Source organism: Streptococcus sp. IsoGale022 (assembly GCF_031142805.1).
Lineage (GTDB): Bacteria > Bacillota > Bacilli > Lactobacillales > Streptococcaceae > Streptococcus > Streptococcus sanguinis_A.
In genome coordinates this window covers 1-115,343 of sequence record NZ_JAKZJI010000004.1, presented here as the reverse complement: position 1 = coordinate 115,343, position 115,343 = coordinate 1, and the positions used below count along the sequence as shown (strand labels likewise).

114 protein-coding genes, 1 tRNA gene and 11 pseudogenes (1 of these 126 running past the window's edge) are annotated in these 115,343 nt (G+C 43.6%); 33 read left to right on the top strand and 93 right to left on the bottom strand.

Translation table 11 applies throughout. The features are described 5' to 3' along the window. Positions 1-346 carry the end of a glucose-6-phosphate dehydrogenase gene (zwf, locus tag RG608_RS03690; protein WP_308946553.1) on the top strand. 1,136 nt of this gene lie to the left of the window's left edge, so only the last 346 of its 1,482 coding nucleotides appear in the window; its start codon lies off the left edge, out of view; it ends in the stop codon at positions 344-346. A 31-nt stretch (positions 347-377) separates the two neighbouring features. On the opposite strand, the gene ftsY is transcribed toward zwf, so the two are convergent. The 9 genes from ftsY to yycF all read right to left on the bottom strand — a co-directional run bounded on the left by ftsY (position 378) and on the right by yycF (position 11,182). Continuing rightward, a complete protein-coding gene (ftsY, locus tag RG608_RS03685; RefSeq protein WP_268687405.1) occupies positions 378-1,916 on the bottom strand; it encodes a signal recognition particle-docking protein FtsY in 1,539 nt (512 codons plus the stop codon). Positions 1,917-1,919: 3 nt separating this feature from the next. Beyond that, a complete protein-coding gene (locus tag RG608_RS03680) occupies positions 1,920-2,738 on the bottom strand; it encodes a Cof-type HAD-IIB family hydrolase (RefSeq protein ID WP_268687406.1) in 819 nt (272 codons plus the stop codon). Next, positions 2,738-3,532, bottom strand: a complete 795-nt coding sequence (locus tag RG608_RS03675) for a Cof-type HAD-IIB family hydrolase (protein WP_268687407.1) — start codon at positions 3,530-3,532, stop codon at positions 2,738-2,740. The genes RG608_RS03680 and RG608_RS03675 overlap by 1 nt, the downstream gene beginning before the upstream one ends. A 1-nt stretch (position 3,533) precedes the next feature. Next, positions 3,534-7,070 carry a chromosome segregation protein SMC gene (gene smc / locus RG608_RS03670; RefSeq protein WP_308946552.1) on the bottom strand — a complete coding sequence of 1,179 codons (3,537 nt, stop codon included), beginning with the start codon at positions 7,068-7,070 and terminating at the stop codon, positions 3,534-3,536. Further along, entirely contained in the window at positions 7,061-7,759 is a 699-nt protein-coding gene (gene rnc / locus RG608_RS03665; RefSeq protein WP_268687409.1) for a ribonuclease III, read from the bottom strand. The genes smc and rnc overlap by 10 nt, the downstream gene beginning before the upstream one ends. Positions 7,760-7,880: 121 nt before the next feature. Continuing rightward, complete coding sequence (locus RG608_RS03660) at positions 7,881-8,240, bottom strand: YbaN family protein (protein ID WP_268687410.1); 360 nt, start codon at positions 8,238-8,240, stop codon at positions 7,881-7,883. A 91-nt stretch (positions 8,241-8,331) separates the two neighbouring features. Next, positions 8,332-9,132 carry an MBL fold metallo-hydrolase gene (locus RG608_RS03655; protein ID WP_268687411.1) on the bottom strand — a complete coding sequence of 267 codons (801 nt, stop codon included), beginning with the start codon at positions 9,130-9,132 and terminating at the stop codon, positions 8,332-8,334. A 9-nt stretch (positions 9,133-9,141) separates the two neighbouring features. Further along, positions 9,142-10,488 (bottom strand): cell wall metabolism sensor histidine kinase VicK, encoded by a 1,347-nt coding sequence (vicK, locus tag RG608_RS03650; protein WP_223322442.1) that lies wholly within the window; start codon positions 10,486-10,488, stop codon positions 9,142-9,144. Then, on the bottom strand, positions 10,481-11,182 hold the full coding sequence (yycF, locus tag RG608_RS03645; protein WP_002894937.1) for a response regulator YycF: 702 nt from the start codon (positions 11,180-11,182) through the stop codon (positions 10,481-10,483). Before yycF ends, vicK begins: the two co-directional genes overlap by 8 nt. 339 nt (positions 11,183-11,521) lie before the next feature. On the opposite strand from yycF, the gene RG608_RS03640 reads away from it, so the two are divergent. The 5 genes and pseudogenes from RG608_RS03640 (at position 11,522) to RG608_RS03620 (ending at position 14,981) form a co-directional block, all read left to right on the top strand. Next, on the top strand, positions 11,522-12,283 hold the full coding sequence (locus RG608_RS03640; RefSeq protein WP_032906625.1) for an amino acid ABC transporter ATP-binding protein: 762 nt from the start codon (positions 11,522-11,524) through the stop codon (positions 12,281-12,283). A 14-nt stretch (positions 12,284-12,297) separates the two neighbouring features. Further along, a pseudogene (locus RG608_RS03635) lies at positions 12,298-13,111 on the top strand (transporter substrate-binding domain-containing protein). A 12-nt stretch (positions 13,112-13,123) separates the two neighbouring features. Continuing rightward, on the top strand, positions 13,124-13,804 hold the full coding sequence (locus RG608_RS03630; protein ID WP_268687414.1) for an amino acid ABC transporter permease: 681 nt from the start codon (positions 13,124-13,126) through the stop codon (positions 13,802-13,804). Positions 13,805-13,814: 10 nt separating this feature from the next. Beyond that, positions 13,815-14,474, top strand: coding sequence for an amino acid ABC transporter permease (locus RG608_RS03625; protein ID WP_002912899.1), 660 nt, complete (start codon positions 13,815-13,817; stop codon positions 14,472-14,474). Positions 14,475-14,582: 108 nt separating this feature from the next. Next, positions 14,583-14,981 (top strand): hypothetical protein, encoded by a 399-nt coding sequence (locus tag RG608_RS03620; RefSeq protein WP_125338476.1) that lies wholly within the window; start codon positions 14,583-14,585, stop codon positions 14,979-14,981. Between the two features lie 99 nt (positions 14,982-15,080). Here the strand turns inward: RG608_RS03620 and thrS are convergent, their stop codons facing one another. The 6 genes from thrS to ccpA all read right to left on the bottom strand — a co-directional run bounded on the left by thrS (position 15,081) and on the right by ccpA (position 22,050). After that, the gene (thrS, locus tag RG608_RS03615; protein WP_308946551.1) at positions 15,081-17,024 is read right to left on the bottom strand and encodes a threonine--tRNA ligase; all 1,944 of its coding nucleotides are present in this window, start codon (positions 17,022-17,024) and stop codon (positions 15,081-15,083) included. Further along, positions 17,021-17,662, bottom strand: coding sequence for an AAA family ATPase (locus RG608_RS03610; RefSeq protein ID WP_197715329.1), 642 nt, complete (start codon positions 17,660-17,662; stop codon positions 17,021-17,023). Before RG608_RS03610 ends, thrS begins: the two co-directional genes overlap by 4 nt. Positions 17,663-17,923: 261 nt before the next feature. Further along, the gene (locus tag RG608_RS03605) at positions 17,924-18,406 is read right to left on the bottom strand and encodes a hypothetical protein (RefSeq protein WP_268687416.1); all 483 of its coding nucleotides are present in this window, start codon (positions 18,404-18,406) and stop codon (positions 17,924-17,926) included. Between the two features lie 71 nt (positions 18,407-18,477). Beyond that, the gene (locus RG608_RS03600) at positions 18,478-19,800 is read right to left on the bottom strand and encodes a glycosyltransferase family 4 protein (RefSeq protein ID WP_268687417.1); all 1,323 of its coding nucleotides are present in this window, start codon (positions 19,798-19,800) and stop codon (positions 18,478-18,480) included. A gap of 1 nt (position 19,801) precedes the next feature. After that, positions 19,802-20,800 (bottom strand): glycosyltransferase family 4 protein, encoded by a 999-nt coding sequence (locus RG608_RS03595; RefSeq protein ID WP_268687418.1) that lies wholly within the window; start codon positions 20,798-20,800, stop codon positions 19,802-19,804. Positions 20,801-21,045: 245 nt separating this feature from the next. Next, on the bottom strand, positions 21,046-22,050 hold the full coding sequence (ccpA, locus tag RG608_RS03590) for a catabolite control protein A (protein WP_002894913.1): 1,005 nt from the start codon (positions 22,048-22,050) through the stop codon (positions 21,046-21,048). Between the two features lie 162 nt (positions 22,051-22,212). Between ccpA and RG608_RS03585 the strand changes: the two genes are divergently transcribed. The 5 genes from RG608_RS03585 (at position 22,213) to RG608_RS03565 (ending at position 27,387) form a co-directional block, all read left to right on the top strand. Then, entirely contained in the window at positions 22,213-23,295 is a 1,083-nt protein-coding gene (locus RG608_RS03585) for a Xaa-Pro peptidase family protein (RefSeq protein WP_268687419.1), read from the top strand. Between the two features lie 531 nt (positions 23,296-23,826). After that, a complete protein-coding gene (locus RG608_RS03580) occupies positions 23,827-24,873 on the top strand; it encodes an iron ABC transporter permease (protein ID WP_308946550.1) in 1,047 nt (348 codons plus the stop codon). Between the two features lies 1 nt (position 24,874). Then, complete coding sequence (locus RG608_RS03575; RefSeq protein WP_268687421.1) at positions 24,875-25,630, top strand: ABC transporter ATP-binding protein; 756 nt, start codon at positions 24,875-24,877, stop codon at positions 25,628-25,630. Between the two features lie 55 nt (positions 25,631-25,685). Further along, positions 25,686-26,714, top strand: coding sequence for an ABC transporter substrate-binding protein (locus RG608_RS03570; protein ID WP_268687422.1), 1,029 nt, complete (start codon positions 25,686-25,688; stop codon positions 26,712-26,714). Further along, entirely contained in the window at positions 26,695-27,387 is a 693-nt protein-coding gene (locus RG608_RS03565; RefSeq protein ID WP_268687423.1) for an alpha/beta hydrolase-fold protein, read from the top strand. The genes RG608_RS03570 and RG608_RS03565 overlap by 20 nt, the downstream gene beginning before the upstream one ends. 107 nt (positions 27,388-27,494) lie before the next feature. On the opposite strand, the gene RG608_RS03560 is transcribed toward RG608_RS03565, so the two are convergent. The 6 genes from RG608_RS03560 to RG608_RS03535 form a co-directional block, all read right to left on the bottom strand. Then, the gene (locus tag RG608_RS03560) at positions 27,495-27,998 is read right to left on the bottom strand and encodes a methylated-DNA--[protein]-cysteine S-methyltransferase (RefSeq protein WP_268687424.1); all 504 of its coding nucleotides are present in this window, start codon (positions 27,996-27,998) and stop codon (positions 27,495-27,497) included. A 35-nt stretch (positions 27,999-28,033) separates the two neighbouring features. After that, positions 28,034-28,891 carry a VOC family protein gene (locus RG608_RS03555; RefSeq protein ID WP_268687425.1) on the bottom strand — a complete coding sequence of 286 codons (858 nt, stop codon included), beginning with the start codon at positions 28,889-28,891 and terminating at the stop codon, positions 28,034-28,036. 228 nt (positions 28,892-29,119) lie between these two features. Beyond that, positions 29,120-29,572: an Rrf2 family transcriptional regulator gene (locus RG608_RS03550; protein WP_308946549.1), complete on the bottom strand. Its 453-nt coding sequence runs from the start codon at positions 29,570-29,572 to the stop codon at positions 29,120-29,122. 55 nt (positions 29,573-29,627) lie between these two features. Beyond that, a complete protein-coding gene (locus tag RG608_RS03545; RefSeq protein ID WP_268687426.1) occupies positions 29,628-30,476 on the bottom strand; it encodes a metallophosphoesterase in 849 nt (282 codons plus the stop codon). A gap of 96 nt (positions 30,477-30,572) precedes the next feature. Then, a complete protein-coding gene (locus RG608_RS03540) occupies positions 30,573-33,296 on the bottom strand; it encodes an FtsX-like permease family protein (protein WP_268687427.1) in 2,724 nt (907 codons plus the stop codon). A 1-nt stretch (position 33,297) separates the two neighbouring features. Beyond that, a complete protein-coding gene (locus RG608_RS03535; protein ID WP_268687428.1) occupies positions 33,298-33,999 on the bottom strand; it encodes an ABC transporter ATP-binding protein in 702 nt (233 codons plus the stop codon). Positions 34,000-34,140: 141 nt separating this feature from the next. Between RG608_RS03535 and RG608_RS03530 the strand changes: the two genes are divergently transcribed. Further along, positions 34,141-34,701, top strand: coding sequence for a TetR/AcrR family transcriptional regulator (locus RG608_RS03530; protein ID WP_268687429.1), 561 nt, complete (start codon positions 34,141-34,143; stop codon positions 34,699-34,701). A gap of 90 nt (positions 34,702-34,791) precedes the next feature. Here RG608_RS03530 and RG608_RS03525 read toward each other — a convergent pair whose 3' ends face one another. The 18 genes and pseudogenes from RG608_RS03525 to RG608_RS03440 all read right to left on the bottom strand — a co-directional run bounded on the left by RG608_RS03525 (position 34,792) and on the right by RG608_RS03440 (position 53,220). Continuing rightward, positions 34,792-36,843: a C69 family dipeptidase gene (locus RG608_RS03525; RefSeq protein ID WP_268687430.1), complete on the bottom strand. Its 2,052-nt coding sequence runs from the start codon at positions 36,841-36,843 to the stop codon at positions 34,792-34,794. A 122-nt stretch (positions 36,844-36,965) separates the two neighbouring features. Then, a complete protein-coding gene (locus RG608_RS03520) occupies positions 36,966-37,787 on the bottom strand; it encodes a PrsW family glutamic-type intramembrane protease (RefSeq protein ID WP_268687431.1) in 822 nt (273 codons plus the stop codon). Beyond that, positions 37,780-39,444 (bottom strand): C69 family dipeptidase, encoded by a 1,665-nt coding sequence (locus RG608_RS03515; RefSeq protein ID WP_268687432.1) that lies wholly within the window; start codon positions 39,442-39,444, stop codon positions 37,780-37,782. Before RG608_RS03515 ends, RG608_RS03520 begins: the two co-directional genes overlap by 8 nt. 402 nt (positions 39,445-39,846) lie before the next feature. Then, positions 39,847-41,916: a M13-type metalloendopeptidase gene (locus tag RG608_RS03510; RefSeq protein WP_268687433.1), complete on the bottom strand. Its 2,070-nt coding sequence runs from the start codon at positions 41,914-41,916 to the stop codon at positions 39,847-39,849. 423 nt (positions 41,917-42,339) lie between these two features. Continuing rightward, on the bottom strand, positions 42,340-43,203 hold the full coding sequence (gene tehB, locus RG608_RS03505) for an SAM-dependent methyltransferase TehB (RefSeq protein ID WP_268687434.1): 864 nt from the start codon (positions 43,201-43,203) through the stop codon (positions 42,340-42,342). 339 nt (positions 43,204-43,542) lie between these two features. Then, positions 43,543-44,010, bottom strand: a complete 468-nt coding sequence (smpB, locus tag RG608_RS03500; RefSeq protein ID WP_002894882.1) for an SsrA-binding protein SmpB — start codon at positions 44,008-44,010, stop codon at positions 43,543-43,545. Beyond that, positions 43,973-46,321, bottom strand: coding sequence for a ribonuclease R (gene rnr / locus RG608_RS03495; protein WP_308946548.1), 2,349 nt, complete (start codon positions 46,319-46,321; stop codon positions 43,973-43,975). The genes smpB and rnr overlap by 38 nt, the downstream gene beginning before the upstream one ends. 89 nt (positions 46,322-46,410) lie before the next feature. Further along, positions 46,411-46,644: a preprotein translocase subunit SecG gene (gene secG, locus RG608_RS03490; RefSeq protein WP_308946547.1), complete on the bottom strand. Its 234-nt coding sequence runs from the start codon at positions 46,642-46,644 to the stop codon at positions 46,411-46,413. Positions 46,645-46,686: 42 nt separating this feature from the next. Continuing rightward, the gene (rpmG, locus tag RG608_RS03485) at positions 46,687-46,836 is read right to left on the bottom strand and encodes a 50S ribosomal protein L33 (RefSeq protein ID WP_072074309.1); all 150 of its coding nucleotides are present in this window, start codon (positions 46,834-46,836) and stop codon (positions 46,687-46,689) included. After that, on the bottom strand, positions 46,836-48,038 hold the full coding sequence (locus tag RG608_RS03480; protein ID WP_308946556.1) for a multidrug efflux MFS transporter: 1,203 nt from the start codon (positions 48,036-48,038) through the stop codon (positions 46,836-46,838). Before RG608_RS03480 ends, rpmG begins: the two co-directional genes overlap by 1 nt. A 3-nt stretch (positions 48,039-48,041) precedes the next feature. Then, a complete protein-coding gene (gene coaE / locus RG608_RS03475; protein ID WP_268687437.1) occupies positions 48,042-48,638 on the bottom strand; it encodes a dephospho-CoA kinase in 597 nt (198 codons plus the stop codon). A 5-nt stretch (positions 48,639-48,643) separates the two neighbouring features. Next, complete coding sequence (gene mutM / locus RG608_RS03470; protein WP_268687438.1) at positions 48,644-49,468, bottom strand: DNA-formamidopyrimidine glycosylase; 825 nt, start codon at positions 49,466-49,468, stop codon at positions 48,644-48,646. A gap of 27 nt (positions 49,469-49,495) precedes the next feature. After that, a complete protein-coding gene (locus RG608_RS03465) occupies positions 49,496-49,966 on the bottom strand; it encodes an NUDIX domain-containing protein (protein ID WP_308946546.1) in 471 nt (156 codons plus the stop codon). A 1-nt stretch (position 49,967) separates the two neighbouring features. Beyond that, positions 49,968-50,192: pseudogene (locus RG608_RS03460) on the bottom strand (hypothetical protein); the annotation flags it as partial. A gap of 23 nt (positions 50,193-50,215) precedes the next feature. Continuing rightward, positions 50,216-51,092: pseudogene (locus RG608_RS03455) on the bottom strand (Fic family protein). Positions 51,093-51,941: 849 nt separating this feature from the next. Next, entirely contained in the window at positions 51,942-52,073 is a 132-nt protein-coding gene (locus RG608_RS03450) for a hypothetical protein (protein ID WP_268687440.1), read from the bottom strand. Positions 52,074-52,210: 137 nt separating this feature from the next. Then, positions 52,211-52,673, bottom strand: a pseudogene (tnpA, locus tag RG608_RS03445) (IS200/IS605 family transposase). Between the two features lie 196 nt (positions 52,674-52,869). Next, the gene (locus RG608_RS03440) at positions 52,870-53,220 is read right to left on the bottom strand and encodes a hypothetical protein (protein ID WP_268687441.1); all 351 of its coding nucleotides are present in this window, start codon (positions 53,218-53,220) and stop codon (positions 52,870-52,872) included. A 245-nt stretch (positions 53,221-53,465) separates the two neighbouring features. On the opposite strand from RG608_RS03440, the gene RG608_RS03435 reads away from it, so the two are divergent. The 9 genes from RG608_RS03435 to RG608_RS03395 are packed head-to-tail and all read left to right on the top strand — an operon-like array spanning position 53,466 to position 60,692. Next, entirely contained in the window at positions 53,466-53,711 is a 246-nt protein-coding gene (locus RG608_RS03435; protein ID WP_268687442.1) for a helix-turn-helix transcriptional regulator, read from the top strand. Between the two features lie 6 nt (positions 53,712-53,717). Next, complete coding sequence (locus tag RG608_RS03430) at positions 53,718-54,641, top strand: site-specific DNA-methyltransferase (protein ID WP_268687443.1); 924 nt, start codon at positions 53,718-53,720, stop codon at positions 54,639-54,641. Further along, entirely contained in the window at positions 54,622-55,491 is an 870-nt protein-coding gene (locus RG608_RS03425; RefSeq protein WP_268687444.1) for a site-specific DNA-methyltransferase, read from the top strand. Before RG608_RS03430 ends, RG608_RS03425 begins: the two co-directional genes overlap by 20 nt. Continuing rightward, a complete protein-coding gene (locus RG608_RS03420; protein WP_308946545.1) occupies positions 55,469-55,990 on the top strand; it encodes a hypothetical protein in 522 nt (173 codons plus the stop codon). The genes RG608_RS03425 and RG608_RS03420 overlap by 23 nt, the downstream gene beginning before the upstream one ends. Before the next feature lie 2 nt (positions 55,991-55,992). Beyond that, the gene (locus RG608_RS03415) at positions 55,993-56,760 is read left to right on the top strand and encodes a phospholipase D-like domain-containing protein (RefSeq protein ID WP_308946544.1); all 768 of its coding nucleotides are present in this window, start codon (positions 55,993-55,995) and stop codon (positions 56,758-56,760) included. Further along, positions 56,720-58,126, top strand: coding sequence for a DEAD/DEAH box helicase family protein (locus RG608_RS03410; RefSeq protein ID WP_308946543.1), 1,407 nt, complete (start codon positions 56,720-56,722; stop codon positions 58,124-58,126). Before RG608_RS03415 ends, RG608_RS03410 begins: the two co-directional genes overlap by 41 nt. Continuing rightward, positions 58,113-58,310, top strand: a complete 198-nt coding sequence (locus tag RG608_RS03405; RefSeq protein ID WP_268687447.1) for a DNA modification system-associated small protein — start codon at positions 58,113-58,115, stop codon at positions 58,308-58,310. The genes RG608_RS03410 and RG608_RS03405 overlap by 14 nt, the downstream gene beginning before the upstream one ends. An 18-nt stretch (positions 58,311-58,328) precedes the next feature. Continuing rightward, positions 58,329-60,323: an AAA family ATPase gene (locus RG608_RS03400; RefSeq protein WP_308946542.1), complete on the top strand. Its 1,995-nt coding sequence runs from the start codon at positions 58,329-58,331 to the stop codon at positions 60,321-60,323. Positions 60,324-60,338: 15 nt separating this feature from the next. Then, positions 60,339-60,692 carry a hypothetical protein gene (locus RG608_RS03395; RefSeq protein WP_268687449.1) on the top strand — a complete coding sequence of 118 codons (354 nt, stop codon included), beginning with the start codon at positions 60,339-60,341 and terminating at the stop codon, positions 60,690-60,692. A 153-nt stretch (positions 60,693-60,845) separates the two neighbouring features. Here RG608_RS03395 and RG608_RS03390 read toward each other — a convergent pair whose 3' ends face one another. The 9 genes and pseudogenes from RG608_RS03390 to RG608_RS03350 form a co-directional block, all read right to left on the bottom strand. Next, entirely contained in the window at positions 60,846-61,256 is a 411-nt protein-coding gene (locus RG608_RS03390; RefSeq protein WP_268687450.1) for an RNA polymerase subunit sigma-70, read from the bottom strand. 125 nt (positions 61,257-61,381) lie between these two features. Next, positions 61,382-62,662: a recombinase family protein gene (locus RG608_RS03385; protein WP_268687451.1), complete on the bottom strand. Its 1,281-nt coding sequence runs from the start codon at positions 62,660-62,662 to the stop codon at positions 61,382-61,384. Beyond that, the gene (locus RG608_RS03380; protein ID WP_268687452.1) at positions 62,652-62,843 is read right to left on the bottom strand and encodes a hypothetical protein; all 192 of its coding nucleotides are present in this window, start codon (positions 62,841-62,843) and stop codon (positions 62,652-62,654) included. Before RG608_RS03380 ends, RG608_RS03385 begins: the two co-directional genes overlap by 11 nt. Positions 62,844-63,095: 252 nt before the next feature. Next, a pseudogene (locus RG608_RS03375) lies at positions 63,096-63,757 on the bottom strand (type I restriction-modification system subunit M N-terminal domain-containing protein); the annotation flags it as partial. Positions 63,758-63,906: 149 nt separating this feature from the next. After that, complete coding sequence (gene era / locus RG608_RS03370) at positions 63,907-64,806, bottom strand: GTPase Era (protein ID WP_002931140.1); 900 nt, start codon at positions 64,804-64,806, stop codon at positions 63,907-63,909. Positions 64,807-64,872: 66 nt separating this feature from the next. Then, complete coding sequence (locus RG608_RS03365; RefSeq protein WP_002894866.1) at positions 64,873-65,271, bottom strand: diacylglycerol kinase family protein; 399 nt, start codon at positions 65,269-65,271, stop codon at positions 64,873-64,875. After that, positions 65,252-65,749 (bottom strand): rRNA maturation RNase YbeY, encoded by a 498-nt coding sequence (gene ybeY / locus RG608_RS03360; RefSeq protein ID WP_011837247.1) that lies wholly within the window; start codon positions 65,747-65,749, stop codon positions 65,252-65,254. The genes RG608_RS03365 and ybeY overlap by 20 nt, the downstream gene beginning before the upstream one ends. Before the next feature lie 223 nt (positions 65,750-65,972). Beyond that, positions 65,973-66,045 (bottom strand) — tRNA-Thr (locus RG608_RS03355). 51 nt (positions 66,046-66,096) lie between these two features. Continuing rightward, positions 66,097-66,663: pseudogene (locus tag RG608_RS03350) on the bottom strand (GNAT family N-acetyltransferase); the annotation flags it as partial. A gap of 130 nt (positions 66,664-66,793) precedes the next feature. Here RG608_RS03350 and ald point away from each other — a divergent pair. Beyond that, positions 66,794-67,906, top strand: coding sequence for an alanine dehydrogenase (ald, locus tag RG608_RS03345; RefSeq protein ID WP_308946541.1), 1,113 nt, complete (start codon positions 66,794-66,796; stop codon positions 67,904-67,906). Positions 67,907-68,000: 94 nt separating this feature from the next. On the opposite strand, the gene RG608_RS03340 is transcribed toward ald, so the two are convergent. From RG608_RS03340 to rplK, 11 genes are all read right to left on the bottom strand, one after another. Continuing rightward, a complete protein-coding gene (locus RG608_RS03340) occupies positions 68,001-68,219 on the bottom strand; it encodes a hypothetical protein (protein ID WP_268687454.1) in 219 nt (72 codons plus the stop codon). Between the two features lie 41 nt (positions 68,220-68,260). Next, on the bottom strand, positions 68,261-68,557 hold the full coding sequence (locus tag RG608_RS03335) for a DUF6036 family nucleotidyltransferase (RefSeq protein WP_268687455.1): 297 nt from the start codon (positions 68,555-68,557) through the stop codon (positions 68,261-68,263). After that, on the bottom strand, positions 68,550-68,834 hold the full coding sequence (locus RG608_RS03330) for a hypothetical protein (RefSeq protein ID WP_268687456.1): 285 nt from the start codon (positions 68,832-68,834) through the stop codon (positions 68,550-68,552). The genes RG608_RS03335 and RG608_RS03330 overlap by 8 nt, the downstream gene beginning before the upstream one ends. 98 nt (positions 68,835-68,932) lie before the next feature. After that, a complete protein-coding gene (locus RG608_RS03325; protein ID WP_268687457.1) occupies positions 68,933-69,931 on the bottom strand; it encodes a PhoH family protein in 999 nt (332 codons plus the stop codon). A 90-nt stretch (positions 69,932-70,021) separates the two neighbouring features. Further along, positions 70,022-70,237, bottom strand: coding sequence for a YozE family protein (locus RG608_RS03320; protein ID WP_002894860.1), 216 nt, complete (start codon positions 70,235-70,237; stop codon positions 70,022-70,024). 68 nt (positions 70,238-70,305) lie between these two features. After that, positions 70,306-71,160 (bottom strand): RNA-binding virulence regulatory protein CvfB, encoded by an 855-nt coding sequence (cvfB, locus tag RG608_RS03315; RefSeq protein WP_268687458.1) that lies wholly within the window; start codon positions 71,158-71,160, stop codon positions 70,306-70,308. A gap of 104 nt (positions 71,161-71,264) precedes the next feature. Further along, positions 71,265-71,822: a ribosome recycling factor gene (frr, locus tag RG608_RS03310; protein WP_268687459.1), complete on the bottom strand. Its 558-nt coding sequence runs from the start codon at positions 71,820-71,822 to the stop codon at positions 71,265-71,267. 19 nt (positions 71,823-71,841) lie between these two features. Further along, positions 71,842-72,567, bottom strand: coding sequence for a UMP kinase (pyrH, locus tag RG608_RS03305; RefSeq protein WP_002894857.1), 726 nt, complete (start codon positions 72,565-72,567; stop codon positions 71,842-71,844). Positions 72,568-72,757: 190 nt separating this feature from the next. After that, the gene (locus RG608_RS03300; protein ID WP_268687460.1) at positions 72,758-74,209 is read right to left on the bottom strand and encodes an APC family permease; all 1,452 of its coding nucleotides are present in this window, start codon (positions 74,207-74,209) and stop codon (positions 72,758-72,760) included. 128 nt (positions 74,210-74,337) lie between these two features. After that, a complete protein-coding gene (gene rplA / locus RG608_RS03295; RefSeq protein ID WP_002894855.1) occupies positions 74,338-75,027 on the bottom strand; it encodes a 50S ribosomal protein L1 in 690 nt (229 codons plus the stop codon). A 101-nt stretch (positions 75,028-75,128) separates the two neighbouring features. Next, positions 75,129-75,554: a 50S ribosomal protein L11 gene (gene rplK / locus RG608_RS03290; protein ID WP_002894851.1), complete on the bottom strand. Its 426-nt coding sequence runs from the start codon at positions 75,552-75,554 to the stop codon at positions 75,129-75,131. 151 nt (positions 75,555-75,705) lie between these two features. On the opposite strand from rplK, the gene RG608_RS03285 reads away from it, so the two are divergent. Continuing rightward, positions 75,706-76,053 (top strand): DUF3397 domain-containing protein, encoded by a 348-nt coding sequence (locus tag RG608_RS03285; RefSeq protein WP_268687461.1) that lies wholly within the window; start codon positions 75,706-75,708, stop codon positions 76,051-76,053. A gap of 111 nt (positions 76,054-76,164) precedes the next feature. On the opposite strand, the gene RG608_RS03280 is transcribed toward RG608_RS03285, so the two are convergent. The 3 genes from RG608_RS03280 to RG608_RS03270 all read right to left on the bottom strand — a co-directional run bounded on the left by RG608_RS03280 (position 76,165) and on the right by RG608_RS03270 (position 79,275). Beyond that, a complete protein-coding gene (locus RG608_RS03280; RefSeq protein WP_268687462.1) occupies positions 76,165-76,551 on the bottom strand; it encodes a VOC family protein in 387 nt (128 codons plus the stop codon). Between the two features lie 108 nt (positions 76,552-76,659). Next, positions 76,660-78,960, bottom strand: coding sequence for a DNA translocase FtsK (locus RG608_RS03275; RefSeq protein ID WP_268687463.1), 2,301 nt, complete (start codon positions 78,958-78,960; stop codon positions 76,660-76,662). Between the two features lie 132 nt (positions 78,961-79,092). Then, a complete protein-coding gene (locus RG608_RS03270) occupies positions 79,093-79,275 on the bottom strand; it encodes a PspC domain-containing protein (protein ID WP_002894843.1) in 183 nt (60 codons plus the stop codon). Positions 79,276-79,505: 230 nt separating this feature from the next. On the opposite strand from RG608_RS03270, the gene RG608_RS03265 reads away from it, so the two are divergent. Genes RG608_RS03265 through RG608_RS03255 form a run of 3 tightly spaced genes read left to right on the top strand, consistent with a single transcriptional unit; the run spans position 79,506 to position 81,070 of the window. Beyond that, on the top strand, positions 79,506-79,925 hold the full coding sequence (locus tag RG608_RS03265) for an NUDIX domain-containing protein (protein ID WP_308946540.1): 420 nt from the start codon (positions 79,506-79,508) through the stop codon (positions 79,923-79,925). A gap of 54 nt (positions 79,926-79,979) precedes the next feature. Continuing rightward, the gene (locus RG608_RS03260; protein WP_268687465.1) at positions 79,980-80,798 is read left to right on the top strand and encodes a peptidylprolyl isomerase; all 819 of its coding nucleotides are present in this window, start codon (positions 79,980-79,982) and stop codon (positions 80,796-80,798) included. A 35-nt stretch (positions 80,799-80,833) separates the two neighbouring features. After that, positions 80,834-81,070, top strand: a complete 237-nt coding sequence (locus tag RG608_RS03255; RefSeq protein WP_004192963.1) for a zinc-ribbon domain-containing protein — start codon at positions 80,834-80,836, stop codon at positions 81,068-81,070. 172 nt (positions 81,071-81,242) lie between these two features. Here the strand turns inward: RG608_RS03255 and RG608_RS03250 are convergent, their stop codons facing one another. The 5 genes and pseudogenes from RG608_RS03250 to RG608_RS03230 all read right to left on the bottom strand — a co-directional run bounded on the left by RG608_RS03250 (position 81,243) and on the right by RG608_RS03230 (position 88,791). Next, positions 81,243-82,130, bottom strand: a complete 888-nt coding sequence (locus tag RG608_RS03250; RefSeq protein WP_308946539.1) for a class C sortase — start codon at positions 82,128-82,130, stop codon at positions 81,243-81,245. 72 nt (positions 82,131-82,202) lie between these two features. Beyond that, a complete protein-coding gene (locus RG608_RS03245; RefSeq protein ID WP_268687467.1) occupies positions 82,203-83,636 on the bottom strand; it encodes an isopeptide-forming domain-containing fimbrial protein in 1,434 nt (477 codons plus the stop codon). 62 nt (positions 83,637-83,698) lie between these two features. Beyond that, the gene (locus RG608_RS03240; protein WP_268687468.1) at positions 83,699-85,138 is read right to left on the bottom strand and encodes an isopeptide-forming domain-containing fimbrial protein; all 1,440 of its coding nucleotides are present in this window, start codon (positions 85,136-85,138) and stop codon (positions 83,699-83,701) included. A gap of 58 nt (positions 85,139-85,196) precedes the next feature. Further along, a pseudogene (locus tag RG608_RS03235) lies at positions 85,197-86,656 on the bottom strand (isopeptide-forming domain-containing fimbrial protein). A gap of 89 nt (positions 86,657-86,745) precedes the next feature. Beyond that, positions 86,746-88,791 carry an Sgo0707 family adhesin gene (locus RG608_RS03230; protein WP_268687470.1) on the bottom strand — a complete coding sequence of 682 codons (2,046 nt, stop codon included), beginning with the start codon at positions 88,789-88,791 and terminating at the stop codon, positions 86,746-86,748. 118 nt (positions 88,792-88,909) lie between these two features. On the opposite strand from RG608_RS03230, the pseudogene RG608_RS03225 reads away from it, so the two are divergent. Continuing rightward, positions 88,910-89,029, top strand: a pseudogene (locus tag RG608_RS03225) (zinc-ribbon domain-containing protein); the annotation flags it as partial. 54 nt (positions 89,030-89,083) lie between these two features. Here the strand turns inward: RG608_RS03225 and RG608_RS03220 are convergent. The 9 genes and pseudogenes from RG608_RS03220 to RG608_RS03180 all read right to left on the bottom strand — a co-directional run bounded on the left by RG608_RS03220 (position 89,084) and on the right by RG608_RS03180 (position 96,481). Beyond that, positions 89,084-90,625 carry an ABC-F family ATP-binding cassette domain-containing protein gene (locus RG608_RS03220; RefSeq protein WP_308946538.1) on the bottom strand — a complete coding sequence of 514 codons (1,542 nt, stop codon included), beginning with the start codon at positions 90,623-90,625 and terminating at the stop codon, positions 89,084-89,086. 111 nt (positions 90,626-90,736) lie between these two features. Next, complete coding sequence (locus RG608_RS03215; protein WP_002899871.1) at positions 90,737-91,045, bottom strand: DUF898 family protein; 309 nt, start codon at positions 91,043-91,045, stop codon at positions 90,737-90,739. 13 nt (positions 91,046-91,058) lie between these two features. Beyond that, positions 91,059-91,751: a 5'-methylthioadenosine/adenosylhomocysteine nucleosidase gene (locus RG608_RS03210; protein ID WP_268687472.1), complete on the bottom strand. Its 693-nt coding sequence runs from the start codon at positions 91,749-91,751 to the stop codon at positions 91,059-91,061. A 76-nt stretch (positions 91,752-91,827) separates the two neighbouring features. Then, entirely contained in the window at positions 91,828-92,244 is a 417-nt protein-coding gene (gene macP / locus RG608_RS03205) for a cell wall synthase accessory phosphoprotein MacP (RefSeq protein WP_268687473.1), read from the bottom strand. Between the two features lie 12 nt (positions 92,245-92,256). Beyond that, a pseudogene (locus tag RG608_RS03200) lies at positions 92,257-92,807 on the bottom strand (NUDIX hydrolase). An 8-nt stretch (positions 92,808-92,815) separates the two neighbouring features. Further along, the gene (gene glmU / locus RG608_RS03195) at positions 92,816-94,195 is read right to left on the bottom strand and encodes a bifunctional UDP-N-acetylglucosamine diphosphorylase/glucosamine-1-phosphate N-acetyltransferase GlmU (protein ID WP_268687475.1); all 1,380 of its coding nucleotides are present in this window, start codon (positions 94,193-94,195) and stop codon (positions 92,816-92,818) included. Between the two features lie 124 nt (positions 94,196-94,319). Beyond that, on the bottom strand, positions 94,320-95,114 hold the full coding sequence (locus RG608_RS03190) for a hypothetical protein (RefSeq protein ID WP_268687476.1): 795 nt from the start codon (positions 95,112-95,114) through the stop codon (positions 94,320-94,322). A 198-nt stretch (positions 95,115-95,312) separates the two neighbouring features. Beyond that, positions 95,313-95,939 (bottom strand): PadR family transcriptional regulator, encoded by a 627-nt coding sequence (locus RG608_RS03185; RefSeq protein WP_268687477.1) that lies wholly within the window; start codon positions 95,937-95,939, stop codon positions 95,313-95,315. A gap of 92 nt (positions 95,940-96,031) precedes the next feature. Further along, on the bottom strand, positions 96,032-96,481 hold the full coding sequence (locus tag RG608_RS03180) for an ASCH domain-containing protein (RefSeq protein WP_268687478.1): 450 nt from the start codon (positions 96,479-96,481) through the stop codon (positions 96,032-96,034). 248 nt (positions 96,482-96,729) lie between these two features. Between RG608_RS03180 and RG608_RS03175 the strand changes: the two are divergent. Further along, positions 96,730-96,993: pseudogene (locus RG608_RS03175) on the top strand (transposase); the annotation flags it as partial. 186 nt (positions 96,994-97,179) lie between these two features. Continuing rightward, a complete protein-coding gene (locus RG608_RS03170; protein WP_032909682.1) occupies positions 97,180-97,869 on the top strand; it encodes a DUF6796 family protein in 690 nt (229 codons plus the stop codon). An 81-nt stretch (positions 97,870-97,950) separates the two neighbouring features. On the opposite strand, the gene RG608_RS03165 is transcribed toward RG608_RS03170, so the two are convergent. The 15 genes and pseudogenes from RG608_RS03165 to RG608_RS03095 form a co-directional block, all read right to left on the bottom strand. Then, positions 97,951-98,709 carry a GNAT family N-acetyltransferase gene (locus tag RG608_RS03165; RefSeq protein ID WP_268687479.1) on the bottom strand — a complete coding sequence of 253 codons (759 nt, stop codon included), beginning with the start codon at positions 98,707-98,709 and terminating at the stop codon, positions 97,951-97,953. A gap of 4 nt (positions 98,710-98,713) precedes the next feature. Next, positions 98,714-99,412: a 3-oxoacyl-ACP reductase gene (locus tag RG608_RS03160; protein WP_268687480.1), complete on the bottom strand. Its 699-nt coding sequence runs from the start codon at positions 99,410-99,412 to the stop codon at positions 98,714-98,716. Continuing rightward, positions 99,405-99,641, bottom strand: a complete 237-nt coding sequence (locus RG608_RS03155) for a DUF2829 domain-containing protein (protein ID WP_002899859.1) — start codon at positions 99,639-99,641, stop codon at positions 99,405-99,407. Before RG608_RS03155 ends, RG608_RS03160 begins: the two co-directional genes overlap by 8 nt. 319 nt (positions 99,642-99,960) lie before the next feature. Further along, positions 99,961-100,629: a Fic family protein gene (locus tag RG608_RS03150; protein ID WP_268687481.1), complete on the bottom strand. Its 669-nt coding sequence runs from the start codon at positions 100,627-100,629 to the stop codon at positions 99,961-99,963. A 71-nt stretch (positions 100,630-100,700) separates the two neighbouring features. Beyond that, positions 100,701-100,835: pseudogene (locus tag RG608_RS03145) on the bottom strand (N-acetyltransferase); the annotation flags it as partial. 15 nt (positions 100,836-100,850) lie between these two features. Next, positions 100,851-101,276, bottom strand: coding sequence for a GNAT family N-acetyltransferase (locus RG608_RS03140; RefSeq protein WP_308946537.1), 426 nt, complete (start codon positions 101,274-101,276; stop codon positions 100,851-100,853). 63 nt (positions 101,277-101,339) lie between these two features. Then, on the bottom strand, positions 101,340-102,350 hold the full coding sequence (locus RG608_RS03135; protein ID WP_308946536.1) for a S41 family peptidase: 1,011 nt from the start codon (positions 102,348-102,350) through the stop codon (positions 101,340-101,342). Between the two features lie 66 nt (positions 102,351-102,416). Then, positions 102,417-102,686: a hypothetical protein gene (locus RG608_RS03130; RefSeq protein WP_268687484.1), complete on the bottom strand. Its 270-nt coding sequence runs from the start codon at positions 102,684-102,686 to the stop codon at positions 102,417-102,419. Positions 102,687-102,728: 42 nt separating this feature from the next. Continuing rightward, a complete protein-coding gene (locus RG608_RS03125; RefSeq protein WP_268687485.1) occupies positions 102,729-104,129 on the bottom strand; it encodes an amino acid permease in 1,401 nt (466 codons plus the stop codon). Positions 104,130-104,287: 158 nt separating this feature from the next. After that, complete coding sequence (locus tag RG608_RS03120; RefSeq protein ID WP_268687486.1) at positions 104,288-106,276, bottom strand: ABC transporter permease; 1,989 nt, start codon at positions 106,274-106,276, stop codon at positions 104,288-104,290. Further along, positions 106,276-107,037 carry an ABC transporter ATP-binding protein gene (locus RG608_RS03115; protein WP_125378071.1) on the bottom strand — a complete coding sequence of 254 codons (762 nt, stop codon included), beginning with the start codon at positions 107,035-107,037 and terminating at the stop codon, positions 106,276-106,278. The genes RG608_RS03120 and RG608_RS03115 overlap by 1 nt, the downstream gene beginning before the upstream one ends. A gap of 169 nt (positions 107,038-107,206) precedes the next feature. Beyond that, complete coding sequence (locus RG608_RS03110; protein ID WP_268687499.1) at positions 107,207-107,962, bottom strand: TraX family protein; 756 nt, start codon at positions 107,960-107,962, stop codon at positions 107,207-107,209. A gap of 147 nt (positions 107,963-108,109) precedes the next feature. Then, the gene (locus RG608_RS03105) at positions 108,110-108,490 is read right to left on the bottom strand and encodes a class Ib ribonucleoside-diphosphate reductase assembly flavoprotein NrdI (protein WP_268687500.1); all 381 of its coding nucleotides are present in this window, start codon (positions 108,488-108,490) and stop codon (positions 108,110-108,112) included. An 11-nt stretch (positions 108,491-108,501) separates the two neighbouring features. Further along, complete coding sequence (locus tag RG608_RS03100) at positions 108,502-109,482, bottom strand: sensor histidine kinase (RefSeq protein WP_268687501.1); 981 nt, start codon at positions 109,480-109,482, stop codon at positions 108,502-108,504. Then, entirely contained in the window at positions 109,466-110,152 is a 687-nt protein-coding gene (locus RG608_RS03095; RefSeq protein ID WP_268687502.1) for a response regulator transcription factor, read from the bottom strand. Before RG608_RS03095 ends, RG608_RS03100 begins: the two co-directional genes overlap by 17 nt. A gap of 149 nt (positions 110,153-110,301) precedes the next feature. Here RG608_RS03095 and RG608_RS03090 point away from each other — a divergent pair, with 149 nt between their 5' ends. Both RG608_RS03090 and RG608_RS03085 read left to right on the top strand, forming a co-directional pair. Beyond that, positions 110,302-111,516 (top strand): DUF2974 domain-containing protein, encoded by a 1,215-nt coding sequence (locus tag RG608_RS03090; RefSeq protein WP_268687503.1) that lies wholly within the window; start codon positions 110,302-110,304, stop codon positions 111,514-111,516. A gap of 158 nt (positions 111,517-111,674) precedes the next feature. After that, entirely contained in the window at positions 111,675-112,871 is a 1,197-nt protein-coding gene (locus RG608_RS03085) for a ferric reductase-like transmembrane domain-containing protein (protein ID WP_268687504.1), read from the top strand. Positions 112,872-113,022: 151 nt separating this feature from the next. Here the strand turns inward: RG608_RS03085 and RG608_RS03080 are convergent, their stop codons facing one another. Then, positions 113,023-113,583 (bottom strand): hypothetical protein, encoded by a 561-nt coding sequence (locus tag RG608_RS03080; RefSeq protein WP_268687505.1) that lies wholly within the window; start codon positions 113,581-113,583, stop codon positions 113,023-113,025. 79 nt (positions 113,584-113,662) lie between these two features. After that, entirely contained in the window at positions 113,663-114,379 is a 717-nt protein-coding gene (locus tag RG608_RS03075) for a suppressor of fused domain protein (RefSeq protein ID WP_268687506.1), read from the bottom strand. Between the two features lie 196 nt (positions 114,380-114,575). On the opposite strand from RG608_RS03075, the gene RG608_RS03070 reads away from it, so the two are divergent. Next, on the top strand, positions 114,576-115,103 hold the full coding sequence (locus tag RG608_RS03070) for a DUF2975 domain-containing protein (protein WP_268687507.1): 528 nt from the start codon (positions 114,576-114,578) through the stop codon (positions 115,101-115,103). Between the two features lie 12 nt (positions 115,104-115,115). Further along, positions 115,116-115,325 (top strand): helix-turn-helix transcriptional regulator, encoded by a 210-nt coding sequence (locus RG608_RS03065; protein WP_002894739.1) that lies wholly within the window; start codon positions 115,116-115,118, stop codon positions 115,323-115,325. Positions 115,326-115,343 lie beyond the last annotated feature (18 nt).

The following is a 115,343-nucleotide window of genomic DNA, read 5'->3' as shown; positions in this document are numbered from 1 at the left end:
ACTTAACATGAATGGCAAAGAGGTCGGCGAACGCTTCAGCTTAGCTCCTCTCTCTCTGGACTATCGAACAGACGCAACAGCTAGCGGTGCTTCCCCTGATCCTTACGAAAAATTAATCTTTGACGTCCTTAACAATGACTCAACCAACTTCAGCCACTGGGATGAAGTGCGATCCAGCTGGGAGCTGATTGATCAGATTGAAGAGCTCTGGCATAGCAACGAAGTGCCACTCCATGAATATCCTGTCGGCTCTATGGGACCAGACGCTTCCTTTGAACTCCTTAGAGAATTTGGAGCTGACTGGCAGTGGTCTCCAAAAAAAATAAGATTTAAAAAATATTCATAAAAAAGCCAGTACGTGTACTGGCTTTTTTGCTTTATACTAAACCTTCAAGCAGGCCTTTCATAAAGTTCTCTGAGTTGAACTCACCGATATCATCAATCTTTTCTCCAAAGCCAATCAGCTTCACTGGGATATCCAATTCCTGACGAATAGCTAACACAACCCCGCCTCGAGCTGTTCCATCAATCTTCGTCAGTACAATTCCTGTGACTGGGGTGATTTTAGAAAATTCCTTGGCCTGAACCAGAGCATTCTGACCAGTTGAAGCATCGAGAGCTAGGAAAGTCTCATGTGGTGCTTCTGGATCCACCCGCTTAATAATGCGGCCAATTTTCTCCAGCTCTGCCATGAGGTTGTCCTTATTTTGCAGGCGGCCAGCCGTGTCAATCATAAGAACATCAACCTGCTCCGCCTGAGCACGCTCCATTCCGTCATATACGACACTGGCAGGATCGCTCTTCTCAGGTCCCGTCACTACAGGAACATCTACGCGCCGACCCCATTCAGACAGCTGAGCTACTGCTCCAGCTCGGAATGTATCTGCTGCTACCAACATGACTTTCTTGCCTTGTTGTTTGTACTTATAGGCTAGTTTACCGATAGAGGTGGTCTTACCGACTCCGTTGACCCCAACAAAGAGCATGACAGTCAGTCCATTTTGGAAATTGATTTTTTCATTAAAGCGGCCATCTTTCTCATAAATGTCCACCAATTTTTCAATAATCAGCTGGCGCAGAGCAGCTGGTTTTTTAGCATTTTCCAGACGGGCTTCATAGCGTAGTTCCTCAGTCAGACTAGAAGCCACTTGAACCCCTACATCACTAGTGATGAGCAGTTCTTCCAAGTCTTCGAAGAACTCTTCATCTACTGAGCGGAAATTAGCAAAGAAGGCATTGAGCCGTGCTCCAAATCCTGTCCGAGTCTTCTTTAGGCTGCGGTCATATTTTTCCTGAGTGGATTCCTCTTGAGGAAGTTCAGCAGGCTCTTCTGTAGCTGCTGCTTCTGATTCTTCAGCAAAATCAGCTGATTGATTGACCTGTTCTGATTCTGTTAGTGGAACATCTTCTGTTTCTTGTTCGAACTCATTATTTGAATCAGTTGCAACCTCGTCATAAGAAGCTGCTTCATGCTCAGTATGAGATAATGCTTCATCCGACAGGTTTGTTTGTTCAACAAGTTCTTCTACCGTTTCGTCACTGCTTTCAGGCTGGTGCTCTTCTAGAGTTTCTTCAGTCTGAGTTGCTCCTTGAGCCACTTCTTGATTTTCTGCAATAATTTCTCTTTCATGCTCTGGCTCCTTGCTTTCTTCTTGGATAGCTTGAGATGCAAGCTCTTCTGTTACTAACTGCTCTTCAACATCAGCTAAACTATCTTTTGTATCCGAAATTTGGTCATCAAGTTGCTGCTCGTCCTGATAGGACCGAACAGCTTCCGCTTCAAGATTTTCTCCTGTTTCTGGAACAGACGCTGTTTCTTCTTCAAGGACATCAATGTTTTCCAATGCTTCCTTGACAACTTCTTCAATCGGCGGTTCTTGCTTTTTTCGGCCGAAAAGGCGATCAAATAATCCCATCGGCTAATCCTCCTTTAGTACATATTCTTCAATAGCCCAAGCCACTGCATCCTCATCATTGGTCATAGGTGTCACCACATTGGCTGCTTCTTTGACGATGGCTACTGCATTCTGCATGGCCACTCCCAGACCAGCCCACTCAATCATAGACAGATCGTTGGCTTCATCACCACAAGCCATGACCTGGCTTCTCTCATTGCCTAAATGGGCAATCAGTTTCTCCAGACCGTTGGCCTTATGGACATTTTTAGGGGACCACTCCAGCAGCATTTCTCTAGATTTGAAAATCTCATAACGCTCAAATAATTCTGGAGAGATTTGCTCAATGGCCGCATCCAGTGGTTCTTGAGCATAAGCGGTGACACATTTATTATAAGTCTGCTGGCTGGATAAGTCGCTGAAATCAATAGACTCAAAAGTTAGAGCAGGATTGAACTGAGCATAAAGCGAATCTTGATCGGACTGAATTTGATAGACAAGTCCTTCGCAGATAGCATCAAGAGGGATATGGAGCTTGTCTGTCTCCTCGTAAATCCGCGCTACATCATCATAAGAAAAGACCGTTTTATCGAGGATTTCTCCAGTGTTGCGCTGAACAAGACCACCATTAAAAGTAATGGTGTACTCATCCTCTCGACCGTCTGTTCCCAGCTCATGGAGGAAAAAGTCCATGGCTTTAAGGGGGCGGCCAGTAGTCAGAACTACCTTAACTCCCTTGGCCTGAGCTGCTTTTAAAGCTGCTAAATTGCGCTCAGAAATCTTCTTGTCTGAATTCAGAAGAGTTCCATCCAAGTCCAGAGCAATCAGTTTTATATCTGCCATTATAATCCCTCCATGTAAGTGATAACCGACTGAGCATCATGGTGACCGATGACTTCCTTGGCGACTTCTAAAATCTCAGGGCGAGCATTTTCAGTCGCAATCGGATAGCCAGCCACCTGCATCATGTGCAAATCGTTGAGATTATCGCCAAAAACCATAACCTGAGAAAGATCTATGTCAAGCTTCTTGGCCAGCTCAACAATGGCAACCCCCTTATCCACATAATCCAGAACGATGTCAATGGACTTATAGCCAGTTGTCATAGCCTTGACTCCATCGATATTCTCATTGACCCAAGCTTCACCAGCTGCGACTTGGTCCTCAGCAAAATTGGTCGTAAACTTGAAAATATCATCGTCAATATCAGCCAAGCTAGCCACTTTTTGAATATTTTCATTATAATGAGCACTGAAAGAAAGGTAGGTCGGATCCACCGTCTCCAAGACATAGCAAGCGCGTTTGCCTGTCAAAAGCAGCTCGTTGACATTGACATAGGGAGATTCCTGCAGCTTATCAAAAACCTTGAGATAAAAGTCCCGTGGCATGGTTGCTTCATAAAGGTCCTCGCCGTGAAATTCCACTAAACTGCCGTTTTCAGCAATAAAAATAATCTCATTGCGCACTTCCTCAAACAGCTTTTCCAGCGACAAGAAGCCGCGCCCGCTAGCTACAGCAAAATACATGCCTTTTTCTTTGAAGCGAGCCAAAACTTGCTTGAGGCGGTCCATATCAAACTGACCTTTACTGTCCAAAAAGGTGCCATCCATATCTGTTGCTACTAATTTTATAGTCATTTTACATACTTTCTAAATCTTTTAACTTGACCGAGACAATCTTGGAAACCCCAGATTCCTGCATGGTAACTCCGTAAATAGAGTCTGCAGCTGACATGGTTCCCTTACGATGAGTGACCACGATGAACTGGCTGTCCTTGTCAAAGCGATTGAGGTAATCTCCAAAGCGTTTAACATTGGCTTCGTCCAGCGCTGCTTCCACCTCGTCCAAGATGACAAAAGGAATGGTCTTAACGCGGATGATAGAGAAGAGCAGAGCCAAAGCTGACAAGGCCTTCTCGCCACCGCTCATCAGATTAAGCGACTGGATCTTCTTGCCAGGTGGCTGCACAGAGATTTCTACACCTGCAGTCAGCAAGTCACCCTCCGTCAATATCAGGTCTGCCGAACCACCGCCAAACATCTGGCGGAAAGTCACCTTGAAGCTTTCACGGATGGCTTCAAAAGTTGATTTAAAGCGTTCCTTGACTTCGTCATTCATCTCTTCAATCGTCTCTAAGAGCAGATTTTTGGCTGATAGAACATCGTCTCGTTGCTCGTTGAGGAAGTTCAGACGGTTGCTGACTTCTTCATACTGCTCGACTGCTTCCAGATTGACCGGACCTAAAGCTCGAATGGCTTTTTCCAGATCCTTCACCTGACTTTCAGCTGCTGGCAAACTTTCTAACGGACGAGCTTGGCTGCTTGCTTCTTCGAAGCTCATCTGATAGTCATCTGTCAGATTGCTTGCCAGACGGCGCATGACATCCATGAGCTTATCTTTTTCCGCCTCTGCTTTAGCCTGTCGACGAATCAATTCTTCATTTTGATGGCGAGCTTGCTCCAAACGACTGGCAATATCGTCAGACTGACCTTCTAGATCTTCAAGCTCAAATTTCAGACGAATCAGTCTTTGATCCAGCTCAATCTTTTCTTGCTTGGCGGTCTCTAATTGCTCTTCCAGAATCGTAATATCCACCTTCTGCAGGCTGGACTGTTCCTTTTGCTCCATCAAAAGCTCCAAGGTCGCCTGCTCTTTTGCAAGGCCGGCTTTTTCCTCGGACAGACGCTCCAAGTCATTCTTTTCAAAGCGTTGGTTGGAGGTCAACTCTGTTCGCTGGAGCTTGAGTTCAGCTAGACGAGAGGAAAGCTTTTCAAAACGAGCCTGAACTGCATCTTTGTTTGACTTAACTTGCTCTATTTCTGCAGTGATATCCGTTTTTTCTTGCTCAATTTCGGTCAAGCGGGTCTGCAGTCGGTCTTTCTCTTCTGAAATATCCAAAGCAGATTGACCAGCCAACTCTTGCTCCAGTAGATTTTTCAGACTTGTGAGTTCTTCTACACGCTTGGCCAACTGTTCATAGGCTAGATTAGCCTTTTGCTCAGCTAAGCGAGCTTGCTCACCGTCTGTCTTGATTTGTTCCAATACCTGCTTAGCCTGACTTAGCTGGTTTTGCAGGATTTGCACTGCTTCTTCCTGTTCTTTCAAGCTGACATTTTTCTGCTTAATCTCCTCAAGCAAAGCATCTAGCTCCGGCTTGATAAAGATGGTATTGTTATTGCGGTTGGCACCACCAGCATAAGATCCGCCAGTCCGAAACTCTGTTCCATCCAAAGTCACCATGCGAACTTGATAGCGCACTTGGCGAGCTGCTGCTCTGGCATGCTCCACTGTATCAAAAATAGCAGTCGTTCCCAGCAGATTTTGAAAAATGCTGTCTAACGATGGCTCATAGCTGACTAGAGAAGAAGCCAGCCCCAGAAAACCAGCACTTTTTTCAATCGTAGCACGGTTATGGTCAGGCAGCTGACGCGGCTTGATGGTTGTTAAAGGCAGGAAGGTTGCCCGACCAGCCCGATTTTTCTTCAGAAATTCGATAGCTCGAGTCGCAGCCGCCTCATCTTCCACGATGATATTCTGACTGCTGGCTCCCAAGGCAATTTCCAGCGCTGTCTGATAGTGGGGGTCAAAGCTGAGTTTTTCGCTGACAGCTCCAACAATACCGCCCAGGCGGTCAGCTTCCTGCAGCACACTCTTAACTCCAGCATAGAAATTGCTGTGATTTTTGAGAATGGCTTCCAAGCTATTTGAACGCGCCTGCTTGTTTTTGAGGTCGTCCAAAAGCTCAAACATCTTAGTCTGCTGATGTTTATAATCAGCCTCCAGCTTCTCTACCAACTGAACCTGACTCTGGTAGTCAGCCAGTAGATTCTTGAGGCCTTGGCGAGCAATTTCCAACTCCTCCAAACCAGCCTGCTCCTGAGTCTGACTAGCCTCCAAATCAGCCTGCAGCTTAGCATAGTCTGCTTTCTTGCTCTCAGCCAATTTAAGCTCGCTAGCCAGCTGGCTCTCCAGAGAAGTCAAGTCATTAGAAAGATTTGCCTCTTCCTGCATGAGCTTAACATACTGCTCACGCAGATGCTCAATCAGCTGATCTGGATCATCTGAAAAGTCTGCTAATTCTGCTTCCAAAGCAGCGATGGACTGCTCATTGTCACTCAGTTTGGCAGCTATTTGGCTCAATTCAGCCTGCTTGGCTTCCAGCTTGCTTTCTATCTGAGCCAGTTTTTCTGACAGAGTGGCCAAACGCTCTTCATTTTCCCGGCGGCTCGTCGCTGCCTGGCTGGACTCTAGCTTAGAGAGGTCAATCTGGCGCTCCAAATCACTGATTAAGCGGGTCAATTCCAGCAAACTAGCTTGATCATCAGACAAAGTTTGATTGAGCTCATGGCGCTTGGCCTTCAAGGTTTGATTTTCAACTTCCAGCTCATCGCGCTTGCTGTAGTAGGCTGCTAGCTCCTGCTGGATATTCGTTAAATCTTCTTCAGCCTTGGTCAACTTTTCCTTGTTAGTTGTCAGCTGAGCTACCAAAACATCCAAGTAAAGCTCTCGGCGCTGGCCATCCAGACTCAAGAAGCGCTTAGCAGTTTCAGCTTGCTTCTCCAAGGGCTTTACCTGGCTCTCCAGCTCGTAGATAATGTCTTCCAGACGGTCCAGATTATCCTGGGTCTGACTAAGCTTGCTTTCCGTTTCTTTGCGGCGTGTCTTATACTTAAGCACTCCAGCAGCTTCCTCAAAAATTGCCCGGCGTTCCTCTGGCTTGCTGTTAAAGATTTCTTCGACTTTCCCTTGGGAAATGATGGAGAAGGAATCTCGTCCCAGCCCTGTATCCATGAAAAGATCATGGACATCGCGCAGACGGACTTTTTTGCCGTCAATCTTATACTCACTGTCACCGCTGCGGTAAATGTGGCGCTCCACCCGAATCTCATTGGCAGCATCCTTGATAAATTGGTCACTGTTGTCCAGAACCACTATCACTGATGCATAATTAAGTGGCTTGCGGGTTTCTGTTCCCGCAAAAATCACATCGGGCATCTTGCCGCCCCGCAGACTTTTCACACTGGACTCTCCCAAGGCCCAGCGCAGGCTCTCCGTAATATTGGACTTGCCGGAACCATTTGGCCCAACAACCGCTGTCACTCCCTGATCAAAGACAACTTTAGTCTTATCAGCAAATGACTTGAAGCCCTGAATTTCAATTTCCTTTAAAAACATGAAGAACTTTCCTTTTCAAATGCGTTTTTAGCAGCTTCCTGCTCGGCCAGCTTTTTAGAACGCCCCTGGCCTTGACCGGACTTGCGGCCATTGATGAGAACAGCCACCTCGAAATTTTTGGAATGAGCCGGCCCTGTTTCAGAGACGACCTGATAGGCAATTTCCACATCACCATTAATCTGCAGCAACTCCTGCAGCTTGGTCTTATAGTCCGTCACCCGCTCAAAATCTCCCGCTTCCACCTTGGGAATCATGACTTGATAGAGAAAGCTTTTGACTGCTTCCACACCTTTATCCAAGAGCAAGGCGCCTAAAAAGGCCTCGAACAAATCACCTAAAATCGTATCACGATTCCGGCCGCCAGACTTCTCCTCACCGCGTCCCAGCTTGATAAAATGATCAAACTGACAATCACGGGCAAAGCCTGCCAAGCTCTCTTCCCGAACAATCATGGAACGTAGCTTAGATAGATCACCTTCTGGTCTCTTAGGATACTTGTTATAAAGATACTCCGAAATAATCAGTTGTAGAACAGCGTCTCCTAAAAATTCCAAGCGTTCATTGTGTGAAATTTTTAAGAGGCGGTGCTCATTGGCATAGCTCGTATGGGTAAAAGCCGTTTCCAACAAGGTCTCATCAGAGAAAACCAAGTCAAACTGCTCCAGCAATGCTTTTTTCAAATTTTCCATTACTATTTTAGATCATGCTGACTTCAGTCAAATAAGCAGCATGATTCCTTTTCCTTTCCAAAGATATACAGTCTCTATTATAACAAAAAACAGGCGCAAACGCACCTGCTGACAGCGATTTCTATTCCTTATCCGGAATTACTTTAAACAAATAATAAGTGATAAAAACGGTCAGACCCAACAGTCCAATCTTAACCCAAATAATAGGCGCTAGCAAAATGGAAATCCCCATCAAGAAATAGATGGAAACGATAATCTTTTTCTTACGCTCCTTGGAAATCGTTCCCGTCTCTCGAAAATCTGCCACATAGGTCTGATACATCTTTGTATGATAGAGCCAATTCTCAAAGCGCTTGGAACTGCGCGAAAAACAGGCAATGGACAAGAGAAGAAATGGTGTTGTTGGCAGGAGAGGCAAAAAAATCCCCAAAACTCCCAACCCTAAAGATAAGAGACCTATCACAAAGTAAATTGGTCGCATACAAGCTCCTTTACAAAATAAAACCGTTGCTTTTTAAATATATAATGGATACCGCACTAGAGCAAGAAAACCAAATTTTTTAGTTCGATTTTTAAATATTCGTCAAAGGTGTCGCGGTATCAGGCGAGGTATCATAGACCTGGAAATCGTGGCCGACTGCCATATCGGCTTGAGCCAGTTGATTGACCATGGTCATATGAGCCAATTCCTTGATATTATTTTCCTTACTGAGATGCCCTAGATAGATCCGTTTGGTGCGATTGCCTAGAGTCCGAATCATGGTCTCTGCTCCATCTTCATTGGACAAGTGACCCATATCAGACAGAATCCGCTGCTTGAGACTCCATGGGTAGGCACCGCTGCGGAGAATTTCAATATCATGGTTGCTCTCAATCAGGTAAGCATCGGCATTTTCGATAATTCCAGCCATCCGGTCACTGACATAGCCCGTATCCGTCAGCATGACAAAGCTTTTGTCATCCTTCATAAAGCGGTAAAATTGTGGACAGGCTGCGTCATGACTAACACCAAAGCTCTCCACATCCAAGTCTCCAAAGGTCTTGGTCTTGCCCAATTCAAAGATATGCTTTTGACTAGCATCCAGCTTGCCCAGGTCCTTTTCCATAGCCTTCCAAGTGGCCTCATTAGCATAAATATCTAAATTATACTTGCGAGCCAATACACCAACACCATGAATGTGGTCCTTGTGCTCATGGGTCACTAAAATGGCATCCAAATCCTCAGGCTTGCGCCCAATTTCGCCCAGCAAGCTAGTGATTTTCTTGCCTGATAAGCCAGCGTCAACCAGAATCCGCTTTTGGTCTGTTTCCAGATAGAAACAGTTACCGCTTGATCCTGACGCCAGAATACTGTATTGAAATCCTTTAGTCATGTTTACTTTCTATATATCTTCATTATCCCAGTCGTCATCCCGGACGCCATCATTCTCATAAGGCAAGACAATGGTAAAGGTCGAGCCCACACCATACTCACTCTTAGCCCAGATAAAGCCCTGATGCTGTTTGATAATTTCCTTGGCAATAGCCAGTCCCAGACCCGTTCCGCCTTGGGCACGGCTGCGTGCCTTGTCCACTCGATAAAAGCGGTCAAAAATCTTAGGCAGGTCCTGCTTGGGAATTCCCAGACCTTCATCCGCAATCGAGAGAATCAACTGCTCATCTGTTGTCTTGATGGAAACAGTAATGGTTCCACCATCCGGCGAATACTTGATGGCATTGTTCATGATATTATCAATGACCTGGGTCAACTTATCTGTATCAATCTCCACCCAAATCGGTGTTATAGGATAATCACGGATAATCTCATATTTCTTGGTTTCGTCTTGATTTTTTATCTTGTCAAAGCGATTGAGGATAAAGGTGATAAAGGCTGTGAAATTCGTCAGCTCTACTTCCAAATGACTGGTCTCATTGTCAATACGGGATAGACTGAGCAAGTCCGTCACCATCCGCATCATGCGGTTGGTTTCATTGAGGGATACCTTGACAAAGTCCGGTGCTACTGGCTCAGACAGGGCCCCCTCATCCAGGGCTTCCAGATAGGACTTGACACTGGTCAGCGGAGTCCGCAGCTCATGGCTGACATTGGAAACAAAGAGGCGACGTTCCCGCTCTTCCTTGTCTTGTTCTGTCGTATCATGCAAGACAGCTACCAAACCAGAAATGAAGCCCGACTCCCGCCTTACCAAGGCAAAGCGAACCCGCAAGCTCAAGTACTCACCATTTTCATCCTGAGAGTCAATCGTCAGCTCAGGAACATTGGTAATCAGGTCCCGCAAATCATACTCGTCTGAAATCGAAAGCAGATCCAAAATACTCATATTTTGGACCTCGTCTCTCTTAACTCCCAACTGCTTGGTTGCCATATCGTTGATAGTGATAATCTGCCCCCGACGGTTGGTCGCAAGCACGCCATCTGTCATATAGGACAGGATACTGGAAAGGCGTTTTGTTTCTTGCTCAAGGTTTTCATGTGTCAGTCGAATGACCTCTGAAAGATCATTGATACTGTTGGTCATATCTGTGATTTCCGGACTTCCCTGCATGTCCAGCACTTCAGAATAGTCACCTGCAATCAAATCTTTAACCTTTTGATTAAGCTGTACAAGCTTTTGGTTATCACGGCGATTTTCCAATAAAAGCAGGGCAACAACTACAATGAAACCGATAATAATGATAGCAAAGACAAAATCCGCAGAAACCACAAATTGTTTAATTGCTTCAATCATTATTTCTCATATAGTAGCCAACTCCGCGGCGAGTCAAGATATACTCAGGCCGGCTTGGCGTATCTTCAATCTTTTCACGCAGGCGGCGGATAGTCACATCCACTGTACGGACATCACCAAAATAGTCATAACCCCATACTGTTTCCAGCAAGTGCTCACGTGTCATCACCTGACCGATATGTGTTGCCAAATGGTGAAGCAACTCAAACTCGCGGTGGGTCAGCTCCAACTCCTTGCCATGCTTCTTAGCTACAAAAGCATCTGGCAAAATCTGCAGTTCCCCAATGGTCAGCTCGTTCGGGCCACTTTCTTCTACTTGGTTTTCCACAACAAGGTCTGCCCGACGAAGAAGTGCCTTGACACGCGCCTGCAGCTCACGATTTGAGAAAGGCTTAGTCACATAGTCATCTGCACCGATTTCAAGGCCAATAACCTTGTCAAACTCACTGTCCTTAGCAGATAATACAATAATCGGCACATTACTGGTCTTGCGAATAGTCCGAGCAACTTCCAGTCCATCCACTTCTGGCAGCATCAAGTCCAGAATCAAGATGTCTGGCTGTTCTGCTTCAAACATTTCCAAGGCTTCCTTGCCATCAAAGGCAGTCAAAACCTCATAGCCTTCCTTGGCCATATTAAACTTAATAATATCTGAGATTGGTTTCTCATCATCTACAACTAATATTTTCTTCATATGTTCACCTTAACATAAGATTGGGATTCAATCAACTCCATGATAGAAAAGTTGTGACATAGTCAGCTAAGTCGTCCTGCATCAACACGTGCAAAAGGCAATCTAGTTTGCCTAGCTAGACTCCCAATCCAATTTTATTTATTTATATAGTCTTATTATACCAAAGTTTTCTTAAAAAACACTAATTCAAGCCATTTTTATTCCACATTTGTAGAAAATGGACGATTCTCATCTAAAAAATTTTTCTCTGAACGAAAATAGTCATTTTTATTCAATTTGACAGTTTATTTATTCTATGGTAAAATCTATGTCATATTATCTAACACAAAGGAGAAAGATATGGCTTTAGTTGAATTTAAAAATGTCGAAAAGTATTACGGAGACTACCATGCTCTGCGCAATATCAATCTCAGTTTTGAAAAAGGTCAAGTAGTTGTACTGCTGGGACCATCCGGCTCTGGAAAATCTACTCTTATCCGTACAATCAACGCTTTAGAAGACATTGATCAGGGAAGCTTGATCGTCAATGGCCACGAGGTCGCGAACACTGCTGCCAAAGATTTGGTCAACTTACGCAAAGAAGTCGGAATGGTCTTTCAACATTTTAATCTTTACCCCCACAAAACGGTGTTAGAAAATGTTACCTTGGCGCCTATTAAAGTCCTAGGAATGGATAAACAAGAAGCTAACAAAATCGCTCAAAAATATCTAGAATTCGTCAACATGTGGGACAAGAAAGACTCTTACCCAGGCATGCTATCTGGAGGACAAAAGCAAAGGATTGCCATTGCCCGCGGTTTAGCCATGCATCCTGAGCTCCTGCTCTTTGATGAACCGACTTCTGCCCTGGACCCTGAAACAATCGGGGATGTTCTGGCTGTTATGCAAAAACTAGCCAAAGACGGCATGAACATGATTGTGGTCACACACGAAATGGGCTTTGCCCGTGAGGTAGCTGACCGTATTATCTTCATGGCAGACGGTGAGGTGCTGGTGGATACTACTGATGTTGATGCTTTCTTTGACAATCCTACCGAACCTCGCGCTAAGCAGTTTCTCAGTAAAATTATCAACCATGAGAGTGATAACGTGCTTTCTTAAAAAGGAGAAGATCTATGAAACTAAAGAAAATACTCATCAGCCTACTCCTACTCCTTCTGACTCTAGGCTTGATTCACGCTGCTCCTGCACAAGCCGATTCCAGTACCAGCCAACAGGTCAAGGCTATCCAGAAACGCGGAGTCCTCAATGTCGGTGTCAAGCAGGATGTACCTAACTTTGGTTACCTCAATCCTGATAGCAATACATATAGCGGTTTAGAAATTGATATTGCAAAAAAAGATTGCCAAGGAACTAGGCGTCAAAATCAACTACGTCCCAGTTACCGCACAAACCCGCGGACCCCTTCTGGACAACGGACAAGTTGACATGGTAATTGCGACCTTTACCATCACAGATGAGCGTAAGGAAATCTATAATTTTACAACCCCTTACTACACAGATGCTTCTGGTTTCCTAGTTAATAAATCCAGCAAAATTACAGACATCAAGGACTTGAATAACAAGACTATCGGCGTTGTCCAAGGTTCTATTACTCAAACCTTGCTGGAAGAAATCGCCCAAGAGAAAAAACTCAACTTCAAATATGTGGAGTTAGGCTCCTACCCTGAACTTGCTGTTTCCTTGCGGGCTCACCGTATTGATGCCATTTCTGTTGACAAGTCTATCCTAACCGGCTATGTAAGCTCCAAATCAAGCATTCTGGATTACAGCTTCAAAAAAGCCGATTACGGTGTGGTAACAAAAAAATCCAATACTCAATTGAATGACTATGTAGATGGCCTAATCTCTAAATGGAAGGAAAACGGTAGTCTGCAGAAACTTTATAACAAATATGGTTTAAAACCATCTGCTTCAACAGATGATTAGAAAGGAGACCCCATGAGTTTTAGTATTTCTTCTTGGCAGGCCTACTTTGCAGACTTTGGCAAGTTTTTCCAAGGATTCCTCTTTACCTTAGCCATTTCTATCGGTGCCCTGGCCTTGGCTCTTCTACTAGGGATTTTCTTCGGAGCTATCAGCACAGGTAAGCATAAAGTTCTACGTGGTCTAGCTCGTGTTTTTGTTGAGTTTTATCAGAATACACCACTCTTAGTGCAATTTGTGATTGTCTTTTACGGTCTTCCGCTAGTCAGCAATTATACCATCATGCCCTCAATCTATTGGACTGCGGTGCTCTGTGTGGGACTGTATCACGGTGCTTATATCGCCGAAGTCATCCGCTCAGGTATCCAGTCCATTCCTCGTGGGCAGACCGAAGCCGCACTATCTCAAGGCTTTACCTATATAGAAACCATGCGATACATCATCCTGCCCCAAGCTTTTCGGATTATCTTGCCACCGCTAATCAATCAGGTCGTCAATCTGATAAAAAACACTTCTACCGTCGCTATTATCTCTGGTATGGATCTGATGTTTGTGACCAAGTCTTGGTCTGCTCTGAACTCCAACTACATCCCAGCCTTTGCCGGAGCAGCTCTACTCTACTTCCTCCTTTGCTTCCCAATCGCTAGCTGGGGACGTAAGGTAGAGGAAGCCAATAAACAAGCTTACAGCATCTAAGGAGGTCTCTATGGAAAATATTTTAAAAGTCTTAACCGCAAACAACCTCCTCTTTATCCTTAAGGGGCTCTGGCTGACTCTGCAAATTTCTTTCATTTCCATTGTCCTATCAACGATTTTTGGAACTATTCTAGCAGTCATGAGAAACGGAAAAAATAAACTGCTCAAGCTAATTGCCAGCATTTATATCGAATTTGTCCGTAATGTACCCAATCTGCTCTGGATTTTCACCATCTTTTTAGTCTTTCAGATTAAGTCAACGCCAGCCGGTATCATCAGCTTCACTGTCTTTACTTCTGCTGCTTTGGCAGAAATTATCCGGGGCGGCCTCAATGCCATTGATCCTGGTCAGACTGAAGCTGGATTATCTCAAGGATTTACTCAGTTTCAGATTTTGCGTTATATCATCCTACCTCAGGCTATTCGAAAAATGCTGCCAGCCATCATTTCTCAGTTTGTAACAGTAATAAAGGATACCAGCCTGCTCTATTCTGTTATTGCGCTCCAAGAACTCTTTGGTTCTGCTCAAATTCTAATGGGACGCTATTTTGAAGCTGAACAGGTCTTCGCACTCTACCTACTAGTAGCAGCCATCTATTTCTTAATTAACTTCGCCATTTCCAGCTTCTCGCGCAAGCTATCCCAACGCTGGGCTCAAGCTGCAGAATAGATAGCTCAAATATAAAACTACTGTGCAAAAGTTGAGTTTACCAACTCAGCTTTTTTATTTTTAATATTTGTGGTAGAATAATATCAAAGGATAGACAAGGAGAACGATATGAAAAAACTAACATGGCTTTTTATCACTGTCTTAACACTAATCTTTCTCAGCGCCTGCGGTCAGCACGCTAGCTTCCAGGGAAAATGGAAGGCTCAGAAAGCAAACGGAGAGGACATTGACATTGTCTTCAATGACAAGACAGGCAAGCTAGGTGATAAAGAATTTCACTATAAAATAGATAAGTCAGGCTATCAAGATAATACTAAATATTATAGTATCACTGTCAGCGACACCTATCACTACACCATCCTTTTCCCAGATGATGATATGAAAATAGCTACTCTTCTAGAACCTGACGACCCGTCTAGTGACCCTCTCTATGGGGAAATGCTCTATGCCATGAATCGAAATGAGTATCCTGATTTTGATGATTATGTGGATAAATACTTGAATTAAGATCAAATTTGCTAACATAATTAGTAAAGAAATTTTTACTTACAGATAGAAAATTAAACCCGAGCTAATTGCTCGGGTTTAATCGTTATCCAATGGATTCTACTTTTCAACGCGTGATTTGTTGGCAATGTCTGCTAGGATTTGCTCTACAAATTCGTCTACTGGTATTGTATGTGTTTCTTTTTGACCATAGCGGCGGACATTAACAGTACCATCTTCTACTTCTTTGTCACCAACGATTAGCTGATAAGGAATCTTGCTAGTTTGTGAAGCACGAATCTTGTACTGCATTTTTTCATTGCGCTCATCCACATCAGCACGGACACCCTTGTCACGCAGCTTCTTAGCCACTTGCCAAGCATAGTCAATATGGGCTTCGTTAGAAACAGGAATCAAAGTCACTTGATGCGGAGCCAGCCAAGTCGGGAAGGCACCCTTGTAATTTTCAATCAAGATGGCTGTGAAGCGCTCCATGGTTGAGATAACTCCACGGTGAATCATAACTGGGCGATGCTCTTCACCGTCAGCTCCGACATACTTGAGGTCAAAACGCTCTGGCAAAAGGAAGTCCAGCTGGATAGTTGACAGAGTTTCTTCATTTCCTAGGGCAGTTCTAACCTGGATATCCAATTTCGGACCGTAGAAGGCTGCTTCTCCTTCTGCTTCAAAGTAATCCACACCCATTTCGTCCAAGGCTGCTCGCAGCATGGTTTGGGCATTTTCCCACATCTCATCGTTATCAAAATACTTATGCGTATCCTGAGGGTCACGAAGAGACAGACGGAAACGATATTCTGTCAAGTTGAAGTCAGCGTAAACGTCGATAATCAACTGCAGCGCACGCTGGAATTCTTCCTGAATCTGCTCTGGCGTTACAAAGAGGTGGCCATCGTTCAAGGACATTTCACGGACCCGCTGCAAACCAGTCAGAGCTCCAGATTTTTCATAACGGTGCATCATGCCAATCTCAGCGATACGGATTGGCAGCTCGCGGTAAGAGTGAACATGGTGTTTGTAGACTTGGATGTGGTGAGGGCAGTTCATGGGACGAAGAACAAACTCTTCTCCATCACCCATATCCATGGTTGGGAACATATCCTCTTGGTAGTGCTCCCAGTGGTCAGAAGTCTTATAGAGCTCCACAGAAGCCAAAGGCGGAGTGTAGACGTGTTGGTAGCCTGAAGCCAACTCTTTGTCAACGATGTAGCGCTCCAACTCGCGACGGACAGTCGCACCGTTTGGCAGCCAGAATGGCAAACCTTGACCCACTTCTTGAGAAATCATGAAGAGATCCAGCTCTTTACCTAACTTACGGTGATCGCGTTCTTTAGCTTCTTCCCGCATTTGCAGATATTTCTTCAGGTCTTTCTTGTCAAACCAAGCAGTACCATAGACCCGCTGCATCATAGCATTGTCGCTGTTCCCGCGCCAATATGCTCCTGCCACGTTCAAGAGGTGGAAGATTTGAATCCGACCTGTAGATGGAACGTGAGGCCCACGGCAGAGATCCACATATTCACCCTGACGGTAGATGGTCAAACCGCCCTCATCTTCTGAGTGCTCTTCAATCAATTCCAACTTGTATGGATCGTTTTTGAAAATTTCACGCGCCTCATCCTTGGTCACTTCTTCACGGATGGATGGGAAGTTTTCTTTGACGATTTTCTTCATTTCTTCTTCGATACGAGGCAGATCTTCGTTAGAGATTTGACCAGCTTGATTGTCCGTATCGTAGTAGAAACCATCCTGAATGGCAGGACCAACACCCAAGTGAATATCTGGGAAGAGGCGACGAGCTGCTTGGGCAAAGAGGTGAGCCGCAGAGTGACGCAAGATATCCAAAGCGTCCTCATGGTCAGGTGTCACAATCTCAATGCTGCCATCTTCAGTGATGGCACGAGTCGTATCAATCAATTTGCCGTTAAATTTCCCAGCCAAAGCTTTTTTAGCTAGGGAATTGCTGATAGATTGAGCAATTTCAAAAGTTGTAACGCCAGATTCAAATTCGCGCACAGCGCCATCTGGGAAAGTAATCTTAATCATGTGTTTTCTCCTTTAATATCTATTCTATTTATATTGGACAATTTAAAGATTCGAGCAATCTCTTCCGCAGTCTGCTTTTCTGATTGGCGACCATCTGTCATGAGACTAGAATAACCTAATTTCATCGCTTCCTTACGAACCATTTGAGCAAAAAGAATGTCTCGCTGCATCCAGTTTTCAAAAGCTTGCTCAGGATTGGTTGTTCCCTCTAAGACATAAGGAACCCATTCTCTCTGTCTATAATGCTTTTTCTGAAAATCAGCTGTCGGAGTCAAGCATAGATAAGAGGGCACTGGGCATTCAAGCTCCTTTACCAAGTGAGGCAAAAGTCCTGCCCCCTCCACCAAGAGAGGTCTATCTTGATTTTTTATCAAGTAAGATTTTACATAAGGAAAAATCTCTTCATAAAAGCGCCATTCTTCATCTGCCATCTCTTCTGGATTTCTCATCCAGATTTGTTCCGGATTTCTGTCCTGTCTAAGGAGACAAATCGGCTGTGAGTCTGCACTTGCTTGACTCATCATCTCGTCTACCAAATCATCCAGTTTGATATGAAGCAGCTGATACTGTCTAGCAAGAAGTGAAGCAATTGTTGACTTCCCACTACAAGGCGATCCGCCAATCATATAAAGCACCATTCTCCCTCCTTCTGACAAAAGAAAAACGACATCCAAAAAGGACGTCGCAACGTGGTTCCACCTTCATTTATGTAAGTCAAAAGACTCACACCTCGAATCGGCTCTAACGTAGCCACCGTTTTATGTTTGCATAAAAGCTAATAGAGTAGTCCCAACTGCATCCTCTACGCGATTTCCAGCTCCACGCGCTCTCTAAAAGATTTCCTGCAGGTGATTTGTCTCTAGAAAACATTATAGCACGATTGGAGAAATTTGCAAGAGCTATTGACCATCAAAACCAGAAAAATGATTTAGAGTCTCTTGACTCAAGATAGCTGCTTGACGTTTTTTACGGTGTTGCTCTGCCAAAAGCATTCCTCCCAAAGAAAGGAATAACAAGACATGAATATCCCTAGCATTGTAAAGCGTTGAAGTGATTGGATTATAAATCTCGTCTCCTGAGTAAAATAGTCCGTTAAAAAAGTTTTTGAATAGGTAATAATAATGAACCCCTGGAATCAAAAGGAGAAAAGGCAGTGAAAAGCCTTGCATCCGAGTATTTATATAAGCAATCCCTGCACCAACCAAGGGTAGCAGTAGAAGATAATACAAAATATTAAGGTTTGAAAGCCAGTTCAAAACACTTTCTACACTTTCTGTATTGTCTATAAGATATCTCCAAAGCTCTTGCCAGATCCAATCTGAAGCAATGAAAATGCCATAGAACAAAAGTAGCCAAGGCAACTGTTTGAGATATTTTTTCATAAGATTTCTCCTCTATTTCTAAACAAAACCTTGCATAAATAGCTATTGCCACAATGATACAAGGCATGTTTCTATTCTAATAACTTAGTAATATTCCTGATTTTTTTCACTTGCTTACTCGAAGCTTTGAGGATACGAACGGATCCATTGATTGGTAGAGAAATGACTTTTCCAGGCAGATAGGCCACTGTCTTGGCCAGACGCTTGGCAGCACTTTCCTCTGGGCTGAGCTCGTTATGGAAGTCCTTGGAAATAGTCAAATCCAGATAAAACTCATAAACCCTGCGACCAAAGTTCTCCGCTGAAATCTCGTAGAGCTTGTCTACTAACTTCTGCTCATCCATGTCAGGCGTCGCAATAATCGCCTCTAAAATAGCGCCTGATAAATCCCGCTCTTGGTAATAAAGGGTCCCAAAAATCTTGTCACTGATAACATTATCCAGATAAGGATTGCCATGGGCAATAATCGGTGTGCCGCTGGCTAAGCTTTCCAGATAAGTCAGACCTTGGGTCTCACTGGTTGAGGCAGATATAAAGAAATCCGCAGCTTTATAGTAAAGAGCCGTATCACTTGGAGCAATCATCCCTGTAAAGATGACAGCTTCTTCAATCTGAAGCTTGGCAACCAGTTCTTTCAAGTCTTCCGCATAGGGACCGTCGCCGACAATGACTAGCTTAACTTTGTCATTTTCTTCAAGGACGGCAGGCATCGCCTCAACTATAGCCTGGATATTCTTTTCATAAGAAATACGGGACAGACTGAGCAGCATAATCTCATCTTCAGCCAGTCCTAGCTTGAAACGGAGCTTCTTGATATCTTCACGCGAAATTTCCGGCCGCTCAAACTTCGCTAACTCAATCCCTGTCGGAATCACCCGTTTTTCTGCTTCGATTTTATAATTAACCAAAAGGTCATATACAATCTCGCTAGGGCAGATAACCCCATCCAAGTCACTCATAAAGCCACGGACGATATACTTGACCATGCTAGGACGGATGACCATCCCCTTGGCAATATAATGAACATAATCCTCGTACTGGGTATGATAGGTATGTACTACCGGAATCCGCAGCTCTTTGGCGATCCAAATCCCCAGTAGCCCTAGTGAAAACTCAGTCTGGGTATGGATAATATCCAGCTGGTACTGGCGGGCAATTTCTAAGGCATGAGAAAATCCTCGGTAAGCCACTCTTCGGTCCTTAAAGGCAAAGAAAGGTACGCTGGGAATCCGAATAATCTGCCAATCTTCATAGCGATTGACATCCTTGTCCGTCGTCGTAAAAATAAATACCGTGTGACCTAATTTTTCCAGCTCCGTCTTCAAAGTCCGAATACTGGTAGCAACCCCAGAGACCTGAGGAAAATAGGTATCTGTAAAAAGACCAATACGCATCTTACATCTCCAAAACTGTTTGATAAGCCTCAACTAACTGACCTGAGACATCGTCAATGGACCGGCTTTTAGCCACCTGATAGCCTGCTTCACGCTTATCCACCTTTTTATCCAAGATGTTTCTCAGAGACTGGACAAACTCGTCTACGTTATGACAGAGCTCGGCTGAACGCTCATCCACCCAGCCCTGATAGACTGGAATATCACGCAGCACAACATTCTGCTCACTGGCCAAAGCTTCCAGGACAACAATTCCTTCAGTTTCCTCATAGGACGGGAAAAAGAAAGCATCCGCTCCAGACATGGCTCCCTGAAATACTGCTCCCTTAAAATAGCCGGGAAATTCAACATTATCAGGATGGTCAAAGAGAACCAGCCGGCGAATCTTGCGCGGAATCAGCCAGAGATTGATAGAGCCCAGCCAGATAAAGCGCACATCTGGCATCCTGCGGGCAACCTCTACAAAATCCTCAATCCCCTTGCGGCGGAAATAAAGTCCAGCACAGACGACCACCTTCTGCCCTTCTTCAATCTTAAAATACTTTTTAAAAACTTCTTCCTTGCGAGCATCTTTCTTATACTTAGGCAGGTCAATGCCGTTTGACACAGCCACCATGGGTGTAGTGACCCCATAGGACTGGATCAGCTGCTTGGAATACTCCGACGGCGTGATAATGAAATCCGCCTTTTTATACATGTGAGTTAGGTATTTGCCAAAGAGCGGGGCAAAGAGATTGGATCCAATAAAGGAATTTTCAAAGTCTTCCTTGGTCGAATGACCATGCATAATCACTTTTTTATTGCCCCTCTTGGCAGCATGCAGGAGAAGCAAGCTACGAGGACCATAGGTATTGATGTGGACCACATCATAATCTCCTAAAACATCCGTCGTATAAGGAATCCCAGCCAAATCCAAGGCATGCATCTGATGCTGGAGGGCTCGGCCGATTCCTGATTTCTCCAAAACGGACTTTCCTTCAAGATACAGTAATACTTTCATACTTCCTATTATACCTAAAATAAAATAAAAAGGAAATCCACAAGGGCAAATGAGGTAAAAAATCCATCCAAAGCCTGATAGGCTTAGAAAACTGCTCTAACTGAACGGAAGCACAAAAAAGCTGAGGTACTACACCTCAGCCTCGCTTCATAATAATGAAACTCTCTTAAAGCAGTCATTGACTTAGTCTCTTCGCTCGCTTTTCAAGCTCAGAGAAATTCCTAATCAGACTTGCAAATCACCGATTATTTCCGAGTTGATTTACGCTCGCTAATGCTGTGAGCTAGGAGAACTTCGCGTTCTTCCAATTCTTCCTTATGCATAATCTTAGTCAGCATGCGCATACTGATAGCACCGATGTCATAGAGGGGCTGACCGATTGTGGAAAGGTTAGGACGAGTGAAACGAGCTACTTGCGAATCATCACTGGTAATGATTTCAAAATCTTCTGGAACCTTGATGCCTTGATCAGACAGACCATTTAAGAGGCCTGCTGCCAGTTCATCTCCTGTGACAAAAGCTGCAGTTGCTTTGGAAGCAATGACACGCTCTGCCAAGTGGTAGCCATCATCATAAGAATATTTTGATTCAAAAACCAAGCCTTCGCTGTATGAAAGTTTCTTGTTCTTCAAGCCATCTTTATAGCCTGATAGACGGATTTTCCCGTTGATATCATCTACAAGCGGTCCGCTGACAAAGGCAATTTTCTTATTGCGCTTAGCCAGTAATTCTACAGCATCAACCGTTGCTTGCTTGTAGTCAATATTGACGCTCGGAAGCTGATGCTCCACATCGACAGTACCCGCCAAAACGACCGGTGTGCGTGAACGTGAAAACTCTGAGCGAATTTTCTCCGTCAGATGATAGCCCATGAAAATAATGCCATCCACCTGTTTAGAAAAGAGGGTATTGACAACGGAGACTTCCTTATCATCGTCCTCATCACTGTTAGCCAAGACAATATTGTATTTATACATTTCAGCAATATCATCAATCCCTTTTGCCAAGGTTGAGAAATAGCTATTGGTAATATTTGGAATGACAACGCCGACGGTTGTAGTCTTCTTGCTGGCTAGTCCTCGTGCCACTGCATTTGGACGATAGTCAAGACGATCAATGACCTCTAAAACTTTTTTACGTGTGTTTTCTTTGACGTTCTTGTTTCCATTCACTACCCGACTGACTGTCGCCATCGAAACTCCCGCTTCACGGGCGACATCATAAATGGTTACTGTGTCGTCTGTGTTCATATAGTTTCCTTTCTTCTATTGAAAATATCGTTTTCACTTTCCTACATTCACCATTTTATCACTTCTTGTAAACACTTTCAAGTATTTTGATAAGTTTTTGAAAAGTCTTGCTTTTTTTGACATTTTTTGCCAAAATAGAGGCATAGAAAGAAGGTTGTGACCATGACAAAAATTCAACAAATCACCCACTATCTCGAGAATGAGAAGCTAGATGCTGCTGTCCTGTCTGATCCAGTCACTATCAATTATCTGACTGGTTTCTACAGCGACCCGCATGAGCGGCAAATGTTTTTGTTTGTCTATCCTGACCATGAGCCCCTGCTCTTCGTACCAGCTCTAGAGGTTGAGCGTGCTTCAGGTTCTGTTCCCTTTTCAGTCCTTGGCTATATGGACTCCGAAAATCCTTGGCAGAAGATTAAAGCTGCCCTGCCAACTCACTCCTTCAAGGCTGTCGCTCTTGAGTTTGATAACTTGATTTTGACCAAATATCATGGATTGAAAACTGTCTTTGATAGCGCAGAATTTACCAACCTGACTCCTTACGTCAACCGCTTGCGCCTGATTAAGTCTGCCGATGAAATCCAGAAAATGCTGGTAGCTGGCCAATATGCTGACAAGGCTGTTAATATCGGTTTTGACAATATCTCACTGGACAATACAGAAACAGATATCATCGCTCAGATTGACTTTGCCATCAAGCGAGAAGGTTATGAGATGAGCTTTGAAACCATGGTGCTGACGGGAAATAATGCAGCTAATCCGCACGGCATTCCCGGTGCCAATAAAGTCGAAAATAACGCCCTCCTGCTCTTTGACCTTGGCTGCATGGTTAATGGCTATGCCAGCGATATGACACGGACCGTTGCTGTTGGCCAGCCTGACCAGTTCAAAAAGGATATCTACCATCTTACATTGGAAGCCCAGCAAGCTGCTCTTGACTTTATCAAGCCAGGTGTCACAGCTCATGAAGTAGATCGCGCTGCTCGGCAAGTCATCGAAAAAGCGGGCTATGGTGAGTATTTCAACCACCGTCTTGGCCACGGCATCGGTATGGATGTTCACGAATTCCCATCCATTATGGAAGGCAACGACATGATCATCGAAGAAGGCATGTGCTTCTCTGTTGAGCCTGGCATCTACATCCCTGGCAAGGTTGGTGTCCGCATCGAAGACTGCGGCCATGTCACTAAGAATGGTTTTGAACTCTTCACCGAAACTAGCAAGGACTTGCTGTATTTTGAATAGAATTTTATAAGCCTATATTATGTCTTGAATGATTATTGGGCTTGGAAAAAGCCATCTACCCATTTTAGCTATCATTGTTGGAGGCTTTCAGGCATCACTTTTTTGATTAATGAGAAAACTAAATCCCGTGACCGCTTCTCACTCTTCTTTAGCCCAAATAGGTTTTGAACATTGTTATAGCGCTCTTAGTCCTTACGCATTTATAATTTCAAAAAACGATAGAAAAGTTTCTGTCGTTTTTTCTTGTTTCCTAGTAATTATACTAAGTCATTTAGATTCACCTGTTTTTCCTCCAATGATATCGTCTGTCAGAGACATTCCGAATAACTCAATTACTCCGCTCTAGCCAGTTCTTACACCAGAAACATATTTTCATCACTGAAAAGATAAAAAATTTTTTACCAATAGAAAGCGTCATTAAACCTTACCATATCAGAGGTTTTATCCCATCTTGCCCTTCTGATTTAAAAATGTTATAATTTTTTATGAAATTATCTAAAAATTCTAATCTTTACTGTTAAGGAGGTCTGGATGCTCTTCAAAAAGTCAGAAAATCACAGATTTTCTCGCTATATCTGCCTACTCTTGCTTCTCATCATTTTTCTGGCTTTCTCCCTCTTTTTAGCTGTATCTTTGGGATCGGTCACTATTGATATACAGGATACTTACCGGATTATTTTCAGCAAGCTCGGCTTTAGCCTTGGCACAGGCAAACTATCGTCGTCTACAATCGCTATTGTTTGGAACATGCGGGTTCCAAGAGTGCTCTTGGGAATCCTAGCTGGTGCTGGCCTTTCTGTCTGTGGCAGCGTCATGCAATCTACTGTCAACAATCCCATCGCAGAGCCTTATATCCTAGGAATTTCAGCGGGTGCAACCTTCGGAGCCACACTGAGCATTATCTTAGGGCTCAAATCCATTACTGGCACAGGTGCCTTTATAGGAGCCATTCTGGCATCGGCAGTGGTCCTTTTTATCGCATCCATGCAGGGAAAAATGACGACAAGCAGCCTGATTTTATCAGGAACAGTTGTAAATGCCCTTTTTATCGCCTTTTCCAACTTTATCATTTCCGTCGGTGCCAATGCTGACAGCCTTATGACAATCAAGTTCTGGACCATGGGCTCACTGGCCGGAACTTCTTGGTCAGATTTTGCCTTGCCGGCTCTTGTTGTTGGTCTCTCCTTTTTGTTTTTCTGTTCCCAGTATCGTATTTTCAATACTATGATGATGGGGGACGAAGCAGCTTTGACACTGGGGGTACCTCTGCATTTTTACTGGTTCCTTTATATCACAGTTGTCGCAATAATGACTGCGGTGCTGGTTGCCTGCTGCGGCATTATCGGCTTCGTCGGACTAATCACTCCGCACATTGCTCGAAGATTAGTCGGTACCAACTACAAAAGGCTCTTTCCTATCGCTACCCTTCTCGGCTCTCTCTTTCTGGTCTGGGCAGATGTTTTGGCTCGAATTTTGGTCAAAAATGCCGAGCTGCCGATTGGAATCTTCACTGCTTTGGTCGGTGTACCCTTCTTTATCTATATTGTAGCCAAAAGCCGAAAGGAGGTAAGCAGCTGATATGGATCTAACTTGCCAAAATATCCACTATGCTGTCGGCCAAAAAGAAATCTTAAGAGGGATTTCACTCAAGGTCGAGGGAAATCAGTTTCACACCATTTTAGGGCCTAACGGAAGCGGCAAAACTAGTCTGCTCAAAACCATCTACCGCCAAATCAAACCTGACAGCGGGGACATTTATCTAAACGGTAGGCCACTTGAACAGGTCAGCATAAAAAAAGCAGCCCAGAAAATAGCCGTTGTAACTCAGTTTAACCATCTTCAGTTTGACTGCACCGTCCAAGAAATCGTCATGCTGGGCAGGACGCCACATCTGTCCCTTTTTCAAAAAGAGAACGAAAAAGACTATTCCCTCGTCCGTCATGCCTTGAGGCAGGTGGACATGCTTGACAAGGGAGAGCGAACCTATCTATCCTTGTCTGGTGGTGAGAAGCAAAGAGTCCTGCTGGCACGCGCTTTGGCCCAGCAGCCAAGCCTACTGCTCCTAGACGAGCCGACCAATCATCTGGATATCAAATACCAGCTGGATATGCTGCGTATCGTCAAAGACCTGAACATCAATGTTTTGGCTGTTTTACACGATATCCAACTGGCTTGTCGGTATTCAGACTATTTGTACCTCATGAAAGGAGGTGAGATTGCATACCAAGGCGCTCCAAAGGAGGCCATCACCCATGATTCACTGCAAGCCGTTTACGGTATTCAGAGCAAAGTAATCTGGACCAAGGATCGACAGGCCATGATTCAGTATCTATAAGAGCCTGCTCTCAGCTTTATCTATACAAGCTCCAAGCCCAAGAAAGGAAGGCAATATGAAAAAAACACTCAGTATCTTACTCGTCGCAACTGCTGCACTGACAATGGCAGCCTGCAATTCTTCATCTAAAGAAAGTACGAAAGAAAGCTCAACTTCACAATCTTCCTCCAAAACAGAAAGCGCGAAAAAGAGCACAGCAGAGACAAAATATCCAGTGACAATCAAAACTTACGATGCCGAAGGCAAGGAGATTGATCAGGTCTTTGAAAAGGCACCGGAAAAAGTCATCACCAACAACCTTTCGACGACCGAAATCTTGATCGAACTAGGATTGAAAGACAAGATTGCCGGCATGCTCAATCCAGACAATGATGTCACAGATAAATACAAGGCTGATATTGCCACCATTCCGCAAGTCGGCGACAAGAAAACCGTATCACAGGAAACTGTGCTATCCTATGAGCCAGATGCTCTTCTTGGCCGAAACATGATGTTTTCCGAGAAATCTCTGGGGACAGTCAGTGCCTGGAATGAAAACAAAATCCCTGTCTATACACAGAAGGCTTCCCTGTCCAATACCAAGCAAGACCTAGGCAATATCGTTGAAGATGTCAAGAATATAGGAATCATTTTTAATGTCCAAGACAAGGCCAATCAGTATGCTGACCAGCTGCAGGCAAGAATTGATGGTGTCAAGAAAACCAATAAGGCTAGTCAAGGGGAAAAGAAAAAAGCGCTCATCATGTGTGCCTACAACGATGAGACTTTCGGTGCTTATAAGTCAGCCCTGCAGGAGAGTCTGCTCAACCAGCTCGGCTATACCAATGTAGCGACTGGAACCTCTGACCTAACCTTGGAAAATCTGGTTTCTATGGATCCAGAAGTCATCATCTACGTAACCAGCGACCGCAACAAGGCCATGGATGAGCAAGCAGTTGATCTAATGAAAGCCAATCCAGTTCTGGAAGATGTCCCAGCGGTCAAAAATCAGAAAATCATGACCATCTCCTATGATGAGTTCATGGATTATGGACCTGCTGTAATCGACTCACTCGAGAAAATCAATGACTTTGTCAATAAATAAGACCTTTGTCTGGGAGGGTATCACTGTCAATATTGCCCTGCCCCAAGATTATGACGGATCACGACCTTATCCAGCAATCTTGCTAAATGATGGACAGATAAACTACCTAAGCAAGCTTTCTCCATCGGTAATTTTGATCGGACTGATATCAAACAACAGGCTGGACGATTATACACCCTGGAAAGCCAATGCTCTAAAGCCTGACAATCCCGATTTTGGCGGCAGAGCAGATAGCTACCATCAGAAACTATTCAACGGTATATTAGCAGAAATCAGACAGCACTACCTACTGGATGACAAGAGAATTGCCTATGGTGGCTACTCTCTCGGTGGACTAGCGGCTGTTTACAATCTCTATAGTTTCTGCGAAGTTCCCTGTGTTTTTTCTATCTGCGGTTCCTTTTGGTACCCAGGTTTTACCGGCTTTTGCGGGACACAGGACTTGAAAAACAAGGACTGTCTAGTCTATTTGCAGAATGGAAAGACTGAAGGCGCGAATCATTCAAACCGACTTTCCAAAGCTCCTTTTTATGCTGAAGAAATTCATCGCTTGATTCAGAAAGAAATCCTTACCTCTTGCTCCGTCTTTGATCCTTACGGTCATCATGAAGCTCTCAAAGAGCGCTATGCTGCCTTTTCCGACTGGCTGGCCACACAATGGCATCTCAACTAATGCTTCCCTTTGTCACTCACAGCAGCTGACAAAGGGATTTTTAGTTTATTGCTGTACGTAAAAAAGACTCTCACCAGTAAAATGGTAAAAGTCTTGAGTAGAAAGATTTATTCAGTCTTCTCCCCCGCCTCTAGTTTCAACAGAAAGGCTTTTTTATCAAGGCCGCCGGCATAGCCGGTCAACTTGCCATCACTTCCGACAATCCGGTGGCAGGGAATCAGAAGGGAAATGGGATTATGGCCGATGGCACTACCGACTGCTCTGGCCGAGCCAATTTTTCCATACTCAGCCTGCAACTCCCGCAAAACATCTGAATAAGTAGACGTTTGTCCATAGGGAATCTTCCGCAGCACTGTCAGAACCTTGCTTCTAAACTCAGTCACTTGAGGTGCCAATGGAATCTCATCTGTCGCAGGATTTTCTCCCTTAAAATAAGCATCCAACCAAGCAGCAACATGCTGGCTAACTTCTGTCTCCTCCTGCTGCGCTTGCTCCAAATCGTAGCCTGCCCCAAAATATTTCTGACCCTCTAGCCAAAGTCCCAACAAGGCATTTGCGTCTGTCAAGATGAGAATCCGGCCAATCGGTGATGCATAATAAGTCTTGTACATATTTTTTCTTTCTTCGATTTTCTTAATATGCCTTATTATACCACTCTTGTCTTAACTTTAGCCACAATTCCATCTGGGTCTGTGACTTCTAGCTCTTGGGAGCTAATCCATCGGACTGGCGCCTGTAAGTCCAGAGCATTTTCATAAATAGCTACTAGGTCTTCTTTTCCTTCTACTTGCGCCTCAAAATAGGCTAGTCCCAGTTGCTTGGGTTGCCGATGATTCAAGTGAGAACCTCCCCATTCATTGACGGCTACATGATGATGGTAGTTTCCTGATGCCAGCCAGCTAGCAGAAGGTACAGAAAATTTGTCCTCCAAGTCTAAAAGCTTTTGGTAAAAATGACTAGCTGCTCTGCTATTTTTCACAGACAGGTGGACATGACCCATACGAGTGCCTTCAGCAATACTAAATGGTTGGACTTCCTGACCTAGTTCATAGATTTCCTGAGCCGCGAGCGCTTCCGTCACTCCGATAATGCGGCCATCTTCTCGGATATCCCAATCAGCCTGAGGCTTGTCCCGATAAAGCTCAATGCCGTTGCCTTCTGGGTCCTCCAGATAAATGGCTTCACTATAACCGTGATCCGCCCCTCCAACCATAGGAACTTTACTTTCTGATAAGTGCTTCAGGATATCCGCCAAGGCTTGACGGCTTGGAAGTAAAAGCGCCAGATGATAAAGACCGTAAGCAGACTTAACGGACTGCCGATCACTGGTCGCTAAGAGTCTCACCAGCGCTTGTCCGTCCCTGCCCAAAGCCACCTCTCCGTCCTGCTCTTCCAAAAGTTCCAGGCCTAAAACTCGCTGATAAAAATCCTTTTGTCTTGCTAGGTCAGCTACATAAAGTGCCACCTCTCCTAGATAAATCTTGCTTTGATATTCAAAAGTCATATACTTTCTCCTCTCTTAAATTTTAAATGTTAGCAGATTTCCCGCCTAATCTTTTTTTATTTCTCCAAAATAGAGATAAGTTCCTTGATACGGATGCCTGCCTTTCCATTTACTCCGAAAGATTATTTTAAATTGTAATTATTTGTGTTACATCTATTAGTATAGCACATTTTAATGTAATGTCAACAATTACATCTCAGAATATTATTCACCAAAAAAACAATCTGCTCACTGGGAAACAGATTGTTCTTTAATTTCTTTCTCGGTTGCTGCGACGACCTCGTCGAGGCTGGTCTGAGCCAATTCAGCTTCCATGGCTGCCTGAATAGCCGCCAAGCGGTCGTCTAAGACATTGTGAATGTTCTTGCCGATAGGACAGTCTGGATTGGGCTTGTCATGAAAGCTAAAGAGCTGGCCGCTCTTGCCCAGACACTCAACCGCGCTATAGACATCCAACAGGCTAATGTCTTTCAAATCTTTGGCAATCTCTGCTCCTCCAGTCCCACGAGCAACGGTAATCATCCCGGCATTCTTGAGCTGGGACAGGGTCTTGCGAATAATAACTGGGTTGACGCCAACACTGCCGGCAAGAATATCACTTATCAGTTTTTGTTTTTTCCCCTCCAAAGCCAGTACAATCAGCATATGGGTGGCAATGGTAAAACGGCTAGAAATCTGCATTTTTCTCCTCCCTCATCATTTTCTCTCACTATTATGTCTCAAAAATGGTGTAACTTCAAGAGTTACGACTGGACTTTAAGAAAGCTGCAATCTCATCTGCATAGCCTTCCCGCTCACTGATTTCCCTCAGCAGGTCGTGGTTATGGGTATGGTGGATACCATTGACCAAGCTCTCCCGATAAATCTCATAGTAAGGCAAGTGGAGCTCCCGAGCCAATCTCAGCTCCTGCTCCACATCATAGGCCACGCGCCTCAGGTCAACATCAGCCAGACCCGTCTCATCTATCTCTAAAATGGCATACTGGGCTCGCAAGTCCTGACGCAAAGCCGAATCTAGAAAGAATGGCTGACCAATAGAGCCGGGATTGATAATCAGCTGGCCCTTAGTCCCGTAGCGGAGAAACTGCTGGTGAATATGACCATAAACAGCGACAGCGCAGTCGTTTCCCTCGAAAAGTCGGTCGAAATCACTCTGCTCGCCAATATGAATCAGCTCCCGCCCCCAATTCTTATCTGGCAGATGGTGGCTAACCGCAATCTTCAATCCCTCTACTTCTGTCAGGAGCTGCAGAGGAAGTTCCTGCATGCGGTCAATCTCTTCAGGACTGATTTCCTCTAGGACAAAATGGCAGAGCCGAGTCAGATAGAGATGGCTGGGACGTGTCAAGTCTAACTTTTGGTGCAGGGCATGCCAGAGACTGTCTTCCCAATTCCCTCTGACCTGGAGGCTAATTGACAGCTGCTCCATCCTATCTAAGATATTTCTGCGGCCGGTTCCTGGCAGGAGCAAATCCCCCAAAAACCAATAATCTGTCACCTGCTGGCTTTTCGCATCCGCCAGCACCGCTTCCAAGGCTGTGCTATTCCCATGCACATCTGATAATAAGGCAATTTTTCGTGTCATCGTGTGTCTTTCTCTTTCTTTACAAGGAATATTATATCAAAGTTCAAAAAAACTTCCACCCATCAAGTGAGTGAAAGTTTTGAAATGTTTTTTTAATTAATCAACAGATTTGAGGGCTTCCAGCATATCTACCCGTCTGAGACGGTAGTTGACAAAGAAGCCAAGTAAGGTCAAAATAAGAGTCACTGCTGTTAGAGGAAACAGATAGACGGAGAGACTTACTTGAGTATTTAAGCTAATAATGCTAGGCGCAACCTTCTCAATCAAAAAACGATGCAAGAAGAAACCACCTAGAAGCCCAACTGCCATCCCAATCACTGAAAGAATAATGGTCTCTCGATAGATATAGAGAGTCACTTCCTTATTATGGAAGCCCAGAACCTTGATAGTGGACAGCTCGCGAATCCGCTCAGCCACATTGATATTGGTCAGATTGTAGAGAATGACAACTGCTAGAAGAACGGAGATCACCACCAAAATAAGCATCGTATTATTAAGAGAATCAGCTAGAACGTTGAACTGCTTCACCATGCTAGCATTTTGTGAGACACTCTTGACAGACTTGAGGCTCATAAATTTATTGGCCATATTGACAATATTTTTACTGGAAGAATCCTTGAGCTGCACTAGATAAGTATTTTTCTCAGGTTTTTCCCCATAAATCTTCTGATAGTCAGTCGCCTTCATAAAGGCAAAATGCCCAAAATGATTCTCATTGACTGCTGCGAGCTTGACAGGCTTGCCACCCAGCTCTATACTGCCACTGGGGCTAACTCCAGCTATGCGAGCCAATTTATCCGAAACGACTACACCATCTTTAAGGGTCAGCTTCTCCTGGTTGTTGGGACTTTCCATAGAAATAAAAGGTTCAAAATTTTCTTTGTCCGTGACCATCAAAGTGACTGTTTCTGTCTCTTTTCTTCCTTTGTATTTCTCTGTCAAGGTTTCACTATATATCTCCTGATAATCAGCAATCGAATCATCTGCCAGCATCTTTTTCAGCTTTTCTTGCTCAGCCTGATTCTCTCCAGGATTGACAGCCACAATCAAGTCGTATCGCAGAATCTCCTCAAACTGACGTTTGGGAATACCACCGATAGAAGATTGGAGTCCTAGACCGGCAAAGAGCAGGGCAACGGATCCTGCTACGCCAAAGATGGTCATAAACATCCGCTGCTTATAGCGAAAGATATTGCGGGCAGTGACTTTATGAGTAAAACTGAGCCGTTGCCAAATGAAGGTCAGTCTCTCCAAAAATATCTTAGAGCCCTTTACTGGAGGCTTGGGCAAAAGCAAGTGGGCTGCTTCTTCTGTTAGCTCCCGTCTTGCCACTAAATAGGCAGGGAGAACACTGGATAGAAGGGAGAGTCCAAGGGCAAGTAAACTATAGGAAACATAAAAATATGCATGAGGGGCAGAAAGCACCATGCCTCTGGTAATAATAGAAGAAATCACTCCCGACAAGAAATAATGCCCCAGCAGAATCCCTATGAGGGTACCGAGACTCCCCGCCACCAAACCGTAAAGAGCAAACTTGCGAATGATGTCACGGCTATGATAGCCTAAGGCCTTAAAGACACCTGCATTTGTTCGCTCTTCATCGACAAAGCGAGTCATAGTGGTAAAGGTTACCATCGCTGCCACCAGATAGAGCACCACCGGGAAGATATTACCAATCGACGCAATACTATTCATGGAGTTTGTATACATATGGTAGCCATTACCACCTGGCAGGGACTTGCGGTCATAGCTATGATAGGTCGGCTCTTTCAAACGACCTAGATTTGCCTTAGCGTCAGCTAGCTTGTCCTTGCTAGCTGATAAGTCTTTCTCTGCCTGTGCGAGGTCTGCTTTTTTCTGATTGAGCTGGGACTCAGCTTCCTGAATCTGCTGCCGGCTCTGACTGAGCTGATCGGGAGCTAGGATAGAAGCGGCTTGAGCTGCCGCTAGCTGGGTTTTTTGCTGGTCTAACTGACTCTGAGCTTGCTCTAACTGTTTTTTACCTTGGGTCAGCTCACTCTCAGCCTGAGCAATCTTATCTTCACCCTTCTGAATGGTGCTTTTGGCATCCGCCTCTAATCGCTTAAACCGGTCCGCTCCATTATCCGCTAAGCTCTTGTCCAAAGCAGTCTGGTGCTGCTCCAAACGTTCCTGATAGCTTGCTGAAAAAGGAGCTAGCTTTTCTAAATCATGATAGCGCAGGCGGGCAATACTGTAAACATCTGTATCAAAGACCTTGGGGCTGACTACAGCATAGGCTGATAAAGCCCCGCTGCCACTAGTCGCATTGCCCAAATTTCTATCAGACCAGAGCTCTGCCGAGTTGACAAAGCCCACGACCTTATAGGTCTTGTTTTTCAGAACTGACGGCCTGCCTGCTTTTTCGGTCAGATCAATCTCCTGACCAAGCTTGTATTTTTTAGACCAAAAACTAGCTAGGGCAATTTCTTGCTCATTTTTAGGAAGACGGCCTGAGGTCACTTGAAAGTTTGAAATATCCTTGGTATCCGAGAATACTCGGAGGGCCTCCTCGTCGACGGTGACATCTGTCAGATAGCCAAACTCGACATCGGCTCCCTTGATAGCTTCCAGCTCTTTCTGATCCGCTGCATCCAAACCATAGTCCGCCATAACAGCCAAGTCCATGGTTCGTTGCTCTTTCAAGTAATCTGTTGCTGTTCTGCGCATATTGGGGGGAGCGACCTTAAGTCCCACGAGAGCTAAAGAGCCCAGCATCATGAGGATTAAAATAGATAGGAAACGTCCTTTAGAGCTAGTGAAGGAGCGCAGAATATCTTTCCAATAAATCTTTCTCTTCATATCAATACTCCAATGTACTTATGTCCTGAGGCGATTCATTCACCGTAACACTCTTGACTCTCGCATCGTGCATGCGGATAACCCGGTCAGCAATGGGAGCCAAGGCAGCATTGTGGGTCACGATAATCACCGTCGCTCCTTGATTACGGGACATATCCTGTAAGATTTGCAGCACTTGCTTGCCGGTATTGTAGTCTAGAGCTCCTGTCGGTTCATCGCAGAGCAAAATTTTGGGATTCTTAGCTACAGCCCGAGCGATGGACACCCGCTGCTGCTCCCCTCCTGACAGCTGCGCTGGGAAGTTATTGAGCCGCTTTTCCAGACCAACTGCGGTCAGAGCGGCCACTGGGTCTTGAGCATTCTTGACGATTTCAGAAGCCAATTCCACATTTTCCTTAGCCGTCAGGTTAGGCACCAAATTATAAAACTGAAAGACGAAGCCCACGTCATTGCGGCGATAGTCCGTCAGCTGGTGGGAATTGTAGTCAGCAATATTCTGGCCGTCTATCAGGATGTCTCCCTCATCATTGGTATCCATACCGCCAAGGATATTAAGTACCGTAGACTTACCGGCACCAGAAGCACCCAAAATAATGACCAGTTCTCCCTTTTCAATCTCAAAAGAAATATCGTGATTGGCGACTATTTCCGTATCCCCCATCTGATAACGTTTAAAGCTATGTTTCATTTCAATATATGCCATATCGCTTCTCTCCTTTTCAAACCTCATCTCCTTAAATAGACAAGGTGTTGATTCTAAATCACAGATATTATATAATGAGCTTAGATAAAAAGCAATAATCAAAAATCAACAAAGTGTTGATTTAAGCGAAAAGGAAGAAAAATGGCCCAGAAACGAAAAACTACTACTAAAGAAGACATCAAAGAAGCCTTGATCCAGCTACTATCAGAGGAAAGATTTGATACTATCTCTATCAGTAAGCTCTGCAAACGGGCAGGGATTAATCGCGGCACCTTCTACCTACACTACGAGGACAAGTATCAGATGATTGATAGTTTTAAAAGCGAAATTATTTCCCAACTTTCTAGTTATAGCTTGTTTGAAGCGGAGAACGAATATCCCCAAAAGTTAATGATAGCAAAATTTCATATACTGCGTGCTAATGAGCGTCTTATCAATGCACTGACCAGAAGCCATTATATTGACTTTCGAGAGGCTATTCGGGAGTACATAACCACTATCATTCTGAGTGACAAGCAAGAGACTGCTACCCAGCGTTTTTTAGAGGAGAACTTTCAGATTCCTCCGAAATATGCACTGGAAATCTTCCTATCCAGTGTTGAGGGGATTATTTCTCTTTGGATAGCCGGTGGTGCTCAAGAAGAACCCGAAGAAATCACGGATATGATTTTAACTACTTACAACTATGATTATTTGAGATAAGGGCTCTAGCTTGAAGGCTGACCTAGACAAAAGTCGTTTTTTCCACTAAGAAAGGCCGAACATTTTGCTCGACCTTCTTTTTATTTTAGATTAGTTTTTCTTTGTTTTCTTCAAAAGGAAGAAGACTCCTGCTAGGATAATCAAGCCTGCAAGGCCCATGATGGTGACTTGCTCACCTGTTGATGGCAGGTCTTTTTTCTTGGCCTTGACGGACTGCTCATTTCGATACTGCACTTGGTAAACAGAGAAATGATTGGTCGTGAAGCTGATAGTCTGATTTTGATTAACCGTTACATCAAATTTTTCAACCTGTTTGCCATTTTCATCCAAAGCATAGACGGCGTCTACTGGCAGGTCTTTGCGGACTGGGATCGTCAAAAGGGTTGGACTGACCTGATGTACCGGCTGACCATTCGGATCGGTCAAGCGAATGTCATAGGTATCTGTCGGCTGATTCTTGCTTTCCAGTTTTTGCACAGACAGCTGAAGACCGGCCTTGACTAAGTCAGGATTTTTCAAGCGAATGCCAGTTGCAACATCCACCAAGCTGTCATCTTCTACATTGACTTCCGTCCGGCTATCAGAGCTGCTGGAAGTTGCTGAAGAGGAAGAACTGGATGAGCTTTGAGATGACGAAGAGCTGCTAGAATCTTTGCTGGAGCTGGAAGGAGTAGTTTTTGTTGCTTCCTTGATTTTAGCTTCCATTTCAGCTTCTAGCTCTTTCATTTCCTTAAAGACTTGCGCTGCTCGAGCCTGTGTTTCTTCTGTAACTTTTGCTGAAGAGTCTGGCAGAGCTGCATTGGATACATCCAGAGCATTTTGCTCCTCAATAAAGCGGGCTTCCAAGGCCTTCCACTTGTCTTGAACAGAAGTGCCAAAAAGGTCCTGATGCTTGGCCGCCATATCGTAGATATGAGATGCTACCCAGTACCAAGAGTCTGGACTGTAGCTTGTTGTATTGGCCTTATAAGCATCGTAAGTATCTGTGATATTACCATTATAAGGCAGGTAAGGTGAGAAGCGCGGACTGCCTACTGCCAGCCACATAGTGCCTCCGCCCATATTGGCTGGAACGCCGTCTTTGAGCTGGAAGATATGAGCTTCCATAACATTTGGGTTGCCCAACGGATATTTGTAAACAGGATCTGTCGTACCACGTTGTGGCAGCCCCTTACCATCTAGCTCCATTTGGTCCAGCGGTTTGAACTGAGTGCCCTCAAAGCGATTGCGCTGCATAGCCATGACATCTGCTACACTGATCTTTCTATCTGTTGAGTGCATGAGCTCAAAGTAAGAGTCGTTATAAGACACGGCCGCATTTGGATCTAGACTGGTGATACCTGCCCAGGCACGTGAACGATCTGCCTCTGCCATCGGTGGATTGTAGGACTGAGAAATGTGGAATTTCCCGTCAACTTCTTTATAAGAATTAGCTTGCTTGGCTACATCCTGAACACCTTTTGAAGCAATGACATTTTCTGTATCATCAAAGTCAACACTGCCCAAGAAGAAAGTATTAGGAAAGACTGCATACTTGTCATCTGGGAATTTAATAGCAACATATTGGTGGCCAGATAGGATTTCCATATACCAGACACCAGTCTTATCAGCAATGGTGATAATATTCCCCTCTGCTGCTCCCTGCTCTCTGACAATCTGCGCCATCAGCTCCACACCCTGACGGGCAGACTGAACGTGGGGCAGAACGACAGTTGTCAGGATAGACTCAGCCAAGCCATTTTCTACATAAGGGTCCACCTTTTGAATGGCATCATTGGCCTTTGCAGAAACTGTCGCAGAAATCGAAACACCGTACTCATTGAAGCCAACCTCGTCAAAAATACCTTGGGATGGGGTCACATCTGATACCGAGGTATACTTGTAGCTTTCTGCCGGCAGGGTCCATTCAAAGCCGTTGGTTTCATCGACCAGCTTGGCACCACTTGCATTGGTCTTTCTCGGATGAACCAGAAAGACCTTATTGTGATTGGGCTCCAAGTCCTCTGTCCGACCGTAAAGCGTCGTGCCGTCTGCTGTTAGGTTTTTCCCGACGATAAATCCTGTGCAGGCTTCAACCACTTGGAAAGGAAAGAGAAAAATGGTCGAAAGAGCTAACAAGGAACGAAATAATATTTTTTTCATAAAAATATCTCCTTTGTTTTTGTAAAAAATTACAAAATTAAATACTATATTCAGTATAGCCTTTTACTCCAGGTTTTGCAAGCGATTTCAAGTTCTTGTTTTATATATTTCCTGAAAATTATTTAAATTTCTAAATCTGTCTTTTTCTCCTTCAAAACCAGTCGGTAAACTTCTATAAAAGTAGCAACGAGAAAGGCAAATAAGAAACCGACAACGATGTTAATTCGATGCTCTGTTTCGAAGAAAGGAGAGTTCCAAACGAAGTGATTAGCAACTGTTGATACGACGCACCAGAGACCAAAGAGGCGGTATTTCTTGTAAGCCGTGGAGAAGAGAAGATAAACTCCAACGGTTACCACTGCTGTATAGAGAGTATGTGAAGCCAATCCGCCAGCAATTCGGCCAACTGCTTCTAAGGAACCACTATATTGTCCTCCGAAAGTCACTCTGGATACATAGCCAATATCCTCTATGACTTGAAAGCCAAAACCCGAACTCAGCCCAGCGATTAAGACTGACTGAATATCCTTGCGCCCCAAAATGTAGAGAGCCGCAAAGGCTGTCAGAGACTTGAAAAATTCCTCTGCAAAAGGAGCTGTCAGCGCATTGGTCCAATCATTGAAAACAGCTGGATCCTTGATAAAGTTAGAGTTAATAATATCAATCAAGCTATTGCCTGCAAAGCTTAGCCAGCCAGAGATAAAGGCACCTCCAAAGAGAGCTGTTCCTAGAACGATCATCTCAACCGATAACTTCTTGGCGAGTTTTTTAATCAAGAAATAGAAAGGCAGGAAAAAAGCAGCTAAAACAGCTAAGTTCAGAATCAAGTCGCGGCCAGCTTCTAAGGTGACTTCCTTTTCCGCCATGGAGCCTAGCTCAAACTGCAAGCCGATACCGGCTAGGAGCAAGTAGATATAGAGAGCAATTCTTCTTGTTTTATTCATGACTGTCTGCTCCTTTTCTATTTTTTCCTTTGACAAGATAAATGGCTATTCCAATGACAGTCAACACAAAGATGCCTCCTGCAATAGCAATATCGTAGTCAAAATCTTCTAGACGAATTGTCTCTTCTGTGTCAGAGTCCTCTGACTCCTCAATCTCTTCTAAAGCACTTGTACCATATTCGGCCACAACCTTATCTTCAGCAATCTTCTGAATTTCCTTGAGGCGCTTAAAGACTGAATCCGCTCGCTCCATAGAATCTTTTGTTGCTTTCAGACTGGCTTGTTCTGGCTGTTCAGACAGACTAATCTGCTCGCTGTCATGAGCAGGCTGTTCCTCCATCCATTGACTTTCCATACGCTCAATTTCACTGCGAATAGAGCCATCTTCAAATAGTTCTGGATATTTTGCAACCAAATCATTGATGCGGCTAACAGTCCAATACCAGGAATTCTCATTATAAGCTGTACTCATTTCTTGATAAGGCTGAGAGGTATTGCTGATATTGCCATAGTAAGGAAGATAGGGCGCATTGCGCGGACTTCCCATAGCCAACCAAAGAATTCCTCCTCCAGTAGAGGCAGGTAAATTATCCTTGAGCTGGAAGATGTGAGCCTCCATGACATTTGGATTGGAGATTGGATATTTATAAACTGGGTCTGCTTTGGTTTTATCAGGAATCCCTTTTCCGTCTAACTCCATCTGATCTTGCGGTTTGAAGTCTGTTCCTTCCAAGCGATTGCGCTGCAAGTTCATGGCATCACGCAGACTAAGCTTGTCGCTGGTTGAGTGCATGAGTTCAAAGTATTCATCATCATATTGCACATCTGCATTGGGATCCAGCGCCTTGATACCAGACCAAACCCGAGAGCGGTCAGCTTCAGCCAGCGGCGGATTATAGGATTGAGCCACATGGAAGCTGCCATTGATTTCCTTATAGGTGCCAGCATCCTGCGCTGTTTTCTCAAGATCAGCTGAAAGAATCGTGTTTTCACTATCATTTTTATCTACACTGCCTAGGAAAAATGTATTGGGAAAAACAGCGTATTTGTCATCTGGAAACTTGATGGCAGCGTATTGGTGGCCAGAAAGGATTTCCATATACCATACACCCGTCTTGTCAGCAATTATCACGATATTGCCTTCTGCCGCTCCTTTTTCTCTGACAATTTTGGCTAAGAGTTCCACTCCCTCTTTAGCTGTTTTCACATGAGGCAGGACTACAGAAGTTAAAGCAGATTCAGCGATACCGTCCTTAACATAAGGGTCTACTTTTTGAATATCATCATTAGCACTGGCTGATACTGTCGCAGATATAGAAACGCCTTCCTCATTAAAACCGGCCTCATCGAAAACTCCCTGCTCTGGTGTCACATCCGGTACCGCCGTATACTTGTAGCTAACAGCTGGCAAATCAAAGCTAAAGCCATTGGTTTCATCTACGAATTTATCACCAGCCTTGTTATACTTGCGCTCCCGTACCACAAAATTCTTGTTGTGGTTGGGTTCCAGGTCCTCTGTTCGACCATAGAGAGTCGAACCATCCGTCGTCAAATCCTTGCCGATAATAAATCCGGTACAGGCTGAGACAGTCTGAAAAGGGAAGAGTGTAAGAAGCATCAAGGCTGGAATAGCCCAACTGAAAAATTTCTTTTTCATCAGTTTCTCCTTTGTATATTAATTGATAAAATATTTATCGCATATTTAGTATACTATTCTCTTACTATGGTTGCAAGCGTTTCCAAAACCTCTTCTACTGCCTAAAATGAATAAATTCCCCTGGGAAAAAATTACTCTAGCTCTATACCTAGCAGCCCCACCGAGTCTCTTGTATAAATTTCCATAGATTTATATCAAGCTGTATAAAAATTTTTTTGTAAAAGAAAAAAGCCAGATAAAATCTGACTTTAAAGATACGTGGCTGCGGAGGCACAACCCGCAGCCGCGCAAGTGTCGCAGGAAAGAATGGATAGGAGAAAAAGAACGAACTTCTCTCCTATTACCAAACTGGTTGTGCTTCATAGCTTAGATTATTTTACCGTCTTCTCTAGACAAGCAATCTTACCATACGCTGACCCGCTTATCTGGAGCCAGATACATGGCATCGCCTTCTTTGATTTCTGGATAAGTTTCATAGAAGGCCTCTACATTTTTGAGCTGCTGGTTGACCCGTAGCTCGGCCGGAGCATGGACATCCACCTTCAGGAGAAGTTGGTTATATTGCAAACTGGCCTTGCTTCTCCAGATATTGGCATAGTTTTCAAAGTAATTCTTCAAGTCTGCATCTGGATATTTCTTTTTAACGACTTCTAGAGTAGCTGAAAGTCCACCCGCATCGGCTACATTTTCTGTTACCGTAAGCTTGCCATTGACCTTGCCACCGTAGATTTCAATACCATCCCACTGCTTGGTAACAGCTTCAATTTTCTTGTCAAAAGCTTTCTTATCTGCTTCTGTCCACCAATTGTTCAAATTCCCCTCTTCATCAAAGTTTGCACCGTTTGAGTCGAAGGCGTGAGTAATCTCATGACCAATAACCATACCGATACCGCCGTAGTTCTTTTCCATCTCTTGCTTAACATCAAAGAATGGATTCTGCAGGATTGCGGCCGGGAAGTTGATACTGTTATTTTCCTGTGAGTAGTAAGCGTTGATATCATAGGAAGGCATCACCCACTCGGTCTTGTCTACTGGCTCAGAGAAATGGTCAACATCATATTGATTTTTTGCCTGGCTCAAAGCAATTGCATTTTCAAAGAAGGATTTTTTATCGTCCACTTTCAAGGCCTTAGTCACTTCGCGAACTTTTTCAGGATAGCCGATATAGAGTTTCATGGTATCCAGCTTCTTGACTGCTTTCTGCTTGGTTTCTTCTGACAGCCATTCGTTTTTCAGCATACGTTCCCGATAGACTTCCTTGATATCCTTGACCATTTGGGTCACTTCTTGCTTGGCTTCCTCACCGAAATATTTGCGTCCATAGTAAAGACTGAAGACATCTGAAAAAGTTCCTGTTGTCAGATCGTATGCTGCATCTTCTTTTGAAGTTGCTTCCTTAGTACCTTGCAAGGATTTTTGGTACTCTGCAAAAATCAGCCGATAATCATCGGTTAGAAAACTAGATGCTGATGCGGCCTGCTTCACAAGCATCCAAGATTTGATCTTACCAAAGTTCTTGTCGTTGACTACCTTGGCAAAGTTTTCATAATATTTAGGATTAGGAACGTTGACATCACCAGCTTCCTGGCCTAGATAGTCATTGATCATATCGTGAAACTTAAAGGTATCAGAGTAGGCATTGATTTCTTCAGCTGTCTTAGGATGGTGGAGATTTTTAACCTCCGAAGTTTCTTCATTACTTTGGGCATACTTGGCCAATTCTCCATCAAATTCTAAGGCTTCTTTGACAATCTTTTCGCTGTCTTTTTCACTGTAGCCCAGCTTTTGCAAGGCTTCTTTGAACGCTTTTTCCAGCGGATCCGTCATCCTTTTCTTAGCACCTTCATCTTCATAGTAGCTCTTATCCGGCAGCATCAGACTTGGACTGGACAGATTCACTTGTTTCTGATTGGTATTTTCCATGTTAGAACTAATTTCAAGGGTAAACGGCAGTGCTAGACCACGCTTTTCCCAGTCAACAGCCTTGCTAGCTAGGTCCTTCAGGTCGGACAAGTCTTCAATTTCCTTGAGATAGGACTTGAGAGGGGCTAGGCCATCCTTTTCCCGCTGCTTGAAGTCAGTAGCTTGCTGGTAGTATTTGATAAACTCAGGCATGCCTTCAATCGTTGACTCTTCTTTACCAGAGACTAGATTTTTGACATCCGCCTTCATCTTATCCTTGACCTGCTCGTTCAGCTCATAAAATACACCGTTAGACGGCTGGTCGCTAGGGATTTCTGCCTTTTCCAGCCATTTTTTATTGATGGCTTGATAGTAATTGGTCCTCACTGTGGCATTCTTATCAACCGGTGTCTCCTGAGGGACAAAGGTCTTATAAGCAAAGTAGCCACCGGCAGCCAAGATTAGGCCAGTCACAGTCAACGTTGAAGTTAGAATGATTTTCGTTCTTTTCTTCATGAGTTCCTCCTTGTATATTAAGTAAAATATAATTGACTTTTTTATTTTACTCATTTACTTTAACATATTCTTTTTTCCTCGTCAACAGAAAACTGAAGGTCTGGAAAAATTTGCCGCAAGAGGAGAAAATAAAGTCTTTCAGTCTGCTTTTAAAAGTGATCTGGTTTAGAGTCACACTTAAAGAAAAACTAAAGTTACTATCAGCTGCCCTGTTGCTTCCAGCTCTTTTCTCTCCTCCTTGCACTTTCTAGTATAGCCTCTAAACTTCAGATATTTCTCAAGAAATTCTAAAATATTTCTAAAGTTTTTTACTAAAATAAAAAGACTGAGACAAAAATGCCTCAGTCTAGCTTTATTATGTTCAAAAAATATTGTAGCTGCGACAATTTAAATTGTCTATCAGACCTTTTAAACCTGAACCTCAAAATAAGTGAGCAAAGCTAAATTTTAAAAAATCAACTTCTATCCTAGTATCTTCTACTGAATCTTTTTAGCCAGCATAGTCGCAAAGCGCAGCTGAATTCGATTGCCGTTTTCATCACGACGATGGAGGTGACCAGGATTTTCATTGTACTTAACCAGCTCCCAGTCTTTATAATACTCGGCAAGCTCGCCTTCCTTAAACGTAAAAGGAAAGGGAACAGAGCATGGGAAGTCTTCTGTATCCATAGCACAGACGATGAGATTGTAGCCGCCAAGCGCTGTATGCTCTTGCATATTGTGGATAATATCCGGAATCCGCTCCGCCTGCAGAAACATAAGGACAACAGTAGAAACGATCAAATCATAAGTCTGGGTCAGACTAGCTGAGTTGATATCGTAGCTACCCACTGGCAGATCTAAATCCTCCTGCTCCACAATACTACGTAAGATTTCCAGTGCCAGCTCATTCTGATCTACAGCTGTCACTTCAAAGCCCTGCTTGGCTAGAAAGAGAGCATTACGACCTTGACCACAGCCTAGATCTAATGCCCGTCCTGACCGGACTGTTTGCATAGCTTCCAAAACCTCTGAGTGAACTGGATTGCTGCCGTATTTCTTAGGGAAATAATCCTCAGGCCGACAGTAAAACTCCAAGTACCACTCCAAATCATCTGTCAAGGCTTCAACACGGTGCCATGCTTGGGGTTGGGCAAAAGGATTGTCCTGACCAGCCTCAAAGATGTGCTCAGCCAGCTCCTCACCTTCCTCTGACATCTCGATAAACTTAAGGCGTCCCTTGAGAACAGTGATTTTGCCCCAAGTTCCCTCTTTGGTATTGTGCTTTCTCTTTACTGTCTCTGGCATCGTCTCAGCCGTCCACAGCGGCATGCGTTTATAGGCTAGCAATTCTTCTGTCATAAAAAATCCTTTCTCTGAAAGCCAAGCTCCGAATAATCTAACTGTCTTTATCATACTCGAAAAGAACAGACTTGACAAGTGGCAAATTGGTCAGACCTTTTCTGTCTAGTAAAATTCGACAACGAACAATTTAAGATGGCTACTGTAGATGAGAATCACTAAGATAAAACTAAAAAGGGCGACGACTAAAGGAGCTATAATTTTTGTTTTTGCTTTCATCATATATTCCTTTAATTTTTTATTAAATTATAACATAATTTAATAAAATTGCATATCTGCTTAAAATATAACTCAACTATTCTGACTTTAAGAACTAAAAAAGACCGGTCGCCCAGTCTTTCATCTTGTATTAAAGTTCTTCATCTGTCTAGCGATGTCACGGTTTTGCTCGCGGCGTTTGATGGATTCGCGCTTGTCATAGTCGTGCTTCCCTTTGGCTAGCCCCAGTAGGAGCTTGGCATAGCCGTCCTTGAGATAGACCTTGAGCGGGACCAGCGTCATCCCAGTGCCCTTGGTCTCCTGCTCCAGCTTTTGGATCTGCTTCTTATGCAGCAGTAGCTTTCTGCGACGTTCAGGCTCTTGGTTCCAAATATTGCCCTCTTCATAAGGCGCGATATGGACATTGCTGAGCCAGGCCTCACCGTTCTTGATCTGAGCAAAGCCGTCTTTGAGATTGATGCGGGCAGCACGGACGCTCTTGATTTCCGTACCGGTCAGCACCATGCCAGCCTCGATGGTATCTACGATGGTGTAGTCGTGTCTGGCCTTTTTATTTTGCGCGACGACCTTTCCTTCTCCCTTTGCCATGCTTGGCTCCTTTCTTGACTAGTTCCTTGTAAAATGCCTTCTGGCTCTTGCCTTTCTTGGACTTCTTATCTTTCTTATCTCTGTAGCCTTTTTCTTTGGAAGAATGGCTGAGCTTGTCATCTTCACGGCGTCTCTTTCTGCCTGACTTGCCTCTGCCACTCTTGCTAGTCTTTTCTACCAGGTCAAATTCACTAGGCAGGTATTCAAAGTCAATCTCGCCCGTAGCCTTATCCGCTCGGACCAGCTTGATACGAATCTGCTGACCGACCTTGAAGACCACGCCTGACTTTTCGCCTTGCAGGGTCATCGTCCGCTCATTATAGCTGTAAAACTCTGGCAAGTTGGTGACATGAATCAAGCCTTCGACCGTATTGGGCAGCTCAACAAAGAGTCCAAACTTAACCACGCTTGAAACCACGCCGTCAAATTCTTCCCCAACAAATTCTTCCATGTACTCAGCCTTTTTCATAGCTTCAACTTCTCGCTCGGCTTCGATAGCTCGACGCTCCCGGCTGGAAGACTGACTGGCAATCTCTGGAATCACTTGCTCAAAATGCTCTGCTATTTCCTTAGATTTGCCATAATCACGTACCATCCGGTGAACCAGAAGGTCTGGATAGCGGCGAATCGGACTGGTGAAATGCGTATAAAACTCCGCTGCCAGACCATAGTGTCCGTGATTGTGCTCAAAGTAGCGTGCCTGCTGCATGGAGCGCAAAAGCATCATAGACAGGACATCCTCATAAGGCTGGTCTTTGACCGCCTCCATAATATCCTGCAGAGCCTGCTGACTCATAGAGCTAGCCGTCCCGTAAATCCGAATCCCAAAGCTAGAAGCGTAGTCGATAAACTTCTGCACCTTCTCAGCCTTAGGCTCCTCGTGGATCCGATAGATGAAGGGCAGATTTAACTTAGCAAAATGCTCAGCCACCGTCTCATTCGCCACCAGCATAAAGGACTCAATCATGCGCTCTGCAATTCCACGCTGACGCAGGACAATGTCCACTGGGCGTCCTTCTTTGTTGACCATGATTTTGGCTTCATTGGTATCAAAGTTGAGCGCACCTCGTTTAAAGCGCATGCTTTCCAGAATCTCATGCAGCTGGACCATGCTGTCAATACTAGGCACAATGGCCTTGAACTGCTCAGCTTTTTCCTGATCCCCTGCGATGATGTCGTTGACATCGCTGTAGGTCATGCGAAAGGTTGTCTTGATAACTGTCTGGGTAATACTATGCTTGACCACGCGCCCCTTGGCATCTATCTCCATGATCGCCGACTGGGTCAGCCGATCCACATTGGGATTGAGAGAGCAGATACCGTTGGACAGGCGCTCCGGCAGCATAGGCACCACGCGGTCGGTTACATAGACTGAGGTTGCCCGATTGAGGGCTTCCTTGTCCAGCTCAGATCCTTCTTTGACATAGTAGGACACATCTGCGATATGGACGCCTAGCTCAAAGTTGCCATTTTTCAGACGCTTGATATGGACCGCATCATCCAAGTCCTTGGCATCCGCTCCATCGATGGTAAAGGTAATCTCTTCGCGCAGGTCCAAACGCCCTGCCAAATCATTCTCAGTCGGTGCATCTGGAACTTGCTCGGCCTCTTCCAAGACTTTATCTGGAAAATCGGAGACGATATCCATCGACTCCAGCACTTCCAGTACATCAATACCAGGGTCGTTGACATGGCCGACCACATCGACCAGACTGGCCACAAAGAAATCGTGTTTCTTGGTAGGATATTTGTCAATAGCAACCTTGAGTACTTCTGTGCCATCTAGAACCAAGGCTGGTTTTTTGACATAAATAGGCTGGCTGATTTTCTGATTTTTCGAGCGGATGTAGCCGGCATACTTGGGCTTTTCCTCATCCAGAACCAGCTGCCCAACTGCCGACGTCAGGCTGTGCTCCAAAATATCGATAATCTTAGCCTCAGCTGATGTTCCCTTTATACGGTCTGCCACCTTGGTAATGACTACTTCCACTGTATCGCCATCAATGGCATGATTGACATCATTACGGCCGACAAAGAGGTCATCCTCTTCCTCATTCAGGGTGACAAAGCCAAAGCCATTCTTGTGGGCATGAAAAACCCCCTTAAGCGTCAGACGCTCCTGCTTTTTCTTCTCATAAAGCTCAATCCGCCCCTTATCATCAAAGCGAATCTGATGCTTCCTTTCCATCTGGGAGATGGTCTTGACCAAGCTACTAAAGTCCTTGGAAGACTCTTTCCCCAAAGCAGCCGCCAGCTCATCTACGCTAGCCTGCTGCCTGTCTTTTAAATATTCAATGATTTCTGATTTCATATTCCTCTTCTCTTGATGAGCATTTTCTTCATCCTTGCTAAATCTCTTTAAAACTTAAAAAATAGGCCAAGACGAAGTCAGAGCCCATTTTATCTACTAGATAATACTGCTAATACCAATGCAATCAGTAGCCAGAAGAAAATCATGATTCCCGTCATCCGCTGCATCACAGCTTCAAAACCGCGTGCCTTAGGACGTTCAAACAAATCGTTGGCACTGGCATCAAAGACGTTGCTGGACTGATTTTTGGTTGGTTGCATAAAAATTGCAATGACAATAATAGCTGATAAAATGACTAAAATGGTTAATAATAGGTTGTACATAAATAAAAACTCCTTAAAATCCTATCTATTTTATCATAAAATCTACTTGGATTCAAGATGTAAAGTAACTTTTCTTTCCTTAGGACAATACTTTAAGACCTCAATTTTTTCCGGATGCGTTTTAGTATTTTTGCTGGTCAGATAGTTCTGACTGCCGCAGCTGGAACATTTTAAATTTATTTTAACGCGCACTAGATATCCTTCTTTTTAAATAAATTTCGAAAACTAAAGAGATTGGCCAACATACTGATGGCGACTAGCCCTGCTGTTGCATAAAAGACTGAATGATAGCCATAGGCTGCCGCAATGACCGATCCAGACATAGGCCCGACCACCCCGCCCAGATAAAAGAAAATCTGATTATAGCTGAAAATCCTAGAGATTCCAAACTTGGGTGTTATCTTACTTAGCAGAGCATTAACACCTGGTATCAGCGCACCTGTTCCTAGGCCAAATAAAAAGCGATAAAAGCCCAGCTGCATAGGAGAGCCAGCATTGGCACAGAGCAGATAAATCAAGATTGAATAGAACTGAGCCAGCACTAGAAGCCGGTGATTGCCGATACGGTCTCCTAAACGCCCCAGAATGCTGGAGCTCATCATGCTGGAAAGTCCCATGCTAGAAACGATGAGACCCGAAACAAAGATTAGATTGTCCTTTTGCCCCAACTCTCTGACATAGAGGGCAAGGATGGGGCTGATAGATTGAGCTGCAAACTGGATGACAAAGCTGGTCAGAAAGAGATTAATCAGCATCTTAGGATACCTGAGTTGGCGCAGCAATTCCTTAAAGCCTACCTCTTCTTGTCGGGTCACCGGCACAAAATCCTCCCGAATCAAATAAAAGGTCATCAAGGCTGCCACCAGAAAGAAGCCGCCAATCAGGAGAAAGAAATTGCGAATACCGAACATCTCCGCAATCAGACCGCCAATAAATGGCCCCATAAGATTACCCGCAACGACACCAGTCGAGAGAGTTCCCAGAGCATAACCAGTTTTTTCCTTGGGAGCCTGACTGGCAATCAGAGCTGTACTATTGGGAACATAACCAGCAAAGACACCGTTTAGAAAGCGCAGAAGCAAAAGCCAGAAAATATTGGGTACAAAGGCAATGCCGCCCATCGTGAAAACCATAGCAGTAGCTGCACGTATCATCATAGGCTTGCGACCATATCGGTCCGCTAGACTTCCCCATACAGGAGAGAGCAGTGCCGCTGAGATTGCAGAGAGAGAAATCCCTAGCCCAGCGTAATACTCCACCTCATGACCTCTGGCACCTAGCTGCTCCACGAAAAGTGGCATAAAAGGCGTCACCAGAGAAATGCTGGCACCAGTCAGGAAGTTCCCAAACCAAGCGACTTTCAGGTTATGTTTCCAGTTTACTTGTGACGTGATAAATCATCTTCTTTCTAATTTCTGCAAAGCATCGCGAATTTGCTGTCGAGTTTCCTCAAGAGAACCATTATTATCAATCAACACGTCCGCCCTCTTTCGTTTTTCTTGCAAAGATAGCTGAGTTGCTATGCGTTTTTCTGCCTCTTCTTGACTAAGAGAGTTTCGAGTCATAAGGCGACTGAGCTGAGTTTCCTTCGTCACGTCCACCAGCCAGATCTGGTCAAACCAATCTTCATATTGTAACTCAAACAACAAGGGAAGATCCATAAAAAAGAAATCTTCCGTCTCCGCCAGCAAATCTCGTCGGTTAGCCAGTTCCTCGCGAATAATTTGGTTTTGTATTTGACTGGATTGCTCCAAGAGTTGAGGATTCCCAAAAATCATAGCTCCCAGCTTGGGCCGGTCCAAGCGGCCATCTTCCTGTAAGATAGCTGAGCCAAAAGCGGATAAAAGAGCTTGATAAAGCCGTCCGCCCGGCTCTTGCAGCTCATGCACTACCTGATCCGCATCAATGACCTGGTAGCCCTGCTGCCTCAAAAACTCTGTCACTGTTGACTTACCCGAAGCAATACCGCCAGTGATACCGATAATTCTTGCCATGACAGCTACCTCGCTTTCTGACAGTGAGGACAGAGATGAGTACCGCGTCCACCCAACTTAATTTTTTCAATCGGGCTGCCACATCTAGCACAAGGTTGACCAGTCTTTCCATAGACCTGCAGAAAATCCTGCATCGTGCCATCCTCGCCCAAAGCATTGCGATAGGTCCGAATGGTCGATCCTCTCTTTTCAATCCCAAGCTGCAAAACTTCTATAATCTGTTCACGCAGCCGCTTCACTTCAGCAGGCTTCAAACTATCTGCTGGCCTTGCCGGATGAATCCGCGCCCGCCAAAGGGCCTCATCTACATAGATATTGCCCAGACCAACGACCAAGGTCTGCTCCAGCAAATAGGGTTTGATGGGCTTCTTGGAACGACTCAAAGCTGCGGCAAAAGGTGACAAAAGAAAGTCCGCCTCTGTCGGCTCAGGACCAAGCTTTCTGGCAGTAAAATAAGCCTCCAGCTTGTCCTTTCTCAACAGCTCCATGGTCCCAAACTTGCGGACATCCTCATAAACAAGCGTCCCGCCATCCGTCATCTCGAAAAAGACATGAGCATGCTTGCGCTCAGGCACCGCATCAGGATAAAAAAGATACTTGCCTTCCATTCGCAGATGGGAAACCAGCACTCCGCCTGTCAGGTAAAAGAGCAAATACTTGCCCCGACGGCCAATCCTTTCAATGGTCTGACCTGGCAAGTCATGGACAAAACTATCCACTCCCGTACCAATCATCTTGGCATAGCGGACCCGCACCTGCCCAATCGTCTTGCCAACAACCAGACGCTCCAAACCGCGCCGAACCGTTTCCACTTCAGGTAATTCAGGCATAAATCTCCTTTCTCAGTATTCCTAATATCAAATTCCCATAGCAAAGCTGTCCGAGAAATACTCATCCAGCATCAGGCGGTGTTTATCCGATACATTTTCCAGCTCTGCTATTTCTTCTTTAGAAAAAAAGACTAAACGCAGTGTTTCCTCATTATGAAAATTGGAAATATCAACATTCTCCAATGCCTGCAATTCATACAGGAAGACAACCGTCTGCACTTTGTCACCATTAGGATAAAATTCATCAAAATTAGTATAAACATTCAGCAAGCGCTTGGCTTCAACAGAAATGCCTGTCTCTTCATAAAATTCACGCACGGCTGCTTGAACAGAAGTCTCCCCAAGCTCCATAGCCCCTCCAGGAATCGCCCATGTTTTCTTATCACCTCGCAACTGCAGAAGCACACGACCGCCCTTGTCTGCCAGAATTCCACCAGCAAAATTCAGAATAACCTTATCATGCCCCACCTTGGAGCGAATATAGGAAATATAGTCCATATCATAATCCTTTCATTTTCTCTGGAAAGGCAGCGTTTTGAAAGAAATAGTGCAGCAGCTGAATATGCGTATCCACATCACTAAAAAGCCAAGCATGGCCTTTGCCAGGATAGTAGGCGCATTCAGACCTAACATTTTTCTGTGCCAACCTGCGGTGCCAGTCATGAATGGTTTCGGCTTCTTTTCCACCTGAGACAAAGAAAGCAAGATTATCAAAATTTATATCAATCATAGATAAATATGCTCTCCTTATCCTTCATCATCAAGAGATAGAATCTCTAAATACATATCCAATCTTTCATTGATATATTTGGCAAATAGATCCTCCATTGCCGATAAACTTCCTTTTGAGTGAAAGTCATCAAATGCTTGGTAATAGGCTAATCTATCCGTAAATTTTATATCAATCGGTGGATAGCCCGCCTTCATCAACTCCAAATTCACCAAGAGCCTACCCGTTCGGCCATTGCCGTCAATAAACGGATGGATACTCTCAAAGGAAATATGAAACTGAGCTAGTTTGGTCACCATATTTTCCTGACTTGCAGCATAGTCCACTAGGAGCTTTTCCATCAATGGAACAATCATATACGGCTGAGCCGGTTCATTGGCTGCTCCCATGATGCGCACCGGGACTCTCCGATAATACTAGATAATGAATATCCTTTATCATCTGTTCTGACAAAGGCTGGTTCTCCTCAACAAGCCTTTGAACATACTGAAAAGCCTCCTGATGACCGATTGCCTCCATATGATCTTTTAAAGGCTTTTGGTCAATAGTCAATCCACGCAGGACCAAATCTGTCTCACGTAAGGTCAGAGTATTGCCCTCAATGGCATTTGAGTTATAGGTATATTCGACTGTGAACTCTTCATTTAGCCGCTCCAACTCTCCATCCGTCAAAGGGCGAAGTTTTGACAGCCGCATCATCTTTTCATCAATCAAGGGCAAGAGACTCTCGACTTTTTTATACCGGCCATCTGCTGGCTTTCTGGCATCTAAGGGAATTCTCCACAAACGCCCTTCTTGGACAGCACCTGGGATCTTTCCCTGACTGCACAGAGACCGAACTCGACGATCAGAAATTCCCCAGAGTTCAGCTGCCTGCCTCACTGTCATATACATGAGCACTCCTCACTTTCTCCCTCTATTATACCATAGTTCGGAACAATATGAGGAATAACGGAACGATGTTTGCAGATTAACGGAAGGATAATAAACGGAAATAATAAGTAGGCCCTACACATTAGTCTTATAAAATTCACTAATCCCAATTCTGTCCCCCATTACTTACAAATATCTAATTAGTTTTTCTTTTCACTATCTAAAGAATCTTTCTAAAAGTGAATACTAAACTACATAGCGATAAAATGAAATACAATAAACTTCCGATAAAGATACTCATCCCCACATGTACAATATTTACTGAGTTATTTTGTTCAAAAGATATAAAAATAGGAGGAAAAATTAATAATAGTACTGATAAAATCGACAGATCAAAAAGTTGTTTCATTATTAGCAAGTCTAAATTCAGAGTTTTTAGTTTTTTGATAAATGGATTGTCCGGTAAAAATGAAGTAATACTAAATGAAGCTATAAGTACACCTGATATAAAAATAAGGACATTTTGAATAGATGATAGAAAATCTGCATAATTCTGAAAAACGGACAATTTGATTGGACATATCAAAAAATACAAAGCTACTAACAAAGAAAAGAAAAAAATATTTTTTCTCATGTTTTCTAATTTTAGTAATCATTCAAATACTCTTCCCTTACTTTATAAGCTCTTTCAAGTTTATCATAAAAGACATTATTATCAACCTCATCTAGATAATATTTTTCATAATAGTTTAACTTATGAGTTACTAAATCAATTATCTCTGAGTCACCATAAATAGACATAGTTCGGATCTTCATATTCTGGTTATCTTTATACGAACACAATTCGTCTATAGCGCGTTTAATTCTATTTTAATTTAAACTAGCTCCCTTTATTCTCATTTCCATACTTTGTGCCGACATCTCTTTAGCAAATTCAACACCACTATTAATATCTTTTACTTGCTCTGAGAATAATGATAAATTTTCTGGAATAGCAATCATAACCACCCGTCTAACGGGTGGTTTGTCCCCGGGCTATAAGCCCACATCACCAGCCAGCGCCTAAAGACGCTGGCTTTCACTTTGTTCAAGCCTCATTGCTCTTGACTCGTCACAATCCTCTCAAAGAGGTGTTTGCATTACTTACCACTATCCCTAAAGGGATCCTCATATTCTTTTACACTCAATTTATCCAACGCTATATCATGCTTTTCCTGCTCTTGGATATATTTCTTAATGGTGGCTTCATTAAGGCCTACTGTACTCACGTAATAGCCTTCCGCCCAAAAATGTCGGTTCCCAAACTTATATTTTAGATTGGCGTGCTTATCAAACATCATGAGAGCACTTTTACCTTTTAAATACCCCATGAAACTAGAAACACTTATCCTCGGTGGAATACTTACCAACATATGTACATGATCTGGCATTAAGTGACCCTCGATAATTTCAACACCTTTATAACTACATAATCAGTGAAATATTTCACCCAAACTGTTTCGATATTGATTATAGATAAGATTCACCTATACTTAGGTGTAAACACAATGTGATAGAACACATCCACTTTGTGTGTGATAAACTGTGTGCCTTTTGCGCCATATATTTCTCCTTTCGCTTTACAATTGGCTTGAACACCTTTATTGTATCGCGTTGGGAGTTTTTTTGGTATAACCTTCGATGCGCACCCGCATAGCGGGTGGTTTATTTGTCTCGCACCTTACGGAGCGAGACAGACTGAAAGTCAATAGGAAATACCCGGAGGAGCATATTACCCCTCCGGGCTTGTTCGTGTGCTTTACTTCAAAGGTTCGATAATCTCGCCCGTTTCGGGATCGACCATCGGCTCATCGTCAATGAGGGACGTCGGAGTAAGGTTCGCGGCATACGCCTTGACCGTTTCCGACACGCCCGCCACGGCGTTCCTCTCCTCGGCGGTCAGCATACGCTCGAATGAGAATACCGCCTGGGAGAACGCGATGCCGGATGCGTTGGTGGCCTTCTTCAGCGTGATCTTCGTGACCACCTGGTTCAGCTTGCGCCCGCGGGAAAGCTGGCTTTTCACATAGTTCGTGAAGGACTTGAGCGACCCGGTCGGCAGGGAAAGCGTGATAGGGAACAGTTCCCCTTCGCGCAGGATGTAGAGCATACGCTTGTTCTTGCACAGCTTGCTCTGTCCCTCGCCGCTGCCGAACTTGTTATACGGTCTTTTTCTGTCAAAGTCAAGAGAATCGCAAACTCCAGAGGTGTAAAATTTTTATGAACGAAACGGTCGGGTTTTCCCAAGGTCATTGACATATGTTTCAAAATCCGTTATAATAATATGCGAACGTAAAGCAAAATTTCACAATTAGATTTTTGAATTATGTATCTGCAAAGTGAAAGGAGCATGGAATGTCTACTGTTAGTTATAAAAAACTATGGAAACTCCTAATTGATAAAGATATGAAGAAAAAAGACCTTCGAGAAGCTACAGGCATTAGTACGGCATCAATGGCGAAGTTATCAAAAAACGAGAACCTAACAACTGATGTCCTTCTCCGAATATGCGATGCTCTAAAATGTGATATTTCAGACATAATGGAAATTTCGTTTGCTGACGAAAATCAATCTGATAACGAAGAAGATGAAAAGGTGTAATCAATAATGGCAAAGAAAAGAACTCTAAACACGTTTCGAGGAAAATTTATATGTGGTGACTGTGAGGCTATTCTAAAGACCGTGCCGGACTCAAGCATAGACCTTGTTCTCACCTCACCTCCATATGCAGATAAGCGAGATTATGGCGATGTTGACGGGACGATTCCCTCGGACGAATATGTCGACTGGTTCATTCCTAAAGCAAAAGAAATCTACCGTGTCCTCAAGGAGGACGGCAGCTTCATTTTGAATATCAGCGATAAAGTTGTGGACAACTATCAGCATTTGTATGTTTTTGAGCTTTTGCTGAAACTGTGTAAGGATGTTGGATTTCATCTTGTCCGAGACTATATTTGGTACAATCCGGCAACTCCACCCAATGTTTACTCAAGAGGTGGTTATGGGAGAACGAAAAAATCACACGAGTATTGCTTTTGGTTGGCAAAAGGCGATTCTTGGGAATTCAATATGGACCCTATAAGGAAACCATACAGCAAGGATATGCAGAAGTATCTCCAAGGCAAAGGCAAAGGGGATAGAAACCAAAACACCCGTCCAAGCACACATAATTTTGATTGTGAGAAAACCTGGACGGATAATGGTGGCTCCGACCCAGGAACTGTTATTGAAATAGCAAACACAAGCAGCAATGACTATTTCATGAAACTTTGTAAGGAACACGGAATCGGTCATCCCGCAAGGTTCCCGGAAAAGCTCGCTGAATTCTTTATTCTATCTGGAAGTGCCGAAGGAGATGTTGTTCTTGACCCGTTTTCCGGTTCCGGCACTACTGCTGCTGTAGCGCAGAGGCTCAACCGTGTATGGATTGGAATTGATGCCAACTCAGACTATTGTAGGCTTGCGGCTCTGCGATTGGAGTATGAAAAAAACTTATGTGAAGAGGACGAGAATGATGCTACAGGAGATTAATAAAAACAAATACAGCGTCCGGCAAATCGATGGCGCTGAAGGAATGCTTCTGTTGCCAGACAAGTCAATAAAACTCGTATATGGCTCTCCTCCATATCCAAATGCTGAACGCGAATATGGAGTATGGCGTTCGTCTGAGTATATTGAAAAAATGACACCGTTTCTTGACGCTGCTTGCCGTAAACTCTGTGACGATGGCTTCATAGTGATCAATGTCAAAGCAAACAGGGAAAAATCCACAGCTAAAGTGGCATCAAAGCGATCCTTGGTAATAGAAAAACTCGCAATAGAAATGGAAGAGACATGGGGACTTCATTGTGTTGACATAGAAATTTGGATAAAGGAAAATCCTGCGCCAACGGGACTGCGTGTAGCTTGTCAGGATGCTTATGAACAGAACCTGTGGTTCTCAAAATCTCCAAAATGGAGCATAAACCTTGATGCAATTCGCAGGCCATATGAATCGCATAGTGTTCAGACATACGAGTCATATGAATATAAGCCGCGATCAAATGGAAATACCTATGTTCGTAAAAACAAAAGAATTGCTCCAAATCCTCTGGGAGCATTACCAAAGAACATTATTAGCGGCGGAGTCTCGGCTCGTATAGATGACCACCCTGCGACACAGCCATTATATCTGCCGGAGAAATACATCAAAGCCACAACAGAGGAAAACGACCTGGTCGTTGATCCTTGGATGGGAAGCGGTACCACAGGATATGCAGCACTTTCTCTTGGACGCCGTTTTGCAGGATTTGATGTCGTGAAAGAATATGTAGCGCAGGCGAACTCTCGACTTCGCTCTATTGCTGGAGGAAATGATGATGGCAAAGGGCAAGAGACTTAGTAAACAAGCATTGAATACCATTTTTGTTGAGGGACTTGGGAATCATGTCGTTTGGCACAGCGATACATCCTCTTCTCCTCTTCTTGTGGATTTACAGCCCAGAAATTTACGTTTGCGTGTATATCTCTGGAACTGCACAAATCCGTCTGGTGGTCGTGCGTTAGATGAATATAAAATACAAGTAATCCTCCCCGGTCAGCAACGCGGGGAACGTGGGCAACTTGATTACTCCGATGGACGGCTGCCCATCATAGGTGCATTGGTAAGAGACGGGGATGATGTTTCGTTTGCTTTTTGGGACGCAGATAAGCACAGTGATTTTGCATATAGCGGAAATATGCAAGTTAAAGCAGATGTGATTATTGAATCCCTTTGTACGAAAGTATCTGAAACGGTCAGAAATAACAATGAAAGAATCGTCTGTGCCCGACCTCAATACCTATATGATGCAATAATTCGCCGTATGGATATAATGCACGAAGAATTGCTTGGAGGCTGATTATGGGACTTAAGGAACAAGTATATTTAACTTCATATAATAAAGCCGAGCATGATATAGCCGAAATGTTTTATCTTCCTTGCATGAGGAACTCAAGCCATTACGACAGAATCTCCGGGTATTTTGGAAGTACAATCTACATTATTGCTTGGGATGCATTACGAGAGTTTATTGAAAGTAACGGCAAGATGCGGTTGATATGCTCACCGTATGTATCCGATGAAGATGCCTCTGCATTAGCCAATGGCTATTCTGCTAAGAATGATGAACTGCTTGCAGAGTCGCTTGCAAAAGAAGTGCAGGCTTTGTTTGATGACCCATTTTTAACCGCTCCAGCAAAACTTCTGGCATATATGTTTTCTAAAGGTATCATCGATGTAAAAATCGCCGTTCCAACTGGCAGTGAATCACCGAACGCAAGGAGACTGTTTCACGACAAGGTTGGTATTTTCACGGATTCCGATGGAAACAGAGTAGGTTTCCGCGGTTCAATGAACGAAACATACAAAGGACTATCTTCTGATGGAAACATGGAGTCCATCGATGTATTTCCGAATTGGCTCGATAGCCGCGATGCGGAACGAGTTGATGACGCATCAGCTTTTTTTGAAAAACTATGGTCAGAATCCAGTCCCGGCATCATTGTTTATCAATTCCCAAATGCCTCTAAAGAAATACTACGGACGAAATCCGAGGGAGTCAAATGGCACGAACTACTGGACGAAATCCATGTTGAAGAAAGCAAGACAAAAAAAGTGGAAACCGAGTGATCATGTCGGTAGCAGGACTCCCCGTCCTCACCAGGTAAATGCACTTGAAACATGGGTAAAGAATAATCGCCGAGGCATTTTTGAACACGCCACGGGCAGCGGAAAAACTTTCACTGCTATGTGTGCAATCCATGATGCTTTTAAGAGAAATGAAGTCGTACTGGTTTTAGTTCCATCAAGAGACCTTCTAAAACAATGGGATCGAGAATTAAGAGAAACCTTGCTCGAAGATAAAATCTACTATCTGCTTTGCGGAGATAACAATAACGAATGGAAAAAACCTGACACCTTATCGTCTTGGACAAGTGATGGTGGTTCAACCCATCGCATTATTCTTGCGACTATGGATACAGCCTGTTCAGAAGATTTTGTAAAAAATGTATCGCAAGGCAAGCATCTTTTTGTCGTGGCTGACGAAGTACATAGATTGGGAAGTCCTCGGAGACGCAATGCTTTGAATATAGATGCAGGTGCAAGATTGGGCTTATCTGCCACGCCGCGCAGATATGGAGACCCCGAAGGAACAGCGGCACTCTTCGATTATTTTGGCGGTCTCGTACCACCACCTTATACATTGGATGACGCAATAAAAAGCGGCGTTTTAACAAAGTATTTTTATAATCCGCTGACCATTACTCTTACTCAAAAGGAACAGGAAGAATGGAATGATGTAACAAAACAGATAAGCCAGCTTATGGCTCGTATGAAAACCAACGGAAACGCAGATACAAGCATTACTTCTAACACGCGCTTGAAGCAATTATTGATAAACAGAGCGCGTATTGTTAAAAACGCTTCCGGTAAGGTTCCGCTGGCTATTAATCTCTTGCTTAGAGAATATGTAGGAGGCCAAAGCTGGATTATCTATTGCGATAATATTACGCAATTGAAGAAAGTATTAAACAGAGCAATTGATGCTGGTTTTGATGCATTTGAATACTATGCAGATATGGAAGGCGATCGAGATGAGACACTACGCTATTTTTCAAAGAACGGTGGTGTACTGGTCTCTATTAAATGCCTGGATGAAGGTGTCGATATCCCTTCTACCACACACGCTCTTATTCTTGCATCTTCACAGAATCCAAGAGAATTCATTCAGCGTAGAGGCAGAATTCTGAGAAACTCACGCGGTAAGCTCTTCGCCCATCTTTATGATGCGATTACTATTCCAGTAGTCGAAACTGAAGAAACGCCAAAGTCTATGTCGATTATTATCGGCGAATTATCAAGAGCTATCGAATTTGGTTTAGGCGCAGAAAATCCCGCCTGCGTTACTGATTTGAAAAACATAGCCGTTGATTACCAAATCGACTATAACAGCTTACAAAACACCGGAATAGAGGAGGAGGATGACAATGACTAACATCGAAATCAATGAACTGATTTCCGTATTGGAAAAGATCAGAGCCGAGCAGCATCCTGAGATACCTGCATCACTGATTCAAGAGATCGTAAATGCGGAATTTTCATCTCAGGATGATAGGACAAAGGCAAGGCATGATACGCAGAAAGTCATAGACGATTTTCTGAAAACGGTAACCGTTTGATAAGGAGGGCTGTTCGTTATGTTGAAATTTACAAGTATGACCATCAATAATTTTGGTCCTTACGAAGGTGAGCAGACAATCGACTTCGGTGACGGTGATGGCGTTACCCTTATTTGGGGAGACAATGGGCATGGTAAAACCACACTCTTGAATCTCTTCCGTTATGCCTTGTTCGGAAGATTCCAATACCGCCATGAAACGGTAGATGATATTCTAAAACTTGTAAACCGTGAAGGAATGAAAGCGGGCAAATACGACTTTAAGGTTGTATTGAGAATGCTCCACGATGGAAAGAAATATGAACTCACCCGTCAATATAGCGTTCGTGCCGGTGTAACTGTTCCGTCCAAGAACGATGACTATGTTCAGGATGTTTTTCTGAAGGTTGATGGGCATTTCCCGCCTAACAAAGAGCATGAACTGGCAATGATAATGCCTGAGGAAGTTTCCCGTTTCTTCCTGTTTGACGGCGAATTGCTACAGGAATACGAAGAACTTGTAAAGGACGAGACCTCTGTCGGTGAGAAAATCAAGAAATCCATCGAGTCGATTTTAGGTGTTCCTATTCTAACAAATGCTGCAAACGACACTTCATTTGTACTTGGAGAATACCGGAAAGAACAGACGAAAGCAGCTCAAGCGAATAAGCAGACAGAAAAATATGCTGCACAGATTGAATCGGAAACGGCCAAGAAGGACGAGCAAACCAAAGAACTGACGCGACTTCAAGCAGCATACGAGGAGGCACAAAATCTCAGGGCAAAACTTGAGGACGAAGGAAAACAGAATGAGCATCTAAGAGCATTGATCCAGAACATGGAACATTTGGAGAGCGATATTGCCGCAAAAGAAGTCACGCGAGATGGCCTTTTGCAGTCAATTGTTGTTGCGACAAAAGAAGTCTGGAGATATGTGATTGGAAAACAAACCTCTGAAATTCTGTCTCAGGTGAGATCTGAATTATCCGCACTTCAGCAAAAACACAGTACACATGAGTCGGCTGCGCGACTGATAAGTTACATTCAACATATCGTAGAAACGCATCATTGTGAATGCTGTGACCAGGATGTAGACGAGGCTCATGTATCTGCACTAAAAAAACGACTTGAAGAAGAACCTGGAGAATTTGGCGAACTGTCTCCCGAAGAAACTGAACGCATGAAAGTTCTTCAGATTCGGCAGGCATCTCTGGAAAGTATGCAGAGTGCTACAGATGCCCAAGTTCTGAAAGTTTATGAAGACCAGTTGGCTGATCTCTTAGTACAGATTGACGATGCAAAAGGTCAACTCAAAGATTTGCGAGACGAGATTAGCCGCCACGGAAATGTAAGTGACCTTACTGCTGCTGCAAAAAAGAATGCACAGAACTTGGCTAAGTGCTACTCGAAGATTGAAAATCTAAAAGAGGGCATCCAGGCAACTAAGGATAAAATAAAAGAGGCAGACATCGCCTTGGCAAGCCTCGAAGAAAAAGTTCGGAAAGCTGGCACATCTGATGCAGATTTGAATCTCGCAGTGAAAAAAGTCGAAATCTGTGCTGCACTCCATCAGTTGTTTAACGATGGTATCGCCGCTTACCGTGACAAACTGAAAACAGAGGTTGAACGAGATGCCACGGAGCTTTTCTGCAACATTAGCAGCGATCCTGACTATACCGCTCTGAAGATTAACGATAACTATGGACTCTCCATCCAGCACCGTTACGGCGAAATAATACCGTTCCGTTCCGCTGGCTTTGAGCATATTGTGGCTCTATCGCTGATAGGTGCTTTACACAAAAATGCGCCCTTAAGTGGTCCCATTATAATGGACTCTCCTTTTGGTCGTCTCGATCCAACCCACAAGAAAAACATAACGAAGGCTCTACCATTGATGTCCGATCAGATTATTCTCCTGGCGTATACTGATGAGATTGATGGGCAGACCGCCAGACAAGTTTTAGGAAGCACCCTCAAAAAAGAGCATCGTCTGAGAAAGTATGGCTCTTTCCATACAGCTATAGAACTGCAATAACCGGAGGTGATAGATATGAACGATATAACAAATTTACGCTTATCAAAAGCTGCTAACGATGTAGCTGACAAACTGGTTGCAACAGGAAAATTCGACCACGGAACATCTGCCGCTAAGTTCGCTTTTGCATATGCCGTGAAGAATTTCTATAGAAAATTTGACCCCTCCACATACGTTGTCTCTGACAGCAATGGCAGCAATTATAGTGTCGGTTCGTTTGATGACCTTGCTCCGTATGTAAAGGTCTTATATCCTGATACAGAGACCCCCTACATTTATGTTAGAGCGTTAATCGTTTTTGGGCTGATTGAAATAGGCAAGGTGATAGATTCTGGCGGTATGCCGAAAATCTATTCTCTTTGCGAATAAAAGAACTTCACACAAAAATCAAGTATAGTTGATTCAAAGGGACTTCCGACACAATCGCCGGAAGTCCTTTTTCAGTTCCACCTATGGAACAAGAAATAATTTCAAAGTGCCAAGGCTTGAGCTTCTGACACTCTGAATTATTGTCTCAAGCCTTTATCCAAAGCGATGCGCGATGTAGCATTCGTGGCAGCAATACTTCCGCTTACTGTTTCCATAGGTTCTGAACTCTTTACCACAGTTCGGGCAGGTAAAATCGTAGTAGGCTTTTCGGTCAATCATATACGGATGTTCCTTCCACCAGTGATTACGGCAGGCATCGCAGCAGAACAGCTTCTTCTTGCGTTTCGGCTCCTGCTTGATTTCCGTACCGCAGTTCTTGCAATACACATACTTGAATTTTGCGTCAGGGAGTCCCGCCAGCGTTTTGCCTTCGCCGCGAAGACCGTGACGGCGGCAGAACGACTTAACCGTCTCTAAGTTTAGCCCCATCCGCTCGGCTACCTTGCCGTAGCCCAATCCCTGCATCCGCAGTTCCCGTATCATCTCCTTTTCGTTATTAATCATCAATCCCTTTCGTTGGATAGTATTTCGGCAGGAGGTAGGTGGTCTGTTTCCCGTCCAGCCACCGCATCTTGAGTTTCCTGTCAGGCATTACCGTAATACGCTGGAGAACCAACGCCAGATCGTCCTCATCGGACAGCATCCTCCAGGCGTTTTTCTTTTAGAATCCGCGTACCCATTGCCGCACATTTTCCGCTCTTTCTTCGCCGACAATCCGCAATCACGATATCCGCAACAGTCTGTGGAACTCCTCTCTTGAAAGCGGCGTCTCGCGCAGCATCGTGGATGACAAAATGGAGCAGCCTGTCATAAACATTGAGCATAGGACATTTCGGTCCCTTCTTTGTCCGATTGCGGCAATGCCACACCAGGTTGTTATAACTGGTCGAATGCCAAGGTCGCGGCGTGTACATAGAGCCGCATACACCGCATTCGAGCTTACTGCTTAAGACGGTCACTCCGCTATAGCGGCCGGGGACATTACCGCGCTCCTTCAGCCGTTTCTGCACATAATCAAAAAGCCACGGGCTGATTATCGACTCGTGGTCTTCTTCGACATAGTATTGAGGAAGTTCTCCCTCGTTTTTCTTCAGCTTCCGTGTCAGGAAGTCTACGGTAAACTCCTTCTGTAGCAGCGCATCCCCTTTATACTTTTCGTTTTGCAGTATGCTTTGAATCGTCCTCGCATACCACACGGTACATCCGCACGGCGTGGGAACGCCCTCACTGGTCAATACCTTTGATATCGAGTGCGCCGTATACCCCTGCAAGAACATAAAGAATATCCTGCGGACGGTCACAGCCTGTTCCTCGTTCACGACCATTTCGTATTTTCCCTTACCCTTGTCGTATCCAAGGAAACGGCTGTAGGCGAGGCTTGTTTTACTGTCTGCCAGCCGCTTGCGCTGTCCCCATATGACATTCTCGGAAATCGATCTTGATTCCTCCTGTGCGAGACTGCTCATAATGGTAAGTAGGAATTCGCCCTTTGAGTCCATCGTGTAGATATTCTCTTTTTCAAAATAGACCGCGATACCTTTCTCTTTCAGCTTTCTGATTGTCGAGACGGAATCGACCGTGTTGCGGGCAAACCTCGATATGGATTTTGTCAGTACTAAATCAACATCTCCGGCAAGGCAGTCCTCAACCATCCGATTGAATCCCTCCCTGCGTTCCGTCCGCAAGCCGGAGATACCATCGTCCACATACACCCAGACAAACTGCCAGCCGGGATGCTCCGATATCTTTTTTTCGTAGTATTCAGTCTGCGCCGCAAGGCTCGACTGCTGATCCTCATGGTCTGTGGTGACTCTGGCGTAAGCCGCCACTCGCAGGATTGCCTTGATGCTTTCCTTAAAGGTCGCAGGCTTTGGCAACAGAGCGATTTCCGTGATGATTTTATCTACCATCCACAGTCACCCCATCCCCGATAGTTCCACCGACAACATCGACCTCCAGAAACGGCGGTTCATAGTGTTCGGCTATTTTCTTCCAGGCTGTCTGCATCTCGTTGTCGCTGATGATACCGTACTGCTTCATCCCGACAAGAATCCACTTCGCCAGCCTGTACTCGACTTCAGTTTCAAACAATTGCTATTCCTCGTTCCGAGTTGTAGTGTCCATACATCACTTTGAAAGGCAGAAAAGTCAAGGGGATTCAGCAATAATTGATACAATCGACAATCTGCACACCCTTCGGAGCCGTAACCGCAGGCAGCACGGCAGTCTGCGGACAAAAAATACCCCCCTCTGCACACCCCTCGGTGTCAGAAGGCAAGTAAAGACTTTATATTTGATACACCTTAACGAAGTGCCGCAAAGCACACCATATCATTACACAACAGCCTCCTCTAGAATTTTTACTATTCTCTTATCTACAAACAGTTCCTCATCTGCTTCACACAAGCAGTAAGTTGACCATCAAAGCAATGACCTCCCGAGGTGTATAGTGAGATCCTGCTTTCTCATTTTCGGAGAAGCGGCGAATGATGTCTTCAAACATATAGCCCATTCGCATAGAATCCACTGTACTCGGGGATAGATCAATTTTGGAGAATTTCTTAATGACAGTGAATAGGCGTCCTGTCTGTGTCAAGGTATGGACCTGCTCTTTAAATTTAAGATTTTCAATAATGTCCTTTACTCGTCTAGAATAACCATCTAAATAAGTGAGAAAGTTTTCTTCGATTGCATCAGTATCATTTTGCAAATTTTCAAGAGTAAGAGGGCTTATATTATAGTATTTATATCCTGATATATCTTCAAGAATCTGTTCCGGTGTTTTTTTGTCTTTCTTGTAGGCTGCAATCACTTGATCCTTGGTTGGCAATAGAGCTGCTTCCAATCTAGCTAATACAAACATGGGAATAATCACATCACGATATTTATCTGCACGGATAGGCTCCTCGAAGTGTATTCGCAATAGACCAAACTGTGTTGACATCGCTAGAAATATTAACATCATTTTTCTGAAAAAGAGGAAGTTTCGATTTTAATTTTGACATATATACTCTATTTCCAATTCTTATTTTAGTATCTTTCTGGTGGAAAAATGTAGATCATCTCTCATTTGTAGTAAAAAGAGATAACAAAATGTTATGCTCTCTTTCACCGCTATTTCAAACATAATTTTTCCAAGCTTGCTTAGAAAACCTCAATACTCCTTCTTATTATACCCAAAGTCCGCCAAGTCCAGCTTCTTGTCCCGCCAGTTTTTCTTGACTTTGACCCAGGTTTCTAGGAAGACCTTGTCCCCCAGCATGAGCTCAATATCGCGCCGAGCCATGGATCCAATTTTCTTCAGCATGGATCCGCCTTTGCCGATGATAATGCCTTTTTGACTATCACGTTCCACCATGATGGTCGCTCGAATATGGACCTTGTCCGTCTCCTCATCTCGCTTCATGCTGTCAACAACCACTGCGACTGAGTGGGGAATTTCTTCCCGCGTCAGCATCAAAACCTTCTCCCGAATCATCTCTGACACCAGAAAGCGCTCTGGATGATCGGTAATCTGGTCTTCTGGGAAATATTGGAAGCCTTCCTCCAAATTCTCACTGAGGATGTCAACCAGACGGGAAACATTATTACCCTGCAGGGCTGAAATCGGTACGATTTCTTTGAAATCCATCTGCTGACGAAAATCATCAATTTGCGCTAAAAGCTGATCGGGATGGACTTTATCAATCTTATTAACCACCAAAATAACTGGCACCTTAGCCGCTTTCAGGCGTTCGATAATCATGTCATCGCCCTTGCCACGCGGCTCATCAGCCGGCACCATGAAGAGGACAGTATCCACCTCACGCAGGGTACTGTAGGCTGCTTCTACCATGAAATCACCTAGAGCCGTCTTAGGCTTATGGATTCCCGGCGTATCGATAAAGACAATCTGCTCCTTATCCGTCGTGTAAATCCCCATAATCTTATTGCGAGTGGTCTGAGCCTTATCGCTCATGATGGCAATTTTTTGCCCCATAACATGATTCAAAAAGGTTGATTTCCCAACATTAGGACGTCCTAAAATAGCTACAAAGCCTGATTTAAAAGTCATTATTTCACCTCTATTATTTCCATAAAAACAGCAGAAAATCGGCAGTCTCCCCCGATTTTCAAATCTTTAAAAAATCCAATCCCAAATCTTGGGAACAAAAATAATCAGCCCCGTCACCACAGCAAAGCCAGACACGACCAGAACAGCTCCCGCCGCCATATCCTTGGCATTCTTTGCCCGCATAGAAAAGTGGTAATCGCTGGCCAAATCCACGACATTTTCAATAGCAGAATTGACAATCTCAAAGGCAATGACCAGAAAAATGCTCAAAAAGAGAAAGAGCCATTCTATCGCGGACAAGTCAAAAATCAGTCCCGCAACTATCACTGCCAAAGCCGAAAGGACATGCTTGCGCAGATTGCGCTCCTCTTTAAAGGCTGTAAAAATACCGGTTAAAGCAAATTCCAGACTCGAGACCACATCTCGGTTTTTCCATTTGCGTTTGTTATTTCCTTGTGAGTCCATAAGCAGTTAAAATTTCTTCCTGTAATCCAAACATTTCTGCTTCTTCTTCCGGCGTATAGTGATCATAGCCGTTGATATGCAGAAAACCATGCACTGCCAAAAAGCCCATCTCCCGCTCAAAGCTGTGGCCGTATTCCTCTGCCTGCTCACGCGCCTTGTCCACTGAAATGAACAACTCGCCGATATAGGCGTCAAAATCCTCCAGCATTTCAGCTAGCTCAGGATGGTCCAGCAAATCCTCCTCGTCAACAGCAATGTCCAGCTCAGGCTTATACTCCAAGCTGATCACATCCGTCGGCCGATCTGTATCTCTATATTCCAAGTTGAGTTCATGACTGCGCTCATTGCTGACAAAAGTCACAGCCATTTCCTTATTTTCCTTGCCCGTTTTCTGGGCTGCAAACTCCAAAATTTCCTGAGTCTGTTTAAGAATCTCTTCCGAAACCTGACCCGTTTCATCTACCATTTCGATATACATATCTTACCCGCTTTGCTAGTATTACCTTATTATATCATATTTTGACTTACTTTAGGTAGCCGAGGGCAGGGTTTTGGAAAATAGCAGAGCAGATTTGTCAACCTCTCACCGCAAAGACAAAAGCAGCTATTTTTATTTTGTCCCTCCTCAAAACTTGCCTTTCACTACCAGCTATCATTGACAAAAAGAAAAGGCTGGGAAAACCCAACCTTGTCCTACAAGATGCTAATTGCCGGGATCGAACCGGCGACCTCATCCTTACCATGGATGCGCTCTGCCAACTGAGCTAAATCAGCGTACCTATCTAATATATCATGTAGATAGGTGCTTGTCAATATCCTTTCTAATTTTTTTGCAAAATAATCTTCCCTAGTCAGATAGTAATGCACTCGCGTTACAATGCGGCCTTTCTCATGCTTGTCTAGTGAAGCGTAAGGCTCTTCGTGGGAATATTTCATACCAGACTTGAACATAACCCTGCCAGATGCTGGATTATCCACATCGTGCAGCGCCGCAAGTTTGTTCATTCCGATTTCCTCAAAAGCCAGCTTGATGACTGCACGATTAGCCCCCGTCGTGTAGCCCTGATTCCAGTATTTTTTATTGATTACAAAGCCGATAGCCGCCGTTTTCAAATCCAGCCTGATCTTATGCAGGTCAATCGTCCCGATGAATTTGCCATTTTCTTTCACTTCTATCCCCCAGCGCCCCAGAGGATTAGCCAGATAAAAGAGAGCGATATTATTGCGTGTTCCTTCCAGGCTTTTATTTGTCTCAAAAGTATAGCGAGTATTTTCCTCATCCGAAGCATACTCAAACATCGCCGAGGCATCGTCCAAGGTCACCGGACGCAGAATCAGCCGTTCAGTTTCCAGTCTGGCATGATGAGCCAGTTTGACATAGATATTTTCCATCAGGACCTCCTAGATTTTCTTAACAGAATAGCACAATTCACTGATGAAAGCAAACCACTCTGATTTTTTCTTGATTTTTGAAACGTTTTCCTATACAATAAAAACATCTTAAAAAAGGAGCATATTTTTTATGTTAATCGGTATTCCAAAAGAAATCAAAAACAATGAAAATCGTGTAGCTCTGACACCAGCTGGTGTTCATAGTCTCGTTGGCAAAGGGCATGAAGTTCTGATTGAGACAAACGCAGGTCTGGGATCTGGCTTTGCCGATGCAGACTACGAAAAGCAAGGTGCAAAAATCGTCCCTACTGCTGCAGAAGCATGGGCAGCCGAGCTAGTAGTCAAGGTCAAAGAACCTCTGGCAGCTGAATATGGCTTCCTCCGTGATGACCTCTTGCTCTTTACCTACCTGCACATGGCTGCCGCTCCTGAGCTAGCAGATGCTATGACTAGTGCTAAGACAACTGGTCTGGCCTACGAAACTGTCCGCGATCAAGATGGACAACTGCCACTCTTGGTACCTATGAGTGAGGTAGCTGGCCGGATGGCGGTCCAAATCGGAGCCCACTTCTTGACTAAGAGAGAAGGCGGATCTGGCGTACTTCTCGGCGGTGTACCGGGCGTCCCTAAAGGAAAAGTCACCATCATCGGTGGCGGTGTCGTAGGAACGCATGCCGCTCGTATCGCCCTAGGATTGGGTGCTCAAGTGACTATTCTGGATATCAGCGCTAAGCGTCTGTCTGTCCTAGAAGATGTCTTCGGTCATCAAATCCAGACCCTCATGTCTAATCCTTTCAATATCGAAGCTAGCATTCGAGAGGCAGATGTCGTGATTGGAGCCGTCCTCATTCCAGGTGCGAAGGCTCCGAAACTGGTAACAGACGATATGGTTAAGCAAATGCGTCCAGGCTCTGTCATTGTAGACGTAGCCGTTGACCAGGGCGGTGTCATTGAAACAGCTGACCGTGTGACGACTCACACCGAGCCTGTTTATGAAAAACATGGTGTCCTCCACTATGCCGTTGCGAATATCCCTGGTGCCGTAGCCCGCACTTCTACCATCGCCCTGACCAATGTCACTCTTCCTTATGTGGAGGCTTTGGCAGGGAAAGGCTTCAAGCAAGCCATTGCAGATGACCAAGGCCTGCGCCAAGGTGTCACAACCTACCAAGGTCACATCACCAGCCAACCAGTTGCAGAAGGCCTCAACAAGGACTACACATCTATTGATGAACTCGTTTAGTTGATTATTTCAACTTTAGAATCAATCCTACAAAAAAGAGCAGAAATAAATCTGCTCTTTTTGTATGGCTATAAGATAAAAATCCAATTCTTCTTTAATAATACCTTTTTAGTTTTTCTTGATTTTCTTTGAAAAATTCCTCAAGCCAATCCATACCATAGGCATAGCTAAAGCCTTCTAGAAGAACAGAAAAATCAATCGTATCAAAGCCCAATTTCCTCAGGTCCTCAAAGGTATTGAATGGGGAATGAAAATCTTTGTATTTGATAATAGCTCCGATGTCTTTCAAATCCTGTTCTCTAATGCTGATCATTTTCATCCCTAAAACATATTCAATTGGAACCATTAAAACCGTTAAAGACTAAAAGTATATAAGGTCTCACATAAGTCAATCGGAGGTTGGCTGTTCATGCTCGCTACATTATTATTGAGCCAAAGTTCTTCATGAGTATTGAGATTAAATTGTCGTCCAACTCTCGCAATAATCTCATTGATTTTTTGGTTTTCTTGGTAAAAAGCATCTACATCTTGCGTTGCTCGCAAGCCATGATGTTCCAAGACATAGCCCCCAACACAGATAATAGTCAAAGTAAGGTTGGCTTGGGCCAATTCTTGATTTAAGGCTTCAAAAACTGGTTTCATTTTATCCATGCTTATATCTCTCCATCAGCTCTTGAATATTTGTTAACTTAGCAGGTTTGTTTAAAGAAACTACATACTCATGCGTTGGAGTGTGTTCTTGTAGAGCATATTTCAGACTAACTTTTTGAAAATCTGTCAACTCTTTTGAAGCTAACAAACGTTCCACATCTTTGTCAGTCAAATAAGAACTATCTTCAAAAATAACCTTTCTAAGGTAACGAAACCAATGACTGGCGTTAAACCTTGATTGCCTCGAAGCATTAATCATATAATCATACCAATCCATCTTCTACCCCTTTTTAAAATTTTATCTTTCTAGATAATAACTTTTAATCATTTTATAAATCTTAAAAATTCTATATCATGGCTGATGTAAACTGATATTTAGTTCTCTGATTTCATTTCTTCTGGCTCAGTTGTAGCTCCTTTAATAGGAGCTGGTTCATAAGCCCGGATAATTTCCGCTACCACTGGATGACGAACGACATCCTTAGCTGAGAAATGCACAAAGTCAATCTGAGAGATATTTTTCAATTTCTCTTGAGCGTCAATGAGGCCGGACTTAACATTGCGAGGCAGGTCAATCTGACTGATGTCTCCATTGACAATCATCTTGGACTGAAAACCGAGACGTGTCAGAAACATCTTCATCTGCATGATGGTAGTATTTTGCGCTTCGTCCAGAATCACAAAAGCATCATCCAGCGTCCGCCCCCGCATATAGGCTAGGGGTGCAATCTCAATGATTTCTCGCTCCATAAGGCGCGTCGTCTGATCCTTGCCCAAAATCTGATACAAGGCATCATAGACCGGACGCAGATATGGATCCACCTTTTCCTTAAGGTCACCAGGCAGAAAGCCCAGACTCTCACCAGCTTCCACAGCCGGCCTTGTGAGGATAATTCGCTTGACCTGCCCACGCTTGAGAGCTGTCACGGCCAAGGTCACCGCCAGAAAGGTCTTCCCTGTTCCAGCTGGCCCGATACCAAAGACAATATCATGATTTTTAACACTGTCCACATAGATTTTTTGACCAAGTGTCTTGACGCGAATCGGCTTGCCATAGCTGTCTTTGATGATTTCTTCTTCGTAAAGAGCTACAAACTTATCAATTTCATCATTTTTGACCATGGTAATGGCTGTCACTACATCGGGCGTGCCAATGGTCATGCCACGATTGACCAAGACCAAGAGAGCTTGAATCACCTGGCGAGCCTCCTCACAGGAAGCCTCCGTACCTAAAATCTGCACAATCTCGGTCCGAGCATGGATGGTGACTTTCAATTCCTGCTCCATCAGACGCAGATGTCGTTCATTAGAGCCAAAGAGATGAAAGGCATCATCTGGATGGCTCAGTTTAATTTCTACTGAATGTTCCTGCAAACAAAGAACCTCTCTATTTTAATTTATTGAATGAATTAGCTTTATTATATCAAAGCAAGCAGAAAATGACTATCCCTAGCCACTATCTACTTAATGTGCCTGATACTCTTCCCAAATAGCATCAAACTCGCCCAAGTTAAAGGAAAAATTTGCGTGCTCCTCCAGAAAACGGCTGACCTCATCAAAATCATCCGTATGCTTGGGAAAGGCTGTATCCTGAAAAGCTAAGTCCGCCAAAATAGCCTTGGGCTCCTTACTCTTAGGATTGCGCTCTGTCATCAGCCAGCTGTAAAAAGATTTTCTCATAGGTTCCCTTCATTTCTTTAAGATCGTATCCTTCCAGGCATATACTCTAGATACGAGACTCTCTATCCTCACACCAACTCCGTTCCAGTCGGATCCTGCTTGATTTTACCAGCTTTCATCAGCCCACCCAGAGCTTTTTTAAACTGGCCTTTGGAAATGCCAAAGGTAGACTTGATGTCGTCTGGTGAAGATTTATCATTCAAGGTCATGAAGCCGCCATTGCTCTCCAGATAGGTCAGAATCATCTGGGCATCGTTTTCCAGCATTTCAAAGGAGCGAGGCTTAAGCGAGAGATTAAGGGTGCGGTCTATTTCACGGAAGCCAATCACCCGTGCATCTAAGACCTGCCCCAAACGTGGCTCAGCATAGCGCTCGCTTGGATGGATGAAGCCCAGCATATTATTCTCCGGCAGGTAGACAAAGGTGCCAGAAAGCTTGAGCCGATAAACGATGGCTGGCCAGTTTTGGTTCTGCATGTTATTATAAGCAGGACGAGCCAAGCGTTGGAAATCCTCCTGATAGGCCAACTGGCCCCAGATACGATCTTTCTTGTCCACATCCAGTCGGATATAGAGGCGGTCGCCCTTTTTTGGCCAGAGTTCCTTGATTTCTGGCAAGATGTCCAGCGATACCACGATTTGCTTATCCGGCAGACCAGTATCGACAAAGACGCCTAGATCCTTGCGGACCTCCGTTACAGTTCCCCAGCCAAACTGGTCTTGAGTAGCTGTAACTTCAAGAGTTGTCAGACGAAGCTTCTGCTTCATATCGCTGTAGGCAAAGCCTTTGACAGACTGACCTAGCTCATGCGCTCCCTCTTCCTTAGAAAGAGCGTAAACCTGACCGTCCTTTTGAACAAAGTAAAAGCGATTATTTTCATCCGTGATGATACCCACGATGAAGCTGGCAAGATTTGTATTCATATAGACCTATTTTCTACCTTGCTTCTTCAAACCGGGCAAGGATTTTTGATGTTAAAACAACTCAGTCAGCCAAAGCCAACTGAGTTTTGATTCTGATAAAAATGTTAAACTTCTAAAAGTTCTTTTTCTTTGTTTGCTGTCATCTCATCGATATGTTTGACAGCATCGTCCGTTACTTTTTGAATATCCTTTTCCAAGGTCTTCAAGTCATCTTCGGTGATTTCTTTGGCCTTTTCCTGCTTCTTAGCTTCATCCATAGCATCACGGCGGATATTACGGATAGCAACCTTAGCATTTTCACCGACCTTTTTCACTTCCTTGGCCAAATCCCGACGAGTTTCCTCTGTCAGGGCTGGAATGATCAGACGAATCACAGAGCCATCGCTGGCTGGCGTAATCCCGAGGTCAGAAGCATTAAGCGCACGCTCAATGTCCTTGATAGAAGACTTGTCAAAAGGTGTCACCAAAAGAACACGCGCTTCTGGAATCGTAATAGAGGCGATTTGGTTGAGCGGAGTTTCTACTCCATAGTACTCCACATGGATGCGGTCCAAAAGGCTGGCATTGGCCCGGCCTGCACGAATGCTGCCAAATTCACGAGCCAAACTTTGGTGCGAGTGGGTCATTCTTTCTTTTGCTTTTTCTACAATTGCATTTGCCATGAGTTTCTAATCTCCGTTCTTATAAATTATTTGATACTGTTGTTCCGATTTGCTCACCGATAACAACGCGTTTGATATTGCCTGGCTCATTCATGTTAAAGACAACCAAGTCAATGTCATTGTCCATAGACAGGGTCGAAGCCGTTGAGTCCATAATCCGCAGTCCCTTGCTGATGACATCTCGGTGGGTCAGCTCATCAAACTTAACAGCGGTCTTGTCCTTCTTAGGATCTGCATTATAGACACCGTCCACGCCATTTTTAGCCATGAGAATCGCATCTGCTTCAATCTCTGCTGATCGCAAGGCAGCGGTTGTATCGGTTGAAAAATAAGGAGAACCAATACCTGCACCGAAAATTACGATACGGCCTTTTTCCAGATGACGAAGGGCTCGACCACGGATGTAAGGCTCAGCCACCTGCTGCATAGCAATCGCTGTCTGCACGCGCGTATCTACACCGACTTGCTGCAGCGAATCCGCCATTACCAGCGCATTCATGACAGTGCCCAACATACCAGTATAGTCGGCCTGCACGCGGTCCATGCCCGCTTCTGCTGCCGGCTCACCCCGCCAAAGGTTTCCGCCTCCGATGACCAGAGCAATCTGAACTCCCAAATCGTGAACTTCTTTGATTTCTTCCGCCATCTTCTGAACGGTTTGGATATCAATACCAACGCCTTTTTCACCGGCAAGAGCTTCACCTGACAACTTAATCAAAATACGCTTATACTTAGGTTCTACCATTTTTTTACTCCTTATTTTATCTGTACTATTTTACCACATTTTGAGATTTTTATATAGTTAAATCACTGAAATTTTTCTTTTTTCCTTTTCGTAAAATAGCAGAGCAGACAAGCTCATTTCACAAAAAAACCAGCCCCATCATCAGATAGGACTGGGAATGAATACTTCAATTATCTTTTACAAAATTTGCTCACTGCTTGAGCGACTGTTTCTTTTCCCGCTTAGCCAAGATTGGCAGGATAACACCCAGACTGATTAAGACGATTGGGGTCAAAATATTGGTCAAGAGAGAGAATTGCCAGCCAGCTGGGTCTGTTGCATAGTCTACTTTGGGAACCATACCTAAGATGCAGGCAAAGGCTGTAAAGAGGAAGCACCAAGCTCCGATAGCAAAACCAACTTTTGGATTTTTGGTAAACTTGTACTCGGCATCCTTGTACTTCTTCCAGGCCTTGTTCAACATCATGTAGGCCAGGAATACCCAGAGGTACCGCATGGGCATAACGATGGAGTTGAGATTGGTCATCCATTTGACAAGGCCGTCAATTTCTTTGATTCCAAAGATAGGCAGAATAATCAATAAGCTAACCAAAACCCCTGTCAGGATGTAACCGTTAATGAGGACTCCTTTTGATGTCCGCTTGCGCAGCCAGCTTGGGACAAACTCTTCATCAGCATTATTGAGCAAGATTTGTAGAGGAGCATCAATAGAGAAGGCTAAGGCCGCAATCTGTCCGACCATATTGGTCAGGGCATAGATGACTACTAGTACATTACCCACACCCCAGTAGTTGCCCAGCTTTTGGAAGGCTTGATAGGCACCATTGCGCATCAAATCTTCAGGAATATTACTGCCATCGAAAAGCATACCCATGGCCAGAGAACCTAAAATCGCAGAGGCCCCAACCATGATGGCCATGATGATCATCCCTTTTGGAAATTCCTTGGCTGGATTGCGAGTTTGATTAACGTAAGGCGAGATTTTCTCAGCCCCGCCGACCGCAAAGACTAAGAGGGAGATAGTCGTGAAATAAGAAAAATCAAAGTTGGGAATATAGGTGCTGAGCTTATCCATATTAGCCGTCGCAAACTGCATATCCGGCTTGATAAAAGGCGCCCCAACCGCTAAGAGGACGAAGAGGAAAGACATAATCAGCATGGCACTTCCTGCCAAGCCCCCAATCACCTTGAGCGTGGACAGCCCCTTGGTAGACAAGTAGAGAAAGGCACCGAAAATCAGCAAGCTAAGAATAACGATCCAGTGAATATCAAGACTGCTCAAAAAGTCTCCATTTCCCTGAATAGCCCAGCCCAGCGGAATCAAAACTCCCTGTGGCTTTTGAGCCAGATAAGGAATATGCACCACCCAGTAAGTCCAGGCCGCAAAATAAGCCAGCCGCTTGGTAGAAGTTTTCTCCACCCAGTCACTGACACCGCCTCCACTCTCCTTGAAAGTCGATCCAAGCTGCCCCACAATGAGGGCATAGGGAATAAAGTAAATAGCTAGGATAAGAATCCAAGAAACAATTACCGAGATTCCTTGTTGGGAGTAGTTATTAACCACATTACCCAGACCCCAGACCATATTAAAAGCAATCAGAGATACCATCAGCCAGGTTAGCTGGTTCTGATCTTTTTTCATGATACCGTCTCCTTTTGTTATAAATTAAATTGATTCCATAATATTATAACATGTTTCTATAAATTTGTAACCGCTATCATGAATTTTATTTCAAAAAAAGAACCACCCGCAGGCAGTTCAATTAATTCTTAAAGTGAGTTTACATCAACCTTGATACCAACACCCTGTGTAGTAGTGATAGTCAAGTTCGTTACGTAAGTACCTTTAGCAGTAGCTGGTTTCGCTTTTTGGATTGTGTCGTTGAAAGCTTTGAAGTTTTCAACCAATTTGTCAGCTTCAAATGAAACTTTACCAATGATAGCTTGTACGTTACCTGCACGGTCTGCACGGTAAGTAATCTTACCACCTTTAGACTCTTCAACTGCTTTAGCAACGTCCATTGTTACAGTACCAGTCTTAGGGTTTGGCATCAAGTTACGAGGTCCAAGGACACGTCCAAGGCGACCTACAAGTGCCATCATGTCAGGTGTAGCGATTACTACGTCAAAGTCCAACCAACCGTCGTTGATTTTTGCAACGAGGTCATCTTCACCAACGAAGTCTGCGCCAGCAGCTTTCGCTTCTTCTGCTTTAGCACCACGTGCGAAAACAAGAACGCGTGAAGTTTTACCAGTTCCGTTTGGCAATACCATTGCGCCACGGATTTGTTGGTCAGCTTTTTTAACGTCGATGTTCAAGTTGTAAGCAACTTCTACAGTTGCATCGAATTTTGCAAAGTTAGTTTCTTTTGCAAGTGCTACAGCTTCTTCTACGCTGTATGCTTTTGTGCTGTCGATTTTTTCAAGAGCAGCACGAAGTTGTTTGCTTTTTTTAGCCATTTTATCTTTCTCCTTGTAAGTGGTTCAATCGATTTTCATCTCCCACGTCACTCGTCAATCTGATCAAGTGTAGTGCGGGCAAATGGGATGTAAGTTATTGATTAGTCAACAACAGTGAATCCCATAGAACGAGCAGTACCTTCAATCATACGCATTGCAGACTCGATGTTTGCAGCGTTCAAATCTGGCATCTTAGTTTCAGCAATTTCTTGTACTTGCGCACGAGTAACTGTTGCAACTTTCGTTTTGTTTGGCTCACCTGAACCTTTTTCAACACCTGCAGCTTTCTTCAAAAGAACAGCAGCTGGCGGAGTCTTAGTCACGAAAGTGAATGATTTGTCTTCGTAAACTGAGATAACAACTGGAATAATCATACCAGCTTGATCAGCTGTACGAGCGTTGAACTCCTTAGTGAATCCCATGATGTTGATACCGGCTTGACCAAGCGCAGGACCAACTGGTGGAGCTGGAGTAGCTTTACCAGCAGGGATTTGCAATTTTACAAGTTTTTCGACTTTTTTAGCCATTTTTAAATCCTCCTTTGTGGTTTTGGCGGTAAATAAAGATTTTTACCTCCCACAAGTATGCTTTTCGCATACCTTTCTATTATACACTAAACTTTGTTAAATGCAAGGAATTTTATCTTCTTTTTTGAATTTTTTGTGGTAAAATAATCTTATGACACTATTAAAGATTGCTTCGATTTTATTTATCTTTTTAACTTTGATTTTAACCACTATTACTGTGCGAGTTTTTCAATTAAGAAAATACGGTTTAAACTTTGCGGACTTGGCTTTTCCGCTTTTTGTTGTGGAATTTTATATCATATCTGACAAGGCCTATTATCATAGCTTACTGCCCCAGCTGACCCTAGCTCTCTCAATTCTCGCTATCGCTATCACCATCTATTTTCTCAAGAAAAAACGAAGCTTCTACTACCCTAAGTTCTTTAAGTTCTTCTGGCGGGCTGGATTTCTTTTGACCTTCTTCATGTACCTAGCCATGGTCATCGGACTCTTTTTGTAACAATGTAAAACAAAATCCATCGGTTAATTAGATAGCCGATGGGTTTTTCATATGCGGGACTTACAAGTCATTCTTTTACCGAGAAAAAGGGACCTTCCGATGCTCCCAGTCTTATTCGTGAATCTCCAGAGGCAGGCCATCCGGATCAAAGAAGAAAGCCATCTTACGCCCGTCAAAGTCGTCATAGCGCAGCTCGGTATGAGGAATCTCCAAACGGTCAAATTCCTCCAGCGTTTCTTCGACATTTGTCACTCGGAAAGCCAGATGCCTCAGACCAGTATGCTCTGGAGCAGGAAAGGCTGGCCGCTTAGGAGCTTCTTCCTTGATAAAAATTTCCAGAGTCAGATTTCCTTTGCGGACATTAAAAAGAATATCCTGCTTGTCCGGCCGATGGTGCTCATCCAGCTGCTCAAAGCCCAGCTTTTCCACATAAAACTCCTTGGTCTTAGCATAATCATGACCAATGATGGCTATATGGTGAATGGTGTCTAGTTTCATACCTTCTTTTCCTTTCCTTGAAATAAGTAGAGAAAATCTGCTGGCTGACTGCTGGCAGATTTGTTTTTATCAAATAATTATCTTACTGGCAGACTAGTGAAATTAGAATCAATTAGTCTGCAAAACTTTTCTTGGCTTTGTTCCTTCGGCTGGTCCGATAACGCCAGCCGCTTCGAGTTCTTCCATAAGACGAGTGGCCCGATTAAAGCCGACCGAGAGTCGCCGTTGAATCATAGATGCGCTGGCTTTCTGAGTCTCGATAACCAAGGCCTTGGCTTCTTCAAAGAGAGGATCACCTTCATCGTCGCCCCCGCCAGTATCCAAATCACTTTCAGATACTTCACCAGGATCAAAGCTATCGTCATAATCAGCTTCAGCTTGGTTCTTGACAAAGGCAACAATTCGCTCCACATCTTCATCTGAGATAAAGGAGCCCTGCAAACGAACCGGATGGTTTTCATCAATAGGCTTAAAGAGCATGTCTCCTCGACCCAAGAGCTTTTCTGCCCCATTTTCATCCAGAATGGTCCGACTGTCTGTCCCGCTGGACACAGCAAAGGCAATCCGAGAGGGTACATTGGCCTTAATCAGACCGGAGATAACATCTACAGATGGTCGCTGGGTAGCCAGAATCATGTGAATCCCAGCCGCACGCGCTTTTTGTCCCAACCGAATAATGGCGTCTTCCACTTCCTTGCTGGCCACCATCATAAGGTCAGCCAGCTCGTCCACGATGACAACGATTAAAGGCAGGGGAACTTGCTTGTACTCTGATTGGGCATTGTACTCGGCTACTTTAGCATTGTAGCCAGCAATGTTACGGGCACCGACCTTGGAGAAGAGTTCATAGCGGTTTTCCATCTCGTCTACAACCTTCTGGAGGGCACGGCTGGCCTTGCGAGGATTGGTTACGACTGGGATAAGCAAGTGGGGAATGTCATTATAAACAGACAGCTCCACCATTTTAGGATCCACCATCATAAACTTGACTTCATCCGGTCTGGCCTTCATGAGAATGCTGGCGATAATGCCGTTGACAGCCACAGATTTACCAGAGCCAGTAGAGCCTGCTACCAAGAGATGGGGCATCTTAGCCAAGTCAAAGGAGCGGACAGAGCCGTTGACAGCCTTACCAAGCGGGATTTCTAGGAGCTTACTAGCATCCGTCTTAGACTGATCCCAAAGTTCTCGGAAGGTCACGGTCGCAACTTCAGAGTTGGGCACTTCAATTCCGACTAGGGATTTTCCAGGAATCGGCGCCTCAATCCGTACATCCTTAGCAGCTAGGGCAAGAGCCAAGTCATCAGCCAGATTGGAAATCCGATTGACCCGAACACCAACAGCTGGCTTGACCTCGTACTTAGTGACGGAAGGTCCGATTTCAGCCCGCTCAACAGCAGCCTTGATGCCAAAACTAGCAAAGGTCTCTTCCAAAATTTTGATATTATCTCGAACAATGCGCTTTTCTTTGGACTGATTCTTAGGCTTGTCGGGCGCAAAGAGGTTGATGGTCGGCAGCTTATAGTCCAGACTTTCCTTGGCAGTAAAGTCCACTTCAACGTCTACGTCCGCCTCATCCGTCTCTTCTTCGCGACCAAAGTCCAGAGGCTCATGAGGGTCATACTCTCCCACTTCCTCATAGTCTGCCTCATCAAAGTCCACAGCTGTATCTGACAAGTCCTCGTCATCTAAAAACTCTCCTGTTTCAGGATCGACTTCAGCTTCTTCTTGCTCTACTTCAATGGCTTGCATCGCTGCCTGTGCAGCTTTCTCTTCCTGCTCCAGGAAACGAAGCTGTCGCTTTTCTTCCTGCTTCTCTCTCCAATTTTGAAAAGCAGCCATAGCCTTTTCTGAAATGTCATAGATAGACCACGGGCTCATAAGCAGACCGCCCAAAAGAATGAGCAGCAGGCCGAAGAAATAAGAACCAATATTTGAAAAAAGGAAAGAGATTGGTGCGTACAGGAGAGAGCCCAGCAGGCCGCCACCCGCGAAGGAGCTGACCTTAAAGGCTGTCAGATCAGTCAAGACCCTGCCTAGAGTTGTGGATAAGACAGCAGCCCCTTCTAGCTTCAACACACTGACGAAATAAGCTTGGAAGATTAACTCCAGTCCCAAAAAGAGGCTGATAAAACCTGAAACCGTCCCCTCGTGCTTGTGCAGCCACTTGAAAAAAAAGAGATAGCCAAAGCTGGCCAGAATAGCCAGATAGGCCAAGCTTCCCACCAAGAGGCGAATCATATTATAAATAGTAACCCCAAAGGCGCCCAGCTTAATTGCTGCAAACAAAAGAATAAGAGCCAGCACAAAGGTGGCAATCATTCTCTTTATTGCTTTTTGTCTTTCTAATTCTGCTTTTGTCGGCCGGCGAGTTGTCCGGCCTTTTTTCGTGTTTTTCTTAGTTGCCATAACCCTTATTATACCATATTTGAGCCTTAGATGAGAAATCTTTTATCTAAATCAGAAGCAAAAAAAACTTATTTATCCACGCAAAAAGAACTGGACTAGCCAGTTCTCATTTCACTATCACGTAATTTCTTATTATGCCTCTGGCATAACCGCCCAGGCAATCAAGTAAGCCAAGACACCTGTACCTGCCACACAGACCAAAAGAATCCAAATAACACGAACCAAGGTTGGATCTAAATCAAAGTAGTTTGCGATACCAGCACATACACCAGCGATTTTTTTGTTCTTGACATCTCTTGTCAGTCTTTTCTCCATGGAAAACACCCCTTATTATTTTTAATCTATTCATTTTACCATATTCTTTCATCATGCACAAGTCTGCCTACTACTACTAAACTTCTTCTGTATTTAAAACTTCATCTTATCAAGATAAACGTAATCGCCCTACCTTTCTTTTAACAAGTCCAAGCAAAACTCTTGTTCTTGTGTTAGAATAAAAGGAAATTCTAATCAGTTTACAGTAAAAATATAGGAGGAGGAAGATCATGCGAGCTGGAGTCATTCTTTACAATCCCCAATCTAAGCAGACACTGCTCATCCACCGCTGGAAAAATGGAGAAGAGTATTTTGTGATACCGGGCGGCGGAGCCGAGTCAGGTGAGACTGCAGTCCAAACAGCTCAGCGAGAAATTCAGGAAGAGCTGGGTTGGAGCTTGTCTGAAAAGCAGCTGCAGCCAGCCTTTACTTTAAGAAATGGCCAACGCTTAGAAATCTACTTCCATGCCACTATCAGCCATACATCAGCCCCAATAATTCAGGGCGAGGAAGCCCTTCGCAGTCATGCCCAGAACATCTATCAACCTGAATGGTTAGACATAGAAGCAATTTGCGACCTGAACTTACGGCCAGCAGGACTTAAAAATCTGCTTCTGGATTGCCTGACACGGGAGGGTTTGAAAAACTAGCTTAATTGTAGTAAAATATCAGTAGTTTACAATCAAATGTGAGAAAGGTTTTATATGAAAAAAATTCTTCTTATCAGCCTCTTATCAGGACTTGTCTTAGCTGGCTGCTCTGGCAAAGGCAAGGAAAAGGAGGCTACTAGCTCCTCCGACCCGTCCAGCAGTTCCTCACTAGTGAGCTCTAGCTCTGATCCAGAGGAAACCAGCAAACTCCGTGAGCAATACAAGGATGCCATGACCAACGAAAATGCCAACTTCCCACAGCTATCTACAGAAGTTGCTGAAGATGAAGCGGAAGTCAAGTTGGTAACGACTGAAGGCGACATCCTCATCAAGCTCTTTCCAAAACAAGCCCCACTGGCCGTTGAAAACTTCCTGACCCATGCCAAAGAAGGCTATTATGACGGCATTATATTCCACCGCGTTATCAATGAATTTATGATTCAGACCGGAGATCCTAAAGGAAATGGCACAGGAGGCGAGTCTATCTGGAAGGGCAAAGACAAGTCTAAAGACTCTGGAAACGGCTTTAAAAATGAGTATTCTCCATATCTCTATAATCTTCGTGGCGCCCTATCCATGGCCAATGCAGGCCCTGACACCAATGGCAGTCAGTTCTTCATTAACCAAAGCAAGAAAGACCTGTCCAGCCAAATGTCTACGGATTCTTTCCCAGCTAAAATCATCGAAGCCTATAAAAACGGTGGAAATCCTAATTTAGACGGCGGAGCTTATACCGTCTTTGGCCAAGTGCTGGAAGGTATGGATGTGGTGGACAAAATCGCTGCCGCAGAAACAGACGATAATGACAAGCCTAAAAAAGATATCAAGATTGAAAGAATCGAGATTATCAAGGACTATGACTTCAGCAAATAAGCTTGCTGCCCAACCAATAAAGGAGGGAAATCAATATGATTATCTGGGGATATAAAGGTTATCAGAAAAACTTAGGACAGACCCAAAGCAATATCGAGTGTGCCAACTGCCACAACGTCGCACCTTGGGACATTATTGAAACCGGTCGAAAGTTTACACTCTATTGGATTCCAACCTTTCCTTACGGTAGAAAACATTACCTCACCTGCCCTGTCTGCCAGCATGGCAAACAGATTGAAAAGCAGGAAATCGAGCAGTTTTTGAATTATTAGTAATAAAAAGCGACTGAGACAAATCTTGTACCAGTCGTTTTTTGTAAGAGTAAAATATCAAGACTAAGTGTTTTATCGTGTGAGCATTTTTAAGAAAAAGGTTCTGTTTTTTCGATAAAAAAGGAACAACCTTCTTCATTAGTTCTCACATAACTACTCTTATTTCCATAAGTCATTTTGCATGGCGTCCCTTTTTGTTCCGTTTGCGATAAACAGCTGAGCGTAAACCTGTTTTATGGCGTAGCTCAGCTCTTTTTTTCTTTCTCTTGCTGTAAAGGAGAATCAAAATAAAGATCAGCAAAAGAAGGATGATAGCTATATAAAGCCAAGGAATCACGTTCGTCCTCTTCTTGCTTGATTTGGAAATCTTCTCCTCATTCGGAACTCGGTGACCTCTAACCAACAAGCGGTGACTATTTATCCCGTAAGGGGTACAGGTAACCAGTGTACAATAATCCTGCTCTGGGTCAATGGCCAAAGAAGAAACATCATCAGGCTCAACTGTCAAGGTCTGGTCCACTTGATAGGTGATAGTCTTTCCCAAGACATGGATCATAAATCGATCGCCGTTTTTTAATTTGTCAATGTCAGTAAACAGCTTAGCTGAAGGCAAACCTCGGTGACCTGATATGACTGAGTGAGTCCCTTGACCGCCAACCAGCAGTGAACTTCCTGGAATATGTCCAATTGCTACTTGCAAAATAGCATCATCCGTCCCATGGTAAATGGGAAGGTTGGTTCCTAGCGTGGGAATTTCCACATAAGCCATAATGCCAGTGCCTGTAACATCTAATAGGCTATTGTAGGTCTTTTTTTCTTCCTCTGAAAGACGATAGTTAGGGACAACTCCTTTTTCGAGGGTTTGGTTATAGAACTCTGCAGCCGCTCTCATCTCATCTGCTTTACTCGTGTCTAGCTTTTCTACTTTATTCTCATAGTTTGAAATAGCTTGCGACTGATGATAAGAGTTCCAAAGTTCACTTACAGTAGGGTAGAGCAACAATCCTATCCCACTGACTAAAAATAAAATTAGTAAAAAATTAATAAGGTGTTTTTTCATAACATTTATTCAGTCGCACAAGAAAGGAAAAGAGATAGTATACTTCATCTACCTCTTCCTTTCTCCCTAAGATTACTTGGAGTCTGCGCGTTTCTTGATAATAAATAGAACTCCAGCACCAAGTACAAGGCTAGTTCCGACTAGGTAAAGAATGGTCGTTCCAATTCCCCCTGTATTTGGCAGAAGAGCACCTTGCTTATTGACCACTTTCAGGGTGATAATACCAGTATTGACATCAGTCTCAAAGCTTGCGGTTGCTGAAGTTGCTGTCAGATTTGTCAAATCTCCTGTGGAGTCAATCGTTCCTGAAATGTTAAACTCAATATCCTTCATAGCATTGTAGCCTGATGGAATTGTACTTTCTACAAGCTTGTAGTCACCCGAATCAAGCCCCTTAAAATCAAAGGTGCTGTCTGAACCAGCTTTAAACTTTTTAATCTCAGTATATTGGTTATTAACCTTCTTATAAAGAGTAAATCCTGCACCAGCTAGAGCTTCTTGATTTTCTTTGACCTTATTTAATTTAAGCTGGTATGTATAGACATTTGCCTTGGTATCAGGAGTTTCAGCAGTTGAAGAATTATTTCCATTTGGATTATTTGAATAGGTCAGGTTAGCTATATTAGGATTTCCTAGAGCACCCATAACAGCATCATCGTTTAATCTTGCCGTATAGCGAATGACAATCTTACTAGATACTTTTACTCCTTGAACATATTTAAGATCACCTGGAGTTATCGTAATGACATTGCCTGTATAGGAAATTGGGAAAAATGTTGAAATGTCTTTTTCCGTTCCCCCTTCTTGTAGATAAACTCGAACATCATTATTATAGGTCATTCCAACAGGAATCGTATCCTTGATTGTAAATTTATATAGCGGAAAATCTGCATAGTTGCTTGGAAGAGTTGCGGTAATTTGGAAAGGAATGCTTTGTCCGATTCTATATTCAGTCGCTGCAGTATAATTTTGAGAGCCATTAGCTTGAACTTGTTTTGTAAGAGTTGGAACATCAGCTTTCACAGCTACAGTTGTATCCTTAGCTACTTGCAACATAAAGCTAGTATAGGCATGACCTTTTTTATTTTCTAAAGTATCACTCCTATCCTTTATAAGATAGTAACCAGGTTTTAGTCCTGAAATGGTTGTCGTACCTTGCTGGGATTGAAAGGTTTCTCCACCTGATAAATATTGATCCAAGTCTTGGGCAAAGGCTTTGGCCTCCGCAGAGTCATTTTGCTTACCACTTAAAGAAGCGGCTTTTTCAGAAGCATTTCCAAAATGAGTTCTGCCTGATTCTGAAACTCCTTCTCCCCACTCGATATTGGTCAAGGTGTTGCTAGCATCTAAAGTCCCTGAAAAGATATGGTAGACTTCGTATAGATGTCCCTCTGAAGTTCCACTTAGCTGGATGGTGTAAGTTGTATCAGCCGATACGACCGGTAGCCCTGCAAAAGTCAGGATAAAGACCAAGATGGTCGTAAGTATTTGTTTTATTTTTTTCATTTTAATCTCCTATTCGAGGAAGGAGATGAATGAAACATTCATCACTTCCTCTAGTTTTCCTTTTATTTTGTTGAAACACGTTTTTTAATTACAAAGAGCAGGCCTGCTCCGAGAACCAGACTTGTGCCGACTAGGTAAAGAATAGTCGTTCCGATTCCACCTGTGTTTGGCAGAAGAGCGCCTTTCTTGTTGACCACTTTCAGATTGATGTACCCTCTATTTACATCCGTTTCAAAGGTGGCTGTTGCTGAGGTAGCTGTCATATCTGTTAAAGTCCCAGTTAAATCAATAGTTGATGTAACGGTAAATTCAATATCCTTCATAGTATTATAGCCAGCTGGTGTCGTGCTTTCGACCAGCTTATAGTCACCTGCGTTAATACCATAAAAGTCAATGGTACTACTTGAGCTCGCTTCAATCTTTCGCACCTCGCTATATTGATTATTAATCTTTTTGTAAAGAGTAAAACCTGCACCAGCTACACGCTCTTGTCTTTCGTTAATCTTGGTCAATCTTAAGCGATAAGTGTAGACTGTTGCCCTACTGTCGAGAGTTTGAGCAGTTGTAGTGGCATTATTATTTGGATTGTTTGAATAAGTCAGACTAGCCGTATTTAAGTTTCCGGCCGTTCCTAAGATAGCACTATCTTTCAACCTGGCGGTGTAACGAATCACGATTTTACTATTTTCATTTACGTTTGGCAGAGTTTTTAGATCTCCAATGCTGACCGTCAATCCTCTGTTCGTTGTGATAGAAAAGGAGTCCGTAATAGCTACTTCTGAACCACCTTGTTGTAGATAAACTTGAATATCACCATTATTAATCATTCCTGAAGTCATACTATCTTTGACAGAAAAGTAATACTTGGAAAAGTCTCCGTAGTTACTTGGAAGAGTCGCAGTAATTTGGAAAGGAATAGTATCCCAAATTGCATTGTCAGTTGCTGATATGTAGTTTTCAGAGTTGCTAGCTTTTACTTGTTTTGTAAGAGTAGGAACATCTGATTTTATAGCTATCGTTGTATCCTTAGCAACTTGCAGCATAAAGCTAGCATAAGCTTGACTTTTTACATTATCTAATGATCCATTCGTATCTTTAATCAAGTAGTAACCTGGCTTTAGTCCAGAAATGGTTGTCGTCCCTTGCTCAGATTGAACTCTTGTTCTCCCAGCAGCTGATAAACTATCAGCCAATCCTTGAGCAAACGCTTTAACTTCAGGGGAGTCATTCTGCTTACCACTTAAGGAAGCTGCTTTTGCAGATGCATCTCCAAATTTTGCTCTACCTGCTCCTGTAACCCCGAGCCCCCACTCGATATTAGTCAGAACATTATTAGCATCTAAATCACCAGAAAAAATATGGTATAGTTCATAGACATGTCCAGAAGAAGTTCCAGTCAGTTGGATAGTGTAGGTCGTTGTATCAGCCGATACGACCGGTAGGCCGGAAAAAGTCAAGACAAAGGCTAAGACCGCCATGACTAGTTGTTTTATTTTTTTCATCATAATCTCCTAATTGAGGAAGAGACTGATCTCCCGTTCAGTACTTCCTGCTTTAATCCTATTTTTTATTTACTCTTTTCTTTACTATCCACAAAACTCCCGCACCTAGCACAAGCCCTGTACCGCTTAGGTAAAGAATAGTCGTTCCAATTCCACCTGTATTTGGTAAGAGGGCTCCTTTTTTATTGACAATATTCGTTGTAAAAATTCCATTTGTCAATTCATAAGTAAAAGTTGCTCTGTCTGAGGTTGCTTGAATAGCGGTCCGAGTACTTGGCAATGTCGGATCATAGGTTGCTCGTAGGCTAAACTCAATATCCTTCATAGTGTTGTGGCCTTTTGGAGTGATCGTTTCTACTAGTTTATAATCTCCAGATCCTAGTCCTTTAAAGCCTGAGAAATTACTTCTTTTGTATTCTTGTGTAGTTCCAACTTTTATATACTGGTTGTTTACTTTTTTATAAAGAGTAAATTCTGCTCCTACAAGAGCTCCCCTGCTTTCATCCACCTTATAGACATTAAGCTGGTAGGTATGGATCTGAACTTTACTTTGGGGCGTTGTTCCGATTGATTTTGCCAAAGCCGTATTGGGGTTGTTCGAAAAGCTTAGACTAGCCACGTTCATGTTAGTATTGGCACTGGCATGTGTTGTTGCGTATTGATTCAGTTGAGCAGTGTATCGAACCACAATTTTACTAGAAGCATCTACATTTGGCACCTGCCTCAAATTACTAGTTGCTATGGTTAGATTACGGGACGATTCTATGGAAATATTAAAATGGTCGGTTATTAAGCTTTCTTCATCACCTCGTTTTAGATAAACTTGCGCATCGTTATTATAAGTCAAACCGGGCATTAAACTATCATTAAAAGATAGCTCATACTCAGAATAATCATCCAAGTTTCTTGGTAGTATCGCCGTCAGTTGGAATGGAACTGTATCACCGATAGAGTAATCCGTTATAGTCGTTTCCTCTCCCGTCGTACTTGACTTGGTAACCTTAGTAAGACTAGGAACATCAGACTTAATTGCTACTGTCGTATCTCTTGCCACCTGTAGCATAAAGCGAGTGTATGTCTCATTTTTTTGTATAAGGTATTATTTACTTCCTTAATCAAATAGTAGCCTGGAGCCAAGCCAGAAATGGTCGTTGTTCCATTTTGTCCCGATACTGTTTTTCGTCCACCGCCGGATAGATACTTGGAAATTTCCTGAGCAAATTCTCTTGCTTCTTGCGAATCATCTCCTTTAGCACTTAAAGAGGCTGCTTTATCGGCCGCGTCTCCAAATCTTCTTTTACCTGAATCCCAAATCCCCGAAGCCCATCTAATATTGGTAAGAGTATTCGTGGCTGGATCGAGGTCTCCAAGAAAAATCGGATGAGCTTCGTAAGTATGGCCTGTTGATGTCCCAATCAGCTGAATGGTATAGGTTGTGTCTGCTGATACGACCGGTAGGCCGGCAAAGGTCAAGACAAAGACCAAGACTGCCATAACCAGCTGTTTTATCTTTTTCATAATAATCTCCTAATTATTTCTTCACTCAAACTTGATCTTCGAGGTATCCCATTCCTCTTCAAAGCTTTCGTGATTTCCTATCTTTTTCTTTATTGAAATTTCTTATATCGTTTATTTCGGACAAACAGCCAAAGCGCTGACCCCACTGTGACGATAGAGCCCCCCGAGAGGTATAAGAGAGTTCCATTCCCGCCTGTTTCTGGAAGGACATACTTTTTTAATGCCGTTGGATTATTCGTCCTATTTGTTTCTAAAGAGAAGAGGTCAGTTGATACCCTAGCTGAGCTTTGAAGAATGTGCCCATCTACATCCTGATCCACTCGGACTTTAAAGGACACTTCTACTGTCTCCTCTGGTGCCAGCCTTCTTCTCCAAGTTAATCTCCTATTAGCAAAGTCATCATATACAGTTGAACCATTGACATAGTCCATATGTTCAGGTAGTTCATCTGTAATGGTGACATCCAACTCCCTATCGCTGGTATTCTTGTAGATAATTTTATAGGTTAGAACGTCATTGGCCTTGACTTCTTGGTTATCAATATTTTCATTATTTTTATTGAAGACTTCTTTTCTTGGCTTTTCGTATTCTTGAAAATTCCATATTCCAGTGAAAAGTACATCTTGATTTTGAATAGTGTCAGATTCTTTATTATAGTTTTTGAAAACCCAATTTCCTTCTGAAGTACTGACTAGTCTTTTATTCCCTTTTGGAGAATCCGGTGTAACCGTCGAACCATTTTCTAGGTCATGTTGATCTTGCGGTAGCAGATTCAAAACTTCTTGAGGAAGAGATTTATCTCGCGTTCCACTTTCAAATTGGTAACTTTTCTTGTAGAGCACATTAGTTGTAACGATTTCTGATGAAACAGGAATATTATCAATTTCTTGTATGACCTTATTTTCAATAGGCGCCCTATTTTGTAAAATGTTATCGTTTGTTTTTGTCTTGTATATAATAGTAAATTCTTTTCCAGCATTGCTACTGATCAGGTGCTTGGCATTGATTGCCACCGATACCTTTTGTCCATCTCTGGCCATTGTATAGTCAGCACCTTGGGTTAATGTCCGACCGTCCAATTGAAGAGTCAAACTCTGAAAATCCAAACGATCGTCCAAAGTCTCAACCATCTGCATTGAAGATAGAGAGCCAATGATGTCCTTACCAGGAGTCGGCATAGGAAATTTGGCCGTATAATTTAGAGATTCTTCGACAAGGGCAGGAAGCTTATCCTTTGAAGCCTGCTTCACTGGTGCCTTTGGCGTCTCTGTATAAAAGCCAAACAAACCGCCGCTGACTGCCGTTGTTGTAAAATCAAATCGAATGGCATTGGTTTCAGAACGAACCGCAAATCCTGAAACATTGTGTTCGTCACTGCCTCCCTGCGTACTCCTTGTAGGGTGCCATGTCGTTTTATTGTCTACTAGAGTTTCATTAAGGGCATAGGAAGTGTTTTTTACGATTTTATTTAATGCTATATCTTTATCATATATTGAAAAATTTTCTTCTCGACCGAGTGCATTATAGACCACATCAATATCAGACGGCAACATGACCATCTTTAGATCTGTGGGCATTCCGTCCTGATATCTCAATTCTGCAGTGACATCCGTATCCAGAGCAAAGCTTCCATGCATATCATGAGTAAGAGTTGGATGCGGTGGCCAAATATAGTCCATAATCTGGATGGATTTGCTTCCCCAGTTTTCATCCACTGTCAGAAAGGGGACAAGCGTCTTATTTGGATCCTGGTAATCTGCATTTCTCTGAACCAGATAAGTGTCTATACTGTGGAAGGTCACATAAACATCAACAGCCTTGCCATTAACAATACCTGCATTGTTAAACCGCAACTGAATGGGGCTATTAAAGGTTTGCTGAGTTTGGTTTTTATCTACTCTTAGCGAGAAGACCGTACTTTCTTTCCAGTTTCCATTAGCTGGGATATATTCTCTTTCGACCAAGCCATTTTGACTCAAGATCTCCATATTCGCTTGGGTTAAGGTAAACTGATAAATATCAAGCGTTGATAGATTTGTGCTTTCAGTAAGCTCCGTAACAGCATAGACTGCTGAAGAAAAGAGCACAAAAATAAAAGTCAACCCAAAAAGAAATGACTTAACATATTTTTTCATAAGGTATTTCATAATAATTCCATTTAGTCTTCAAAAAAACTGCTTATGGATATACTAGCAGTTCTTTACATATTTGTCAAGGTGTCTAAATAAATTTGAGCATCTTTTATGTTGGTAGTTCACACTCTATTGGATTCCAACTTTTCCTTACGGTAGAAAACATTACCTCACCTGCCCTGTCTGTCAGCATGGCAAACAGATTGAGAAGCAGGAAATCGAGCAGTTTTTGAATTATTAGTAACAGAAAGAGACGACTCGCAATGAACCGTCTCTTTTCTTTTATTAAATTTTATCAAGTCAACTGATTAAAATCCCAGATCTGATCCATCCAGCCTTCATAGAAATCAGGCTCGTGGCAGACCATGAGAATGCTGCCTTTGTATTCTTTCAGAGCTCGCTTCAGCTCTTCCTTGGCATCTACGTCCAGGTGGTTGGTCGGCTCATCCAGCACCAGAACATTATTTTCTCGGTTCATGAGGAGGCAAAGGCGGACCTTGGCCTGCTCTCCACCTGAAAGGACTTGGATCTGGCTCTCAATGTGCTTGGAAGTCAGACCACATCTGGCCAGAGCCGCTCGGACTTCCGCCTGATTAAGAACCGGAAAGGCGTTCCAGACTGCTTCCAGCGGTGTCTGACGATTGCCGCCTTCGACTTCCTGCTCGAAATAACCAAGCTCCAGATAGTCCCCACGCTCGACTTGACCTGCGATAGGCGGGATAATCCCTAGCAAACTCTTGAGCAGGATCGTTTTCCCAATCCCATTTGCCCCGATGATAGCCACCTTCTGGTTGCGCTCAAAGGTCAGGTTAAGGGGCTGGGTCAGCGGTCGGTCGTAACCAATCTGCAAATCCTTGGCTTGGAAGATAAAACGGCCAGGTGTGCGGGCAGGTTTGAAGTCAAAGGTAGGCTTTGGCTTTTCACTTTGCAACTCAATAATGTCCATCTTATCCAGTTTTTTTTGTCGGGACATGGCCATATTACGGGTCGCTACGCGGGCTTTATTACGAGCTACAAAGTCCTTAAGGTCCGCAATTTCTTTCTGCTGGCGTTCGTAGGCCGCTTCCAGCTGAGATTTTTTCATCTCATAGACTTCCTGAAACTGATAGTAGTCGCCAGAATAACGAGTCAAGTGCTGATTTTCCACATGGTAGACGATATTAATCACGTCATTCAAGAAAGGAATATCATGCGAGATTAGAACAAAGGCATTTTCATAATTCTGTAGATAGCGTTTGAGCCAGTCAATGTGCTCAGCATCCAGATAGTTAGTTGGCTCGTCCAAGAGCAGGATATCCGGTTTTTCCAAAAGCAACTTAGCCAAGAGAACCTTGGTCCGCTGCCCACCAGACAGCTCCGTCACATCACTCTCCATACCGTAGTCCATAACGCCCAGTGCCCGTGCGACCTCGTCAATCTTGGCATCTAGAGTATAGAAATCTCGGCTCTCCAAGCGATCCTGCAGCTCGCCCACTTCTTCCATAAGGGCATCAACGTCTGCTCCATCCTCAGCCATGCTCATATAGATTTCATTGATGCGGGCCTCTGTCTTGAAAAGATCGTCAAAGGCTGTACGCAAGACATCACGGACAGACTGACCTTGCTCCAGCACTGCATGCTGGTCCAGATAGCCAGCCGTCACATACTTGGACCACTCAACCTTACCTTCGTCCGGCAGCATTTTACCTGTCACAATGCTCATAAAGGTTGACTTTCCCTCACCATTGGCACCGACTAAGCCGATATGCTCACCCTTAAGGAGGCGGAAGGATACATCCTCAAAAATAGCCCGGTCTCCGAAACCGTGGCTGAGATTTTTTACTTCTAAGATACTCATTTTTTCTCCTCTATCATTGATTGCAGTTCCTTGATTATACCATCAAAAGGGATTTTTTGGCAAGACAGAAGAAAAGGAAAAGCGAGCCACTTAAGTCTCGCTTGCTTATTCTCAATTCGCATGATGTGTATGCTTGGTAATCCACTGGGTCAGTTTGATTTTCAGCCAAAAGCCATAAATACCAAAAGTAACAATGGTCAGGAGCCACCACTTGATCCAATTTCCAAAAAGCTGCATGGCAGTACCATCAAAGTAAAGACGGTGCCCGTCAATAACTGTATGTTTTATCTTCCAATTATACAGAATACACATGCCCCAAGGTGCACAAATTCCCAGTGTAAAAACGGTAATCAAGGTAGCCAAAATCACATGACCGATGTAAGAAAAGAGACCACCATCAAAATAAGACTCTTTGTACATACTATCTTCCCCTTTAAACCAACTCTTTCAGAAATTGAATCAGGGTTTCTGCAGAGCGTTTACCTGCTTCAAGAATGAATTCATCAAAAGTGACATTGGCATCATGACTTGCCGTATCGCTCATGGCGCGAATAACCATAAAAGGCAGGCCGATCGAATGTGTAGCTTGAGCAATAGCTGCGCCTTCCATCTCGACAGCCAGGACATCTGGGAAATGCTCCTTAATGCGATCAATCTTATCTTGACCAGCAACAAAGCTGTCACCTGTCGCAATCAAACCTACTCTGGCCTTTTGATGGGTTTTATCCAAAATTTTCTTCATTTCAGCAACCAGATAGCGGCTCGCTTCAAAATAGAGCGGCTGCCGCGCCATCTGACCGTAATCATAGCCAAAGGCTGTTACGTCCACATCATGGTAGACCAGACGATCTGCGACCACCACGTCTCCGATAGCCAGACCTTCTGCCACTGCTCCAGCTGAGCCTGTGTTAATCACGGCTGTGACCTTGAAGTCATTGACCAAAACAGCCACACTCATAGCGGACATAACCTTGCCAATCCCGCTTTCGACCAACACCACTTCATGGTAGCCAATAGAGCCCGTATGATAGACATGCCCTAAACGCAGGTGCTTCTTTGGATTTTCTAAATGCTCCAGCAAAATCTTCAGCTCTTCAGGCATGGCTGCGATAATTCCAATTTTCATATAATACCTCAAATCATCTGATGAAAAAGAAGCTTAGACAGGCTAGGCTTCCTTTTAAGTGCAATAGAGCTGGTTTTTAAGGCCACCAAATAATAGCAGCAATCAAACCAATCAGCAGGATGACCACCCAAAGGAGAATCTTATTGAGTTTGGCTTGCAAAAGGCTCCGCTTTTGGTTTTCAATCCGACGGCTCTTAGTCACGGTCGGATCTACCTCAATGTGCAGGGTCTCATCTGTAAACTCCTCTTGGTTTTGAGCAGTCTGATAGCCAAAACGATTCTGCTGAGACCGAGCTTCTTCATAACCAAAGCGGTTTTGAGGACTCTGATAGCCAAACTGAGTATCCTGTCGACTAGGCTGCTGCGAGCTAAAGGAGCTTCTGCCAGTTGAAAGAATCTTGGTTTCCTCGTCATCCATGAGAGGCGGCCCCGAAATATCCTCACCGCGGTTGGCCCGCTCAATGATTTCATCTGTTAATAAAGCTTTTCCCATTGATCTACGTTCCTATTTATTCAGATTTTTTTGTTCCCAGTACTGAAGGGCCATGATGGTCTTGGCATCGCAGATGTCACCGTTTTGCAGCAACTGATGTGCCTCCTCCAGACTGACTTCAAAAAGTTCCAATGTTTCATCCTCGTCTTGGGGACGAGGGTTTTCGACCTTTGTTAAATGACTGGCACTGTAGAGCTTGATTTTTTCATTGCAAAAACCGATGGCAGAGTAGAAATCATAGACCAACTCCAGCTGTCCAGTGTAGCCTGTTTCTTCTTCTAATTCTCGGAGGGCAGCTGCATGAGGATCAGCATTCTCTCCCATTTCTAGCTTGCCAGCTGGAATCTCGTAAGAAGTCGCTTCAATCGCCTTGCGGTACTGCTTGACTAAAATCATCTTGTTCTCCGGAGTGATAGCAATCACAGCCACCGCCCCATTATGAAAAATCAAATCCCGTTGGGCTTGACCCTTACCCTCTGGCAGCTCTACCTGGTCCTGAATCACTTTAAAAATCGGTCCCTGATAAATTTCCGTACGTTGGACGGTTTTTCTTCAAATTCCATGACTGAACCTACTTATTTTGAGGATGATGAGGAAGTCGCTTAGCGTAATCTTCCTTGTTAATCTGACGGCCACGTCCCAGAGCGATGGCATCTGCTGGTACGTCCTTCGTAATAGTAGAACCCGCACCGACCAGTGAGTTGTCACCTAGCTCAACTGGGGCAATAATGGTCGAGTTAGAACCAACAAAGACATTGTCGCCAATGATAGTCTTGTACTTCTTCTGGCCATCATAATTAACCGTAATCGTACCCGCACCAAAGTTGACATTAGCACCAACCTCAGAGTTTCCAATGTAGGTCAAATGACCAGCCTTGGTATTTTCGCCAATTGACGATCCTTTAACTTCAACAAAGTTTCCGACATGGACATCCTTAGCCAGACTAGAATCTGGACGAATGTGAGCGTAAGGCCCGACCGTCACTCCATCCGCAACACTTGACTCCTCAATCATGGAGTTGGTGATAACGGTCCGCTCTCCAATGACAGAGTCCACGATGTAGGTACCATTGGTCAGGATAGTCTCTGCCCCAATCTTGGTCTGACCTTTCAGGGTCACATTTGCTTCAACTTGAACTTCAGGCGCAATTTCTACATCCACATCGATATAGGTCGCATGAGGATTGACAAAGCTGACACCATTGACCATATGCTGCTGATTAATCCGGCGGCGCATAACACTCTCAGCTGTAGCTAAAGCTACGCGGTCATTAACCCCCAGACTTTCATCAAAGTCTTTTAGTGTATAAGCGCCGACTTTTTCACCATTCTCGCGGAAAATACCAATCACATCTGTGATATAGTATTCGCCTTGTGCATTGTTGGTATTGATGTTTTTGAGGGCTTCAAAGAGACGGGCATTGTCAAAGACGTAAGTCCCAGTATTGATTTCCTTGATTTGCTGCTCAAAGTCCGAAGCGTCCTTCTGCTCAACAATTTTCAAGACTTCTTCGTGCTGATTGCGTACGATACGGCCGTATCCAAAAGGATTATCTGCTTCTGCTGTCAGGATAGTCGCAACATTCTTGTGGTTGATATGAAAGTCAATCAGATTTTTTAGGCTTTCTCCTGTAATCAGGGGAGTGTCGCCAGCAATGACCAGTGTCTGACCAGTCAGATTTTCCAAAACAGGCTCGGCCATCATAACAGCATGGCCCGTTCCCAGCTGCTCGGTCTGACGGACAAAGTCTGTCTGACCTGCCAAGACTTGCTCGACTAGCTCCGCCTTATGGCCAACAACTGTCACGGTCTTTTCCGGATCGATGGCACTAACACTACGAAAAACATGTTCCAGCATGGAAATTCCTGCAACCTTGTGCAGTACCTTTGGTAAATCTGACTTCATGCGAGTACCCTTACCCGCAGCCAAAATAATCGCGTAATTTGTCATCAATTATCTCTTTTCTGTAGGATATCACCTTTATTATATCACTAAAAGGTAATTTTTAAAAATTAAAATCAAGATACCAGAGAAAATGCTACAATAAAAGCCTTTCGCACAAAAAAATCAGCCTTTAAACAGCTGATTTTGCTTCTTTTTCTTTGATTTTCTTTGGAAGATGGACTTTTGCCTTGCCATAGTCCTTGAAGACAGCCCGCTGCTTGAAGTAAATCAATTCTCCATCTAAAGCTGTATCTTCGTCCAAATCCATAGTCATATCAATAGAGCGGATGGTCCGAGTCTTAGGGTCAACCACAAAAGCAACCTGACACTTCTCAATGTTGATAGTCGTATCATAATGCTCATCATTATAAGCATAGTAGAAAGCATCGATAAGGTCATAAGCCAAATCACCTTCTGCTGTCACCGAAAACTCATAGCCGCCGTCCACTTTTTTCTTAGTTAGTTCTGACTCATTATCTACCATGACCTGCAGCAAAGCCTTAAAGGAAGACATGCCCGAATAACCATTGATATGTTTCCGGGAGTCGGTGTCATCAATGGTCTCAAAGCCGTCTTTTTCTTCCAAGTACATCCGATCTTCACTGAAATAATGGGTCAGTTCTTGATCATCATAGGTTTCGTAAAGCTTGGCTAAATAAGGTGATTCTGAAACGGTCAGCTGTTTAACGGTCTCAGCTTTTCTTTTTTTGTAGCCTTCTAGATAGGTTGACTCAGACAGCCGATCCATGTAGAAACTATCCTGATCGAATTTTTTCAAGGATGCATCCACTACAGCAGACAGCTTAAAGCGGGACTCGATTGCTTCTGCTATGCCTCCAGGCTTAAAGTAAGTATAGAAAAAGGTTCCGCCAATCAGTACAAAGCAGACACAGCCGTAAATGATAAAAAAATGAACCTTCTTCAAAATCAATCCTCCTAGAAGCCTTCTGTCGTTTTATAGCTTTTATTATAAGCTTTTTTAGACCTATTTTCAATCTTTTTTCAGAAACGGTCTCTAAAAGACTGTAGCGGAAGAAATGTTAATTGGTTTTTCAAACTCTCAAAGTCATTGCCAAATGTATCTACAAGGCAAGTATCCACTGCTTTTCGAATACTTAGTATCTCAGCCCTCTTTCTCATTTTCAGCCAACTGCTGGCGAAGCTTGGTAAACCAGTCCAACTGAAAGCGGGCTGAATCCAGCCCAAATTCGAGCGTCTTCATTTCAAAATAGCCAATCTGGGAAATACTTTCAGCTAAATCAGCCGCCTGACTGGTCTCTATCAGCTCTGTAGCCAAATGGCTGTTCTGCTCTAGATAAGCTTTTACTTTTTCCTGCTCCTCTGTATAACGAATCGCGTTTTTGACAGCTTCAAACTCTTGGACTTCAACTTCCAGTCCCTCAATGGTTAAATCCAGCATCTGAAGCTGCTCTTTCTTTGGCAGATAACCCATAAAAAGGAATTTCCCCAAGTCCATATTCTTGTTCTTGCTCATGTCGATAGGCGTTTTAAGCCACTCCAAAAACAAGATTCGTCCCGAAGCAGTAATGGCATATTCCTTCTTCATTTTTCCTTTTTCTACATACTCCGAATAAGTCACCGCCCCTTGCTGGGACAGTTTTTTTAAGGCTGCTTGGATACTTCCTAAACTGTCGCTGCACATAGAGCTGAAATTTTGCCGCATCACCTGACGAATTTCATAAACTGTAAAATGCTTTATCATGAGTAAGCCTAAAATTAATTTGTCCATTTCTCCTCCATATCACGATTTTTGTATACCTAACAGTAACACTTTTGCTTCGATTTATCAAGGACAAACAAAAAGCCTATTCAAAAATAGACTTAAGCTTGTTCCAGCGGATAGACCTTGCGAAATTCTTCTAGGACGACACCCGTTTCTTGGGAAAATTCCAAACCGGCTTCCGCCAGACACTCTGTGAAAAATGCCTCATGGACTTGCTGCCAGTAGGCCAAGGATTTGTCTCCTTCTCCTTCCTTAAAAGCGTGTTCGGCTGAAACCTCCTTAAAAGGCAGCACAGAGACTTTGGTGATTTCAACGATACAGACTGCCTTATCCTGACTGTCTAAAATGACATCAAAGCTTCCTACCTGCGGCAAGGGCTCATTTTCAAGCTGATACAGTTGGTAGGCTGAAGCCGTCGCTGTCTTCTCACCACGTAGCACCAAATCAGCCAGTTGGTCTGCTTGGACACCGAAGGCCCAGGCATCAATCTCGTCGCCAATTTCTGGATTGATTTTCTTATATGCCTGCCACATTTCTTTTGGGGTCATCATCTCTCCTGTCTTTCTAAAATGATAATTATTGTTTATAAACATTTTACTACAAAACTGTATCTTTATCAAAGTCAATAAAGCTTCTCAGTCAAAATCCATAAAGTCATCATGCTCATAATAGTAAAGCAGAGCCTGTAAACACTCTTGATCAGTCGCTTCTGCTTTCTGCTCCATGACTGACAAGAGAACATCCGCAAAATCTTCACCGTAATAAATCAGCTCCAGCTCCTGCTCCCTTACTTGTCTTTGGACTCATTGAAGATACCATTTCTTATGTAAATCTTATTTTTCAAACTGTTTTTAAGACCTTCTTGAAAAACAAGGATAAGATCCTGAACGCACTGGAACTGCCCTACTCAAACACAAAACTAGAAGCTACTAACAACCTCATCAAAGTCATCAAGCGAAACGCTTTCGGATTTCGGAACTTTGACAATTTTAAAACTAGAATCCTCATCGCTTTGAACATCAAAAAGGAGAGGACTGATTTAGTCCTCTCCAGATTATAACTTCTCATCAACCCACTACAGTTGACAAAGAGCCCAAAAATCAAACATTTCCCACACTTTCTGAAATCATTTCATCCCCTTACACAGAAAGCAGACACCATTTTATAGCCTCTAGGCATTTCGAGACTTGCTTCCGTAACAAACCTTTGGTAAAATGTTAGCAACACAAGTCTAAAGGAGGCGCTTATGACTCAAAAAACGATCCGTCGCTGGGCTCCCTGGTCTATTTTAGGAAGCTGGCTGATTTATGTTGCAGATATATTGATTGCTATCTCTGACGGTTTTGGAAAGGGATTTTGGCAGCACATGCCTGATTTAGCAGCTTGGAAAGTTGATTTTGCAGGCTATGCCTTACTTCTTTTCCCGCTTTTAGGAATGGGCGTCTATATCCTCTCTATCGGGCTGAGACAAAAATGGCTAGGAATAGTAGGAGCTTGGATTCTCATGACTGTCTGTGTTTTCCTCCACACCAGCTATTTCTATTTTGCCGCCACTTCGCGGCTGTATGCCCATAATCCCTCTGCCGATATTGCAAAATTACTAGAAAGCTTTTCAATAGTGAAAAATAACTTTCTGCTTATTTATTTCGTACTTATGGCTGTACTTCTCCTATTTATTGTTATCCTCGTTTTGAGTAAGAAAACGGCTTACCCGCGCTGGTTTGCCCTAACAACTCCCTTAACAGGAATTCTCCTTAGTCGGCTACTCAGCGCTATTGCACCAGCCCTTCGCGAAATGCTTTCTCCTATTCTCATTCCCGCCTTTTGGTTTGCTTTAATGATAACAATAGCCATGATTTTTGCCCTAAAGGACAAAAACTTTACCAACAAGGAAGCAAGTAGCTGTCCTGAAAATTCAGTTCTCCATTTTCCTTAGCATACAAACAGAAATCATCATCTAGCTCTTCCGATTTTACAGCCTCCATGATGTCTTTTAAGAAATAGGTTTGGTTTTTCTTCATTGGTCAAAAGTCCCTTTCCATTCATAAGCTGGATAAGCTCCTAGGCACTGATAGCCCAAGCTTTCTGCGACTTTTTTGGAGGCTTCATTGTGCGCATCCCATAGAGGAAAGAGTAAGCGTTTTCGAGCTTCTAAAATCATCTGGGCACCTAAAATTTTGGCCAAGCCCTGTCTTTGGTAGGCTGGCTTGGTGGCAATTTCAATCTCAAGAGCTCCATGATAGACCAATCCTGTCGATACGCCAGCTATGATTTCCTCTCCTGAATAGAGTAAAAAGCCAAAGCCACCCGCCGCTTGAAAATGGTCAAAATCGGAAAAATCACCCTGCAAATCCTGAGACCAGGCTTCCTCAGCCAAACGCTCATAACTCTCCTTATCAATCAGACAAAGGTAGTAGTTTGCAGGTAGCCTGCGCTGCCATTTCTCCAAAGCCTCTGTGTCAAAGGCAACCCTGTCCGCAAAAGCATAGCGAGTAAACTTGCCCAACTCACTCTGACTATCCAAAAACTCTTGCCAGCTGGGCTCCTCGGAGATAATGATCTTGTCAGCCAAGCTGTATTTTGTGCTATAATCCTGCCAAAAATCTGGATCCACCTGACCAGCCGGAAAGATGAAATTTCCTAGTTGGTAAAGGCAGGATGTCTCAGGCGCGTTCATGAAGAACTGCCCTAGACCAGCAGATAAGCTATAGTGAATCATGTTTTTGGTCCAGGTTTGGAAAAGGTTCTTAGCTTTCTCATTGTTCGCATTCTTCATTCACTTACTTCAAACTCCAGCCGCCGTCGATTTTGATAATCTCGCCCTGCATAGCAGCTGCCTTACCACTGGCTAGAAAGAGGCTGATGTCTGCCACTTCTTGAGGGTCTAACCAGCGTTTGATAGGCGTTTCCTCAGCAACCCAGTCTGCCAGTCCGCCTGGCTCAAAGTCGGTGGCAGTCATAGCTGTATTGACAGCGCCCGGTGCCAAACCAAAGACTTGGATATTTTTATCCGCATAGTCCAAGGCTATCTGCTTGGTCAGGCCAGCCAGAGCATGCTTAGAGGCTGTATAGGCAGCACCGCCGCCGCCAGCCAGAAAGCTAGCAATCGAGCACATATTAATGATGATACCAGACTTTTTCTCCAGCATTTTCTGCAGGTAAAAGCGAGTGATTTTCATAGTCGCGGTCAGATTGAGCGCAAAAATCTGCTCCCAGTCCTCGTCACTTGTCTCGTGCAGGGGACGATAATTGTCCAAAATACCTGCTGTATTGCAGAGAATATCCACCTCGGGCAAGCTAGTAAAGAGCGGTGTCAAATCCCCGGTTAAATCCATCTTGACAAAACGCAGCTCATTGAGAAAACCAGGATTTTCATCCTTGTCCACCCCGTAGACGCGGTAGCCATTTTCCAAAAAGGTCAGAGCCTGAGCTCGGCCAATGCCAGAGCTAGCTCCCGTAACTAGTACCGTCTTAGTCATCTACTTCCACCCAATCTGTAGCGAGCACATCACAAGGAGTCGGACTCCACATGGAGAAGCCCTCTCCTTCGCCTGAAACATTGATGAGGAAATAAGGAGTCACTTCGAGAGCCACCCCATTCTGCTCAATCGTGTCAAAGAGCTGGACGTAGTTTTCTGCCCCGCCCCAGCCTGTACGCACATATTTTTTCTTGGCCTTAAGACCTGGTAAAATTTCTTCAAATGTCATGGTTTTCTCCTTTATCATCTATAAACCCTGATTTGATAAGGTTTTCCAACCTCTGAAATGAGGTGGTTTTTAAATTTGTTCACCTTTTTGTGGACTCATAGACCATTTATAGCTTTTTCGTAGTATGAAACGGCCTCTTTTTCTTTATCCTTTTACATCTACGATTGTACGGATGTTGTCGCTATCTTAAATGATTTTCTCACGCTCATACTAGCCAAACTTTGCCAACATTGTTTTTTGTTTTAAACTCCACCAGCGAATTTATCATCAATTCATCGGTGGTTGTTTTAATTTATTTTTGTACAAAAGCAGTCCAGCACTAAAACTGGCTCATTCTCTCCCTTTCGTCATCTAGTGACTGCTGCAATAAGTTAGACAGTCCTTGGATGTTTTGAGTAGCTAAAAGCTCCATATACTCCGCCCTGTCATCCTTGCTGATAATGACCGGAGCACCTAGGTACTTCATAGCCAAGTACATCAGAATTAAGCGGCCAGTGCGTCCATTCCCATCACTAAACGGGTGAATGCGCTCGAACTGGATATGCGTATCAGCCAGTATCTCTAATATCTCACGCTCACTCTTTGCCATATCCAGCCTATAAGCTGTATTGTCCGCCCATTGAGCCATTAGAAAAGGCGTTTCGTCTGGTGAAGCTGTCTTAAATTCAGCCCCTATGATAGCATTCTGAACAGTTTTAAACTGCCCTCTATCGTGCTGCAGGCGGTCTGTCAATAGCGCATGGAAATCTTGCACCAGCCCCACAGTCAAGGGGTCGTTATTAGCTAAGCTATCCAGCAACAAAGAAAAGGCCTGCTTGTGGTTCTCTATCTCATAGAACTCTCTGATACTCTTGTGCTTTCCTGGCAAGGTGCTTTCCAAGATGATACTGACCGTTTCAGGAAGAGATATAGTGTTCCCCTCAATCCCGCTAGAATGGTAGGCTATACGAACCAAAATATCATCCAGATAATCTTGTTTATAGGTCATTTAGTTTCCTTTCATTCTTTAGTGTATTTGATATTTAGAGATGTGTATGGCTTGCTTATGATTGAGAAATCACGCACTTCAGGGGAAACCATTTCTTCATAATCTTCCAGATCATTTTTCATATCATAAAAGTCATAAGGCGCCTCATAATGCCAGTCCTTAGCAATTTCTAAAGCATGCTGCTGGGTTAGTGGTTCAATCATCATCTTCTCCTCCTTTCTCTAAATTTCCCAATAAAACCGTTTCTGGTCTGCTTTTTCGCTACAGCCAAGGCTACGGTAAAATTCATGGGCTGATGAGCGGGAAATGCCTGAATTAATCCGAATCCCTGTGTAGCCTGCGGCTTTTGCCTCTTCGCGCAAAGCTTGCATCAGCGCTCTGCCATGTCCCCGCCCTTGAAATTCCTGAGCGACGGCTAAAGCCAAGAGATTGAGCAAGGACGGGAAATAGAGACAGTCGTAGCTAGCCGCATGAGCGTAACCTATGACCTGACCGCCTTCTTCAGCTACCAAAATCAAATGCTGGTTACTCTCTAGTAACCTTTTTAGTTGAGTCTCCGTCGCTTCCCTATTGAAGTCATAGCCCAGGCACTCAGCATTAAGCCGCTGAATGGCTGCGGCATCTCTTAGTTTTACTTTACGAATCATCTGTCACCTCGTTCTTCTCTTTATTATAGCAGAAAAGCAGTCTTTTTGACTGCTTTCAATGAACTATTCTCCCATCTGTCCCTTCAACCAAGACTCCGCCTCTTCTAAAGGCTGGTCTGTTAGGACATCGGGCTGAATGGCCTCATTCTCATAAAGCTTGCCCGTGCGATCTAGGATACTCGAGGTAGTCAAGAGCAAAACCGCTCCATCATATAGTTGATAATAATTATTTCCCGTAGTATAGCTTGCCGTTGGCTGACCAAATATTTTAACATTTTCCAGTCCCTTAAAAGCTAAAACAGTCATCTCTCCTGAGCTACCTGTCTTCCCATTGGTAAGGACAGCTATTGGCACTTTCTTTGCTTTCTCATCAGTCTGCTCCAGACCAAGCTGCTTAAGAATATCTGACCGAGAAATCGCGCTCTTGCTTCCATTTTTATAAACAAATTGGAAGAGGTCTTCATCAGGCAAAAGAGAGGACAGGCCCGCAATCATCGGATACATATTCCCGCCGGTATTGTCTCTCAAATCCACAAGAACCGCCTGATAGTCATCCTTTTTAAGAGCTGCTGAAAGTTTCTTGGCATAAGCTTTCGCTGCCTGTGCATCACCTGTGAAAGCAGGAACTTTTAAATAGAGAACTCCCTCTCGATTCTGCACTTCAGGGTGGTTTTTGCTTTCCGACCAATTTTCGGGATTATCCTGTGGACTTAAAAAATAAGAATGCTTCCCGCCAGCCTTTTTGGTTAATTCTTCCAAAACAGGATAGGTATCTTGATAAGTCTTAGCTGATTCAAGCTTCTCCAAGGCTTTCTTCTTCTCATTCTCCCAGTCTTTGTCAGTATAAAGACCGAAATCAAGTTTTTTCACAACCGAGCGAGCGTAGTCCTGCGGACTAGGTGGGAAAAGAAAAATGCCATAGTCTGGACCAAAGTAGGCCAGAAGACCTATTAAAAGAGCAAGCAAAACCAGTACTGTCCCTAAGCAACCTAAAAGGACTTTTTTCATAATTGCACAACCTTTCTTGTGAGGATTCCTGAGCCGATTATAGCAAAATAGAGACACGTTTTCCATGTCTCTACCTTACATTTATCATCGTCAATCTTACATTTTTGTAAGATTATTTTAATCTACAGAAGCTTATTTCCATCTCTCACTCTTGGAGAATGCAATCATCAAACCAGACCCTGCCAGAACTGCCAGAATAACAAGACAGATATTTTTCAGTGGATAGAGCCAATCTTTATTTTCCTCATGCCAAGTTGTCTTCCAAAGCCGAACATACTCAGCATGCATATCTTCAGGCTGGTTCAGCTGGATATTGATCACAATCGCCAGTAAGATTAGAGCGATAAAAGCAAGGGCAAAGAGCCAGATTTTCTTCTTTTGAGTTAGGTTAAGTTTTTTCATTCTTTTCTACTTCTTCTTTCTGCTTAATAGCAATACTTCACCCTACTTCTCTTTTACAGCGATTTCAGAGTTTCGATAGCCATAGAAGGCATAGATGAGACTTCCCAGTAGCAATGCAATTCCAAAAGCTTGCCATGTTTCCTTGGTATACTGGGTCATGAAGGACAGACAGATGACAATGGACAAGATTGGTGTCAGAGGGACTAAAGGTGTCTTGAATTCTCCAGCTTTGGGCATTCCTTTATCTTTCCGTAATTTCAAGACAGCGAGTGCCAATAAAATCAGATAGGCCAAGGTACAGATATTGAGGAAAGAGGCGATGCTAGCTAAGGGGAAGATACCGGCACAGACAGCTGAGGCAATCCCTACTAAAATCGTTGCATTCTTTGGCACCCGACTGGTCTCAGTCAATTTTTTGAAAGAGCGAGGCAAGAGACCATCACGTGCAATACTGTAAATCATCCGCGACAGGGCATAGGTCATAGAGATACATACCGTAATCAGAGTCAAAATAGCGACGACAGAGATATAGTTAGCTGCCCAACCAAGTCCGACGCTTCGCAAAGCAAAGGCTACCGCATCTGAAACATCCAGCTTGCTATAGTGAACAATCCCAGTCAAGACCAAGGTCACCAAAATATAGAGAATAGTCACGATGCTCAAGGATAAGACAATCCCGCGAGGAACATTCTTTTGGGGCTCTTTGATTTCATCTACCGCCATGGAAATGGACTCAAAGCCCAGAAAGGCAAAGAACATGAGCGAAGCCCCGGCCATGATACCGACCTTGCCGCCATAGATTTCTCCAAAACCAAATGGTGCAAAGTTAGACCAATTTTCTGGCTTGATGAAGAAAAATCCTGCAATGATAAAGAGTGCTAAGGCTGAGAATTTTAAGACCACCAAGGCTGAGTTGAAGCGCAGGGCTGCCTTTGAGTTCAAAAGGACAACCCCTGTAACAAAGACCAAGACCAGAATAGGCAGCAAGTCCACATAAGTACCTGCTGTTGGATTGAAGGTGCCATTCAGAGCTGCCGGCAGCTGGATACCAAAGCCGCTCAGTAATCCCTTCAGATAAGACCCCCATCCAGAGGCAACACCTGAGATAGCCGTCATGAACTCCATGATGGTCAGCCAACCAGCCAGCCAAGCAGGAAATTCTCCCAGAACCGCATAAATATAACTGTAGGCTCCGCCATTGGCCGGAATCCGTGAGGCAAACTCAGCGTAAAAAAGTGCCGAAATACTCACACAAAGCGCTGAAATGACAATCGAAACGGTCAGAGCTGGCCCAGCATATTTGGCTGCTCCAGTCCCTGTGATAGTGAAAATTCCAGTTCCTACCATGGCTCCAATACCAAGCAAAATTAAATCAGGAATTTTCAAGTGACGGCGCATGCCCGTTCTATCCTTACTGGCATCTTTTTTTCTAAATATATTCATCTATTTTTACTCTCCTAATTGCATTAACGTCCTATTTTATCATATTTCCACGCTTTTAGGAATCTTTCTTAGAAATTTTCCGAGAAAAGAAAGGCTGAGAAAAATCTCAGCCTAAGTCTTTAAAATAGATGAAAGGTATATGATGCCTGTCTCTGCTATCACATAGCCACAATTTTGCGATAGCTGCGAGAAGTAATGAGAAAGACACCGACATATACTGCAATAAACAGAGCACAAACACCCAGAGTCACTACTAACATAAGTGTGGCATTCAGCACCCCTAAAGCAGATAAAATCAAGCTCAACATGTGATAGGCAAAAGCCAAATGAAGAAAGGCAAAGATTAGGGGTAGGAAGAAGACTATCAGAATCTGCCTACGAATCGTTTTCTTGATTTGTTTTTCGTCCAATCCAACCTTTTGTAAAATAACAAAGCCTTCTCGATCTTCATAGCCTTCAGAAATCTGCTTGTAGTAGATGATAAGAACAGTTCCAAGCATAAAAACGATTGATAGGAAAATTCCAATAAAGAACATACCACCTAGCATTCCTTTTATTTCTTGCTTATCAAAGGCAGTCACCGAACCATAAATAGCTTGATTTTCAGGTAAGGTGGTATTAAAACTGCTTAGCTTTTCTTGGTATACTTCTTTGAGTTTTCTCTGTTCTTCTTTTGGAAGCTTAAGATTTAATCCTCCATAATAGTTAACATTGACAGCGTAATCGTTCATCAATGAAGAAAAGATTTGACTCGGATTTTTAGCTACCATATAGATTTTTTCAGGCACTATCATATTCATCGGATCGGGTATATTACCGAAAACGAAATCTTCTTTTAATTTTTTCTTGATTTTTAAATTTTTATCAGCTAGCTGTAAATCTTTTTTGCTGTCTAATTCCAGTCCTTGCTCAAATATGGCTATTTCATCATCTTTAAGCTGAAGACTTTGACCCGTCATTCCTTGATAATCACTCTCAGAAATGGCCAAAATATAAAGATTTGGAGTGAATGATTTCTGTCCCTTAGAATAAATATCTAGCTGATTACCAGTTCGACCGCTAACTCCTATTGTATAATACTGGTAAATAACTTTTTTACTAATCTGAAGCTGCTGCTCTTGAACAAACTCTGTCAAAGCTTGGTCCAGCACCTCACCTGTTACTTCTTTTCCTTGGATACTGAAATCATGCGGGAACATGGCATTCTGCATATAATCACCACCAGCATAAATGTTGGCTCCACCAGATAAGGTAACCAGAACCATTGTCGACAAAATAGAAATCGTCGCTAAACCAATTGCATTTTTCTTCATTCGAAAAATTAGATTAGATACCGAAATCATGTTATCTGGCTGATAATAAAACGTCTTTCTCTTTTTCAAAAATTGTAAGAAAACAGTCGTTCCTGCATTGAAAAGTAGATAAGTCCCTAGAATAACAAAAAGTACGGCCACGAAGAAAATGATAATGGCTGCCATCGGATTAGATACACCTAAAGCAAGATAATAGCCAAAAGCGAGAGAAGACATACCAATAATAGTTTGCAAGAGTAAAAAGCGACTCTTTTTCTCCCCGCTATTTTTTTCTTTGACTAATTGCAGAGCATCAAACTTTCTTAAGTAAAAGCCGTTTTTAATCAGCAAGCAGAAAAATACAAAAGCATAGAAAATGATAATCAATACCATTACAAAAGGTTGAAATGTTGAAACCAAAACCACCTTGGTACCCATGAGCTTGAGCAGAAAGGCATAAATCAGCTGGTCAAAGAGAACACCAATAGTCAGCCCCAAGCTTACAGCCACTAGCCCGAAGATTAGTAGCTCAATAAAGGTCATAACAAAGAGATGACGCTTATTGAGCCCCAACATACCGTAAAGTCCTAGCTCCTTGGAGCGATTCTTCATGACAAATTGATTGGCATAAAAGACAATAATTCCAGCTGTGATGTTCACAATAACGACTCCTAGAACCAAAACGAGGATAACAGAGCTGGCCCCTGTCATTTTGGATAGGTTGGGATTAAAAGCCAAGGAGTTGAAAACATAAGAAATGGCTACAGCCACACAGGTAGCCAGTGCAAAAGGATAATAGAGACGGCGGTTCTTAATCAGATTGGATACCGCCAATTTTGCTGCTAATCGAAACACTAGTCCTTCACCTCACTTGCCATAACTGTCAGAGTGTCGGAAATCTCTTGGAACATCTGCCGCTCGGTCTTATCACCGCGGAAGATTTGATTGTAGAGAATCCCATCCTTGATAAAGAGCACCCGCTTGGCCCGGCTAGCCGCTGCCGTCGAGTGGGTCACCATGAGAATAGTTTGACCACATGCATTGATGTCGTCAAAGACATCCAACAGAGCTGCCGAAGACTTGGAATCCAAGGCTCCCGTCGGCTCATCCGCCAGCAGAATCTCAGGATCTGTGATGATGGCCCGAGCCACTGCTACCCGCTGCTTCTGGCCACCGGAAATCTCATAAGGAAACTTCTCTTGCAGCTTGTTAATCCCCAGCTCATTGCAGGTTGTGACCAGCTTTTGCATCATCTCGGTAATGGGACGACGAGAGAGGACCAGCGGCAGGAGAATATTATCCTTGACCGACAAGGTATCCAGCAGATTGAAGTCCTGAAAGACAAAGCCTAACTTCTCCCGGCGGAAGCTGGAAGCCTGGCTGTTTTTGATGGTTGCTGTGTCAGTTCCGTTGAGAAAGACGCGCCCCTCAGTTGGCTTGTCCAACATGGCTAGGATGTTGAGCAGGGTGGATTTACCAGAGCCTGACTCCCCCATGATGGCGACATATTCGCCCTTTTCTACCGTAAAGTGAATGTCCTTCAGTGCCTCTACTTGACTACCCTGAAAGCGGGTTTTATAAATCTTTTTCACATGCTGTACGTCTAATAATGTCATCTTGTTTCCTTTCTGTTTAGCAGGCGCCTATCAAAGCCCTGCTTTTAGCAGCTTTTATAAACTGCCTCTTAATTGATAAGTCTATTTTATCTCAATACCAAGCGCCCTGCCATAACCTAAGCTTACATTTTAAAGTGCAATCTTACACTTTTGTAAGATGAGATGAGCTTTATTTTACCCAAAAGGCAATCAAGGCAATTAGCCAAAGGTGGGCTGGATAGAATATATAGAAGAAATATTTGCTCCACTTGCTGCTGGATCCTCGCTCACCATTGTAGAAGTGCAAGAGAGGAAGAACACTGATAAAGAGCCAGTCTGAATTATAGAGCAGCATTGATAGCGTGTCCTGCAAGGTTGGATAAATTTGAATACTCATGGCAAAGAGAATTCCCGCCCAAACTACATAGGACAAGTTTCTGAAAAAGACTTGATTTCTAAAAAGGTAGGTCAAGAGCATGAAAGGAAGCAGAGTCATGCCTCCTTCGCTAAAGAGAAGCCCAGCCAGCAAGACTAATACTCCTGCCGTCAGCCGCAAACCACGCTTCCTATCCTTAGCAGCTCCGCCATTGTCAGAAAAGCCAAAGAAAAGACTCAGCATGAGAACCCCGCAGGCCAAGGTCAGGAAGATATTGTGAGTGAGGTAGATGCCCTTTTCCTGAAAGAGGAGCGTCAGGATACAGTTTCCTGTCTGCATCAGAGCCGCCCAAAAGAAGAGCCGCATATTGTAAGCCAGGCGGTTGCGAGTGTGGAGAAAACCTTCCACTGCCATGAAGGCAAATGCTACTCCGACACAGCGGGTTAGGGCATGCAAGACACCATCCCAGCCGTCCGGCACCAGCCCCGGTATCTGACTAATATGGTCAAAAACCATAAGAAATGTCATGAAGAGCTTCAACTGAAAAGCATTTATACCTTTTGATTTCATTTTTCTGTCTCCTTCTTATTTCTTGACTCTATGATAATAAAAAAGAAAGGCCGGTACCATAACCTAACCTTTCATTTGCTAGTTTTATTCTTACAATTTTGTCACTTTTAAAAATCTTGCAAAGCATCTACCTAAATAGCACAAAACCTAGTGGCTTTTATGAAAACTTTCTTCCGTCCGCAACTGTTCTAAAAAGGCTTTGACTGCTTGTCTGTCTGCTTCCGTTCCAGAACCCTCAATATTACGAATGTGGCGGAGGCCATACTGCTCCACTATCTTATCCGTTGCCCCGCAAAAGGTCCGCGGATAACGCTTCTGATTGCCATTGATGACAAAGCCTTTGATTAGCTGTCTGTACTTTCTGATGAAGCGCTTGGTCGTCCACGGAATCTGGCCTGCTCCGCTATTTCTGCTGACTAAAATACAGGGTTCCTCCAGCTTTTTCCAGACTGACTGGCTAGGCATTTCCAGACTTTTAGCAAACTTCTTGCCCAAACCAGTCAGACTATCATAAACCACTACTAGCAACTTTCTTCCTCCTACTCAAAGATCAATTTCTTCTCAGGAAAGGCGATGGAAACCGTCGTTCCCTGACCAACTTGAGAGTCTATAGCAATCTTGTGTCCCAGCTGATCAGCAATTTTCTTGGATAGATAGAGACCTAAGCCTGACGACTGCTGGGTCAGACGACCGTTGTAGCCTGAGAAACCGCGCTCAAAAACCCGCAGCAAATCAGCATTTTGAATCCCCAGACCCGTGTCCTTGATGTAAAGGCTGCCCTCTTGAAAATAAATCTCTATGCTGCCTTCTTTGGTGTATTTAAGACTATTGGACAGGACCTGCTCCAAAATCACTAGAAACCACTTTTTATCAGTGACAATCGTGTGATCTAGGTCATGAAGATTGAGACTGAGTCCTTGCTGAATAAAGAAAAGGGCGTATTTCTTGACCACTTCCCTGACCAAATCAGCCAAATTTTCCTGCTTCAGAACTAAATCGTCATGGAAGCTTTCCAGACGGAGATACTGGAGCACCAGATGAACGTAGGACTCGATCTTGAAGAGCTCCTGCTCCAACTGAGACTTGGCTTCCTTATCCTTCAAATCTCCAATCAAAAGTGAACTGGCAGCAATAGGAGTCTTGACTTGATGAACCCAAAGAGTGTAGTAGTCCAGCAAATCATTGTATTTTTCCTGCTCAACCAAGATCTGATTCTTCTGTTCGTACTCCAGCTCCTCCACTCTTTCCTGCAAGAGCTTTTCTAGAGGAGTCTGAGCCTGAGCAGCAACCTGCAGCTTCTGGCTGCGATAGCCCTTAAAGGCCGTCCAAGCATCTGCTCCGATAAACAAGAAAGACAGAAAAGCCAGCAAGAGCGCGACATACTCCAGCAGACTGCGGTAAGTATCAAAGACAAAGGCAAAGAGCAGAATAAAGCCTAGCAGCAGAATCAGCAGAGCTAGAAAAAATCGCCGCGAATAAAGGTAAGACTTAAAAAAGAAAAATTTATCCTGTGTGTCCATTGATGAGACCGTATCCTATTCCTTTTTTGGTTTCGATGAAATTCTTCAGTCCGTGCTCCTCAAGCTTTTTACGCAGGCGAGCGACATTGACCGATAGGGTATTGTCATCTATGAAAAAGTCGCTGTTCCAGAGTTCCTTCATCAAATCATCACGCGCCACAATACCATCCGAATGCTCGAAGAGGACCCGCAAAATCTGAAATTCGTTCTTGGTCAAGGTCACCACTTTCCCATCAAAAACCAGATCTGTCGACTTGAGATTGAGAATGACACCTTGGTGCTCCAAGAGACTCTGGTCGTTTCCAAACTCATAGGAACGGCGCAGCAAGCCCTGAACCTTAGCCAGAAAGACATTATTGTCAAAAGGCTTGGTCACATAGTCATCTGCCCCCATATTGATAGCCATGACAATGTCCATGGACTGATCGCGGGAAGACAAAAACATGATGGGCACCGTTGAAATCTTGCGGATTTCCTGGCACCAGTGATAACCATTAAATAAGGGCAGGCCGATATCCATCAGCACCAGATGCGGCTCTTCTCGGACAAAGACAGTCAGCACATCCATAAAGTCCTCGACTGCCTCTACCTGAAAGCCCCATTGTTCCAGCATTTTTTTTATCATTTGGCGGATGACTGGATCATCTTCTACTAGTAAAATCTTGTGCATCTTTCCCTCCCGATTTCTTGCTAGTAACATTATACCAAAAAATACGATTGCTTGTTTATCATCCTCAGTCTAAGGTAGGATTTTTCTGGAAAAGAGAAATTCTATCAGAAAAATATGCTATACTAACTAGTAGAAATTGGAGATAAAACATGAGCAATATTTTTACTTACCTTGAAGAAGTTCAGCATGATAGCATTTATGATAGACCATTTAATGAGTTGGACCTGCTAATTCTGACTGAGCTAACCTACTTACCTTTTGACAATCTGGTACATGAGGATATATCCTCCTACTGCGACTGCCGTCTGCTAGACTTGGCCGACCAAGTGCCACGTGACCTCTCCATGATGGTCACCAAAAACCGACTAAAACTGCTAGATTTAGCCGCAGCCTCTACCCGCTTTAAAAATCTAAAACTGATGGGCTATGTCAATGACGTTGACCAAGATATCCAGAAGCAATTCGCTGCCTTGATTTTCAAAATCAAGCCTAATACCTATGTACTGGTCTTTCGCGGTACGGACGACTCCATTGTCGGCTGGAAGGAAGACTTCCACATGACCTATATGGACCAGATCCCTGCTCAAAAAATAGCTGCCCGCTATCTGCAGAAGGCCTTAGAAAATCTATCAGGTAACTTTATTCTAACCGGCCATTCTAAAGGTGGAAACCTGGCTTCTTATGCAGCCAGTCAGATGGATGCGTCGCTCCAAGACCGTATTGAAGCCATCTACAGCTATGACTCTCCTGGTCTCAATCACTTTGTTATCAAAAGCGATGGCTATCAGGCTATGGTAGAAAAGATGAAGCGATACCTGCCTCAAAACTCCATCGTTGGCATGATGCTGGAAACGACCAAGGAAGCTAGAATTGTCAAAAGCAGTGCCATCGGTGGCTTTGCCCAGCACGATACCTTTTCGTGGAAAATCAAGGGAGACTCTTTCCTATTGCTGGATACACTAGATGCAGAGAGCCTGCAGATAGACAAAACGTTTAAAAATTGGGTAAGCACTGTTTCAGATGAAGAACTTAAAGACTTTTTCGACCTCTTTTTCGGACTGATTTTGGATGCTGGTATCCAGTCTGTCGACGAACTTTCCAATGTTGAAAACTTTAACAAAGTCCTTGATATCCTGAAAAATGCTCAATCTCTAACAGACCAAGAACGTGACATGCTGCTGCGTTTGTCCAAACTCCTGCTGGATATGCGTGTCCAAAGCTGGAAGGACGATATAAACTTGCCTAAGCCTTCTGCTATTGGCAAGGATATCCGAGAAAACCTATCACGCTGGAGCAAGCAGTTGCCTTTCGGCCAGTCTGAGACTGACAAAAAGGAAGACACTGCCGCAGAGGTTCAAGAGTAAAATCACAAATCTCTTCTATAGCTTGGCTAAGGGAAGACTTGACCTATCCATACCAAAAACAAAACAAGCGCTTATCTTGACAGCTTGTTTTTTCTTTGGTAGAATGTAACAAATTCATTTACAACTAAGTAGTGATAAAAATCAGAAAGGAAACCATCATGAAATCTATCAAAGGAATCGCCCTTATTGCTGTTAGCATAATCCTGACCATCTATGCTTGGGCTTCAGCTGGAATGACCAACTTTATTGTACCCGGTCTGGCCTTAACAACCCTTTCACTGACCTTTTTACTTGCGACTCGGAACGCACTTTTGGAAAAATGGTTCCATGGCATCGAAAAGATGTATGCTTATCATAAGTTTACAGCTATCTTTTCCGTCGTCCTGCTTGCTCTCCACAATGTTGCTATGGGTGGCAGTCTCTGGGGCTCTCATCTTGCAGCCCAGCTTGGGAACGTCGGCATCTATCTATTTGTCAGCATTGTTCTGGTGGCCTATCTTGGCAAGCACATCAAATATGAGGCTTGGCGCTGGATTCACCGCTTTGTTTATTTGGCCTATATCTTTGGTCTCTTCCACGCCTATATGCTGATGGGCGGTCGACTCCTAACACCGACCTTGCTAGGTTTCGTAGTCGGATTCTACGCTATCATCGGTTTAGCTTCTGGCTTTTACATCATCTCCCTCTATCAAAGTTTGGCCTTTCGCCATCTGGGAAAAATCATGCAGGTCAAACGCCTCAACCACGATACCGTAGAGTTGAAGATCCAGCTCAGTCAAAAGTTAGACTACCAGTATGGGCAGTTTGCCTTTGTCAAGATTTTCCAAGAAGGATTTGAAAAAGCGCCGCATCCCTTCTCTATCTCTGGCGGTCATGACAATATCGTCTACTTTACTATCAAGAACTCTGGAGATCACACTAAGAAACTTTATGAAAATATCCAAGAGGGAACCAAGGTCACCATCGACCGAGCTTATGGTCACATGATTCTTGACCAGGGGCAGGAAAAGCAGATTTGGATTGCTGGTGGGATTGGCATTACGCCCTTCATTTCCTATATCCGTGAAAATCCTAAGCTGAATCGTCCAGTCAGCTTCTACTACGCTTATACTGGAGCAGAAAATGCTGTTTACCTTGACCTACTCAAAGACTACGCGGCCAAGAATCCGCAGTTCAACCTTCATTTGGTTGATAGTAAGGTCTCTGGCTATTTGGACTTCAAGAATTATCCTCTGGACAACCAAACCACCGTCTTCATGTGCGGACCTGTCAAAATGATGGATAAACTAGCCAACGAATTTAAAAAGACCAATCCTAAAGCAGATCTGGTCTATGAAGGTTTTAAGTTTAAATAAAGAGTATAAAATATCAGGATCAGCAATAAGGCTGATCCTGATATTTTATTATCTAGTAATGGATGGAGCTGAATCAAGATATGGCTTCGGAAGTCCGCCTGATTCGTAAAAATCTTCTCCAAGAAATAAGGATCAATTTCAATAGCTGATCTTACTGTTTTTTAGGCATATTTGAAACAAACAGATAAGACATTTTCAAAACATTTACCAGTTTATCGCGTTTTTCTTTTACGCTTTGCAGGAACGGGTCCCGTACTTCTGTCGGAACTTCTAAATCATCTGGACCAAACTGAGATAATTGATCACTAAGAGTCTGTTTTGATTCTTCAAAAGCTTTCAAAGCTGTTTCCGCTTCTTTGTCAAAATCAGCTCTTTCAGACTCGGGGAGTTTTTCTTTAATTTCTCCACTATATTTGATGTAATTATCCGCAAGCTTATTGTACACGGTTTTTAAATCACCAATTGTTGTTGCGTTAGCGATTTCTTCGTCTGTAACCAAGACAAAGTCAGGTGTTTCTAGATTGGCACTTGACGAAGTACTTGAGCTGCTTGAGTTACTTTCTTTACTGCTTGATTTTGAAGACTTTTTAACTGAGCTAGAAGCAGCCTTGCTTTCTGAAGATTTAGAAGTAACGGATGAATGATTATTTGAACATGCTGCTAAGGTAACTGCTGCTAAAAGAACCACGCTGGCTGAAAAAATCTTTTTCATTTTTATCTCCTTAAATAATAAGTAATTTCATTATAGAATAAAACTAATGAGCTGTCAAAAAGTTGCTGAAAACCCGTCATCAAACAAGCGACTGCCGACCATAGTCTGTTAGGTCACTCCCCAAGCGAGCGTAGAGGCCTTGGGCAGTCTCTTCTTCATTGAGGATTTGCTGTAATTCTGCATCTGTCACACCAACCAGCTCAATAAAATCTACCTGGCCATGGACTGTCTCCAAAGGCTGAGCTTCTACATCCGGAACTGTGATAAAACCTGTCAAAGCAGATTCCTGTTCACGGTCAAAGCCAAGAAGCTGTCCAGTATAAATGTATTCAAAAGGCTGATAAACCTCTCCGGTCTCAAAGGTCCGGCGCGCCAACTCCTGAAAAATCGTGACTATATTGATAAATTCATCATTAGCTTGGTAATTTCCTTTTTTCAGTCGCATGGTAAATTCAAAACCATAGCCACTGTAGTTTGGATCTTCACTGAGTTTTTCATAGAGCTCAGACAAGCCATAACTAACCAAATGCCAAGAGTTACCTGCATCATAAACATCTACACCATCCAGCGGATCCGGCCCGCCAAAACGCCATTTTACAATAGCCTCAATGTGATCTACCGGCTCTTGATTATTATATATCCGAGCAAATTCTGTTGAGATGGCTTCCCATCCAGGAGCCTCCACATAATCTTCTACCGGCTCGACATCTTCTACTACTTCTTCGTACTCTTCATCGAAAACTTCCTCAGCTTCCTGATTTTCCGACTGTTTTTTAAAGAAATCAAAAATTCCCATTTTTTCCTCCTTGAATTAATTTGAAAACAGTATAGCATAAAAAATAAGGAATTGCTTTTATGATAGAAGGAAATTTATTTTTGTTTTTATCGTTTTTCGATATATTTTTCTTGAAATACAATAAAAAATAGATTATAATAAGAATAAAAGGAAAAGAAAATCTACTGCCGGCTGATTTTCGATAGAGGTAAGCATCATGAAAAAGATTGAATTAAAAAATAACTCTTTGCTCAAAGATATTGTTACTCTATTAAACCTTATCATAGTAGGCTATGCTGCTATTCTGGTGTTTCTTACTATCCTAAGTGTGATTTCTTATACCGGTCTTTCCGACAGGTTGGGAATAAAGCTCAATGTTCAATTTCTGCCCTCAGTTGATTTTTCAAATTGGTGGAGTATTCTAGCCTTTGTTATAAATCTTCTCACAGCTTCTTTGACTATTTATCTCATCTATCTTGCTCGTAATTTCATCAAAAATTTGATTGGTGGAAAGATTTTTGATTCATCAAACACGCAACTAGCTGATAAGGCATGGAAAGTCTTTTTGGCTCTGACCTTTCTTTCCGTTAAGGTTGCTGCATCAGGCAATCCCATCGCTCTCCCCTTCTCTTTTAACGCCAGTATGAGCTTTACACCTCTCTTGGGTGCTCTGATTATTTGGCTGATGATGAAAATTCTGGAAAAGGGGATTGATATAGCTGAAGAAAATGAATTTACCATCTAGGAGGCTGCTATCATGATTATCGTTAATCTTGATGTCCAGCTGGCCAAGAAAAAGATGAAACTGGGTGAACTGGCCGATATCATCGGTATCACAAACGCCAACCTTTCCATTCTCAAAACGGGCAAGGCCAAGGCTATCCGATTTAGCACCCTCAATGCTATCTGTCAGGCCCTTGATTGCCAGCCTGGAGACATCCTAGAATTTACAGATGATGAAGAATAAAAAAACTCCCGTCTTGGC

Bases quoted from the DNA above. Each gene is read 5' to 3' on its own strand.
- RG608_RS03155 (WP_002899859.1), bottom strand. From the start codon at position 99,641: ATGACATTTGAAGAAATTTTACCAGGTCTTAAGGCCAAGAAAAAATAT.
- RG608_RS03520 (WP_268687431.1), bottom strand. From the start codon at position 37,787: ATGAATAAAACAAGAAGAATTGCTCTCTATATCTACTTGCTCCTAGCC.
- RG608_RS03575 (WP_268687421.1), top strand. From the start codon at position 24,875: ATGGATCTAACTTGCCAAAATATCCACTATGCTGTCGGCCAAAAAGAA.
- RG608_RS03180 (WP_268687478.1), bottom strand. From the start codon at position 96,481: ATGACCCCAAAAGAAATGTGGCAGGCATATAAGAAAATCAATCCAGAA.
- RG608_RS03660 (WP_268687410.1), bottom strand. From the start codon at position 8,240: ATGCGACCAATTTACTTTGTGATAGGTCTCTTATCTTTAGGGTTGGGA.
- RG608_RS03090 (WP_268687503.1), top strand. From the start codon at position 110,302: ATGAGCAATATTTTTACTTACCTTGAAGAAGTTCAGCATGATAGCATT.
- cvfB (WP_268687458.1), bottom strand. From the start codon at position 71,160: ATGAATACAAATCTTGCCAGCTTCATCGTGGGTATCATCACGGATGAA.
- RG608_RS03080 (WP_268687505.1), bottom strand. From the start codon at position 113,583: ATGAAAAAGATTTTTTCAGCCAGCGTGGTTCTTTTAGCAGCAGTTACC.
- RG608_RS03115 (WP_125378071.1), bottom strand. From the start codon at position 107,037: ATGACATTATTAGACGTACAGCATGTGAAAAAGATTTATAAAACCCGC.
- RG608_RS03150 (WP_268687481.1), bottom strand. From the start codon at position 100,629: ATGACCTATAAACAAGATTATCTGGATGATATTTTGGTTCGTATAGCC.
- frr (WP_268687459.1), bottom strand. From the start codon at position 71,822: ATGGCAAATGCAATTGTAGAAAAAGCAAAAGAAAGAATGACCCACTCG.
- RG608_RS03400 (WP_308946542.1), top strand. From the start codon at position 58,329: ATGTTGAAATTTACAAGTATGACCATCAATAATTTTGGTCCTTACGAA.
- RG608_RS03430 (WP_268687443.1), top strand. From the start codon at position 53,718: ATGGCAAAGAAAAGAACTCTAAACACGTTTCGAGGAAAATTTATATGT.
- RG608_RS03245 (WP_268687467.1), bottom strand. From the start codon at position 83,636: ATGAAAAAAATAAAACAAATACTTACGACCATCTTGGTCTTTATCCTG.
- RG608_RS03185 (WP_268687477.1), bottom strand. From the start codon at position 95,939: ATGGACAAATTAATTTTAGGCTTACTCATGATAAAGCATTTTACAGTT.
- RG608_RS03125 (WP_268687485.1), bottom strand. From the start codon at position 104,129: ATGAATATATTTAGAAAAAAAGATGCCAGTAAGGATAGAACGGGCATG.
- RG608_RS03585 (WP_268687419.1), top strand. From the start codon at position 22,213: ATGACAAAAATTCAACAAATCACCCACTATCTCGAGAATGAGAAGCTA.
- RG608_RS03425 (WP_268687444.1), top strand. From the start codon at position 54,622: ATGATGCTACAGGAGATTAATAAAAACAAATACAGCGTCCGGCAAATC.
- RG608_RS03335 (WP_268687455.1), bottom strand. From the start codon at position 68,557: ATGGATAAAATGAAACCAGTTTTTGAAGCCTTAAATCAAGAATTGGCC.
- RG608_RS03085 (WP_268687504.1), top strand. From the start codon at position 111,675: ATGAAATCTATCAAAGGAATCGCCCTTATTGCTGTTAGCATAATCCTG.
- mutM (WP_268687438.1), bottom strand. From the start codon at position 49,468: ATGCCTGAATTACCTGAAGTGGAAACGGTTCGGCGCGGTTTGGAGCGT.
- RG608_RS03390 (WP_268687450.1), bottom strand. From the start codon at position 61,256: ATGATTAATAACGAAAAGGAGATGATACGGGAACTGCGGATGCAGGGA.
- RG608_RS03540 (WP_268687427.1), bottom strand. From the start codon at position 33,296: ATGAAGAGAAAGATTTATTGGAAAGATATTCTGCGCTCCTTCACTAGC.
- ald (WP_308946541.1), top strand. From the start codon at position 66,794: ATGTTAATCGGTATTCCAAAAGAAATCAAAAACAATGAAAATCGTGTA.
- yycF (WP_002894937.1), bottom strand. From the start codon at position 11,182: ATGAAGAAAATATTAGTTGTAGATGATGAGAAACCAATCTCAGATATT.
- smpB (WP_002894882.1), bottom strand. From the start codon at position 44,010: ATGGCAAAGGGAGAAGGAAAGGTCGTCGCGCAAAATAAAAAGGCCAGA.
- RG608_RS03275 (WP_268687463.1), bottom strand. From the start codon at position 78,960: ATGGCAACTAAGAAAAACACGAAAAAAGGCCGGACAACTCGCCGGCCG.
- RG608_RS03230 (WP_268687470.1), bottom strand. From the start codon at position 88,791: ATGAAAAAATATGTTAAGTCATTTCTTTTTGGGTTGACTTTTATTTTT.
- RG608_RS03440 (WP_268687441.1), bottom strand. From the start codon at position 53,220: ATGCTCTACATCCTGCGCGAAGGGGAACTGTTCCCTATCACGCTTTCC.
- RG608_RS03135 (WP_308946536.1), bottom strand. From the start codon at position 102,350: ATGGAAAACGTGTCTCTATTTTGCTATAATCGGCTCAGGAATCCTCAC.
- RG608_RS03570 (WP_268687422.1), top strand. From the start codon at position 25,686: ATGAAAAAAACACTCAGTATCTTACTCGTCGCAACTGCTGCACTGACA.
- RG608_RS03165 (WP_268687479.1), bottom strand. From the start codon at position 98,709: ATGAAGAATGCGAACAATGAGAAAGCTAAGAACCTTTTCCAAACCTGG.
- RG608_RS03640 (WP_032906625.1), top strand. From the start codon at position 11,522: ATGGCTTTAGTTGAATTTAAAAATGTCGAAAAGTATTACGGAGACTAC.
- RG608_RS03565 (WP_268687423.1), top strand. From the start codon at position 26,695: ATGACTTTGTCAATAAATAAGACCTTTGTCTGGGAGGGTATCACTGTC.
- RG608_RS03385 (WP_268687451.1), bottom strand. From the start codon at position 62,662: ATGGTAGATAAAATCATCACGGAAATCGCTCTGTTGCCAAAGCCTGCG.
- RG608_RS03605 (WP_268687416.1), bottom strand. From the start codon at position 18,406: ATGAAAAAATATCTCAAACAGTTGCCTTGGCTACTTTTGTTCTATGGC.
- RG608_RS03365 (WP_002894866.1), bottom strand. From the start codon at position 65,271: ATGGACTCACAAGGAAATAACAAACGCAAATGGAAAAACCGAGATGTG.
- ftsY (WP_268687405.1), bottom strand. From the start codon at position 1,916: ATGGGATTATTTGATCGCCTTTTCGGCCGAAAAAAGCAAGAACCGCCG.
- pyrH (WP_002894857.1), bottom strand. From the start codon at position 72,567: ATGGTAGAACCTAAGTATAAGCGTATTTTGATTAAGTTGTCAGGTGAA.
- RG608_RS03160 (WP_268687480.1), bottom strand. From the start codon at position 99,412: ATGACTAAGACGGTACTAGTTACGGGAGCTAGCTCTGGCATTGGCCGA.
- RG608_RS03280 (WP_268687462.1), bottom strand. From the start codon at position 76,551: ATGAAACTAGACACCATTCACCATATAGCCATCATTGGTCATGATTAT.
- RG608_RS03270 (WP_002894843.1), bottom strand. From the start codon at position 79,275: ATGGAGAAAAGACTGACAAGAGATGTCAAGAACAAAAAAATCGCTGGT.
- vicK (WP_223322442.1), bottom strand. From the start codon at position 10,488: ATGATTGAAGCAATTAAACAATTTGTGGTTTCTGCGGATTTTGTCTTT.
- era (WP_002931140.1), bottom strand. From the start codon at position 64,806: ATGACTTTTAAATCAGGCTTTGTAGCTATTTTAGGACGTCCTAATGTT.
- RG608_RS03620 (WP_125338476.1), top strand. From the start codon at position 14,583: ATGAAAAAACTAACATGGCTTTTTATCACTGTCTTAACACTAATCTTT.
- RG608_RS03610 (WP_197715329.1), bottom strand. From the start codon at position 17,662: ATGGTGCTTTATATGATTGGCGGATCGCCTTGTAGTGGGAAGTCAACA.
- rplK (WP_002894851.1), bottom strand. From the start codon at position 75,554: ATGGCTAAAAAAGTCGAAAAACTTGTAAAATTGCAAATCCCTGCTGGT.
- macP (WP_268687473.1), bottom strand. From the start codon at position 92,244: ATGGGAAAAGCTTTATTAACAGATGAAATCATTGAGCGGGCCAACCGC.
- RG608_RS03525 (WP_268687430.1), bottom strand. From the start codon at position 36,843: ATGAAAAAAATATTATTTCGTTCCTTGTTAGCTCTTTCGACCATTTTT.
- ccpA (WP_002894913.1), bottom strand. From the start codon at position 22,050: ATGAACACAGACGACACAGTAACCATTTATGATGTCGCCCGTGAAGCG.
- RG608_RS03550 (WP_308946549.1), bottom strand. From the start codon at position 29,572: ATGCAGATTTCTAGCCGTTTTACCATTGCCACCCATATGCTGATTGTA.
- RG608_RS03110 (WP_268687499.1), bottom strand. From the start codon at position 107,962: ATGAAATCAAAAGGTATAAATGCTTTTCAGTTGAAGCTCTTCATGACA.
- RG608_RS03250 (WP_308946539.1), bottom strand. From the start codon at position 82,130: ATGAAAAAACACCTTATTAATTTTTTACTAATTTTATTTTTAGTCAGT.
- RG608_RS03215 (WP_002899871.1), bottom strand. From the start codon at position 91,045: ATGTACAAAGAGTCTTATTTTGATGGTGGTCTCTTTTCTTACATCGGT.
- RG608_RS03255 (WP_004192963.1), top strand. From the start codon at position 80,834: ATGATTATCTGGGGATATAAAGGTTATCAGAAAAACTTAGGACAGACC.
- tehB (WP_268687434.1), bottom strand. From the start codon at position 43,203: ATGACAGAAGAATTGCTAGCCTATAAACGCATGCCGCTGTGGACGGCT.
- RG608_RS03655 (WP_268687411.1), bottom strand. From the start codon at position 9,132: ATGACTAAAGGATTTCAATACAGTATTCTGGCGTCAGGATCAAGCGGT.
- RG608_RS03535 (WP_268687428.1), bottom strand. From the start codon at position 33,999: ATGGCATATATTGAAATGAAACATAGCTTTAAACGTTATCAGATGGGG.
- RG608_RS03580 (WP_308946550.1), top strand. From the start codon at position 23,827: ATGCTCTTCAAAAAGTCAGAAAATCACAGATTTTCTCGCTATATCTGC.
- RG608_RS03265 (WP_308946540.1), top strand. From the start codon at position 79,506: ATGCGAGCTGGAGTCATTCTTTACAATCCCCAATCTAAGCAGACACTG.
- coaE (WP_268687437.1), bottom strand. From the start codon at position 48,638: ATGGCAAGAATTATCGGTATCACTGGCGGTATTGCTTCGGGTAAGTCA.
- RG608_RS03675 (WP_268687407.1), bottom strand. From the start codon at position 3,532: ATGACTATAAAATTAGTAGCAACAGATATGGATGGCACCTTTTTGGAC.
- RG608_RS03095 (WP_268687502.1), bottom strand. From the start codon at position 110,152: ATGCACAAGATTTTACTAGTAGAAGATGATCCAGTCATCCGCCAAATG.
- RG608_RS03405 (WP_268687447.1), top strand. From the start codon at position 58,113: ATGACAATGACTAACATCGAAATCAATGAACTGATTTCCGTATTGGAA.
- smc (WP_308946552.1), bottom strand. From the start codon at position 7,070: ATGTTTTTAAAGGAAATTGAAATTCAGGGCTTCAAGTCATTTGCTGAT.
- RG608_RS03285 (WP_268687461.1), top strand. From the start codon at position 75,706: ATGACACTATTAAAGATTGCTTCGATTTTATTTATCTTTTTAACTTTG.
- RG608_RS03420 (WP_308946545.1), top strand. From the start codon at position 55,469: ATGGCAAAGGGCAAGAGACTTAGTAAACAAGCATTGAATACCATTTTT.
- RG608_RS03170 (WP_032909682.1), top strand. From the start codon at position 97,180: ATGACTCAAAAAACGATCCGTCGCTGGGCTCCCTGGTCTATTTTAGGA.
- ybeY (WP_011837247.1), bottom strand. From the start codon at position 65,749: ATGTATATCGAAATGGTAGATGAAACGGGTCAGGTTTCGGAAGAGATT.
- RG608_RS03510 (WP_268687433.1), bottom strand. From the start codon at position 41,916: ATGAGTAAAATAAAAAAGTCAATTATATTTTACTTAATATACAAGGAG.
- glmU (WP_268687475.1), bottom strand. From the start codon at position 94,195: ATGACAAATTACGCGATTATTTTGGCTGCGGGTAAGGGTACTCGCATG.
- RG608_RS03560 (WP_268687424.1), bottom strand. From the start codon at position 27,998: ATGTACAAGACTTATTATGCATCACCGATTGGCCGGATTCTCATCTTG.
- RG608_RS03435 (WP_268687442.1), top strand. From the start codon at position 53,466: ATGTCTACTGTTAGTTATAAAAAACTATGGAAACTCCTAATTGATAAA.
- RG608_RS03625 (WP_002912899.1), top strand. From the start codon at position 13,815: ATGGAAAATATTTTAAAAGTCTTAACCGCAAACAACCTCCTCTTTATC.
- RG608_RS03630 (WP_268687414.1), top strand. From the start codon at position 13,124: ATGAGTTTTAGTATTTCTTCTTGGCAGGCCTACTTTGCAGACTTTGGC.
- RG608_RS03210 (WP_268687472.1), bottom strand. From the start codon at position 91,751: ATGAAAATTGGAATTATCGCAGCCATGCCTGAAGAGCTGAAGATTTTG.
- RG608_RS03410 (WP_308946543.1), top strand. From the start codon at position 56,720: ATGTTGAAGAAAGCAAGACAAAAAAAGTGGAAACCGAGTGATCATGTC.
- RG608_RS03330 (WP_268687456.1), bottom strand. From the start codon at position 68,834: ATGGATTGGTATGATTATATGATTAATGCTTCGAGGCAATCAAGGTTT.
- RG608_RS03260 (WP_268687465.1), top strand. From the start codon at position 79,980: ATGAAAAAAATTCTTCTTATCAGCCTCTTATCAGGACTTGTCTTAGCT.
- RG608_RS03555 (WP_268687425.1), bottom strand. From the start codon at position 28,891: ATGACTTTTGAATATCAAAGCAAGATTTATCTAGGAGAGGTGGCACTT.
- RG608_RS03240 (WP_268687468.1), bottom strand. From the start codon at position 85,138: ATGAAAAAAATAAAACAACTAGTCATGGCGGTCTTAGCCTTTGTCTTG.
- RG608_RS03450 (WP_268687440.1), bottom strand. From the start codon at position 52,073: ATGATTGCTATTCCAGAAAATTTATCATTATTCTCAGAGCAAGTAAAA.
- RG608_RS03415 (WP_308946544.1), top strand. From the start codon at position 55,993: ATGGGACTTAAGGAACAAGTATATTTAACTTCATATAATAAAGCCGAG.
- RG608_RS03070 (WP_268687507.1), top strand. From the start codon at position 114,576: ATGAAAAAGATTGAATTAAAAAATAACTCTTTGCTCAAAGATATTGTT.
- RG608_RS03140 (WP_308946537.1), bottom strand. From the start codon at position 101,276: ATGATTCGTAAAGTAAAACTAAGAGATGCCGCAGCCATTCAGCGGCTT.
- RG608_RS03100 (WP_268687501.1), bottom strand. From the start codon at position 109,482: ATGGACACACAGGATAAATTTTTCTTTTTTAAGTCTTACCTTTATTCG.
- RG608_RS03530 (WP_268687429.1), top strand. From the start codon at position 34,141: ATGGCCCAGAAACGAAAAACTACTACTAAAGAAGACATCAAAGAAGCC.
- RG608_RS03515 (WP_268687432.1), bottom strand. From the start codon at position 39,444: ATGAAAAAGAAATTTTTCAGTTGGGCTATTCCAGCCTTGATGCTTCTT.
- RG608_RS03465 (WP_308946546.1), bottom strand. From the start codon at position 49,966: ATGGACTATATTTCCTATATTCGCTCCAAGGTGGGGCATGATAAGGTT.
- secG (WP_308946547.1), bottom strand. From the start codon at position 46,644: ATGTACAACCTATTATTAACCATTTTAGTCATTTTATCAGCTATTATT.
- RG608_RS03680 (WP_268687406.1), bottom strand. From the start codon at position 2,738: ATGGCAGATATAAAACTGATTGCTCTGGACTTGGATGGAACTCTTCTG.
- RG608_RS03600 (WP_268687417.1), bottom strand. From the start codon at position 19,800: ATGCGTATTGGTCTTTTTACAGATACCTATTTTCCTCAGGTCTCTGGG.
- RG608_RS03300 (WP_268687460.1), bottom strand. From the start codon at position 74,209: ATGAAAAAAGATCAGAACCAGCTAACCTGGCTGATGGTATCTCTGATT.
- RG608_RS03075 (WP_268687506.1), bottom strand. From the start codon at position 114,379: ATGGGAATTTTTGATTTCTTTAAAAAACAGTCGGAAAATCAGGAAGCT.
- RG608_RS03065 (WP_002894739.1), top strand. From the start codon at position 115,116: ATGATTATCGTTAATCTTGATGTCCAGCTGGCCAAGAAAAAGATGAAA.
- rplA (WP_002894855.1), bottom strand. From the start codon at position 75,027: ATGGCTAAAAAAAGCAAACAACTTCGTGCTGCTCTTGAAAAAATCGAC.
- thrS (WP_308946551.1), bottom strand. From the start codon at position 17,024: ATGATTAAGATTACTTTCCCAGATGGCGCTGTGCGCGAATTTGAATCT.
- RG608_RS03130 (WP_268687484.1), bottom strand. From the start codon at position 102,686: ATGAAAAAACTTAACCTAACTCAAAAGAAGAAAATCTGGCTCTTTGCC.
- RG608_RS03595 (WP_268687418.1), bottom strand. From the start codon at position 20,800: ATGAAAGTATTACTGTATCTTGAAGGAAAGTCCGTTTTGGAGAAATCA.
- RG608_RS03320 (WP_002894860.1), bottom strand. From the start codon at position 70,237: ATGAGAAAATCTTTTTACAGCTGGCTGATGACAGAGCGCAATCCTAAG.
- rnc (WP_268687409.1), bottom strand. From the start codon at position 7,759: ATGGAAAATTTGAAAAAAGCATTGCTGGAGCAGTTTGACTTGGTTTTC.
- rnr (WP_308946548.1), bottom strand. From the start codon at position 46,321: ATGAAATCAGAAATCATTGAATATTTAAAAGACAGGCAGCAGGCTAGC.
- RG608_RS03220 (WP_308946538.1), bottom strand. From the start codon at position 90,625: ATGAGTATCTTAGAAGTAAAAAATCTCAGCCACGGTTTCGGAGACCGG.
- RG608_RS03395 (WP_268687449.1), top strand. From the start codon at position 60,339: ATGAACGATATAACAAATTTACGCTTATCAAAAGCTGCTAACGATGTA.
- RG608_RS03340 (WP_268687454.1), bottom strand. From the start codon at position 68,219: ATGATCAGCATTAGAGAACAGGATTTGAAAGACATCGGAGCTATTATC.
- RG608_RS03545 (WP_268687426.1), bottom strand. From the start codon at position 30,476: ATGACACGAAAAATTGCCTTATTATCAGATGTGCATGGGAATAGCACA.